Here is a 115,343-nt window from a genome sequence, read left to right on the forward strand (position 1 = left end):
CTTCAACATGCGCTGAACACCGCCCTGTTCAGAAGTGCTGATCGCGCTGCGACCGGCGCGGTGGACGGCTGCTAGCGTTCGGGCGCATGGAAGACGGGGTGTACGTAGGCAATGCGGGCAAGGACGCGACGGTGGACCGGGGATGGCTGCTCGGGCACTTCAAGGAGCACGGCGATCCTCGCCACAGCGACGCCGTTGAGGTCAAATGGGGTGTCCACCCACGTGGTGAGCAGCGAGTTCAGTGGGTGAAGGGCGAGGTGCGGACAGCTCTCCTGGTCCTCATCACAGGCCGCTTCCGTATGGACTTCCCCGGTCGTAGCGTGCTGCTGGAAGAACAAGGCGACTACGTCGTCTGGGGCCAGGGAGTGGATCACTCGTGGGCCGCCGAGGACGACTCCGTGGTGCTGACCCTGCGCTGGCCTTCTGTGTCCGGATACGCCGCACCGCAGGAGTGAAAAGCCGCACTCCTGCACAAACGTTTGCGAAACCGTGGGCCGACGCCTGATCGGGCACTGAGGATACCCAAATTCCTTGTCAATAGCGTATTTGTGATCGGCCCCCGCCGCCGAAAGACTGTGGCGCGGGTCACTGTTGACCACCTAATCGGTATCCATTTAACATCGGCGGAAATGAGCCACCGCAGGGGTGGCCGGAAAAAACGGACACTTCCTCAACCATTCCTCCGTATGCACTGGCGCAGTTTCATGGAGTTCTGGCAAAGGAAAGGCGCTGCCGGGCAAGCTCGCGCGATGCGCCGCTGAACCCGTGAGGATATCGGCCCGAGACCGGGCGTGGCCCGCCGCACTGTTCGTACATCGGCTCCGCAAGTGCCGAACCGCTCGAAAATAGCTATGCCGGGCATACCTGCATACGATTTGCGTGAAACATTGATCCGTCGGGGGACGCAGGATCCGATTTCCGCCGAGTTCTCTGTCTCGTGAAGGGTAATCCGTGTCTTCCCCACGCATCACCGTCACCCGTCACCCGGACAAAGGAAAATCTCCCGCGCCCCTGTCGCTGGCGCAGGAGCGACTGTGGGTCATGGCGCGCATGGACGGAGACGCCAGCGCCGCCTACAACGAGCCGATGCCCTTCGACATCCGGGGGCCGCTGGACCGGGACCTGCTCATCCGGGCGCTGCATCTGCTCGCGGCCCGGCACGAGGCCCTGCGTACCCGGCTGGTGCCCTCCGGCGGGTCGGCGCTGCAGGTCGTCGATCCGCCGGATACCGGGTTTCCGGTGACCTTCGAGGATCTGACGGGACTGCCTGACGCGGCCGAGCGGTTCGCGCGGACACGGCGGGAAGTGGAAGGCGCCCCGTTCCGCCTGGGCGAGGAGCCCATGGCGCGCGGCTGCCTGGTGGCGCTCGAACCGGACCACCACGTACTGCTTCTGACGGTGCATCACATCGTCTTCGACGGCTGGTCCCGCTCCCTGCTGCTGCGCGAACTGGGCCTGGTGTACACCGCGCTCCAGCAGGGGCAGGACGCGTCGCTGCCGGAACTGACGTGGCAGTACAGCGACTACACCCGCTGGCAGTGGGACTGGATGTCGGGGGAAGAGCCCGCCGTGCACGCCGACTACTGGGCCGCCGCGTTGGCCGACGCCCCGGCCGTGCTCTCCCTGCCCGCCGACCGGCCTCGCCCGCCGGAGCAGGCCTTCCACGGCGACCGGCTGCCCGTGACCGTGGACGAGGACCTGACGCAGGCCCTGCGCGATCTCGCCGCAGACAACGATGTCTCCCTGTACGCGACCGTTCTGACCGGCTGGTCGGTGCTGTTGTCCCTGCTCTCCGGGCAGGACGACATCGTGGTCGGCGCCCCTACGTCGAACCGCCGCCGCGGGGACGTCGAGGGCCTGATCGGCTTCTTCGTCAACACCCTCGCCCTGCGCGCGGACCTGTCCGGCTCGCCCAGCGTCAGCGACGCCCTGAAACGCGTGAACCAGCGGATCCGCGACGCCCTCACCCACGTGGATCTGCCCTTCGAGCGGGTCGTGGAACTGGTCAACCCACCACGGAGCCCTGCCTACACGGCACTGTTCCAGACCATGTTCGCCTGGGTCCCCTCCATGCGTAAGGAGCTCGAACTCCCGCACCTGAAGGTCGAGTTACGCGAGGACGCCGCCCACGTCCCCGCGAAGTTCGACCTGGTCCTGGCCCTGGCCGACGAGGGCAGGCACCTCACCGGGGAGATCGACTACGCGGTGGCACTCTTCGACCGGGCGACCGTCGAACGGTACATACGCCAGTTCCTCCGCGTGCTGCGCCTGATGACCGAACGGCCCGAAGTCGAGATCGCCGACCTGACGTTGCTGGACGAGGACGAACAGCGCGAACTCCTCGCCACCTTCAGCGCGGGGCCCGCCGCGGCCGTACCGGCACCGGCGGGCCTGCTGGAGCGGTTCGCCGCGCAGGTGCGCGAACGGCCGCGGCAGCCCGCCGTGGTGGCCGAGGACGCGGAACTGGACTACGCGACGCTGGACCGCCGGGCCAACCGGCTCGCCGGCGCGCTGATCGCCCGCGGTGCCGGGCCCGACCGCGTGGTGGGCCTGCACACCGGACGCACGGCCGAACTCGTCGTCGGTGTGCTCGGCATCCTCAAGTCGGGGGCCGCCTACCTGCCCCTCGACCCCGGCCAGCCTCCGGAACGGCTCACCGCCATGGTGAGCGACGCCGCACCGCTACTCGTGCTGACCGACCAGGCGGACGGCGCCGGCGATGACCGGCAGCTGTGGGAGAACCTGGCGAAGGTGGAGGCCGAGGGGACGCGCGACGAAGTGCCGGGCATCGACGCGGACCCCACCCGGCTCGCCTACGTCATCTACACCTCGGGATCGACCGGCCGCCCCAAGGGCGTGGCGGTGACGCACGGCAGCGTCGTCAATCTCTTCGACCACTGGCGTGAACTCATGGGAGACGCCCCCGGTGAGGCGTCGTCGGCCTGGTCGAGCATCGGCTTCGACGCGTCCGTGCACGAGCTCCTCCTGCCGTTGACCACCGGGGCGGTGCTCCACATCGTTCCCGACGAACTCCGGGGCGACCCGGGAGCGTTGCTGGGCTGGCTGCGCGAACGCAAGGTCACCCAGGCGTTCCTGCCTCCCTCCTACGTCCTGTGGATCGACGAGGATCCGGCAACGCGACTGGCCGGGCTGAGCCTGCGTCAGCTCCTCACCGGAGTGGAGTCCCTGCCCGAGAGCGCCCTGCACCGCATGCGCGAGCTGCTGCCAGGCCTGCGCGTCTGCTTCGGCTACGGCCCGACCGAGGCGACGCTCTACTCCACCGCCTACACCGACCCGCAGCCGTACGAGCGGTCGTGCCCCATCGGGCGGCCGCTGCCCGGCACACGCCTGTACCTGCTCGACGACCGCATGCGCCCGGTACCGGTGGGGGTTCCCGGTGAGGTCCACCTCGGCGGAGCGAGCCTGGCCCGCGGATACCTGAACCGGCCCGACCTCACCGACGAGCGCTTCCTGCCCGACCCGTTCCTGCCCGGCGAACGCGTCTACCGCACCGGCGACCTGGCGCGCTGGCTGCCGGACGGCAACGCCGAGTACGTCGGCCGCCGGGACGACCAGCTCAAGCTGCGCGGCTTCCGCATCGAACCCGGCGAGGTCGAGGCAGCCCTGCTGGCGGTGCCCGGGGTGCGGGAGGCCGTGGTGCTGGCCGACCGCGACACACCGGGCGGCCCCCACCTGGTGGCCGGGGTGGGATGTGACGCCGAAGCCACGCGGACGGCGTACGAGTGGCGCGCGGCACTCGGCGACCGCCTGCCGGACTACATGATCCCGGTCGTGGTGGCCGAGTTCCCGCGGCTGCCGTTGAACCGCAGCGGCAAGGTGGACCGGACGGCAGTGCTGCGCGCCGCGGCAGGAGCCCGCTCGGAGCGGGTCAACACGGCCGCACCCCGCGACCACGTCGAGATGGCGCTGTACCGGATCTGGCGGCGGGTGCTGCTGCACCCGGACATCGGAATCGGTGACAACTTCTTCGAGCTCGGCGGCACGTCGATCTCGGCGATCAAGATGGCGTCCGCCGTCCAGGAGGAACTCGGCGTGCCGCTGCCGGTCCGGGACGTCATGCTGCACCCCACCATCGAGGCGCTCGCCGAGCGGGTGCGCGGCAACGGCGCCGAGGCCTCGCCATCCGCCGAGCCCAGCAGCCTGGTGGAGTTCCGCGCAGGAAGCGGCGGACAGCGCGTGGTGTGCGTGCATCCCGCCGGCGGCACCGCGTTCTGCTACCTGCCGCTGTCCACCGAACTGCCCGACGACGTCGGCGTGGTGGGACTTCAGGCGCCCGGCATCAACCCCGGCGAGTCCACCCTGCCCGGTGTCGAGGCGATGGCCCAGGAGTACCTGCGGCTCGTCGCTCCCCAACCGGACGAGGCACTGGTGCTGTGCGGTCTCTCCTACGGCGGCCTGATCGCGTACGAGATGGGCCGCCACCTGGTGACGGCAGGACACGAGCGGGTGAGCGTCGTCCTGCTCGACACCCATGGCGCGGAGGACGCGGAGCAGCGCGCCGCGATCGCGCCGGTCGGCATGGAAGAGTTCCGGGAGAAGCTGGTGCGCTTCAACGGCATGTACCCGGGCATCGACGACGACCAGGTGGCCCGGTACCTGACCGTCTACAACCACCACCGCGAGACGGCGCGCGACTACGCCGTACCCGAATCGCCGGCCCGCGTCGTGCTGATGCAGGCGACGGCCGTGGAGGACGAGGACGGCGGGGACGCGGCCGCCCGCCTGCGCGCGTTCTGGCGGCGCCGCGTCAGCGGTCACCTCGTGGTCGAGCCGGTGGCCTGCGGTCACTGGGACATGTTGGAGAGCGACGAACTGCCACGCGTCGCCGCCGTCCTCGCCGCCGAACTGAACCGGCCGGCAACCGCCCCGGGTGGCACCGGGACGGAGCGCACGACACTTTCCGGCACGTCGGAGGCATGATGAAACCCCGCGTCGAAACTTCCCCCGCCGACGTGGCCGAGGACCTGAGCGCACCGGTCGGGCTCGCCCTCGCGATACACCGCCAGGCCCTGCGCTCCCCACAGGCGGAGGCGGTCGCCGACGGCGACGTACGGCTCGACTACGCGACGCTGAACGCCGCGGCCGCCGCCGTGGCCCGGGCCCTGGGCCGCCAGGGCGTGACCCCCGGGCAGGCCGTGGCCGTGGCGCTGCCGCGCTCATGGCGGCTGGTCTGCGTCATGCTGGGCGTTCTGCGTCTGGGCGCCCAGGTGGTGCCGCTGGACACCCAGAGCCCCGCCGAACGCCGCCTCTTCATCCTGCGGGATTCCGCAGTGGCAGCCCTGGTGTACGCCGCCCCGGGGAGCGTCACCGAGCTTTCGCACGGCATCAAGGCGATAGCCGTGGACACTCTGCTGCCCGAACTCCCGTCCGCCGCGCCCGCCGTGCAGGCGCCGGCCGCCGCCGGCGAGGTGTCCTTCCTGTTCTACACCTCCGGAACGACCGGACAGCCCAAGGGCGTCGAGGTCCGCGACGCCGGAGTCATGCGGCTGGCCCGACCCGGCTACATCCGTGTCGAGCCCGGCCTGCGCTATGCGTGTCTGGCGAACCCGGCCTTCGACGCGCTGAGCTTCGAGGTCTGGGCACCCCTGCTCACCGGTGGTTGCTGCGTGGTCCTGCGCGACGGGGACGTGCAGAGCCCCGAGCGGCTCGCCGCCGCACTGCGGCGCGAGCGGGTGGACACCGTCTTCGTCACCACCGCGCTGTTCAACGCGACGGTCACGGCCGTGCCGGACTGCTTCGCCGCGGCCGGCGAGGTTCTCGTGGGCGGTGAGCAGCTCAACCCCCGGGTGATGCGCCGCTGGTACCGTGACAACGCCGACAGCGGCACCCGGCTGTTCAACATCTACGGGCCGACGGAGTCCAGCACCTTCGCCCTGTGCCATCCGATCCCGCGGGACTTCGACGGTGACGTGGTGCCGATCGGCCGGCCCCTGCCGGGGACCGATGCCGTCCTGGTCGTGCCGGGCCAGGAGCGGGTCGCCGCACCCGGTGAGGTCGCCGAACTCCTGCTGAGCGGCGCCGGACTCGCCCTCGGGTACCGCAACCTCCCCGAGGAGACCGAGCGGCGCTTCGTGCGGCTCGCCTGGCTCGACGGCGGCCAGGAGCGGTACTACCGCACCGGTGACCTGGTACGGGCCGACGACGAGGACCAGGTGGAGTACGTCGGACGAACCGACCGCCAGGTCAAGGTCCGTGGCTTCCGGATCGAGCCCGGCGAGGTGGAACGGCACGTTCTCGCCCACCCGGCGGTCCGGCGGGCCCACGTGTGCACACGCCGCGCGGGCCAGGAGGGGCCGAACGAACTGCTGGCGTTCGTCGTCCTGCAACAGGAGCTGTCCTACCGGGAGTTCGACAGCCACCTCGCGGCCCGCCTGCCCGCCTACATGCGTCCGCACCAGATCCATCTCGTGGCGGAACTGCCGCTGAACGCCAACGGCAAGGTCGACCAGGCAGCGCTGCTGCGGCAGGCCGGCCGGCCCTGGCGGCCGGCCGCCTCCGGCGGACCGGCCCCGACGGAGACGGAGCGCGAGGTCATCGAGCTGGCCGAGGAGATCCTGGGCACCACCGGCCTCGGGCTCGGTGACCGGTGGATCGCCGGCGGCGGCGACTCGTTGAAGGCGCTGCGGTTCTGCTTCGCCGTCCGGCAGCGGTGGGGCTGCGACCTGGCACAGGCGGCCGTCCTCCACGGCGACCTGGCCGCGATCGCCCAGGCCGTCACCGCGGCCGGCCCCGGCGGGGAAGGCGCCTGTCCGGCACCGGTGGTCGCCGGTGCCCGCTCGGCGCACGCCACGAGCGAGCAGCAGCGGCTGTGGCTCCTGCAGCGCCGAGCACCGGGCTCCCGGGCCTACTCCGTCAACCAGGCCTTCCGCGTCGACGGGCCCGTCGACACCGCTGCCCTCCGGCGGGCACTGCGGACCCTGGTGGCCCGCCACGCGGCACTGCGGACCGGCTTCGCCCTCGGGCCGCAGGGACTCCGGCAGACAGTCGGTGAAGCGTACGACCCCTGGTACGAGCCGGGCACACGGCGGGCATGGGACGAGGAAGGAGCGCAACGCTTCGCCGACACCTTCTTCGCCGAGCCCTTCGACCTCGCCGTCCCCCGTATGCTCCGGGCCTGCTGGCTGCCCCGCGACGGCGGCGGCACGCTTCTGCTGCACCTGCACCACATCGCCGTCGACGGCTGGTCGCTGAGCATCCTGCTGCGGGACCTGTCCGCCGACTACGCCGGGGCCATCGAAGCCGGAGCCGGAGCCGGAGCCGGAGCCGGAGCCGGAGCCGATGCCGATCTTGATGCCGACGCCGGCGCCGAACCCGGCCGGAACACGGCCCCGGCTCCCAACCCACTGGACTTCGCCGCCTGGCAGAGCGGCTGGTTCGCGAGTGCGGCCTACCAGGCACAGCGCGACGAACTCCTGGCGTACTACCAGGCCTTGGAGGAGCCCCAGGAGCCGCTGCCCGCCCAGGACGCGGATCCGGCACCGCGGGCGCGGCTGCTGCACACGTCGCTCGACGTGGTGCGCCGGGCCCAGGTGGACCGGCTCTGCGCCGAGTTCGGGCTGACCCGCTTCCAGGTGCTGCTGTGCGTGTTCTCCTGGAGCCTGTACGGCGTGACGGGCCTGGTCCGCCCGCGCATCGCCGCCCCGGTCGCCAACCGCCCGATACGCGAGTTCGCGGACAGCGTGGGCATGATGGCGAACACCGTGCTGCTGCCCGTGGCCGTGGTGCCCGGTGAGGACCTGCGCTCGCACCTCGTCCGCGCGAGGACCGGCACGGGGCAGGTGCTGCGCCGCCAGGACGTGGCGCTCGCGGACGTCCTGACCGGCTGGCAGGCCGTCGGCGACGACACCCCGTTCGATCTCCTGTTCGTCCTGGAGAACACCGACTTCGGGGCGCTGCGGCTGACCGGCTGCGTCCAGCGCCCCCTGTGGTGGGCCGCCCCGGAGGCCAAGTGCCCGATGACGGTCTCCGTGGTCGAGCATCCCGACGGGCTCGACCTGCTGTGGGAGTACGCCGAGGACCGGTTCACGAGCGAGGCCGTCGAGGCGATGGCCGAACTGTTCCGGCGGGGCGTGGACGCGCTCGCGTCCGGTGGCCGCTCCACCGCGCGGGAACTGGTCGCGCCGTACCGGCGGACCCTGCCGGAGCACGGGCGCGGGCCCGCCCCGGAACCGGGCTTCACCACGATCGCCGACGGCTTCGCACGCCAGGTCGCCCGCACCCCGGACGCCCCCGCCGTGATCACGGCCGACGGGAACACCCTGAGCTACGCGGCACTCGACGCCCGCGCCGCGAACCTCGCCGCGGAACTGGCCGACCGCTACCCGATCCCGGCCGACGGCAGCCCCTGCCGGGCGGCCCTGTACCTGAACCCGTCCGCCGAGCATGTGGTGGCCCTGCTGGCACTGTCGCGGCTGAACGTCACCGCCGTCCCCCTCGACCCCTCCTACCCGGTCGAAGTGCTGCGCCGCGTCCTGGAGCGGGTCGACCCGCTGTGCGTCCTGGCCACGCCCGACGGCACGGCGGCGCTGGAGACGCTGCTCCCGGACGGCGTGGTGTCCCACCTCGTCGCCCTGGCGGACCCGGCACCGGGGGAGGGCGACGGCGCGGGCGCGCCGTACGACGGGCGCACGCACGACGGCGCCCGACCGCTGTACACCCTGTTCACCTCCGGCTCCACCGGTGTCCCCAAGGGTGTCCAGATCCACGACCGCACGCTGTGCGACCTGATCCGGTGGCAGTCCGGCCCCGGTGGTCTCACCGCCCCGGCGGCCACCCAGCAGTTCTCCATGCTGGCGTTCGACGTCTCCTTCCAGGAGATCTTCGGGACGCTGTGCACCGGCGGCAGCCTGCACCTCGTACGCCCCGAGTGGCGCCAGGACGTCCCCGCGCTGCTGGAACGCCTGGAATCCGCGGGCACCGAGCGGATCTTCATGCCCTACGTGGCCCTGCAACTGCTCGCCGAGTACGCGGTCCGTCTGGGCAGGTTCCCCTCCCGGCTGCGCGAGGTGGTCACCGCGGGCGAGCAGTTGGTGTGCACCGACACCATCCGCCGCTGGTTCGCCGGAATGCCCGGCGCCCGCCTGTTCAACCACTACGGGCCGACCGAGACGCACGTGGTCAGTGCCCTGTGCCTGGAAGGCGACCCGGGTCAGTGGCCCGAGCGGCCCGCCATCGGACGCCCGGTGGCCGGCGCCGACCTGCGCGTGGTGGACGCCCAGGGCGACCCGGTTCCGGCCCGGTGCACCGGCGAGCTGCTGATCGGCGGCACCATGGCCACCCGCTGCTACCTCGACGAACCGGCTCTCGACGACGCCCGGTTCGTCGAGGTGCCCGGTGCGGGCCTGTTCTACCGCAGTGGCGACCGGGCGTGGTTCGACGGCGAGGGCCTGCTGCACTACGCGGGCCGCGACGACCAGCAGATCAAGGTGAGCGGGCGCCGGCTGGAACTCGGCTCCGTCGAAGCGGCCCTGCTGCGCCATCCGGCGGTGGTCAACGCCGTCGTCGCGCGGGACGGCGACCGGCTGACGGCCTGTCTGGAGATCCGTGGCGAGTCCCCGTCCGCCGACGACCTGAGCGCGCGGCTGTCCGCATCGCTGCCCTCCTATGTCCGTGTGGACCGCTTCCGGAGACTGCGGACGCTGCCGCGCACCCCCAGCGGCAAGCTGGACCGGCAGGCGGTGCTCCGGGCACCGGGCGAGGAGATACGCCGTTCGGTCCGCGCCCGCACCGGGCTGTCGGCCGAGGAGGAGCGGCTCACCGCGGCCTTCGAGGAGGTCACCGGGGCGACGATCGAACCGGACCAGACCTTCTTCGAGGCGGGCGCCTCCAGTCTCGCCCTCATGCGCTTCCATCTGCGCTGCACCACTGAACTCGGTTTACGCTTCGGCATAGCGGACCTGTTCGAGCACGTCACGGTCCGCTCCCTGGCCCGCCACCTCGCCGCCGGCCACCTCCCCGGCCCCCGGACACCCGCCGCGCCGGCCGGGAAAGACGGTGGGACCCCGGAGCCCGGCGAACCGATCGCGGTCGTCGGCATGGCGGTGCGGGTGCCCGGCGCCCCGGACCTGGCGGCCTTCTGGGACCTGGTGGTCTCCGGCGGCACCGGTATCCGCCGTGTCGACGCCCCGGAGGGCGTCATCGGCGCACACAGCACGCTCGACGGGCCGCTCGACTTCGACCCCGGCCACTTCGGCATCAGCCCCCAGGAAGCACGCCTGATGGACCCCCAGCAGCGCCACCTGCTGATGGCCTGCGTGCAGGCACTGGCACACGCCGGAGTCGGGGACACGTCGGCCGTGCGCGTGGGCCTGGTGGCCGGTGCCGGGGAGAACACCTACTTCCAGTCGATGCTGCGCGAGGCGGACCCCGGCCGGCTGCCCGACGGCTTCGAACTCGCCCTGCACCACGAGAAGGACTTCCTGGCCACCAAGGTGGCGTACCACCTCGGGCTGACCGGTCCCGCCTTCAGCGCCCAGACGGCGTGCTCCAGTTCCCTGGTCGCCGTGCACCTCGCGGCCGGCCTGCTCCGGCAGGGCGAGGCCGAGGTGATGCTCGCCGGGGGAGTGCTCGTCGACCCCGGGCTGACCGGCGGCTACCGCTACCGCCCGCAGCACATCTTCTCCGCGGACGGCGACTGCCGCCCCTTCAGCGACGACGCGACCGGCACGGTCGGTGCGAGCGGCGTCGGCGTCGTGGTCCTCAAACCGCTGCGGCAGGCACGGCGCGACGGCGACACCGTCTACGCACTCGTCACAGGCTCCGCGATCAACAACGACGGTGCGGCGAAGATGAGTTACGCCGCGCCGTCCCTGGCCGGGCAGCGCGAGGTGATCCGGACCGCCCTGGCCCGCGCCGGACGCACGGGTGCCGACCTCGGCTACGTGGAGGCGCACGGAACCGGTACTCGGCTGGGCGACCCGATCGAAGTGGCCGCGCTCCGCCAGGCGTTCGACGTGAGCGAGTCCGGCCGCTGCGCGCTCGGCTCCGTCAAGAGCCAGCTCGGCCACATGGGCGCTGCCGCCGGTGTGGTGGGCCTCGTGCGCGCCGTCCTCGCCGTGCACCACGGGAGCGTCCCGCCCCACCTCAACTTCCGCGCCTTCAACCCGGAGATCGGCCCCGACCCCACCCCCTTCCACGTCCCGGCCCGGGCCACGCCCTGGCCCGGGGGACGCGCCCGGGTGGCCGCGGTCAGCAGCTTCGGGATCGGCGGCACCAACGCCCACGTCATCGTGGAACAGGACACCGGGACCGGCACCGCCGCGACCGGCGCCGTACCGAAGTGCCTGGTGCTGTCCGCCTCCAGCGTGGACGCCCTCGCCGCCGACGCCGCCCGGATCGCCGACTACCTCCGACTGCGGCCCGACCGCTACGACTCCGTGCTGCGCCATCTGCAGAGCGGACGTGCGGCCCGGCGGCTGCGGACCGCGGCACCCGTCGCGGACGCCGCCGCCGCCGAGCACTGGCTGCGTGCGGTGGCCGCGGGAGAGGTCCCGCACGGTACCGCGGACCCGGACGCCGCGCCGGTCTCCGCCGTCGGCCGCTCGGCCCAGGACCTCGCCGAGGACTGGACCGCCGGAAGACCCGTCGACTGGCGGCCGGGCCCCGCCCCGGCGCCCTGGGACTTCCCGCCCCCGTCCTTCGCGCTGGCCGAGTACGACTTCGACCGCACGCCCAAGGCCCTGGCCACGCAACCCCGGCGGCTGCCCCAGGCCGACTGGCTGCACCAGCCGCACTGGGTCCGGCTGCGCCGCGCCTCCGTGGCGGGCACCACCGCACCACTGGCTGGCCGCGCCTCCGTGGCGGGCACCACCGCACCACCGGCCGGCCGCGCGTCCGTGGCGGGCACCACCGCACCACCGGCCGGCCGCGCGTCCGTGGCGGGCACCACCGCACCACTGGCTGGCCGCGCGTCCGTGGCGGGCACCACCGCACCACCGGCCGGCCGCGCGTCCGTGGTGGTCGTCGTGGCCGCCGAGAGCACGCCGCAGGCAGCGTTCGCGCCGTTCCAGGCCGTGGCGTCACGCGTGGTACGGGTGCATCCGGCCGGCGCCTTCGCCCGCAGGGGACCCGACGTCTTCGACGCCGACCCGGCCGACCCGGCGTCCCTGCGCCTGGTGTTCGACGCGCTGTCCGGGGCCGGCCCCGACGACGCCCTGGCCGACGCGGAGTGGATACACGCGCTGCCCTTGGACGTGACGGGGCCGGTCGGTCCCGGCACGCTGGAACACGCCCGCCACGCCTGCCTGGACACCACGGCGGCCCTGGCCCGGGCACTGTCCGGGCGGACCGGCTCCCCGCGCGTGTGGTGGCTGTCGTACGGCGCCCGGCCGGTGTCCGGGACGGTGGACAGGCCGGAACTGGCGCTCCTCGCCGGGCCGGTCGAGGTCGCCCCCCAGGAGGCCGCCCTGGACGGCCACTGGCTGGACCTCCCCGACGGCGACCTCACCCGCTGGGCCGGACACGTGGCCTCGGTCGTCGCCGGAGCACGCCGAGCCGGGCATCCCGGCGGCCCGGTTCTGCCCCGGCAACTCGCGCTGAGGCGGGGCTACTGGTGGCGACCGGGCACCACGCCCGTACCGGCGCCGTCCGGCACCGAGCCCCTCGTACCGTCCGGTGCGGACGCGGTCCACCTGGTACTGGGCGGCACGGGCGGCATAGGCCGCGCCATCGCCGCCTGGCTGCTGGAGCACACCTGCGGCCGGGTCCTGCTGCTGTCGAGGAATCCGCGCCTGCCCGCGGAACTGACCCGCTGGGCCGACCGCGTAGGCCTCGTCCCCGCGGATCTGGCGGCGCTGCCCGTCGACGAGGTGGCGGCGGCCGTCGCCGGGCACACCGCCCGGCTGGACGGCGTGATCCACGCGGCCGGCCTCGGATTCGGGGGGCTGCTCGTCCGACGCGACGCCACCGCGATGCGCGACGCCGCCGCGGCCCGGGAGCGGGGCGCACTCGTCGTGGAGCACCTGATCGAGACCTTCCGTCCGGAGATCGCGGTCTACTGCTCCTCGATGTCCGCCCTGCTCGGCGGCGTCGGCCAGAGCGACTACGCGGCCGGCGCGAGCCTCCTCGACGGCTTCGCCCACCACCGCGCCCACGAGACGGAGACGACCGTCCGGATCGGCATCGACTGGGACGTCTGGAGCGAGACCGGAATGGCGACCCGGGTCCTGAACCAGGACAGCCGCCATCAGGCCCACCTGGCGGTCGGCCTGACCGTCGAGGAGGGCAAGGCGGTCTTCGCCCACGCCCTGGCCCTGCAACTGCCGCAGCTTCTCGTCTCCACCACCGACATCGATGTCTCCCGCGCGTTCTACGCCCCCTCCGCCGGCGACCCGGCGGAACCGCTCACCCCGCGGTCCGGGCCGGCGCACCGCACGGACGGCGAGGCGGGTGCCCCGGAACCGGACCGTGCCGGGGAACGGGCGGACGCCATGACCCGCGTGATCCGGGACCTGCTGGGCGTGGACGAACTGGACCCGGACGACTCGCTGTACGACCTCGGCGCCGACTCGCTGACCCTGATCAGCGTGATCGCCACGATCGAGGAGGACTACGGAGTCGAGTTGGACCTGGCCTCCTTCAGCCACCGGGTCAGCCTCACCGAGATCCTCAAACACATCGAGGCGGCCCTCACCTCCGCCGAGCCCATCCCCAGCGCGGCCGGGAACACGGCCTCCCGGGTCGTCCTCGACATCTGGCAGGAGGGAACCGGCTCGGCCGTCCTGTGCCTGGTGCACCCCGTGGGCGGAGACATCCAGGCCTACCGGTCCCTGGTGGCGGCGCTCGGGCCGGCACCGACTGTGTGCCTCATCGCCGATCCGGCCCTGCGCGACGCAGCGATGCCCGCGTGGTCACTGGCCGAACGCGCCCGCCACTACGACACGGAACTCCGTGACCGCTTCGGCGGCTCCGGCCACCGGCTCCACCTGGCCGGGTGGTCCTACGGCGCCCGGGTGGCCATGGAGATGGCCGGCCTGGCGGAGTCGGCCGGCCGGCCGTTGGAGGCGCTGTACCTGCTGGACCCGCCGCCACCGCAGGCGGACGCGCTGGTCGCCGCCTACGACGAGACCCACCTCGAGAAGGTGTTCGCCGCCGAACTCGGCACCGGTGTCTCATCGATGTCGGCGGAACACGCGCAGGCATACGCGGAGAGGCTGGCCCGCTGCTGCCGGGCGAACCTGCGCAGCCTGGGCGAGCACCGGGTACGGCCGCTCGCCTTCGTCCCCACGTTCCTGTGGCTGGCCGGACAGCCCACGGCGGGTATGCCCGCACCCGGCGACCCGCGGGAGACGGACCGTCAGTGGAGTGCCTGTCTGCCCCCCTCCGCCGTACGGCGGTCCCTGCCCACCGACCACTACGGCATCGTCGCGGCACCTCATGTGCACCGGGTGGCCGAGACCATCAAGGCGACGCTGGCGGACCCGGCGACCGGCGCCCGGACCCGCCGCGACCGAGGCCTGTAACCCCACCCCCCTCTGGAGGACGTCATGGAGTCGTACGAACGCGAAGCACTGGAAGCGGTGACCACGCGTCCCGTGCGCGCCCACCGCACACTCACGGTCGAACGGATCACCCCCGTCCTGGGCGCGGAGGTCTCGGGCGTCGACCTGTCGCAGGAGATCCCGGCGGAGCAACTGGACGAGATACGCACCGCGTTCCTCGATCACCACGTCCTCGTCTTCCGCGATCAGACGATCACCGCCGAGGACCACAAGCGTTTCGCCGCCGCCTTCGGCGAGCCGCGTCCCGTCAACCCGCCGCCGCCCGAGGGTGATCCGTACATCCTGGAGATCCGCACGACGTCGGCCGCGGCGGACGTGGCGGGCAACGGCTGGCACGCCGACGGCACCGCCGACGCCGAGCCGTCGCTGGGGTCGATGCTCTACATCACCGAGATCCCCGAGCCGGGCTGCGGCGGCGACACCCTCTTCGCCAACATGCACCTCGCCTACGCCATGCTCTCGCCGGCCATGCGCTCGCTGCTGGACCCGCTCACCGCCATACACGACGGCGCCCAGGCACTGGCGGGTTACACCCCGCCCGCGGACTACGTCATTCCCAAGAGCGAGCACCCGCTCGTCGCCCGGCACCCCGAGACCGACCGCAAGCTGCTCTACGTCAACAGGGCCTACACCAGCCGCGTCCCGCAGCTCTCCGCCCAGGAGAGCCGGGCCCTGCTCGACATGCTCTTCGACATGATCGCCTGCAGGCCGGTCCTGCACTGCCGCGTCCGCTGGGCGCCGGGCACCCTCGTCTTCTGGGACAACCGGTGCGTGCAGCACCACGCGACGTACGACTACTACCCCTACGCCCGCTACGGCCAGCGCGTCGCCATCAACGGTGGCCCCGTCAAGGGCTGACGGGGCGACCGGACGCGGCGTCGGGCCAGGCCCGCACCACGGCGGAGGGCCGGACGCGCCTGGTCCTCCGCATCGAACGGCGCTGCCTTTCAGACCTGGCCGCCCGTCAGCCGCCGGATCAGTTCCGGCCAGACGACCGGATCGTGGCCCGGGACCAGCTCGTAACCCCTGTCCGCCGCCAGTCGCTTGAGGTGCCGGATCGGCTCCAGGGTCGCCTCCGGGGGTACGCCGACCGACGTCCCGGCGGGGCGCTCCTCGTCGATGTTCTCGGTCAGGTCGGCCGCGTCGCAGGTGAACACATAACCGCCGCCCTCGGCCAGGTCGACCACGAAGCTCTGGTGACCCGGGGTGTGGCCGGCGGTCAGGACGGCCGTGACGCCCGGCGCGATCTCCCGGTCACCCTCCGTGAGCCGCCAGTCGATGCGGGGGTCGTCGAAGTCCACCCGGAAGATCGTCTCGCGCTCCACCTCGGGCCGTCCCGACAGCCCGAACTCCAGCTCGGCGCGCTGGATGTGCACGGGCACCCGGCCGGCGAAGTGCTTCAGCCCGCCGGCGTGGTCGGCGTGCAGATGGCTGACGGCGACGGCCGTGATCTCCTCCAGCGCCACGCCGACGGCGGCCAGCGCGGCCGGCAGGGGCTCTTCGGGGCCGGGGAGTTCCGGCTGGTAGGAGGGGGAGGGGTAGTACCGTCGGCGCAGCGCGGGGTCGCGCAGCAGGGCCGTGTTGAAGCCGGTGTCCAGCAGCAGCCACCCCTCCGCGGTCTCCAGCAGCACCCCCGGCACGGGCTCCCGCACCCGTTCCCCGTACGGCGCGCCGTGCACCGACACCGATCGGGGCAGGTCCTCCCAGCCGAGGACGAGGGGCAGGACGCGCCGTACGCCGTGTCGGGTCATGGTGCTCCATCCGTTGTCGGGGGTTCAGAGGTCCAGTTCGAGGACCGTCGAGGCGGCGCGGCTGACACAGATCATCATGGTCGTGGCGGCCGCCCGCTCCGCGGGCCCGATCACCGAGTCGCGGTGGTCCGGGGTGCCGGCCAGGACGGGTGTCTCGCAGCTGCCGCAGTAGCCCTCCTCGCAGGAGTAGGGCACGTCCGGCACCCGGTCCCGTACGACCTCCAGCACCGACCGGTCCGCCGGCACCGCCAGCCGCAGCCCCGACCGGCGCAGCACGACCTCGAACCGGCCCCGAGCCGTGCCGTCCTCCTGGGCTTCGACGGCCGGGCCGAACCGTTCGATGTGCAGCGGCCGCGGCGGTACGGCGGTGCGGCACAGCTCGGACACCGCGTCCAGCATCGCCGCCGGACCGCACGCGTACACGGCGTGGCCGGGCGGGGCGGCGGCGAGTTCCGCGGCGAGGTCGGGCAGGCCCGCCTCGTCCTGCGGGACCAGCCGGACCCGGTCGCCGCCGAGCGCGGTCAGTTCCTCGGCGTAGACGAGGCGGGAGCGGTCCCGGGCGCCCAGGACGAGACGCCACGGCAGACCGCCGGCGGCCAGCGCGCGGGCCATGGGCAGGAGTGGGGTGACGCCGATGCCGCCGGCCAGCAGCAGGTACCCGGGGGCGGGGAGCAGCGGGAACCGGTTGACCGGCCCGTCCACCGTCAACTCCCGTCCCACGAGCGCCGTTTCGTGGAGTTCTCGGGAACCGCCCCGGCTGTCCGGCGCGCGCTGCACGGCGACCGTCCAGGCGGTGCGCTCCCGTGGATCCCCGCACAGCGAGTAGGCGCGGCGCAGACCGGACGGCAGGGTCAGTTCCACATGGGCACCGGGCTCCCACGGGGGCAGCGCCAGGCCGTCCCGCCGGGCCAGCCGCAGCTCGACGACCTCCTCGGCGATCCAGCGGGCCTGGCGGACCAGAAGGCGCGCGGAGGCCGGTGCGCGCAGGTCAGAAGACACGGAAGTACTCCCGTTGTTCCCAGTCGGTGACCTCCTGGTCGAAGCGGGCGATCTCGGCCCGCTTGACGCTCGTGTAGTAGGCCACGAAGTCCTTGCCCAGCCGGTCGGTCAGCTCCCGGTCGGCTTCCAGCGCGTCGAGCGCCTCGCCGAGGGACCGCGGCAGCGGCTCGGCCCGGGTCGCGTACGGCTCGTCGGCGGCCGGACCCGGGTCCAGGCCGCGCGCCACGCCGTCCAGGCCGGCCGCGAGCTGGGAGGCGAGGTAGAGGTAGGGGTTGGCGGCCGGTTCCCCGATGCGGTTCTCCAGCCGGGTGGACGACGGGCCGTCGCCGAGGACCCGCACCATCGCGCCCCGGTTGTCCCGCCCCCACACCGCGCGATCGGGTGCCAGCGACAGCGACCGGAACCGCTTGAACCCGTTGAGGGTGGGCGTCGACAGCGCGCTGGTGGCCCGCGCATGGCGCAGCAGCCCGCCCAGGAAGGCGGTTCCGTACGGCGACAGCCCCGGCCCGCTCCCGCTACTGCTGCCGGCACCTGGCTCCGGGGCGAAGACGCCCGCGTCGCCGCGCACCATGCTCTGGTGCAGATGCCAGCCGCTGGAGAACACCCCCGGCAGATGGGGCCGGCACATGAAGGTCGCGTGGTGGCCGTGCCGGGCGGCGACCTGCTTGACGGCGCTGCGCAGCAGCACCATCGCGTCCGCCGTGCCCAGTCCGTCGGCGGGCCGCAGGGTCAGCTCGACCTGGCTCGGCCCGAACTCGACCTCCAGGGTGCGCAGCGGCAGCCCCAGCTCCTCCAGCGTGCCGCGCAACAGGTCGAGCATCGGGTCGAGTTCGTCGTAGCGCAGCTCGCTCAGGTACTGGTAGCCGTGGTTGAGCATGCCCACCTCGGGTGCCGCGCCCGGTTGGCCCAGGTCGGCCGCGCCCAGCCTCGGGTCGTCCAGCCGGAACAGGTGGAACTCCACCTCCAGACCCGTGCGGTAGGTGAGCCCGTCCGTCTGCTCCAGCACCGAGCGCAGCAGCCCGCGCGTGCACAGCGGGACCGGGGCGCCGGAGGTGAACCGCAGGTCGCACAGCAGCCAGCCGGTGCCCGGCGACCACGGCAGCATCCGGAAGGTGAGCGGGTCGGGCACCATCACCATGTCGGCCGCGCCGCGCAGTTCGGGCAGCCCGAGCGGGGTCTCCCGGGTGAACAGCGGGAACACGGTACGGCCCGAGGTGTCCTTGGCCAGCAGGGACGAGGCGATGCCGGTGCCCTCACGCAGGACGGTGGGTACCTCGGATGCGGTGACGGTCTTGCCGCGCAGCAGCCCGTGCTGGTCGGCGAAGACGAGCCGCACCACCTTCAGGCCGCCGCCCCCGGCGCGGGCGCGGATCTCCTCGGCGGCGGCCGACTGCTCGGCCGTCCATCCCGCGTGACGTTCGACGAAGTCCACCGCGGTCAGCCGTCCGTTCCGGCCGCTTGCGCCCAGCCGCTGTCCGCCCGCTGCTTCGCGGTCACGGCGGCCCAGTGCTCGGCCCAGCCCTCGGTGGGTCCGATGCCGTCGAGGGTGACCGGACCGCGCAGCTCGGCCGCGCGCGCCGCGGGCAGCACCAGCGGCGGATCCTCGCCGCGCTCGACGGCGGATATCGCCTCGCCCAGCATCCGCCGGTACATCACGATCGCCTTGTCGGAGCGGCCCAGGTGCTCGCGGGTGCGGTCCTGGATCGCGCCCTGGCCCTCCACCGCCCACTGGTCGTGCACGTTGATGTCGGTGCCGAGCCCGGTGTACGTCGTGGTCAGCTGCTCGTCGGGGTCGTAGCCGTAGCCGTTGGAACGGCCGAAGCGCGGGCGGTAGTCGGGCAGGGTGACCGCGTCGACCCGCTGTCGGCGCATCTCGGCCCGGTCGACCGGACCGCCGACACTGGTGAACTGGGCGTACCAGTAACAGGAGGTGTCGTCGATCGGCACATGCCACTGGGTGATCGCGGTCTCGGCGTCCAGCGGGATGTGGAAGCCGTGCGGGAAGACCTGGTGGGTGACCCGGACATGGGTGCGGCTGCCGTCCATCGGGCGGCCCTCGGTGTCGGTGCCGTCGAGCGTGCGCAGCGCCGTGATCCGGATGCCGTAGGGGGTGCGGACGGCATCGATGTCGGGACGGCCGTACTCCCGCAGGATCTTCGTCATCGGCAGGTCGGTGCCCTGGGAGGCGGCCCGGAACTGCTTGCCGTAGCTGTCGGAGGGGTCCTCGTCCTGGAAGAAGCGGTGCAGGTAGGAGGCGTGCGCGGGGTCGATGCCGACCTCCAGGGCCTGGAGCCAGTTGCACTCCAGCAGGCCCTTCCAGGCGAACGTGTGCCCGGCGGGGGCCTCGAAGCAGTCCAGCGCGGGCAGTTCGGGCGGCTCGCCGGGGCCGAGGTAGCCCCAGACCACGCCGTTGATCTCGCGCACCGGGTAGCTGCCCAGCCGGACCCGGGCGGCGAGGCCGCCGCCGGCCGGTTCGGCCGGGGTGTCCAGACAGGCGCCGTCCCGGCCGAAGAGCCAGCCGTGGAAGCAGCAGCGCAGCCCGCCGTCCTCCAGCCGGCCCAGCGCCAGATCGGCTCCCCGGTGCGGACAGCCCCGGTCGACCAGACCGAGTTCACCGTCCCCGTCCCGGAATAGGACGAGGTCCTGCCCCAGCACCTTCGGGGCCACCAGGGGCCGTACGCCGTCGAGTTCCTCGCTCAGGGCGACGGGCTGCCAGTAGCGGCGCATCCAGGTCCCGGCGGGCGTACCCGGGCCGGTCCTGGTGAGCCGTACGTTCTCTTCCTCGCGCATCTGACGCCTTTCTGTCCCGGTCACGGAGACCGTAGCGATGGGAGGATCCAGAGTGCCAATAATTGGATCCAATATTTACGCGGCCGTAACAGCCTTTCCGGCGGCCTGCGTTGAGCACGCCCACCACCATGGCGGCGTCGGTTGCCGCCATCACCAGGCCCGCAGCGCCCCGTCCGGTGGCCGCCATCACCGCGGCCAGCGGCAGGACGGCCAGGTGCGCGGCGAGGAACGGGCCGCGCGGCACCACCGGATGACGGCAGAGCAGCACGCCCGCTGTCACCCAGGAGAACGACCGGGCGAGCTCGATCCCCGGCCCGTCGAGCCCGTGCAGGGGCGGCAGATGCCAGGCGTACGCCGACACCGTCCAGACCGCCGTCCCCAGCCGGGCCCCGCCGCGCTCCCGCGAGGACGGCGGCCCGGTCGCGCCGACGGCGTGTGCCAACAGGCCCGGCCCCAGCACCGCCAGCGCCTCGAAACGGACCATCGCCCACACATGCGCGTCCACCCCGCTCGGCGCCCGCACCAGCAACAGCGGGAGGGTCAGCACGGCCGCGGCCGCCGCGGCGGTGAGGACACACCGGCCGGTCAGCCGCCGCGCCCCGGGCATCAGGACGACCCGGAGCGCGGGCCAGGCCAACGCCAGGGTGACCGCGAGCACCGCACCCAGCAGGCTGACGGCCGCTGTCGGGTCCGCCAGGCCGTACTCCGTGCCCACCGCCGCCATGTGTCCCGCATGGCCGCCGCCTCCCGAGGCGGCACCGCTGGTGAGCACGGCACCACCTGTCACGACCAGGACTGCCAGCGCGGCTAGTGAACGGCGTGCCGGGGCCGTGGGCGGGCCGTCGGCGGTGGTCATCCGGAGCAGCAGTTTCCGCCGTCCGCGGCCGCCGCGGTGGCCGGCGGGTGGCAGGAGACCGGTGCCGGGACGTCCAGCGCGGGGTTGCGGTCGAAGAAGCCGTCCGGTTCCAGGCGCAGCCTCGCCCGGGCCACCGGCATCACCGGCCACTCCTCGGGACGCGGGAAGTGGTGAGAGCCGACCGTCGCCCACAGCACCAGCTCCGTGCCGTCCAGCGAACGGTCCTCCTGCTGCCAGCGGTGCACCCCGTCCGCGCCGGGCTCGGCCTGGTTGGGGTACTCGCCGGCGACGAACCGCCGCGCCGGGTCGTACTCCGTCGCCCACAACTGCTTCGCCACGAACGGCGCCCGCCGCGCGCACACGCTGTCCGGACGCACCGGCAGCACCGCCGTGTTCTCCACGTGCACCCGGTACGCGGTCGGCTCACCCATCCGGTTGCGCGCCTCGGTGCTCTCCACCCGCCAGTGCAGGGCCCGGGAGGCGTCCGTGGACCGCCCGCCCTCGGCTTCGCTGAGGACGGGGCGCAAGACCGTCCGCGCCGCGTTCCCGTACGGGTCGAGCGCCGGGTCGCTCTCGTGCTCGGCCGTCACCTCGACCAGCCGGTTCGCAGTCCCGTCCACCGCCATGTCCAGCCGTACGGCGAAGAAGTGCTGGTGGTTGGTGACCGCCACGTTCGGGGCGACCCGCCGGGCGTACGGCGTCTCCTCGTCCTCGGTGACACCGGTCGCGGAGAGGATGCCGGTCATCTTGATCTCCAGCATGACCGAGCCGTCCTGGTACAGGGACCAGTAGAAGCCGTAGTCGTAGTTGGCGACCGTGGCGAACGCCGAGATGATCAGGCGGCGGGAGCGGCGCACCTCCGTGCGGCCGGTGCGTCCGTCGTGGTGCTTCCAGAGGATCCCGTCGTCCTCCTCGTGCATGCAGACCGCGTTGGGGATGACCCGGGGAACGCCGTCGCCGCCGAGGACCGTCGCGTCGAAGTAGTGGATGACGCCGAGACAGTCGCAGCCCAGGGCCAGGGAGTTGGTGAGCGGCCCGGCGCCGTACTCGCCCCAGTCGAAGAAGTTCTTGCGGTACTGGGTGGAGGCGGTGTCGAAGTACGGCACGTACATCTCGTTGACCGAGGCCCGGCGGATCACCTGGCGCGGCCCCCTGCCGCCCGCGTCGAAGCTCAGGTCGTGCAGCACCAGGCCCTCACGGTGGCTGAAGCCGACCCGCACCGACCAGCCCTGCCAGTCCACCCGCTGCCCGGCCACGGTGAAGCTCGGCCCCTCCGGCTGGACCACCTCCAGCGGCTTCAGACCAGCCCGCTCGGGCACGGTCCCGGCGGCGAACACCCCGGACTCCTCCGACAGCGGCACCACCCCGTGGTCCTCGATGTACAACACCTCCATCGACTCCATGTCGATGATCGGCACCACGCCCTGCACGGGCCGCGCATAGCCGTTGTCGTCCTCCGACTCGCGGTGCCACACACTGCCCCACGTCAGTCTGCGGCCCGGGTACTCGGGCGGCTCGAATCCGCCGATCGACTCCGGGTCGACCATCACGAGCGACACGTCGTGGATGCCGCGCAGCGCGAGCGCCTCCCGGAACCGCGGGTCCGCCCGGCACGCGGCGGCGGCCTGCCGGGCCTCCTCCGACGAACAGCCGGGACTGCGCACGTCCAGCTCACGCCAGGCCATGGACCGCGGCTTCTCGCCGAGTTCCAGGTCGACTTCGTAGCCGACGTGTGCCGCGGGACAGATCACCACCGCGCGGGCCCGCCGGGCGTCGCCGGGCCGGGCGGTGCGCGCGTGGTGCTCGTCCAGGGCCACGCCCCAGAACCGGGCGTCCTCGGTGACCCGGGAGTCGTCCTTCAGCACCTTGACGGCGACGGCCAGTTCGGCGGCGGTCAGGGGATCCAGCGGGTGGGGTGCGGCGGCGGACGCGGGGCGGGGCGCGAGGGTGCTCATGCTGGGGTTCCTTCCGGGGTGGTGCGGGTGGTGCCGGGGGCGTCGGTCGCCGGCTGGACCGTGCCGCCGTCGGCTCGGGGGTCGGAGGCGGCGTCCAGACGGCCCTCACGGGTGAGCCGGGCCACTTGGACGTGGCCGGCCAGATCGCTCGGACCCGGGGCGGTGACCACGGGAAGTCCCGGTGACGCGGCGGGCGTTGCCGCCGGAACCGAGCCGGGCTCGGCGAGCAGGGTCTGGTCCTCGAAGCCGATGTCCCGGGCGCCGATCACCCAGCGCGGGTCCGCCAGTACGGCCGTCGGGTCGGCGTCCGGGTCCGCCAGCCCGGGCAGGGTCTGGGCGAGGATCTGCGGCTGGGCCCGGCCGCCCTGACAGCCCGCCGCCAGCAGCAGCGCGGGGGAGCGGCCGATCACCGGACACAGCGTGTGCGGCGGGCGCGCGCCCGGGCGCAGCAGGCCGGGATGTCCGGGGAGCAGGCTGAACGCCGACCCCCGGTTGTGCAGCACGATGCCGGTGCCCGGGTCGCAGAGTCCGGAGCCGAAGGTCTGGTAGACGCTCTGGATGAGCGAGACTGCGAGTCCGGAGGAGTCCACGGCCGTCACCGCGACCGTGTCACCGGACGACCGGAACGGCGGCCGCGGCGGCAGCGTGCCGGCCAGCGGCGCCGGGTCGAGCAGCCCGTCGAGGTCGAGCCGCTGCCCGCGCGGGTCGCCGAGCAGCCGGTCCCGGGCGGCCGAGGCGTCCTGGCAGCGGGCGGCCAGCAATCGAGTGCGCTCCGTCGCGGAGCGACCCGGGTCACCGGCCACCGCGGACAGCAGGGCGGGGAGCACAGCGCCCTGACTGGGCGGCGGCGCGGCCCACCAGCGGACGCCTGCCGGCTCGGCGTCCAGGGCCTCGGCGGCGTCCACCGGCTCGACGCTCACCGGCTCCGCGAACTCCGCCCGGTGCGCCGCCAGGTCGGCCGCGGTGAGCGTGCTGCCGAGGTCGCGCAGGCCGGCGGCGAGTGCCTCGGCGATGGCGCCCCGGTAGAACGACCTGGGGTCGTCGGCCAGTTCGTCGAGCACCGCTGCCAGCCGGGGCTGGGGCAGCGGGTCGCCCTCCGTCACCGGGCGTCCGTCCGGGCCGGTCAGCAGCGCGGACAGGCCCGGATCGGCCTTGATCCGAGCCTCGTTGTCCCGTACCGCGCGCGCCAGCCCGGCCGAGACGGTCGCCCCCGACCGGGCGAGCGCGGCGGCGTCCCGCAGCGACGCGGCGAGCGCGCCCGGTGTGCCGTACGTCTCGGCGAGCGCCGCCCAGCCCGCCACCGCGCCCGGCACGGTGACGGTCTCCGGACCCTGGGCCGGCATCCGGGAGTCCGCCGCGCGCAGCGCCTCGACGTCGGTGCCCGCCGCGGCCGCCCCGACGGACAGCAGCGCGCGCACGGTGCCGTCCGGGGCGTGGACCAGGGCGATCAGATCGCCGCCGAGGGAGCACTGGTGCGGGTAGACGACGGTCAGCGCGGCCGCGGCGGCCAGCGCCGCGTCCACGGCGTTGCCGCCGCGCCCGGCCGCCCGCCGGGCCGCGGCGAGCGCCGCGGGGTGCGGGGCGGCCAGGGCCGGCTCGCCGGTCCGGCTCACGCGGCGTCCCGGGGCAGCAGCAGGGTGCGGGAGGGGGCCGCCTCGGCGCCCTGGAGGGGCAGGGGCAGCGACAGCATGTCGTAGACCCCGGCGGGGGCGTGCAGCAGGTCGACGACCTCCAGGATCAACACATCGGCACCGCACAGCAGTTGGTGCGTCTCCCAGTGCGTGGTGTAGGCGACCGCCTCGATGCTGAGGTAGTCGATGCCCGCCGTGCGGACCCCCGCCTCGATCAGCCGCTCGGCGCCGTCCGGGGCCAGGCCGACCCACTCCCGGGCCTTCCACGGGCTGCGCAGCACCCCCGCCGAGTTGCTGGTGCGCAGCAGCACCCGTTCCTCGGTGCCGAGCCCCGCCGCGTCGAGGTCGGCGGCGGTGATCTGCTCCTCGACGTGGGTGAGGTCCAGCACCCGGGCCGTCCCGTTGAGGGCCGACAGATCCAGCCGGTCCACGGTCCTGCCGCCGTCGATGAAATGGGCCGGGGCGTCGATGTGCGTGCCGGTGTGGGCGCCGATGCGCCAGCGGCTGACGTTGGACGGATCGCCCGCCGTCCGCGACTCGACGACCTCCATCTCGGGCCGCCTGCCCCAGTGCAGCATGCCGGGGTGGATCGGCACGGAGACGTCGATGGCCTTGGTCACATCGAGGTGCATGACACGCTCCTATTGGATGCGGATAGTCTGTAAATGGATCCAATGTCGATGAACAGTGGATGGCGGTGGCGTGGCAGACTGCTCGACCACCGCGCGGCCCCCGTCAGTCCCCGAGAAGGGTGAGACCCACTCCGATGACGCCCCAGACCGACGAAGGCGCCCTCGTCGACGACATCGCTGCCCGTATCCGCGCGCGGATCATGGACGGGGAGCTCCCGATCGGGAAACCGCTGCGCCAGGCGGCGCTGGCGGCCGAGTTCGGCGTCAGCCGCACCCCGGTGCGCGAGGCGCTGCGCCAGCTGCAGAACGGCGGGCTGATCGAGATGCAGCCGCACCGCGGCGCGGTGGTCCGGGTGCCGGCGCCGTGGGAGGTGCGGCAGGCCTACGAGGTGCGCGCGGAGCTGGAGGCCCTGGCCGCCCGACGCGCGGCGGCCCGGATCACCGACAGCCAGCTCGCCGAGCTGCGCCGCCACAACGACGTGCTGCGCGCGGCGGCGGGCGCCGGCGCCGCGGGCACCCCGGACACCACCCGGGCCAACGACTGCTTCCACACCGTGGTCTGCCAGGCGGCGGACAACCCCTGGCTGAGCCGGATGATCGACCGGATCAACGAGAGTTTCCCGCGTAACGTGTCCTCGCTGGCCCTGACCGGTGACGAACGCCACCGTCAGCTGAACATCCGTCAGCACGACGCCATCGTGGCCGCGTTGACCGACCGGGACGAGGACCGGGCGCAGGAGGCCATGCGCGAGCACGTCATCAGCGCCGGCGAACACCTGACCGCCTGGTACGAGCGACGGTCCCAGACCGTGTTCCACGGCTGACCCGCCTGCGGCCGTCCCGGTGACCGCGGTCACCGGGCACCGCCGGGAACCAGCCGCGCGGGGGAGAGGAAGTCCAGGTCGGGGCGCGGGAGTTCGCACACCAGGTCGGCCAGGGCCGCCCCGATCGCCGGGCCGAACTTGAAGCCGTGTCCCGAACAGGCCGAGGCCAGCAGCGCCTGCGGTACCCCGGGCACCTCACCGACCAGGAACCGCCGGTCCGGTGTCATCGTGTACAGGCACGTCAGGCTCTCCGTGACCGGGCCCGCACCGGGCAGCACCCGCTTCACCGCCCTTGCCAGCAGGGCGAGTTCGGCGTCGGTCGCGGCGGGTCCGGCCGCCTCCGGGTCCCACGCGGGACCCGAGTCGAGACCGGCCTTCAGTCCCCGGCCGTCGGCGGCCGGAAAGCCGTAGAGCAGCCCTTCCGGGAGATCGACCGAGAAGCTGCCCAGCCCGCCGGGCCCGAGCGGCCCCGCCGGATCCGCGGCGAAGTACGCGTTCACGATCCGGGTGACCGTCAGGTGCGGGGTCAGCGACGGCACCAGGTTGGGCATCCACGGTCCGGCGCACAGCACCAGCCGGCGGGCGCGCACCTCCCCGTCCGCCGTCCGGACGACGACCCCGTCGCCCTCCGGACACCAGCCCGTGACCCGCGTGCGGTCGGCGATGGTGGCTCCGGCCCGTTCCGCGAGGGCGAGTTGGGCGCGCAGGGTCGCACGGGCGTCGATGATCCCGGCGGCCGGGTCGTGGACCGCGGTGAACCCCTCGGGCAGCCGCAGCCCCGGGAAGATCCGGGCCGCCTTCGCGCGGTCCACCGTACGGCAGCCGGGACCGCGCAGCGGATCGGGCCGCTCCCCGGGCGCCGCGTAGAGCCCGCCGGTGACCTCCACCAGCCGGGTCCCCGCGGCCTGTTCCAGCTCGGCCCAGGCGCGGTAGGCGGTGTCGACCAGACTGTCCCAGTCGGGGTGCGGATAGGCCCGGCGGATCATCCGGGTGGCGCCGTGCGAGGAGCCGCGGTCGTGCCCCGCCGTGAACCGCTCGATGCCGAGCACGTCCAGCCCCCGCTGGGCGAGCTGCCGCAGCGCCGCGCCGCCGTGCACGCCGAGCCCTACGACCACGGCGTCCCGGCGCGCGGTCGCGGACGTCCGGGCGGCCCGAGTGCGCGGGAGGCGTGCCGGGGGCCGGGACGTGGCCGCCGTAGCCGCCATGGCACCAGGGCCCGCGGCCTCCGACCCACGACCCGTGCCCTGCGCATCCGCCGCGATCTCCGCGACCGCCTCCACCAGGGCGTCCAGATCACCGTCGTCGGTGTACACGTGCACCGACGCCCGCACCACCTTGGCCAGTCCGCGCGGCTCCAGGTCCCAGCGGCCGTGGTCGGCCGGCACGGCGATCAGGTACACCCGCCGCAGCGCCAGTCGCCGCTGGACCTCGCTAGCGTCGAGCCCCTCCACCACGAAGGTGACGATCGCCCCGCCCGCCGCCGGCGGGTCGGTGAGCCGTACGCCGGGGACCGCGCCGAGCCGCTCGCGCAGCCGCGTGGCGAGGGCGGACAGCCGGCCGAAGACGGTCGCGGGGCCGAGCGCGTGCAGGTCGGCGAGTGCCGAGCCGAGGCCGAGCCGCAGCGCGTGGGCGGCCTCCCACAGTTCGAACCGCCGTGCGTCGGGGGCCAGTTCCCAGCTGCGCTCGGCCGTCCAGCGGGCCCCGCGTACATCCGGTGCCTGCGGGGCGAGCCGTTCGAGGAGCGGACGGCGCACGGCCAGCAGGCCCGTGCCGCGCGGACCGCGCAGGAACTTGCGGCCGGTGCCGATCAGCAGATCGCAGCCGAGGGCGGGCATGTCGACGGGCAGCTGGCCCAGTGACTGGGTGGCGTCGAGCAGGAACGGCACGCCGTGCGCGGCGGTCAGCGCGCCGATGCCGGCGGCCGGTTCGACCAGCCCCGACGAGGTCGGCACGTGCGCCGCGGTCACCAGCGCGGCGGGACCGGTGCGCAGCGCACGCTCCAGGGCCTCCAGATCGGTCGCGCCGTCGGGCCCGTTGGGCAGCACCTCCACTCGTACGCCCGTGTCGCGCTCGGCGGCCAGCAGGTGCAGGGCGCTGCTCACATAGCTGGAGCGGGCGGCGAGCACCCGGTCCCCGGGGCGCAGCCGGAGCGCCGACACGATCCGCTGCCAGCCGGCGGTGGCGCTCTCGACCAGGGCGATCTCGTCCGCCTCGACACCGAGCAGACCGGCGGTGCGGGTGTAGACGGCCGCCAGGTCGTCGGCGGCGAGCTTGGCCGCCTCGTAGCCGCCGTGCAGACTCTCGGCGCGCAGCTGGGCGATGACCGCCTCGACCGTGTCCGAGGCGAGGAGGGCGGCACCGGCGGCGTTGAAGTGGTGACCGGTCGCGCAGCCCGGGGTGCGGGCCCGCTCGGCGGCCAGGTCGAAACCGGCGGGGGCCGGCGGCACCGCCGTCACGGGGGTGCTCACAGCGCCATCGTGATGCTCTTGGGCTCGGTGAACCCGTCGACCGCCGCGTCGCCGAGATCCCTGCCCAGACCGGACTGCTTGCTCCCGCCGAACGCCACGGCGGGGTCGAACTCGTTGTAGGTGTTCACCCACACGGTGCCCGCCTGGAGCGCCGCCGCGGCGCGGTGCGCGCGGCCGAGGTCGGTGGTCCACACGCCCGCCGCGAGCCCGTACTCGCTGTCGTTGGCGAGCGCGATCGCCTCCTCCTCGGTGTCGAACGGCAGCACCGCGGCCACCGGTCCGAAGATCTCCTCCCGGGCGATCCGCATGTCCGGCGTGACGTCGGTGAACACCGTGGGCCGCACGAACCAGCCGGGTCCCGGCAGGGGCTCGCCGCCCGTGGCCGCCTTGGCGCCCTCGGCGCGGCCGAGGTCCAGGTAGCCCGTGACCCGGTCGAACTGCTCCTGGGAGACGAGCGGTCCGATGTTGATCCCGCCCGAGAGGCCGGGGCCGATCCGCAGCGCCTCGACGGCCGGCAGCATCCGGTCCAGGAACTCCTCGATCACCGTGCGCTGCACGAGCAGTCGGCTGCCCGCCGTGCACATCTGTCCGGAGTGCCCGAACACGGCCCGTACGGCGGCCGGTACGGCGGCGTCCAGGTCGGCGTCGGCGAACACCATGTTGGCGGACTTGCCGCCCAGTTCGAGTGTGAGCCGCTTCACGGACGGCGCCGCCGCGGCCATGATCAGCCGCCCGACGTCGGTGGACCCGGTGAACGACACCTTGGCCACGTCGGGATGCGCGACCAGCTCCGCCCCGGTGCGCCCGTCGCCCGTCACCACGTTGACGACGCCCTCCGGCACACCGGCCTCAAGACACAGCGCGGCCAGCCGCAACGCGGTCAGCGGGGTCTGCTCGGCGGGCTTGACGACCACCGTGCAGCCGGCCGCCAGGGCCGGGGCGAGCTTCCAGGCGGCGATCATGAAGGGGAAGTTCCAGGGGAGTACGGCGGCCACCACGCCCACCGGCTCCCGCACGCTGTACACATGCCGGCCGGGCCCGGCGGGATGCACCGTGCCGGTCAGCCGGGCCGGGGTGCCCGCGAAGTGCCGGATCGCCTGGAGGCCCAGCTCCACGTCACCGCGGGCCCGCTCGATCGCCTTGCCGTTGTCCAGGGTGTCCAGGACCGCCAGCGCCTCGGCGTCCCGCTCCACCAGGTCCGCGAGGCGCAGCAGGACGTCCCGCCGGTCCCGGGGCGGCAGCGCGCGCCAGCGGCCGTCGCGGTGGGCGGCCGAGGCGGCGGCCACCGCCGCGGCCACGTCCGTGGCGTCCGCCTGGGCGATCGTGGTCAGCGGCTCGCGGGTGGCCGGGTCGAGGACCGGGATGCGCCGGGCCGAGGCGCCCGTGGTCCAGGCGCCGCCGATGAGCATGGGCTCGCACTCGGGCAGCACGGGCAGGGTGATGCTGGGGTCCAAGGGGGTTCTCCTTGTCGTTCGTGGAACGGCGGCGCGGGTCTCGGGCCGGCCGGCTCAGGCCGGGTGGCTCAGGCCGGATGGCTGAGGCGGGACGGCTGGGGCGGAACCGCCGGGCCGGTGCGCCGCGCTGGGCCAGGGCTCGCGCACGGCCGCCGAGACCGCGCGGGCGGTGGTGAGCACACAGCGGTCGAACTCCGCCCGCCCGTGGGCCGCGTTCGCCTCGGTGACGTCCCTGCCCCACACGCCGGTCTCGCTGACCTGGTCCATGCGGTAGTCCCAGAAGGAGTCGACGTCGACGTGCGAGGTGGCCCGCTCCATCCGCACCAGCTCGGGCGCCAGGTGCAGCATCACCGAGGTCTCGAAGTAGTTGGCGTGCATCAGCGCCCGCCCGTACGTGACATGGCCGTCGACCTCGGGCCCCGGGTACATCGTCACGTACCCCAACGCCCGTACCCGGGCGTCCCGGTGACGCACCCTCAGTTTCTCGGCGGACACGTCGAGCGCGCCGTTGTTCCAGATGTGGCCGTTGAGCAGCACGAACTGCCGTACACCGCTGGCGTACAGGGAGTCGATCACGTCCTCCACGACGGCGATCAGCGTCTCGGGGCGCAGCGCCACCGTCCCGGCGAAGCCGCCGTGCGAGGCGGACACACCGAAGGCCAGCGGCGGCAGCACCGGTACGCCCGTCAGCGCGGACACGCCCAGGGCGACCGCCTCGCAGATCCTGGTGTCCACGGCCAGCGGCAGATGGGGGCCGTGCTGTTCGGTGGCGCCCACCGGGACGATGACCGCGTCGCTGCCGGCGACCGAGGTCCCGGCCTCCTGCCAGGTCAGCTCCTCCCACGGCAACGGCGCGCCGGTGCCGCCGAGTTGCGCGGCGAGTGCGGGCACGTCAAGGCCGGTGGGGACGCTCAGGCCGTTCGGTCCTGTGATGACGGACGGCATGTCTCTCCTCTCCTCGGGGGTACCGGGGTGTCGTTTCCTCGGGGGTGCGGGGCTGTGGTTCGGGGTCACCAGCGGCGCCGGCTCTTCTCCGGCAGCAGGTCCAGGGCGCGGGCCGGGACGGGACGGTCGCCGTCGACCGTGGTGATCCACACGACGGCGTCCGGGCAGTAGTCGCTGATGAGTTCGCGGCACACCCCGCACGGCGCGATGATCCGGAACCGTCCGGCGGGCTTGATCTGCACGGACACCACCGAGGTCACCGCCAGCGGCGCACCGGGCGGGAGCCCGCCGCGCGCGGTGCCGAGGGCGACGCCCTCCGCGCAGATCGAACTGCGCCGGCAGGAGCCCTCGACATGGACGCCGGTGTGGATCCGGCCGTCCGCGGTGCGCAGAGCCGTGGCCACCTCGTGCCGGTCCGCCTGCCACACCCGGTCCAGCAACGCCTGGGCCACGGTAAGGAGTTCGGCGTCCTGCTCGCTCATCTCCGGCGGGACGGCCACGGGCGCGGCGGTCATGCGCCGAGCCCCAGCAGGCGGGCCATGTTGCCGCCTTCGATCAGCGCCCGGTCCTTCTCGTCCTCGACCGCCTTGGCGATCTTCATGCGCTCCAGGTCGAAGTCCGAGCCGGGCCACTCGCTGCCCATCAGGATCTGCCGCGGGCCGAGCCGTGCGTAGGCCCGCTTGACGTCGCTCATCAGCGTCGCGGACGTCTCCAGATAGACGTGCGGCTGCCGTTCGGCCACGATGATCGCCTCCGGCACGTTCCACACCGCGCCCATGTGCGCGATGATCGTCGGCACCCCGGGGTGGTCCCGGGCGATCTCCTCGATGGCGAGCGGTGCGCAGAAGGCGTCGTCCAGCGCGTTGACCAGCACCAGCAGTCCGCGCCTGGCACAGGCCTCGAACACCGGGTCGAGGAGCCCGTGGTCGGCCACGTGGTAGCCGTGCAGGCTGGGATGCAGCTTCAGCCCCACCAGGCCGGCGTCGGCGATCCGGTCGATCTCCTCGATGGCGTCGTCGGCCTGCGGCAGCACCTGGCCGAAGCCGAAGAACCGGTCGGGATGCGCGGCCACCAGCGAGGCGATGAAGTCGTTCTCGATGCGCTGCGCGAGCGAGCACACCATCGCCATGTCCACCCCGGCGGCGTCCATCCGGTCGAGGATGCGGCGCGGCTCGAAGGGCTTGTGGGGCGGCGGCGCCTCGCCCTTGCGCGCGCCGGTCAGGTAGTCGGAACGGCCGCGCACGTCCTGGGTGGTGTTGTAGGCGTCGATGATCAATGCGGGTCCTCACTCACGGGCACGGGGCCGAGGGGCAGATGGCAGCGCACGCGGCGGCCCGGCGCTATCTCGCGCAGTTCCGGGTGCCGGGTGCGGCAGAGGTCGGTGGCGAACGGACAGCGGGTCCGGAACAGACAGCCCTCCGGCGGGTCCGCGGGGTCCGGCAGCTCGCCCTCCAGGGGCTGCCGTTCGACGGGCGGGCCGGGCCGCAACTCCGGCACGCTGGCCAGCAGCGCGCTGCTGTACGGATGGGCCGGGCCGGAGAAGAAGCCGTCCCGGGGCGCGGTCTCGATGATCTCGCCGAGGTACATCACGGCGACCCGGTCGGCGATGTGCCGCACCACACCGAGGTCGTGGGAGATGAACAGCATCGTCAGACCCCGGTCGCGCACCAGGTCCGACAGCAGGTTCAGCACCTGGGCCTGGATGGACACGTCCAGCGCGGAGACCGCCTCGTCGGCCACCACGAACCGCGGCGAGGAGGCCAGGGCGCGGGCGATACCGATGCGCTGGCGCTGGCCGCCGGAGAACTCGTGCGGCTTGCGCCCGCCGGCCTCGGCCCCCAGCCCGACCAGGTCGAGGAGTTCGGCCACCGTACGTTCCGCCTCGGCGCGGCTCGCGCCCCGGGAGCGCAGCAGCGGCTCGGCGACGATGTCGGCGACCGCGCGGCGCGGGTTCAGCGAACCGAACGGGTCCTGGAACACCATCTGGAGCTCGGCCCGGGTCCGCTTCAGGCGCCGCCCGCGCAGCCGGGTCAGATCGGTGCCGAGGAAGTCGATCCGGCCCGCCGACGGCTCCACCACACGTAGCAGGGCCCGCCCGAGCGTGGACTTGCCGCACCCGGACTCACCGACCAGGCCCAGGGTCTCGCCCTCGGCGATGTCCAGGTCGACGTCCCGCAGCGCCCGCACCCGGCCGCCGGCCCGGCCGACGTAGTCGACCCGCAGCCCGCGGGCGCTCATCAGGACCTCGCTCATACGGCGGCTCCCGCCGCCTGAGCCGCGCGGGCCCGTACCCGGGCCTCCGCGGGCAGCACACAGGCGTCCAGGTGGGCGGGGCCGCCGTGGCGCCGCCGCAGCTCGGGGCGGCTGTCGCAGCCGTCGTGGGCGAACGCGCAGCGCGGCCGGAAGCCGCAGCCGGACGGCCGCTCGACACCGGCGGGTGGACTGCCGGGGATGGCCGGCAGCCGTTCGGGCACCGGACCGTGCAGCGGGGGCACCGAGCCGAGCAGGCCCATCGTGTACGGGTGTTGCGGGTCGAACAGCACCTGGTCGCGGGTGCCCTGTTCCACGATCCGGCCCGCGTACATCACCGCCACCCGGTCCGCGACCTCCGCGACCACCCCCAGGTCGTGGGTGATCAGCAGCACGGACGTGCCGTGCTCGCGCTGGACCCGCTTCAGCAGTGCCAGCACCTGGGCCTGGATGGTCACGTCCAGCGCGGTGGTCGGCTCGTCCGCGATCAGCACCGCGGGATCGTTGGCCAGCCCCATCGCGATCATCACGCGCTGGCGCATGCCGCCGGAGAGCTGGTGCGGATAGGCGCGGGCGGCCCGCGCCGGGCCCGCGATGCCGACCTCGCCGAGCAGTTCGACGGCACGGCGCGCGGCCGTGGCGCGCGGGACGTCGCCATGGGCGCGGATCGTCTCCGCGACCTGAGCGCCCGCCCGGTGCAGCGGGTTGAGCGCGGCCAGCGCGTCCTGGAAGACCACCGTCACGTCCTTGCCGCGCACCCGGCGCAGCTCCCGCTCCGACGCCCCCACCAGCTCTCGGCCCCGGAAGGACACCGATCCGCCGATGTGGGTGCGGGGGCCGCGGTTGAGGCCGACCAGGCTCATCGACAGCGCCGACTTGCCCGACCCGGATTCGCCGACCAGCGCGAGGATCTCGCCCCTGCGCAGCGTCAGGTCCACCCCGTCCACGGCGGGCAGCCGGCCCGCCGGCACGTCGAACCCGACACTCAGGCCGCGCACTTCGAGCACCGGCTCCGGAGGGGGCGCGTCGTGCCCGCCTTCCGGCGCGGAAGGGTCGCGGACGTCATGCACGCCCTCCGGCGCGTTCATACGGCACCGCCCACGGCCAGCGCCGCCCGGTGGATCAGCTCGGCGACCCGCTCGGGCCACACCAGGGTGGTGTAGTGGCTGCCCGGCACATGCTCGACGGTCGCCTTCATCCGGTCGGCCATGAAGTTCTGGATCTCCGGGCGCAGGGTGCGGTCGTCGTCGGCGACCAGGTACCAGCTGGGCAGCGACCGCCAGGCCGGGACACCGGTCGCCTGGGTGAAGATCAGGTTGTCGGCCTTCCGGCCCTCCGCCTCGACGACCGCCCGCTGCTCGTCCGACAGGTCCGGGCCGATCTCCGCCCAGAACTCCGGGCTCGGCTCGGACTTCCACTCGCCGTTCGGGCCGCGCCGCATGTACTTGGAGATCTCCGCGGGTTCGTAGCGCTCGACGATCCCGTTGACGGTCTCGCCCTCGTCCGGCCCGAACGCGGCGATGTAGACCAGCCCCGCGACGCGCGGGTCGCGTCCCACGTCCGTGATCACCGCGCCGCCGTAGGAGTGCCCGGCGAGCAGCACCGGGCCGCTGGTGCCCGCGAGCGCGGCGGTGGTCTCGGCGATGTCGTCGGCGAGCGAGGTCATCGGGTTGGTGACCGTGACCAGCCGGTGGCCGTGGGCGGCGAGCAGCGGCTGGACCGCCGACCAGGTGGTGGGCCGTCCGCCGGCACCGTGGACCAGCACGATGTCCATCGGGATCATCCTTTGCGTAGGCGCGGGTCGAGGACCGTGTAGAGCAGGTCGACCGCGTGGTTGACGAGGGTGAACAGCAGGGCGATCGCGAGGGCCGCGCCCTGGACGACCGGGTAGTCGCGCTGCAGCACGCCCTGCACGAGGAGGCGTCCGACGCCCGGGTAGGAGAAGACGGTCTCGGTGACCACCGAACCGCCCAGCAGGGACCCGAACTGGAGCCCGAGGACGGTGACGATGGGCAGCCAGGCGTTCCGCAGCACGTGCCGGCGCACCACCGCGCCCTCGCCGAGGCCCTTCATCCGGGCGGTGCGCACGAAGTCGTCGCCGAGCACCTCCAGGACGGAGGCGCGCACGATCCGGGTGATGAAGCCGGCCATCGACAGCGCGAGCGTCACCGCGGGCAGGATCAGATGCTGGAACCACGGCCACACCAGTTCGGGCCGGTCCTGGAGGATCGCGTCGAGCAGGACGAAGCCGGTGGTGGGCCGGTAGTCGAGATTGCTGGGCAGCCGGCCGAGGACCGGCAGCCAGCGCAGCCACACACCGAACACCACGATGGCGAGCACGCCGAGCGCGAACCAGGGCAGCGAGAAGCTGACGGTCGCCACGGCCCGGGTCGAGGTGTCGATCCAGCTGCCCCGGCGCAGTGCCGCGACGACTCCGGTGACGACCCCGAGCAGCACCGCGACCGTCATGGCCGCGAGGGTGAGCTCCACGGTCGCGGGCAGCGCGTCGCCGAGCAGGCCGAGGACGCTGTTGGAGCCGTAGAACGAGGTGCCGAGCCGCAGATGGACCAGGTCGTCGAGGAAGTGGCCGTACTGGGTGAGGAGCGGCTGGTCCAGACCGAGGGCCTTGGTGACCCGTTCCTCGTTGGCGCTGAACTGCTCGGCGGAGGCGGTGTTGCCGCCCGCCGCGAGCGAGGTCGCCGGGGAGCCCGGCAGCAGCCGTATCGCCACGAACACCAGGGAGGCCAGCGCGAACAGCACGACCGGGATCACGGCGAGCCGGCGCAGGAACACCCAGACCGCTCCCGCCTGCCGGGGCAGGCGCACCCGGGGCAGCACCCCGGTGCCCGCGCTCACGCCGTCCCCCTCGGGTCGAGGGCGTCCCGCAGGTCGTCGCCGACGAAGTTGCACGCCACGACGAACAGCAGGGTGAGGGCGGCGGGCAGTACCACCAGCCGGGGAGCGGTGTACAGGAACTCCTGCCCGGCCTGCACCATGTAGCCCCAGTCCGGCTGCGGCGGCTGGATGCCCAGGCCGAGGTAGGAGAGCCCGGCTGCGAACCCGGCCGCCACCGACAGCGTCATGACGACCTGGGCGAGCAACGGGCCGCCGATGTTGGGGAGTACCTCGCGGAGCAGGATGCGGGGCGCCCCGGTGCCGCCGAGCCGGCAGGCCACGACGTAGTCCTTGGCGGCCTCGCGTGCGGTCAGGGTGCGGGCCAGCCGGGCGAGCCCCGGCGCCAGGGAGATACCGATGCCGAGGATCAGACTGACCGTGCCCGGTCCGGCGGCCGCCACCAGCAGGATCACCAGCAGGATCGACGGGAACGCCAGCGCCAGGTCGACCAGACGCATCAGCGCCTGCTCCACCACACCGCCCGCGTATCCGGCGACCAGCCCGACCAGGGTGCCGATCCCGGCCGCGAGCGCGGTCGCCGCGAAGGACACCAGCAGCAGCGGACGGGCGCCGTGCACCAGCCGGGCCAGTTCGTCCCGGCCCAGGTCGTCGGTGCCCAGCGGATGCCCCGGCGCCCCGGGGGCCAGCAGCGCCGAGGAGGTCTGGCGCAGCGGGTCGGCCGCCACGACCAGCGGTCCGAGCAGGGCGATCAGGACCGTCGCGGCGAGCAGCAGCCAGGCGAGCAGCGCGGGCCAGGAGCGGGCCACCCTGCGCCGGCGCAGCGCGGCCGGCAACCGTCGTGCCGTCCCGGGCCGGGGCGGGGAGGCCGCGGCGGCGGGGGCCGCCGCCTCCGCCGCCACGGCGTCGACCGCGGTGCCGGCCTCAGACACTGGCCTTCTCCATGTAACAGCGGTGGTTGGCCAGCGCGTCGGTGTTCATGCCCTTCACGTCCGCGCCGCTGACGACCAGGTTGCTGAAGCAGGCCAGCATCGACAGGACCATGTACTCCTCGGCCCACCGGCGCTGGATCTTCGTGTAGGCGGCGGTGCGCTTCTTGGTGTCGGTGAGGTTCTTGGCGGTGTAGAGGTCGTCGGCGAGGGAGGCGGCGCCCTTCAGGGTGTCCATGCCGGAGAGCTTGGAGCCGTAGATGCTGGTGGGGCTCGCCATCGCGCCCACCATGTCGTCGGGGTCGGGCACGTAGGTGTTGCGCTCCCAGATCATCAGGTCGTGGTAGTCGTCCTCCCCGTCGAGGAGCCGGCTGAAGTAGGTCGCGGGGTCCACCGAGGTGGTGGCCACCTTGAAGCCGACGTCGGTGAGGTTCTGGGCGATGATCTGGGCCGCCTTGGGGTGCCAGGAGTCGCTGGCGGCCATGAGCCGGATGGTGCGACCCTTCGCCCCGGCCTCCTCGACCAGCCGCTTGGCCTGCGCGGTGTCCTGGGTGCTGAGGTCGGCGAGCGCGGTGTCGTAACCGCTCTGGGCCGGCGGGATGGCGTAGCCCCTGGGTTCGGCGCCGACGCCGTAGAAGGCCTGCTGGAGAATGGCCTTGCGGTTGATGGCCAGGTTGATGGCCTTGCGCACCTTCAGCTCGGGGACCCGGCGGGCGTCGATCATCATGATGGCGTCGGCGTTCTGCGGGGTGTCGTACACCTTCACCGCGCTGTCCTTGCGCAGCTGCGAGACGGCGGAGTACGGGGCGAACTGGGTCGCGGACACATCGCCGCTGAGCAGCGAGCTGACGATGGTCGACGGGTCCTGGACCTGGCGCAGCACCAGCCGGTCGATGGGGGGTTTGCCCAGCCGGAAGCCGTCGAAGGCCTCCAGCGTGATGGACTGCCCCGCGGTGGCGGTGGAGAAGGCGAACGGCCCGGTGCCCACGAGGTGCTTGCCGATGTCGGCGCCGTACTTGTCCAGTGCGGCCTTGGAGATGATCCGGCCGCCGATGTCGGAGAGCTTGCCGAGCACGGTCCGGTCGGGCTTCTTCAGGACCATCTTCACGGTCGTGTCGTCGGGCGCGGTGAGCGAGGCGACGTTGGCGCCCATGCTCGCCAGCGGCCGGGTCGCGCCCTTGGGTAGCGTCTTGTCGTCGGGGTCGAACTGGCGGCCGAGGCTGGCGAGTACGTCGGCGGAGGTGAGCGTGGTCCCGTCGTGGAACTTCACACCCTCGCGCAGGGTGAAGGTGTAGGTGAGCCTGTCATCGGATATGGTCCACTTCTTCGCCAGGTCCGGTGTGGGCTCGTTGGTCTCGAAGGAGATGAAGGTCAGGCCGCGGCAGATGCAGTCGACGGCCATCCAGTCGCCCAGGGACGTGTAGAAGGCGGGGTCGTTGACGGCGCTGGTGGCGTCGATGGCCAGGGTGAGCGTGCCGCCCTTGCCGCTGCCGCTCCCGTCCTGGGCTGCGGCCCCGCACGCGGTGAGCAGGGCGGGCAGCCCGAACCCGACGCCCACGCCGAGCAGTCCGGCCCCCCGGAGCATCGTCCGGCGCGAGACGTCCCGCGACCCGGTCGCCTGCGCCGACGACGGGGTGGCGGCGGTCGAGGGCGATCCAGAGGTGTGATCCGGCATGGGGCCTCCTTGGGCACCGATCCTGAGAATGGATTAAATCTGCGCTGGATTGGATCCAAAAACATGCTCAGTGGCTCCCGATTCCCTCTCGTGTCCCTGGAGTTAAAGGCGTGTGAAGCAGACCCCGGAGAGCAGTGCGACGGGGTTCGGCTGCCGCGCGGACTGCTCGCACAGCGCCGCTCGACTCCAGGCAGTGTCGGCGGCGACCTCGCGGTGATGGGGGTTTCGACGCTCAGGCAGCCGTGAGGAAGCGGGGTTTCGTCAGCGCCGACCGATCCCGGAGGGCGGCGTTTGCTTCCGGCCTGCCGCTGGTCGCCTGGGACGGCGCAGCAAGGAATGTGCCGGGCGCACGCGAGACCGTCGCAGCGTTCGGGGGGCACCGGTCGCGAGGGTGCCAACACACCATCGCACGCCCCGACACCGCGCATGCCCAGGGCGTCGGCCCTCGCCACCGAGTCGTCACAGTGCCGCAGTTCCTGAACCGCCTGGCGCAGCAGCGACGGACGGTGTCTGAGCTCCCGACGGCCGCGGCCGCCCGCAAGGTGATGCCCGGCGCACGGGATGGCGAGCTCCGGCGTGCACCGAAAGGAGGGTGACGTCGTGGACTGCTGCCGCGACCTCGTCGCCGCACTCGTCACGCCACGCACGCTGATCCGCCGAGCTGCAAGCAGCTGTCGCTGGGGCGGCCGTCCCACCGCACGCCGCCCCAAGTGATCCGTCTGCCGGTCGGTTCTACTGCTCGGCCGTGCCGGACTTCCCGCTGATGGACTCCTGATAGATGTCCGCGTAGGTGCGCGAGTCCTTGACCAGGTCGTCGCAGAAGGCAGCGATGTCGTCGCCGATGAGTTCCAGGACTCCCCGGCCGGACGCGACGCCCTCTTCGAAGAAATCGACGATCCCCGGGAGCAGGGTCCCGTCGGTCAAGCCGACCGGTCCGATCTTGAAGAAGTACTTCTGCATCTCCTTGTAGACGATCTGATAGTCCGGCGGGAGCGCCTTGACCCGCGCCATGTGCGCCCGCCACTGCTTCTTGCCCTCGATGATGTCCTGGATGCCCACGTCAGCCTCCCAGCCGGCCCAGTTTCCTTGCGACGTTCCGGTTCAACTGCTCGCGCCACCGGTCGCGGTAGCTGCGAGCCCCCTCTCCGCCGGCCAGCGCCGCGCAGAAGCCCGCGACGTCGTCGCCCAGCACCTCGTGAACGCCCTGCCCGTCCGCCGCCGTTTCTTCGAGCAGCCCCAGCGCGCCGTCGAGGATCGGCATCAGGTTGCGACCCGTGAAGTCCCCGTAGGGGAAGAGGTGGGCCTTGATCTGTTCCCACGCCGCCCGGTGGTCGGCCGGCAATGCCTCGGCCCGGACCTCGAACGCCTTCCAGTCCCTGGTGAGGTCGCTGCCGGTAACGGTCTCCCAGAAGTTCATCGCCCGCCCTCCCTGAGCTTGTCGATCCGTGACGAGAGGTACTCCCACTTCACCCAGAACTTCGCGAGTTCCTCGCGCCCCGCGTTGTTGAGTGCGTAGAACTTGCGCGGCGGCCCCATCCCGGACGGTCGTTTCGTCACCTGGACGAGCCCGTTCTTCTCCAGCCGCAGCAAGATGGTGTAGACGGTCCCCTCGATGACGTCGGCGAAGCCGAGTTCGTTCAGCCGACGCGTGATGGCGTACCCGTAGGTCTCCTCACTGCCGACGATTTCGAGCACGCAGCCCTCAAGCGTGCCCTTCAACATCTCCGTCAGGTCGTCCATCCCGGATCCCCTCCGCACCTTCCAGTACTCTGTAGTACCGAGTACCGCTATACGGTATCACGGAGTAGTCCGCGGAGTGCAGAGCCACGGAAGCGATGTGAATCGTCCGACGCGCGACCGAACTCCACCGCTGGGACGCCCTGCGGCATGGTGCCGAATCCCGGACGGCGTGCGGGGTGTGCTGTCGGGAGGCGTGAACCGGGCCGGTATCGTCCCGCACGGCATGCCCGGCAGCCTGCCTGCGCCGAGGAGGAACGTCATGACCAGTCGTCGGCACCTGACCGGCTCGGACGAAGGGCCGGTGGCGGGGCTGTCAGGGCCTCATGCTCCGGACCCGCGGGCCGCAGTCCGCCTCTCGCTCATGGTCGGGGCGCTCGGCGTGGTGTTCGGCGACATCGGGACCAGCCCGATCTACACCCTCCAGACGGTGTTCAACCCGAGCGACCCGCACCCCGTCCCGGTCAGCACGGCGAACGTCTACGGGGTGGTGTCCCTGGTGTTCTGGTCGGTGATGATCATCGTCACGGTCACCTACGTGCTGCTCGCGATGCGCGCCGACAACGACGGCGAGGGCGGCATCATGGCGCTGATCACCTTGCTGCGCCGCTTGAGCGGCCGGCGGGGCGGCCGGGTCACCGTCGTCCTGGCGGCCCTGGGTATCTTCGGCGCGTCGCTGTTCTTCGGCGACAGCATGATCACCCCGGCGATCTCGGTGCTGTCCGCGGTCGAGGGCCTGAAGGTCGTCGAGCCGTCGCTGGGCGGCGCGGTCGTGCCGATCACCGCGGTCATCATCGTGGTGCTGTTCCTGGTGCAGCGCAGAGGAACCGCGGCGGTGGGCCGGGTGTTCGGGCCGATCATGATCGCCTGGTTCCTGGCCATCGGCGCCTGCGGCGTCGTCGGCATCGCCGACCACCCGGAGATCCTCAAGGCGCTGTCGCCGACCTACGCGGCGGGCTTCCTGTACGGCCACTTCGGGACCGCCTTCTTCGCCCTGGCCGCGGTCGTGCTCGCGGTCACCGGCGCCGAGGCGCTCTACGCGGACATGGGGCACTTCGGGCGCCGCCCGATCACGCGCGCCTGGCTGTTCCTCGTCTTCCCGGCGTGCGTCCTCAGCTACCTCGGCCAGGGCGCGCTGATCCTCGCCGACCCGGACAACATCAGCAGCCCGTTCTTCCTGCTCGTACCGGGCTGGGGACGGTGGCCGATGGTCCTGCTGGCCACGGCCGCCACGGTGATCGCCTCCCAGGCGGTGATCACCGGCGCGTACTCGGTCACCTCCCAGGCGGCACAGCTCGGCTATCTGCCGAGGCTGCGGATCGCGCACACCTCCGAGTCCGCCGCGGGCCAGATCTACGTCCCCTGGATCAACTGGCTCCTGATGGTCTCCGTCCTCACCCTCGTCTTCGCGTTCCGCAGCTCCGCGGCGCTGGCATTCGCCTTCGGCATGGCGGTCACCGGCACCATCACCATCACCACCCTGCTGTTCTTCTACGTCGCCCGCGCCAAGTGGGGCACACCGCGCTGGCTGATCGGTGCCGGCGCCGCGCTGCTGCTGGCGGTGGACCTGCTGTTCGTGGCCGCCAACCTGACCAAGCTGGTCCACGGCGCGTGGCTGCCCCTGCTGATCGGCCTGACCGCGTTCACGGTCATGACGACCTGGCAGCGCGGCCGCGAGCTCGTCACCGCCGAGCGGGCACGCCAGGAAGGCCCGCTGGCCGAGTTCGTCGACCGCCTGCGCACCGGCGAGGTGTCGACGATCCGGATCCCCGGCACGGCGGTCTTCCTCAACCGGGGCAAGGAGACGGCGCCGCTGGCGATGCGGGCCAACGTCGAGCACAACCACGTGCGGCACGACCACGTAGTGATCCTGTCACTCGAAACCGAGCCCGTGCCCCGGGTTCCGGACGACCGGCGAAGCGTCGTCGACGCTCTCGGATACGGCGACGACGGGATCATCCACGTCACCGCCCGGTTCGGCTACATGGAATCACCCGACGTGCCCGCCGTACTGGCGACGCTGGAGCCGGCCACGACGGAGGGGCGGTTGCAGCTGGACGAGGCGTCGTACTTCCTGTCGAAGATCGAGCTCCGGCGCGGAAAGGCGCCGACGATGGCGTCCTGGCGCAAGCGGCTGTTCATCGCCACGTCCTACATCACCGCCGACGCCGCCGAGTACTTCGGCCTGCCCCGCGACCGGACGGTCATCATGGGCTCGCACATCGACGTGTAGGCGGACGACGACTGCCGCGCCGGAACGGGACCGCCCTCTCCCCGCCACGAGTTCACCACGCCCTGCCGCCCGCCCTGCCGCCCGCCGTGACGCCTCCGGAGCCACCGTCCACACCTGTCAGAAGACCCGGATCGGGATCTCGGCCGGGTCGGTGAGCAGGTCGAAGATCTCTTCGTCCAGGCGGACCAGGGTGACGGAGGCGCCGGCCATGTCGAGCGAGGTGCAGTACTCGCCCACGTAGCTGCGCCCGACCTCGATGCCGCGCTCGGCCAGCTGTTTGTGGGCCAGGCCGTACACCAGGTACAGCTCGCCGATCGGTGTGCCGCCGAGACCGTTGACCATCAGCGCGACGCGGTCACCGGAGGAGAACGGCAGGTCGTCCACGACCGCGCTGACCAGTTCGCGCACCATCACGTCCGCCGACTGCAGCTTCTCGCGCTTGCGGCCCGGTTCGCCGTGGATGCCCACGCCCATCTCGACGGCGTCGTCGGGCAGTTCGAACAGCGGTGAACCCTTCGCCGGCGGTGTGCAGGCGGTGAGCGCCATGCCCATGGTGCGGGTGACGGAGTTGACCTTCTCCCCGATCCGGTACACCTCGTCGAGGCCCGCACCCCGCTCGGCGGCCGCGCCGACGGCCTTCATCACGAAGAAGTTGCCGGCCACCCCTCGCCTGCCGACGGTGTACGTCGAGTCCTGTACGGCCACGTCGTCGTCGATGAACAGGGTACGGACGGTCACCCCGTCGGCCTGGGACAGCTCCTCGGCCATCTCGAACGCCATGCGGTCCCCGGTGTAGTTGTTGACCAGCAGCAGCACACCCTTGGGGGAGGCGACCAGCTTGACCGTCTCGTAGACGTAGTCGGCGGGCGGCGCGGCGAACACGTCGCCCGGACAGGCGGCGTCGAGCATCCCCTTGCCGACGGTCATCACGTGCGCCGGCTCGTGACCCGACCCGGAGCCCTGCACGATCGAGACCTTGTTCTCCTGCGGGGCATCGGCACGCATGATCAGGTTGTACTCGGGCACGTACGTGAGCGTGCCGGGGTTGGCCAGGGCCAGTCCCTCCAGCATCTCCGCGACGTAGTCCTTCGGGTCGTTGACGAACTTCTTCATGCCGTAACTCCTCCTGGTCCTGCCGGTCGCGTCAGTCGCGTGCGTCCCACTCGGCGGCGATGCGCTCCGCCATGACCGCGACCGCCACCGCGCCCGGGTCCGGCGAGCCGATGCTGCGCTCACCGGTGTAGCTCTGGCGTCCGCGGCGGGCCTGCATGGGTGCCGTCGCGTCGGCCGCGGCACGGGCGGTCGTGGCGGCCAGGGCGGCCAGTTCCGCGCCGTCGGCCGCCGGTTCGCCCTGTGCCAGCCGCCGCTCCAGGGCGTCGGTCATCGGGATCAGGGCGTCCAGCAGGGTCTTGTCGCCGACATCGGACTTTCCTCGCGCCTTGATCCCCTCCGCGGCGGCCCGCAGCATGGCGACCGCGTCCCCGGCGTCCGGTTCGGGCCGGTCCTTCACCACACCGGCGGCCCGCAGGAAGGCGGTACCCCACAGCGGACCCGACGTGCCGCCGACCCGCTTGGAGATCACCATGGCGACCTTCTTCAGGAACTCGGCCGGCGCCTCCGGGGCGAGCTCGTCCCAGTCGGCGAGCACGATCTCGAAGCCACGGGCGAGCGAGTACCCGAAGTCCCCGTCACCCGCGACGGCGTCGAGGTCGCTGAAGACCCGTTCGTTGTCCACCGCGGTCCGGGCGATCGTCCGTACGACGAAGATGAGGTCGCCGCCGGGCGCCGACGACGACGGCGATGACGATGGCGATGGCGCTGACATGTCTCTCCTGACTGCCGCGGCGTCAGTGGGGTCGGGGATCGGATGGGACGGGGTCCGTGTCGCCGCCGTCGGCGGCGGTGAGCAGGCCGGCGAGGTCCGCGAGTTCGACGTACGGCCCCGGATCGGTACCGAGCGGATCGCTCAGCACCTGGGCTACGGTCTCCTCCGGCGGCGGATCGCCCAGCGAGGTGACGACCAAGGAGGCCCCGGTGAAGTCCTCCTGGCCCGTGTAGGCGCTCGTCGTGACCACGCAGGCGAGCCCGGCGCCGAGCGCGGACAGCAGGCCGTTGCGGCTGTCCTCGATCACGACGGCGTGCGCGGGATCCAGGCCGAGCCGGTGCAGGGCGAAGGTGTAGATGTCCGGGGCCGGCTTCTTCCGCTGGACCACGTCCCCGGCGAAAACGCTGAAGTGAGGGGTCAGTTCCCGGCCCATGGCGAGTTCGAGCACGCTGCGGACGGAAGCCTCCGCGGAGGTGGAGGCGACCGCGAGCGTCCACCCGGCCTCGTGTGCCGCCGTGGCGACCCGCCGCACGCCGGGCCGGGGCGGAATGCTTCCGCTGCCGATGATGGCCGTGTAGATCTCGGTCTTGCGCCGGTGCCAGGCCGCGACCTGCTCGTCGAGCGCCGCCGGGTCGGAGGGCAGGCCGGCGGCGGCGACGAACTCCGGGGTCAGCAGCGTGCGCATGCGCTCCTTGCCGCCGCCGATCCTCACCTTCTCCGCGTACTCCTCGTCGCTCCACCGCACCGGCAGGCCGAACTCCTCGAACGTCCTGTTGAAGGCGGGCAGATGACCGTCGCGTTCGGTGTCGGCGAGTACGCCGTCGCAGTCGAAGACGAGCGCGGGCACGGCTACCTCGCCTGCCCGGCGCTGCCGAAGAGCCTCATCAGCGAACCGGCCATGTCGATGACGTCCTGGCGGACGTCCCGGAAGAGGGACGGCGGGTCCCACTTCTGCCGCTCCTCCGCCGTCCGCAGGAAGGCCAGGTTCGACTTCATGTACGTCTCCTTGAGGGCCGTGGAGATGTTGACCTTCGCGCACCCCCGGGAGATCAGGTCGCGGAACTGCTCCTCGGAGAGTCCGCTGCCGCCGTGCAGAGCGATGGGCACGGGATGGGCCGCCACGATGTCGGACACGCGCTGCGCGTCGAGCACCGGCGCCTGCTTGTACGAGCCGTGCGCGTTCCCGATCGCCGGTGCGAACACATCGACCTGCGTGGTCCGCAGGAACTCCAGCGCGACCTCGAGGGACTGCCGCTCGGCGGCCGTGTCGCTGCCGACCCCGTCCTCCACACCGGTGATCGACTCGATCTCGCCCTCGACCGCGGCGCCGAACGCACGAGCCTCCGCGACGACCTCGACGGTCTGCCGCATGTTCTCCTCGACCGGCAGCTTGGAGGCGTCGAAGAGCACCGAGTTCCACCCCCGCCGCAGGCACTCGGTGATGACCTCGCGCTCCGGACAGTGATCCAGGTGCAGGGTGACGGGCACCTCGATGCCCGCGGTCATCGCGGTCCACATGGCGAAGAGCACGTCACTGCCGATGGACCTGACCGTCTTCACCGAGGTCTGCACGATGAGCGGCGACGCGTTCTCCACCGCTGCCGCGAGCACGGCCTCCAGCGTGAGGTCGTTGAACACGTTGATGGCCGGTACGGCGTAGCGCTCCGCGAAAGGCGCGGCGAGGATCTCGGTCAGCGGTGTCACACCCACGACGCCTCCACGTCTTCACCCACCCCCGCTCCTCCATTCCACGCCCGCGCCTCACACCCCGCCACTTTTGGCGGCCCGGAGTGGTGGGCTGGCGGGATGCCGGAACTCCACCGATGCCGGCGCCGTGGCCTCCTGGGTCAGCGCAGCAGGGATCGGGGTCGTGCGGACAGGATCGCCTCGGCATCGTCGCTGACGGTTCGGACCACGTCCGCGGCGGGACGGACGGCGTCGACGAAGAACGCCGACTGCCCGTAGAGGATCTCGCTCGTGTCGGGGTCGGGCGTGGCCTCGAAGGGGTTGCCGTCCGCCGCGGGGGCGAACTCCTCCCTGCGGTCCCGCAGCGTCGCCTCACGCCCCGACCACTCGCCGGTGAAGCGGCTACGGCGGACGCGGGCGCCGATGGTCGTGGGCCAGGGCAGCCCCGACACGATGTCGTAGGCCTGCGTCCACACGGTGTCGCCGCCGTCGCTCTCGACGATCAGGCGCTTGTGCAGATCGTGTACCTCGACCGCCTCGGGCGTGGCGAGGAACGCCGTGCCCAGCCAGGCGCCGTCCGCACCGGCGGTGAGGACCGCCGCGAGGGTCCGGCCGTCGGCGACGCCCCCTGCGGCCAGTACCGGAACATCGGGATATCGCCGCACGATCCCGGCCAGGAGCGGCAGCAGGCCCATCGTCCCGGTGTGGCCACCGGCCTCGGTGCCCTGCGCCACGAGGACGTCGGCACCCGCGGCCACGGCCGTCGCCGCGTCGTCTGGTTCTGGACCTGGCACATCACCCGGGCTCCCGCGTCCTTGGCACGAGCGAGCCACGGCCGGGGGTCGGCGAACGACAGCGCGATGACCTCTGGCCGTTCCTCCAGCGCCGCGTCGAAGAGCGGCTCGGTGTGGGGGAGGAGCGGCGTGATGAAGCCGACTCCGAAGGGCCGGTCCGTCGTGGCCCGGATCGTTGCGATCTCCGCGCGGATCCAGTCCGGCCCTTTCCACGGGTGCGTCCCCCCGAAGGAGCCGAGGCCGCCGGCGGCGGAAACAGCGGCGGCGAGTGTGCCGCCGCTGTGCAGGCTCATGGGCGCCGCCATCACCGGATAGGTGATGCCGAACATTCGGTGAATCTCGTATGCAACATGGCCTGAAATTAACCAAGACGACGAAACCGGACAACTTCGGCACGGCCCAGCGCGATCAGGGTTTTCCAGGACCTGTTCCGTTTGAAGGGCATCTCGAAGATCCGCGAGAACAGCCACGCCCCGAGCACCGAGACCGGCAGCGCCAGGGCGAGCGTGAACCAGAACGTCGGCAGGCCGGGAGAGACGAAATGCGGGGCCACCCGACGAATCACGACCATGACGATCGGCAGATGAATCAGATAGAGGCTGTAGGAGAAGTCACCGAGCCTCCGGATCGGTCGCGTGGTCAGGAGCCGCAGAAGCGGGGTGGGCCTGCCGGTGGCCACCGCGGCAAGCAGCATCGCCATGGCGGGAGCGATGGCGAGGTCGATCCAGAAGTAGTGGTTCACCGTCCACACGGAACCCTTGAGGACGCCGACAGTCAGGACGGGCAGGGCGGCCAGGGCGGCGAACCATCCCCATGGCAGGCGCCGAATCCGGTCCCGCGCGGCGACGACGCCCGCACCGATGACACCGGCGACGAACACGGGCGCGAGGTGGGGAGTAAGCCAGTTGTCGCCCTCCACCGGATTCGCGCCGGGTGCTGTCAGGCCGAGGGCGATCACCGGAAGTGTCACGCACGCGGCCAGGACCGCCGCGTTCGACCGCCGCCGGACAAGGAGGAGAAGGGGGAAGAGGAGATAGAGCTCGGCCTCCACGCCGATCGACCAGAACGCGCCGTTCGGCGTGGGCGCGGTGATCATGTCCTGGGCGACGAGACCGTACACCAGGACCGACTTGCCGGTAGGCGGCCCGAAGTGCGAGGCCGGCACCAGGAACAGGGAGATGATCACGCTCATGGCCAGCGCCGCCCAGTACGGGGGCAGGATCCGCCAGGCGCGCCGGCGCAGGAACTGCGCGACGCCGACCGACCGCCAGCCGTGCCGGGCCGGGGAGATGGCCAGGGAGAAGCCGGAGAGCACCAGGAAGAAGACGACGGCGAGGCGCCCGAACATCAGCCCCTTCAGCCACGGAGGCGCCGAACTGTCGGGATAGCCGGGGAAGGTGTACAGCCAGCAGTGGAACAGCACCACATACAACGCCGCCAGTCCCCGGAGGCCGTCCAGGCCCCCCACCTGCGACTGGGCGCGTGCTGTGCTCGCCGTCTCCGCCTGTACTGCTGGGGCCGGGGCGGCCAGGTCGAGAGTGCTGCTGGCCGGACGGCCCAAGTCGGCGGAAATGGTTCAACCCCTTCTGCTGGCAGCGCGTTTGCCGCCGGGCCGATTCCCTGGCGGTGCGCCGGGCGGCACAGCGCCGCCACAGAGACTTGGTACGTGGCATCCGGCTCAGAGGTTCAGCGGAGGGCCCGCGTCTTCCTCGTCCCGCCTGTGTGAGGCCAACAGCTCGGCCGCCGCGGGCGTCAGCCGGTCTCGGCGGCTTTCTGTCCGGACGGGGCGACGGCGTACCACTCGTCGTCCTTGCCCTGGCCGTTCGCCTGTTCGGCCGCCGTGTCGCCGCTGTACCGGTAGAGCGGCCAGCCGGCGAGGGTGAGTTGCTTCAGGCCGTTGCGGTGAACCGTGCCGAGGAGGCTCTGCTCAACCCCCGTCGTCTGTACGGAGTCCCCCACGATGACCGGCACCCATGTCTTCGTGCACGCACCGGAGCACGTCCACTTGGAGGGGTCCGACTGGTCCTTGTCGTAGCGGTAGAGGGTCAGTCCCTGGTCGTCGGCGACGACGCTGCCGATGCCGTTCAGGGCTTCGGCCGTCACGCCGGTGGTCGTGGCCGCCTGCCCGGTCCCGGCGCTGCCGCTGTCGCCCGCCACGGAGGTGGCCGACGGTGTGGAGGCCCCGTGATCCGACGCGGCCGGGGCTACCGGGGCGGCGCTGTCGGAGCCGGTGCCGTTCGAGGAGCTGCATGCCCCCAGCAGGAGGGGGGAGGCGAGCCCTACGGCGAGGCTCAGGACGATGCGTCGCAGGAACAACGAGTTACCCTTCGTCAGGAGTCGCTTCTACTTCCTCCCTCAGTACGTCGACGGACTCCCGCCCGCTCAGCCGCCGACACGAGATGACGCAGTCTTGACCATCGACGGGGTGCCCCTCCCCCGGGTGAGCGAGGCCTCCGGTGCCGGCCGTCAGCCGGCGGGCGAGGAGCCGTCGGTGTCGGCGTGCGTGCCGGAGAGGTTCTCCTCGATACGCGTCAGGACCCGCATCGCCTGCCGGTACTCCTCGTCCGTGAATCCCGCGGCGGTGACCGCCTCCAGGTCGCGCCAGGCCCGCAGCACCCGGTCGCGCAGTGCCCGGCCGGCGCGGGTGGTGTTCACGAGGACGGCCCGCCGGTCGTCGGGGGAGGGGCTGCGGCTGACGAACCCGGACTGCTCGAGGCGTTGCAGCATCTTCGTGACGGTGGACGGATCGAGCCCCAGCGTCTTGACGAGGTCGGCCTGGCGCTGCTCGCCCTGTTCCCAGAGCCGCATCATCAGGAGTTCCTGCCCGGGATAGAGCCCGGTCTCGCGCAGCAGGTTGCCCGCCGTGATCCGGTGCACCCGGGCGGCACGGAAGAGGGCCCCGCTCATCGGGGCGTCGGCGACGGCCGGGGCCGTGTCGTCCTCGCCCGGGACCGATGCGGACGCCGGCGGCATGGTCGCTGTTCCTCCTTGCGCGGCCCTCGGGAAATACGTGCCGTACGTCTTATAGTAATAGTGAATGATTGGTCAGCAAAAGTCCTGCTTGCGCATGGCTCTTGGGTGCCGTGGCGATCTTGGCGGTTCGCTCACCGTTCATAACAGCCTCACCCAGGCGAAGGCGGCCGTTCGGGCCAGGTCGGAAAGGTCCTGGCGGCCTGTCACAACGGAACCCCAGGACGGATTTCGTGACCGAAACACGCGTTCGCCGGTGGCGTCGTAGCCTCCGTGTTCTGCTCGTCGCCATCGCCGGCCCGACGCTCGCCGTCGGCGCCCTGACCGCGTCCCCCGCCCACGCGGCGGCGGCCGACGACATCCGCATCAACGAGGTGGTGACCACCGGGGACGTCAACGACTCGGTGGAGCTGTACAACAAGGGCACCGCCTCGGTGAACCTCTCCGGCTGGATCCTCAAGGACGACGACAACAGCTCCAAGTACGCGATAGCCGCCGGGACCACGCTCGCCCCCGGCGGCTTCGTGGCCTTCGACGTGCACAACGCCTTCGGCCTGGGCTCCGACGACGAGGCGCGCCTCTACCTCGCCGACGGCACCACCCTCGTGGACAGCTTCAGCTGGAGCGAGCACTCCGACCCGTCATGGTCCCGCTGCCTCGACGGCACCGGTGCCTTCGGCTCGGCCGACGTGACGCTCGGCGCCGCCAACGACTGCGGCTCCGGCGGTGTTTCGGCGACGGCCTGGCCGGGCGGCAGCTCGGTCACGACCGCCGACACCAAGAACGCCTTCGGCTCCGACCTGAGTGGCCTCTACCAGGAGGGGAGCGTGATGTGGGCGGCTCAGAACAGCGGCGAGCTCTGGCGGCTGGTCCCGAACGGCTCCACCGCCTGGAAGGCCGACACCAGCAACGGCTGGACCTCCGGCAAGACCCTCAGGTTCCCCGGCGGCTCCGGCACGCCCGACGACGAGGGCGTCACCCTGACCGGCTCCGGAGCCGCCGGGGGCGTCTACGTGGCGAGTGAGCGCAACGCGGACTCGTCCGGCACCAGCCGCCTGTCCGTCCTGAAGTACGACGTGAGCGGCACCGCCACCACGCTCATCGCCGCCACCGAGTGGAACCTGACCCCGGACCTGCCGTCCGTGGGCTCCAACCTCGGCCTGGAGGCCATCACCTGGGTCCCGGACGCCACCCTGACCGCCGCCGGGTTCAAGGTCGCCTCCACCGGCGCGGCCTACAACCCGGCGAACTACGGCTCGCACACCGGCGGGGTGTTCTTCGTCGGCGTCGAGGGCACCGGCATGATCTACGGCTACGTCCTCAGGGACGGCGGCACCTTCACCCGCGTCGCCTCCCTCGGCAGCGGCATGGCCGGCGTGATGGAACTCCAGTGGGAGCCGCAGGCCTCCCGCCTCTGGGCGGTCTGCGACGACACCTGTGACGGCCAGCACCGGACCATGAAGATCAACGCGTCCGGTGTCCTCGCCACCACGGCGATCTACCACCGCCCGTCCGGCATGGACAACCTCAACAACGAGGGCTTCGCCGTCTCCGGCTCGGACACGTGCAGCAGCGGCACCAAGCCCGTGTACTGGTCCGACGACAGCAACGACAGCGGCCACGCCCTGCGCCGGTCCACGATCACCTGCTGACCCTGCCGACGCGCCGGTACCCCGCTGTATCGTACCCGCGGCACCTCGCGCACCACCCGGAACACAGCGTCAACTCCCTTACCGGCACGTCGACTTCACCGACGTGCCGGTTCCTTTCGCCGCTCCCGGAGGAACCGTGGCAACCAGCCGCCCCGCCGTTCTCGTGTGCCTCTGACCCGACGCAGATCCCTCGCCCTGACGGCCGCCCTCGCCGCCGTCTGCTGCGCCACCCTCACCCATCCCGCCCAGGCCCGCGCCGACTCCGCCGCCGACCGCGCCGCCCTCGCCCAGTGGTGGGCCCCCGTCAACTTCCAGGACGTCGACTCCACCGGCGAGACCGCGCTCGGCGGCAAGTCGGACTACATCACGTCGTACGACTACGACGGCGACCTCAACGGCCGCGACAACTGGGAGAACACCAGCCAGTCCCCGCTCGCGGCGCATGTCTACTACTCGGTCGTCCAGACCCCGTCCTTCTCGTACCTGCTGTACACGTACTTCCACCCGCGCGACTGGTCGGACGGCGTCCTCGACAACTACCAGGAGGACCTGACCGAGCACGAGAACGACGCCGAGGGTGTTCTCGTCGTCGTGGCCAACGACGGTTCCGCGCACGGGCAGTTGAAGGCCGCCATCACCGTCGCGCACAGCAACTTCTACTCCTGGGTGCCCGCGGGCGGCGACTTCACCAGCGGGCAGGAGAGCGTCGACGGCACCCTGAAGCTCCAGGGCGACCCGCACGACGACGGCCACGGACGTCCGTTCACGACCCAGCAGCCCAACACCCATGCCGCGTGGGCCGAGGGCTACCTGTCCAAGGAGCGCGACCAGTACGCGAGCGGCGACGGCATCGTCTACTACCCCGGCGCCGCCGCCGAGGTGCCGTCCGGCTCCAACGACCGTGACGTGCAGTACACGTTGACCGACGTCTTCGCCTCGAACGGCATGTGGGCGAACCGCACCCTGACCACGCTGTTCGCGACCACCAACAACTTCGCCGGCGACGACGGCTCCAACCCCTACGGTGCCAAGTGCGGCGCCGGCGGGGTCCTCGGCCCGGCCAACGGCGCCTGCGCCACCGACGCGGCCAACCCGCCCTGGGCCTGGGACGACGCCAACGACCTGCCCGGCCGCGGCTACCTCGCCACCAACCCCGCCGAACTCGTCTGGGACTACTTCGACTGGCCCGGCAAGCCCTCCTCGCCCGACCTCGCCTACACCTGGGACCAGTACAACGGCATCACTTCGTGAGGAGGGTCCGCGTCGCTCCGCTGTGAGCGGTCAGGGCGTACCGGTGAGGTTCTCCACCAACCGGTACGCCTGCTCCAGGGAGAGCGGCGGCGCCGGCAGCGGACGGGCGGCCTCCGTGCGCAGGCCGTCGAGCGTGAAGGCGACGCTCCGGCGCCAGGCGTCGGGCGCGGTGTCCTTGACGGCGCGGGCCAGCAGGGCGTTGGTGCCGAAGACGAACAGCAGGTCCTCGTGGGCGAAGTCCGGCCGTAGGTGCCGGCCCGCTGGGCGCGGTCGATGATCTGCCCGGCGGCGGCGTAGGTGCGCTCGCACACGGCCATCAGACGGGCGGCGTCCGGATAGCGGCCGGTGACCACGTCGCCGATCGCGGGGTCGGTGACCTGCAGTTCGCAGATCGTCTCGACGTACTACCTGCGGTCGCTCCTCGGCGACGGGCTGGGCATGGACGTCGAGTTCATCGTCCCCGAGCTGACCCTGGCGCACTCCACCCTGGCGATGGCCGAGCTGATCCCGCTCGCCGAAGCCTCTCTGGCCAAGGCGCACGAGGAGGCCGCCGCCAAGGGCAAGGCGGCCGCCGTCCGGGCGGCCGGCGAGACCCGGCCCCTTACCGACCTGGGCGCCGGCGACGCGGCCGTCTGCGCGGACGGGGCGTGCGCCCGGTGAGCACGAACACGCTCCGCATCGACGTCTGGTCCGACGTCGTCTGCCCGTGGTGCTACATCGGCAAGCGGCGCCTGGAGTCGGCGCTCGGCCGGTTCGAGCACGCCGGCGACGTCGAGGTGCACTGGCACAGCTTCCAGCTCGACCCCGCCCATCCCAAGGGCGATCGCCGGCCCGTCCTCGAGACGCTCGCGCACAAGACCGGGGCGCCGCCCGACCAGGTGCGGGCGATGACCCGGCAGGTCACCGAGCTGGCCGCCGCCGAGGGCCTGCGGTACGACCTCGAACGCGCCGTCTCCGCCAACGCCGTCGACGCCCACCGGCTGACTCACCTGGCCGCCGCCCACGGCCGGGGCGCCGAGATGCACGAGCGGCTGCTCCGCGCCCACCTCGGCGAAGGCGAGGTCGTCTACGACCCCGGCACACTGGTACGGCGCGGTGCCGAGGTCGGCGTACCCGAGGACGAGGTACGGCGGATGCTCGACGGCGACGCGTACGCCGACGCCGTCACGGCCGACGTCCGCGAGGCACGCCGTTACGGCGTCACCGGCGTGCCGTTCTTCGTGCTCGACCGCGCCTACGGCCTCTCCGGCGCCCAGCCGGCCGACACCTTCCTGTCCGCCCTGCGGACCGCGCACGCGGATACCGCCCGGGCGAGGCGCTGAGCGGGGCTCGACGCGCGCGATCGGCCCGGAGCTGGTGTGCTGGGGGAGGGGGTTTCGACCGTTCCCGTCGTACCCGTTCCGGGAGAGACGTATGAGTACCTACCGAGTCGCGCAGGTGCCTGCCATGGGCGCGCCCTTCGAGATCGTCGAGCGGGAGGTGCCCCGGCCGGGTCCCCGGCATGTGCGGATCGCCGTGGAGGCCTGCGGAATCTGCCACAGCGACAATTTCTTCGTGACCGCCGGACTGCCGGGCATCACGTTCCCCGTGGTGCCCGGACACGAGATCGCCGGCCGGATCGAGGAACTCGGCGAGGGTATCGAGGACTGGGGCTGGGGAATCGGCGACCGCGTCGGGGTCGGCTGGTTCGGCGGCAGCTGCGGCCACTGCAAGCCTTGCCGGCAGGGCGACTTCATCGTCTGCGAGAACGCCAGGACGCCCGGCTGGACCTACGACGGCGGCTTCGGCGCGCAGGTGATCGCGCCGGTCGACGCCCTGGCCCGCATCCCCGACGGGCTGACCTCGGCCGACGCCGCGCCCCTGGGCTGCGCGGGCGTGACCACCTTCAACGGGCTCAGGCGCAGCCCGGCCGAGCCCGGTGACCTGGTCGCCGTCGTCGGCCTCGGCGGGCTCGGCCACCTCGGCGTGAAGTACGCGGTGGCCATGGGCTTCGAGACGGTGGCCATCGCCCGCGGCGCCGAGAAGGCCGACTTCGCCAAACAGCTCGGCGCCCACCACTACGTCGACTCCACGACCTCGACCCCCGTCGCGGAGGCCCTCCAGTCGCTCGGCGGTGCCAAGGTCGTGCTCGCCACCGCGGGCAACTCCGCGGCGATCTCGGCGGCCGTGGACGGTCTGGCACCCCGGGGTGAGCTGGTGGTGATCGGCATCGATGCCGAGCCTCTCGGGATCAGCCCGCTCCAGCTGCTCATGAGCGCACGGGAGGTTCGCGGCCATCCGTCCGGCACCGCCCAGGACGTGCAGGACACCATGGAGTTCAGCGCCCTGCACGGGATCCGCCCGACGATCGAGACGGTACCGCTGGAGGAGGCGGGCGCGGCCTACCAGAAGATGATGGACGGGGCCGCGCGCTTCCGTATGGTGCTGACCTACGACTGACCCACCGGATCAACGCCGTACGGCACGGGCCGCGAGCAGCGCGATGTCGTCCTCGGAGCCGATGGCGAGGCGGTCGAGGACGGTGTCGACGATCTTGTCCAGCGGATCGGTGGGGGACAGGGACAGACCCGTCAGACGGGCCAGGCCCCGGTCGATGTCCTCACCGCGCCGCTCCACCAGCCCGTCGGTGTACAGCAGCAGCACACCGCCGCGTTCCGGGGTGACGCGCTGCTCGTACCGGCCGAGCCCGCTGCCCAGCGGCGGGCCGACCGGCACCGGCACCAGCTCCATCCCGCCCTCGGGGGACAGCCAGACCGGCGGCAGATGCCCGGCGCTGGCATAGGTGAGCGTGGCGACGTCCGCGTCACCGAGTGCGAGGAAGCAGGTGGCCACCCGCTCGAAACCGGAGTCCGTGACCATCCGGTCCGCGTGCTCCAGGATCCGGCGCGGGGAGAGCCCCGCGCGGGCCAGGGCCCGGAGCGTCGAACGGTAGTGGCTCATGGCCACCGCCGCGTCCACGCCGTGGCCCATCACATCCCCGATGACCAGCATCGTACGGCCGTCGGGCAGGGCCAGGACGTCGTACCAGTCGCCGCCGATCAGTGAACCGTCGTCGGCGGGCCGGTAGCGCGCGGTGGTCTCCACACCGGCGTGCTGCTGCAACTGGCCCGGCTCGGCCAGCAGCGCCCGCTGCAACTCCAGGGCCATGGTGTGCTCACGCTGGAAGCGGACCGCCCGGTCCAGGGCGCGCGCGGCGCGGGCGGCGAGTTCGCGGGCCACCGTGGCGTCCTCGTTCGAGAACGGCGTGGAGTCCCCGGCCCGGGCCAGCTGCAGGCTGCCCAGGTACCGGCCGTCCGAGACCAGCGGGGCCAGGAGCACCGAGTGGACACCGGCGGTCAGACACGCGCGGGCCGGCGGCCAGCTGGGGACCAGCGCCCGCCACTGCGCGGAGGTGATCGCGTTGCGCCGCAGGACCCGGCCCGCCGCCAGGTTCCGCCGGGTCCCGGCGCCGCGCGGCCAGCCGACCAGCTCACCGCGCGCGTCCAGCGCCGCGAGACCGGTGACCAGACCCGGCCGGGTCGCGTACGCGGCCAGCCGGGTGGGCACCCGCCGCCCCGAGGCGGTGTCCGGCGGCACCAGCTCCACGCCGGCCGCGTCCGCCAGCTCCGGTACGACGAACTCCGCCAGCTCCCGGCAGGTCCCGGCGACATCGGTGCCGGTGCCGATCCGGGACGCGGCCGCGTCCAGCAGCGCGAGCCGCCGATGGGCGCGCTCCAGCTCGTACACGTACTGCTGCGGCTCACTGATCTCCAGGCCCACCCCGGCGACGCCCACCACCTTGCCCGTGCTGTCCACCAGCCGGTGGTACACACACCGCCACTCCCGCACCTGGTACGGCGAGTCCACCCAGGTCCGCCCGGTGACGATGGTCTCCCGGGGCCGTCCGTCGTGCAGGATGTCCCGCAGCAGCTGCTCCGACCGCTGGATGTGCGGCAGCACCTCGTGCAGGGTGTGCCCGAGGTACGCGGCGGCGGGCAGGCCGGTCATCCGGGCCATGTGCGGGTTGACGTACAGATAGCGCAGATCGGTGTCGAGGACCGCGAAACCGACGGCCGAGTCCTCGACGATGCCGCGCAGCAGGTCGATGTAGCCGAAGTCCACGGGCGGTGCGCCCGAGGAGGCCGGTCGTCGCGAGGAGGTGTCCCTGTCCACCCGGTCCTCCTCGCCTGCCCCCGCCCACGGCCGCCCTCATCCTCCACCAGGTCCCGGTAGCGCGCATCCCGGGGCAGCCCGTACGCGCCCGCTCACATCGCCGGGCGCCGGCCTGTGCGGTGGGCTTAACCCCCGTTGATCAGGAGCGGTGACGCCGGTGTAATCAGCCACGCATACGGTCGGGGCCGGATGACAGAGGCTGACCAGCAGGAACAGGGGGTGCCCGTGGCCGCGCCGGACTCGCGCAGCACCGACACCGGCAGGGTGCGGACGGTCTGCTCGTACTGCGGGGTCGGCTGTGGCATGGTCCTGGACGTCGGCAGCGGCCCGGACGGCCGCCGTACCGTCCTCAAGGCCTCCGGTGACAAGCAGCATCCGGCGAACTTCGGCCGGCTGTGCACCAAGGGCGCCACCACCGCCGACATGCTCGCCGCGCCCGGCCGGCTGACCACCGCCCTGCTGCGGCCCGAGCGGGGCGAGGAGGCCGTCCCCACAGCCGTGGACACGGCCGTCGCCGAGACCGCGCGACGGCTGCGCGCGATCGTCGACGAGCACGGCCCCGACGCGGTCGCCCTCTACGTCTCCGGCCAGATGAGCCTGGAGGCCCAGTATCTGGCGAACAAGCTCACCAAGGGCTATCTGCGCACCAACAACATCGAGTCGAACTCCCGGCTGTGCATGGCCAGCGCCGGCACCGGCTACAAGCTCTCCCTCGGCGCCGACGGCCCGCCCGGCTCGTACGAGGACCTCGACAATGCCGACGTCTTCCTGGTCATCGGCGCCAACATGGCCGACTGCCACCCCATCCTCTTCCTGCGCCTGATGGACCGGGTGAAGGCGGGCGCGAAACTGATCGTCGTCGACCCGCGCCGCACCGCCACCGCCGCGAAGGCCGACCTGTTCCTCCAGGTCGAACCCGGCACCGACCTGGCCCTCCTCAACGGCCTGCTCCACCTCCTGTACGAGAACGGGCACACCGATCCCGAGTTCGTCGCCGCGTACACCGAGGGCTGGGAGACGATGCCGGAGTTCCTCGCCGACTACCCGCCCGCCGCCGTCGCCGCGATCACCGGCATCCCCGAGGCCGACCTGCGCGCGGCCGCCCGGCTGATCGGCGAGGCCGAGGAGTGGACCAGCTGCTGGACCATGGGCCTCAACCAGTCCACCCACGGCACCTGGAACACCAACGCCCTGGTCAACCTGCACCTCGCCACCGGCAAAATCTGCCGTCCCGGCAGCGGCCCCTTCTCCCTCACCGGCCAGCCCAACGCCATGGGCGGGCGGGAGATGGGCTACATGGGACCGGGCCTGCCCGGCCAGCGGTCGGTCCTGGTCGACGCCGACCGGGCCGTCGTCGAGGAGGTGTGGGGGCTGGCGCCCGGCACGATCCGCGCCGACGGCGTCGGCAAGGGCACCGTGGAGATGTTCCGGAAGATGGCCGACGGCGAGATCAAGGCCTGCTGGATCATCTGCACCAACCCGGTCGCCTCCGTCGGCAACCGGCGGACCGTCATCGAGGGCCTGGAGGCCGCCGAGTTCGTCGTCACCCAGGACGTCTTCACCGACACCGAGACCAACGCCTACGCCGACATCGTGCTGCCCGCCGCCCTGTGGACCGAGTCCGAGGGCGTCCTCATCAACAGCGAGCGCAACCTCACCCTCGCCCGCCCCGCCGCCGACCCGCCCGGCGAGGCCACCGCCGACTGGCGGCTGATCGCCGCCGTCGCCCGCGCGATGGGCTTCGAGGACGGCTTCTCCTACGACAGCGCGGAGCAGATCTTCGAGGAGATCAAGCGCTTCCACAACCCGGGGACCGGCTACGACCTGCGCGGGGTCAGCTACGACCGGCTGCGGGCCACTCCGGTGCAGTGGCCCGCGGCCACCGCCGACGGCCCCGACCGCAACCCGATCCGGTACGTCAACCCCGACGGCACCCTCACCTTCGCCACCGCCTCCGGCCGCGCCGTGTTCCACGCCCGCCCGCACCTGGACCCCGCCGAGATGCCCGACGACGACTACCCGTTCGTCCTGAACACCGGCCGTCTCCAGCACCAGTGGCACACCCTCACCAAGACCGCGAAGGTCGCCAAGCTCAACAAGCTCAACCCCGGCCCGTTCGTCGAGGTCCACCCCGAGGACGCGGCCGCGCTCGGCGTCACCGACGGCGACTCCGTCGAGGTCGCCTCCCGGCGCGGCCGGGCCGTGCTGCCGGCCGTCGTCACCGACCGGGTGCTGCCCGGCTCCTGCTTCGCACCCTTTCACTGGAACGACCTGTTCGGCGAGTACCTCAGCGTCAACGCGGTGACCAGCGACGCGGTCGATCCGCTGTCCTTCCAGCCCGAGCTGAAGGTGTGCGCCGTGTCGTTGACCAAGGTGTCCACGCCGGTGAGCGTGCAGGTGCCGGGCATCGAGGAGACCCCGGCCGCGCTGCCCACAGCCGCCCTCGCCCCCGCCTCCGCCGCTGCCGCCGCCGTCTTCGGACTCGACCCCGCCCCGCCGCCGGTCCTCGCCGAACCCGAACGGCAGTACCTGGTCGGTTTCCTCGCCGGCATCCCGGCCGGCGCACCCGGCGTCCCCGTGCTGCCCCCGGACGCCCCCTTCAGCCCCGAACACGCCCGGTGGGTCAACGGCACCCTCGCCGGCATGTACTCCCGTTCACCGCTGCCGGAGGCCACGCGGGCGGCGCCGGCCACCCGGCAGGTGGTGATCCTCTGGGCCTCGCAGACCGGCAACGCCGAGGACTTCGCCGCCACCACCGCCGAGCGCCTCACCGCGGGCGGCCACCCGGCCTCCCTGGTCGCCATGGACGAGGCCGATCCGGCCGCCCTGCCCACGGGCGCCGACCTGCTGCTGATCACCAGCACCTTCGGCGACGGCGACGCCCCCGACAACGGCGCCGGCTTCTGGGACGGCCTCGCGGCCCTGGACGCCGGGCGCCTGGCCGGGCGCCGGTACGCCGTGCTGGCCTTCGGCGACTCCTCCTACGACGACTTCTGCGGGCACGGACGGCGCCTGGACCGTCGTATGGACGAACTCGGCGCGGTCCGGCTCGCCCCGCGCACCGACTGCGAACCGGACTACGAGACACAGGCGGAGTCCTGGCTGGACCAGGTGCTGGCCGCCCTCAAGGACGGGGCTGTCGCGGCGGCCCCCGCCTCCGCCCCGGCCCCCGCCTCCGCCCCGGCCCCCGCCAGGTCCCGGCGGCCCGCCCCCACCACCGCCCGGCTCGTCGGCAACCGGCTGCTCAGCCTGCCCGGCGCCGGCAAGGAGGTGCGCCGCTTCACCTTCGACACCCGCGACAGCGAGACCCCGCTGGTCTACGAGGCGGGCGACGCGCTCGCCGTCCGCCCCCTCAACTCCCCCGATCTGGTGGCGGAGTGGCTGACCGTCACCGGTCTCGACGGCGGGACCGGCGTGAGTGTCGACGGAGTCGGTGAAGTCCCGCTCGCCGAGGCCCTGTCGCGGCACCTCGACATCACCCGGATCACCCCGGACCTGCTCCGCTTCGCCACCGAACGCACCCGGGACGCGCGCGAGCTGCGCAAACTGCTGCGCCCCGACAACAAGGACGAGCTGGCCAAGTGGTCCTGGGGGCGGCAGGCCGTCGACGTCGCCGCCGAGTTCGGGATCCGCGCCGATGCCGGGGAGTGGGCGGGTGTCCTCGGCAGGCTGCAACCGCGCCTGTACTCCATCTCGTCCAGCCCGCTCACCGACCCCCACCTGGTCTCGACCACCGTCTCCGTCGTCCGCTACGAGAACCTGCACGGCAGGCCCCGGCAGGGCGTCTGCTCCCCGTTCCTCGCCGACGCCGAGCCCGGCACCCCGGTCCCGGTGCACGTCCAGCGCTCCCCGCACTTCCGGCCGCCCGCCGACCCGGCGACGCCCATGGTGATGGTCGGCCCCGGGACAGGTGTGGCGCCGTTCGTCGGCTTCCTCCAGGAGCGCCGCGCCCGTGGCCACCGCGCCCCGAACTGGCTGTTCTTCGGCGAACAGCACCGGGCCACCGACTTCTACTACGAGCAGGAGCTCACCGCCCTGCTCGCCGAGGGCACCCTGAGCCGCCTCGACACCGCCTTCTCCCGCGACCAGCGGGCCAAGGTCTACGTCCAGGACCGGATGCGCGAACACGGCCCGCTGCTGTGGTCCTGGCTCCGGGACGGCGCCCACTTCTACGTCTGCGGCGACGCCTCCCGGATGGCCAGGGACGTCGACCGCGCCCTGAAGGACATCGCCACCGTGCACGGCGGACTGACCGAGGACGAGGCGGCCGCGTACGTCAAACAGCTGGCCGCGGAGCGGCGTTACGTCCGGGACGTCTACTGATTCCTCATCAGCTGCCGCATGGTGAGCGCCAGTTGCAGCCGGAACCGGCCCTGCGGGGTGCGCACCGACCAGCCCAGCAGATGCTCCGCGTGCGTCAACCGGTCCTGGAGGGTGGAGTGATGGACGCTCACCTCGGCGGCCGCCGCCCGCAGGCTCGCCGTCGACGCGATGGCGTGCAGCGTGCGCAGCATCCAGGGCGCGTCCGTGGCCGCGGCCTCCACGGCCCGGACGTCCGGCGCGGGTTCGGCGCCGGGTACGACGAGACCGGCGAGCAGCGCGACCCCGCCCAGTTCGTCGGCGTGCACGACGGCCGGCCCCGGCTCCTGTGTACGGCCGTCGGAGGCGAACCGCAGCGCGGTGCGGGCCGCCGCCCAGGAACGGGGGAGATCCGCCACGGCCACCGCCGGGCCCACACCCGCTCGTCCCGCCGACGGGACCGATTGCCCGTCCGCCACGATCCGCGGCGGCCCGTCGGCCACCGCCACCGCACGGACCCGCACGGACGGCCCGCCGGTGTCCAGACCGAGCCGCCGAGCCGCGTGCAGCCGGGCCGACAGCGGGGCGTCGGCGTCCAGGACCGTCTCGACCAGCGCCGGATCGTCCACCGGTGACGCCGGTGCCCGGCCCCGGGTGCGGTCGAGCACGGACCGTACGGCCGCCGAGGCCCGCTCCAGGATCACCGCGTCGACGACGCTCGGCCCCTCGGAGCCGGCCCGCTCCAGCCAGAGCGCCGGCGGTCCGCCCGGTACCAGCGGCTCGCACGGCCAGCCGGGATCGGGCGCGCCACCGCTGTCCTTCCGCCGTCCGTCCGGCTCCACCCGCACCCGGACCCGGCGCTCCTCGTCGACCAGCCGCGCCGGACAGCCGGCGAGCACGGCGGCCCCGCGCACCAGCGCCTCCAGACCGGCCCGGGTCTCGGCCAGCCGGTCGAAGTAGGCGATCACCGAGACGGCGGCCCCGGCATCCGGGTCCACCGCGGCCAGCCGCCCCGCCAGCTCCTTCATACCGCCATGATGCGCCATCCGGCGGTACGGCGAGGAGAACCGGGCGCGACAGGCAACCGTTGCGGACGCCCGCCCCTCCTAGCTGTCGAGACACAGCGTCGACACAGACACCGACCGACAGGAGCCCCCGCTTGGACCGCAACGAGCCCGTGCGGGCCGCCGCCGGCCCCTCCCGCCGAAGATTCATGGTCTACACGGTGGCCGCGGGAACCCTCACGGTCGCCGCCCCGCTCGGCTGCGACACCCCACGGGCCGACGGCGCCACCCCGGCCTCCGACGTCGTGGTGACCGGCACCGACGAGGAGATGCTCGTCCTGGAGGTCACCGCCGCCAACCAGGTCGTCGTACGGCTGCCCCGGGTCGAGGTCGGCCAGGGCATCACCACCGCCGTCGCCATGATGATCGCCGAGGAGCTGGACGCCCGCCTCGCCGACGTGCGGATCCCGCTCGCCGACGCCCGGAGCAGGGGCAACCAGTACACCGGCGGCTCCAGCTCGGTCAGCTCGCTGTACGGCCCGGCCCGGCGGCTGGCCGCCACCGCGCGCGCCCGGCTGGTGACCGCGGCCGCCCGCCGCTGGCGGCTCCCCGCGCACACCCTGCGCACCTGGAACACCCGGGTCGTCGCCCCCGACGGCCGGACGGCCACCTTCGGCTCCCTCACCGCGAGCGCCGCCCGGATCCACGTCCCGGAGGTGTCCAGCAAACCCAAGCCGGCCTCCCGGCACCGGGTGATCGGGAAACCGACGACCAGGATCGACGCCCGGGACATCGTCACCGGTGGCGCCAAGTACGCGGGGGACCTGGCGGTCGCCGGGGCGAAACCGACCGTGGTGGCCCGGCCGCCGACCCTGCGCGGCAAGCTGCTCACCCTGGACGACACGGCGGCCCGCGCCCTGCCCGGCGTCCACGCGGTGGTGCGGATCCCCGGCGGTGTCGCCGTGGTGGCGGACACCTTCCACCACGCCTTCCAGGGCCGGGACGCGCTGCGGATCACCTGGGCCCCCGGCCCGCTCACGCCCCTGTCGGACAAGGAGATCCGTGCCCGGCTGCGGGCCGCGGTGCCCCGGCCCGGCACTCCGCCGCGCGGATCGACGCAGATCGAGGGCGAGTTCGCGTTCGCCTTCGTCAGCCACGCCCCGATGGAGGTGCTCACCGCGGTCGCCGACGTCCGCGCCGACCGGGCCGAGCTGTGGTTCTCCTCCCAGACCCCGACGGACGCCCGCGAGACCGTCGCGGACCTGCTGGGGCTGGCGACGACTGCCGTACGGGTCCATGTGGTGCGCGGCGGCGGCTCGTTCGGCCGTCGGCTCAACTTCGACGCGGCCATCGAGGCGGCGCTCATCTCCAAGGCGGCCCGCAGGCCCGTGAAGCTGATGTGGAGCCGCAACGACGACACCCGGCACGGCAGGATGCGCCCCGCGAGCCACCACCGGATCCGGGCCAGTGTCGCCGGCGGCCGGGTGGTGGCCTTCCAGCACCTGATGGCCTCGGTGGGGGAGTCCTCCGACGAGACCGGCCTGACCGCACAGGCCGCCGGGGTGCGACCGCTGCCCAGTGACAGCGGGCTGTACAACTTCGGCCGCGTGGGCGGCGATTCGGGCGGCATCGAGCTGCCGATGCCGCTGGGCGCCTGGCGCTCGGTGGACTCCGGGACGATGCGCACGGCCGAGGAGATCGTCGTCGACGACATCGCCCGCGCGCTGGGCCGGGACCCGGTCGCCTTCCGCCGTACCACCCTGCGGAGCAAGGCGGTGAAGGCCGTACTCGCCAAGGCGGCTGCCGCCGGCCACTGGGGCCGCGCGATGCCCGCGGGCACCGCCCAAGGTGTCGCCGTCCACGAGGAGTACGGATCCGCCGTCGCCTGCCTGGCCGAGATCGACGCCACCGACCCGAAGAACCCCCGGGTCACCAAGGTGGTGATGGCCGCCGACGTCGGTACGGCCGTCAACCCGCGCGGCCTGGAAGCACAGCTCATGGGCACCGTCGTCGACGGCATCTCCACGGTGCTGCGGGCCGGGCTGCACATCGACCGGGGCGCGGTGCGCGAGGGCAGCTTCGCCGACTTCCACTACGCCCGCCAGCGGCACGCCCCCCTCGCGTTCGAGGCGCACATCCTGCCCTCGGGCGGGGAACCGGGCGGCGCCGGTGAACTCGGCGTCCCCGCGGCGGCGGGCGCGGTCGCCAACGCCTACGCCCGCGCCACCGGCACGAAACCCCGCAGCTTCCCCCTCGACTTCTGACCCGCCACCTCCCAACTCGCAGAAGGCACCGATGCGTTCGTACTCCTTCGTCCTCAACGGCGAACCGGTCACCGTCGAGGCACCCGCCGACATGCCCCTGCTCTGGGTACTGCGCGACCTGCTCGGCGTCACCGGCCCCAAGTACGGCTGCGGGGTGGGCGTCTGCCGCGCCTGCACCAGCCACCTCGACGGCGCGGAGATCCAGCCGTGCATGGTCCCGGTCGCCGACTGCGCGGACCGCGAGGTCACCACCATCGAGGGCCTCGCCGACGGCGACACCCTGCACCCTGTCCAACAGGCGTGGCTGGACTGCGACGTGGCCCAGTGCGGCTTCTGCCAGCCCGGCCAGATCATGGCGGCCGCCGCCCTCCTGAAACGCACCCCGCACCCGACGGACGCCGACATCGACGGCATCGAGAACGTCTGCCGCTGCGGCACCTACTCCAGGATCAGGGAGGCGATCAAGAAGGCGTCGGCGAACGGGGGTTGAGAGCGCGCCGGCCGAGGGCGATTCCCGCGCCGGGGTGACGGGTCATCGGCGGCCGTACCGCTGACGACTCCTCCTCCGGTCGCCCGAGCAGCGACCAAAGAGACCTGCGCATAGACGATCGGCCGACGCCCCGGCGACCACGCCCGCTCCACGATGGACCCATCCGACGAGCGGGAGGCATCACGTGAGGACAGCACGGGGGAGTGCGGTCGCCGCCCTGGCCGTGGCGGCCGTACTGGCATCGACGGCCGGCACACCGGCCCCGCACCACCCACCCACCGCCCAGCTCTACGTGGCTCCTTGGGGCGACGACCAGGGGCCCGGCACCCTCGACCACCCCTTCGCCACACCGGCCCGCGCCCAGCAGGCGGTACGGGCCATGGCCCCGCGCATGACCTCGGACACCACGGTCAACCTGCGCGGCGGCACCTACCGCCTGACCGCCCCCCTGCGCCTGACCCCGGCCGACTCGGGCCGGCACGGCCACCGGGTCGTCTACCAGGCGTACGGGTACGGCACCGCGCACCAGGAGCCGGTCACCCTCAGCGGCGGCCGCCCGGTCACCGGCTGGCGCCCGGCCCCCGGGCAGCCCGGCGTCTGGCGGGCCGACGTCGGATCCCTGGAGACCCGTCAGCTCTACGTCGACGGCCGCCGGGCCGCACGCGCGGCCCGGGGTGCACCCCTGCCCGGAACACTGGAACTGACGGCCACCGGCTACACCACCACCAGCAGGACCCCGCTCACCTGGCGCCACCCGGCGGACCTCGAAGTCGTCTACCGCTACGACTACGTGGAGGGCCGGTGCGGTGTGGCCGCGATCTCCAGGAACGCCGCCGGCCGCACCGCGATCACCATGGACCAGCCCTGCTGGAGGATGGCCCGGGCCCTGTACGGAGCGGACGCGCTGACGCAGACCCATGACGTGGAGAACGCCCCGAACTTCCTCGGCAGGAGCGGAAGCTGGTACCTGGACCGCTCCCGCCCCGCCCACCACACCCTCCTCTACCGCCCCCGCCCGGGCGAGGACATGACCCGATCCGAGGTCACGGCCCCCACCCTCCAGACCCTGCTCAGCGGGGCCGGAACCGCCGCCTCCAGGCCGCTCCACGACGTCACCCTCCGCGGCCTGACCTTCGCCCACGCCACCTGGCTGGCGCCGAACGAGCCGGCCGGTTTCGCCGCCGCCTGGAGCATGTACATGCGCCCCGGCAAGGGTGGCGACATCACCGCCCTCACCGTGCCCGGCAACGTCACCTTCCGGCATGCCGAGCACATCACCCTCACCGGCAACCGCTTCACCCATCTGGGCGCCCAGGGCGTCGACTTCGCCGCCGACAGCTCGCACAACACGGTCAGCGGCAATGTCTTCACGGACATCTCCGACGGCGGCATCGCCCTGGGCGTCCTGCCCCCGGCCACCCGGGGCACGAACACGGGCAACCGTGTCACGGACAACTGGATCCACCACGTCGGCGCCGAGTACCGCGCGGCCTCCGGCATCTGGAACAGCGCCACCCAGGACACCCTCATCGCCCACAACCAGGTCGACCACGTCCCGTACACCGGCATCCTCTCCGGCCCCAGCGAGGACCTGCGCGGCCTGACCCGCCGCAACCGCATCCTCGGCAACCGGGTCTTCGCCACCAACCGCCTGCTTGCCGACGGCGGCGGCATCTACCTGCGCGGCGAACAGGGCCCCTCCTACGCGGCCGGCGCCCTGGTGGCCCGCAACGCCGTCACCGACAGCGCCCACGGCGTCTGGAACGTCGGCATCTACACCGACGACTCCAGCAACCGCATCACCGTCCGCGACAACGTCGTCCACGACTACGTGGCCTCGATCGGCGGCTGCAGCGAGAACTGGGGCAACCGCCCGGTCCGCAACATCCGCTACCTGGACAACTACTGGGACGACAAGGTCCCCACCTGGCTCCCGCGCCGCCCCTACCCCGGCGCCTGGCCCCCCGCCCCCGACTGCGGCGACCCCCAGCACCTCCACTTCACCCACAACACACTCCTCACCCCGACCCACACCTGCGCATCCCTCCCCACCTGCACCACCATCACAGCCACCGCAGGCCCAAGGCCGCCGTACCGCCGGACACTGGGGCTGCGCTGACTGTCCGCCCCTCGCCGATTCTCAGTCCGCCAGCAGTCGTCGAAGCCAGTCCAGGTGGGCCGTCCTCGCCGACTGGGACAGGGCGGCCTGGGGGGCGAAGCCGTCGAAGCCGTGGAAGCCGCCGGGCCAGACGTGGAGTTCGGCGATGCCGCCCGACTGCCAGATGCGGGAGGCGTAGGCGACCGTCTCGTCGCGGAAGGTCTCGGCGGAGCCGACGTCGAGGAAGGCAGGGGGGAGGTTCGTGAGGTCGGTGGCGCGGGCGGGCGCCGCGTAGGGGGAGACGTCGGGGCCGCCGCGGGCCTCGCCGAGGAGGGCGGTCCAGCCGGTCTCGTTGGCCGTGCGGTCCCAGACGCCGAGGCCCTTCATCTGGTGGCTGGACGGGGTGTCGTTGCGGTCGTCGAGCATCGGGCACATCAGCATCTGGCCGATGACCGAGGGGCCCTGACGGTCCCTCAGGAGGAGGGCCAGGGCCGCGGTGAGGCCGCCGCCCGCACTCGCCCCGGCGATCACGATCCGCTCGGCGTCGCCGCCGAACTCCTTCGCGTGCTCCGCCGTCCACAGCAGCCCGGCGTACACGTCCTCGACCGGCGCCGGATGCGGATGCTCGGGCGCCAGCCGGTACTCCACCGACACCACCACCGCGCCCAGCTCCCGCGCCCAGGCCAGCGGGAGGTCCACGCCCACCCGGTTGTCGCCGATCACCATGCCGCCGCCGTGCACGTGGTAGATCACCGGCAGCGGGGTGGGGCCGGTGGGCGCGGTGGGCCGGCAGATCAGCAGGGAGATCTCGGGGGCGTCCGCCGGGCCGGGCACCGTGCGGTCCGCCACCTCGAACGCCCCGTCCAGGGTGAGGTCGATCCCGGCGAGCAGCTGAATCCCCTCGTTCTGCCTGACCGCGGGTATGTCGTCCAGCGTGAACCCCGGGGAGACCATCTCCCCGATCAGCTCCAGGGCGGCGGCGAGTTCGGGGTCGAACGGGGGCGGTGCGGAGGTCATGGCGGCTCCTCGCGGCGGTGGTGAACTGCGGCTCGTACGGCCATGGTCCACGCGCCCCGCCGGCCACCGGGGCCGCCGGACGGCGGAAGCTCCCCGCCATCCGGCGGGTGGTCCACCGTATCGATCCGACTGTCCTACCATCTCATGCACATTTGTCCATCTGTGTCGCCGTCCGGCTGCTGACCGTCGTCGGCCTCTGCCTGCTTGCCACCGTCACCAGCCCGCACGCATCGAGGACACGGCCGTCCGGCCGCGTCCGAACCTTGACTTCGAGAGCGCTCGAAGTTCTAGCGTCGTACGGACAGAAGACGAACGGACAGAAGACGATCCGGGCGGAACGGAGAACGGCCATGCGCGTGGGCGTGCACATCAACCGGTTCAACCATCCTGGCGGCGGCCCCGCACTGGGCGCCGAACTCGCCGCCGCCGGTGCCGCGGCCGAGGCGGCGGGCGTCAGCTGGGTCTCGGTGATGGACCACTACTTCCAGATGGAGTTCAACGGCGGCGCCGAGGACCCCATGCTGGAGGCCTACACCACCCTCGGCTACCTCGCCGGCCGCACCTCCACCGTCCAGCTCGGCGCCCTGGTGACCGGGGTGACCTACCGGCACCCCGGACTCCTCGCCAAGATCGCCACCACCCTCGACGTGGTGTCGACCGGCCGGGCCACGCTGGGCATCGGGGCCGCCTGGTACGACCGTGAGCACCACGGCCTCGGCGTGCCGTACCCGCCGCTCGCGGAGCGCTTCGAGCGGCTGGAGGAGACCCTGCGGATCTGCCTGCAGATGTGGGACCCGGAGAACAACGGTCCCTTCGAGGGCAAGCACTACCGGCTCGCGGAGACGCTCTGCAACCCGGCGCCGGTCAGCTCGCCGCACCCGGAGATCATGATCGGCGGCGGGGGCGAGAAGAAGACCCTGCGGCTGGTCGCCCAGTACGCGGACGCCTGCAACCTCATCCCGGCCTCCCCCGAGGAGCTGCGGCACAAGCTGGAGGTGCTGCGCGGGCACTGCGACACCGTCGGGCGCGACTACGACACCATCCGCAAGACCATCGCGTACACCGGGGACTCGGCCACCGACGGAGACCTGGACGCCTTCACCCGGGACATCGAGGGGTACGCCAAGCTCGGCGTGGACACCGTCATCGTCGGCCCGCGCCTGGGGGAGACCTCGGGGTGGATGGAGAGCTTCGTGGCCCCGGCCGTCCAGCGCCTCGCCGCCATCGACTGAGATGCGATCGAACGAGACGTGAAGGGGCCGGGGCTCACCGAGCCCCGGCCCCTTCGTCAGGCACTGCCTCAGGCGGCGACGCCCACGTTGCCGTGCAGACGCGCGACGACCTCGGTCAGCTGGGCGGCGACCTCGGTGTCGTCGGCCGGGTGGGTCTCGGCGAAGCGGGTCACCGAGCCGGGGATCGACAGCTTGATGTCCTCGATCACCTTGCCGCCGGCGATGCCCACGGCCTTGCGGGCCTCGTCCTGCGCCCACACGCCGCCGTACTGGCCGAAGGCGGTGCCGATGACGGCGACCGGCTTGCCGCCGAAGCCGCTGGCGCCGTAGGGGCGGGACAGCCAGTCGATGGCGTTCTTCAGGACGGCCGGGATCGTGCCGTTGTACTCGGGGGAGAAGAACAGGAACGCGTCGGCGGCCTGGGCGGCCTCGCGCAGCTTCGCGGCGGCGGCCGGGACGCTGCCCTCGACGTCGATGTCCTCGTTGTAGAAGGGGATGTCGGCCAGGCCCTCGAAGACCTCGACCTCGGCACCCTCGGGGGCGAGCTTGACGGCCGCCTCGGCGAGCTGGCGGTTGTGCGAACCGGCACGAAGGCTGCCGACGAGCGCAAGGATGCGGACAGACATGGGGGAACTCCAAGGGGGCTGAAACACTGCTGTTACGAATCCGGACCGGGGTCCGGTTAATTTCTAACACCTCAAACGGACCACGGTCCAGTTCTGTTCCCGATGCTTTACGCTGTCTTCATGTCCAGCGTCCTGCCGCCCTTCCCGCAGCCCCAGGAGCCCTTCGACACACCGCAGTTGCTCGATGTGGGGCCCGCCCCCGAAGAGCCGTGCCTGCGCGCCGACGCGGCCCGCAACCGCGCCCGGCTGCTGGAGGCCGCCGCCCGGCTGATCGCCGAGCACGGCGTGGCCGGCGTCACCATGGAGGCGGTGGCCGTGGCGGCCGAGGTGGGCAAGGGCACGGTCTTCCGCCGCTTCGGCGACCGCACCGGACTGCTGATGGCGCTGCTCGACCACTCCTCGCGCCGGCTCCAGGCCGACTTCCTGGGCGGGCCGCCACCGCTGGGTCCCGGCGCCCCGCCGGTCGAGCGGCTGCGCGCGTTCGGCGTCGCGGTGCTGTACCGCGCGGCCGACCAGCTCGACCTCCAGCTGGCCGCCCAGCCCGAACCCACCCGGCGCCACGCCAACCCGCCGATGCAGGCGCTGCGCACGCACGTCACGATGCTGCTGCGGCGGATCGAGCCGGAGGCCGACTGCGAACTGCTCGCCCATACGCTGCTGGCGTACCTCGACCCGGCCCTGGTCCATCATCTGACCAGGCAGTGCGGGATGTCGATGGAGCGCCTGGAGGCGGGCTGGATCGACCTGGTGGCGCGGGTCACGCGGACGGAGCCGCCCCGCTGACGTCCGCCCCGTGGGCGGTGAACATGTCGACCAGGCCCTGCGGCGCGTCGGCGCGGAACAGCAGGGCGCCGCTCTGGGCGGACTCCGCCGCGGACCGCTCGGCGCGCGCGAACATCCGCTCCTCGTAGGCGGCCAGGGCGGCATCGGTGTCGCCGGGGTGCGCGACCAGCGCGAGGCCCAGGTCGGCGCCGTCGATCAACGCCAGGTTGGCGCCCTCGCCGGCGAACGGCGACATCAGATGGGCCGCGTCACCGAGCAGGGTGACACCGGGCACCCGGTCCCAGCGGTGGCCGACCGGCAGGGCGTGGATCCGCCGGGGCACCAGGGCGCCCTCGGCGTCCGCGACCAGCGCCCGCAGGCTCTTGTCCCACCCGTCGAAGTGCTGGAGGACGGTCTGTTTGGCGGTGTCGGCGTCGGTGAAGTCGATCCCGTCCAGCCACTCCTCGGGCGCCTCCACCGCCGTGTACACATGCAGGCTGCCGTCGCTCTCCCGGTGGGCGAGGAAGCCCCGGCCCGCGCCGAGCGCGAACAGCGAGCCGCCGCCGACGACCTCGGCGCTCACCGGATGCCGTACGTCCGCGTCCGGCAGGTCCGCCTCCACGAACGAGATCCCGGTGTACGCGGGCGACGCGTCCGAGAGCAGCGGGCGCACCCGTGACCATGCGCCGTCCGCGCCGACCAGCAGATCGGTCGTGAAGGAGCCGCCGTCCTCAAGGGTCACGTGGTGGCGGCCGTCGCCGAGCGGACGGGCGCCGGTGACCTTCGCGCCCCAGCGGATCACGCCCTCGGCCAGCGAGCCGAGCAGGAGCCGGCGCAGATCGCCCCGGTCGATCTCCGGCCGCCCGCCGTCGGCGTCGTCGGGCGTTTCGAGGCGGACCCGCGCGTCCCGGTCCAGTACCCGCGTGGCCTGGCCGCCCGTGTGCACATGGGTCAGGAACCCGTCGTGCAGCCCGGCCGCGCGCAGCGCCACCTGGCCGGAGTCGTCGTGGATGTCGAGCATGCCGCCCTGGGTGCGGGCGGTGGCGGAGGCGTCGAGGTCGAACACGGCGGCCTCGACGCCGTGCATCCGGAGCACCCGGGCGAGCGTGAGCCCGCCCAGGCCGGCGCCGATGATCGCGATGGGGTGGTGGGGAGTGGACATGGTGGTCTCCTGTGGAAGTCGGCCGGGTGCGGTGGTGGTGGAAGTCAGTCGGGTACGGCGGTGTGCTGGATGCCGTTGACGAGTGCCTGGAACGCCCAGGAGACGCGGGCCTCCGGGGCGCCCGACAGGAGCTCGCCGGAGGCGGCGGCGATGTGCGGGTGCGTGCGGTCCGACGCCCCGCGCAGGGTCCGTGCGAGGGTGTCCCACTCCTCCTGGGACTCCACGCCCGCGTGCTCGGCGGCGGTCGAGGTGGCGTGCTGGAGCAGCAGGTCGACGCCCCAGGCGGCCCGCTCGCGCGGTACCCCGCCCTCGGCGAGCAGGCCCAGCAGGGTCTCGATCAGGTTCAGGTAGTGCGGGCCGTGCGGCCGTGCGGTCAGCGCGGAGCGGGCCAGACTCGGGTGCTCCAGGAGCATCTCGGTGTAGGCGACCAGCACCCGCTCCAGCCGCTCCCGCCAGCCGCCCTCGGCCGGGGCCGGGCCCACGGTGCCGAGCAGCTCGTCCAGGACCGCCGCGTGCAGCTCGGCGGTGTTGCGGACGTAGACGTACAGCGAGGCCGGGCCGGTGTCGAGCTCCTGGGCCAGGCGCCGCATGGTGACCTTCTGCAGCCCCTCGGTGCGCAGGATGTCCACGGCGGCGCTGACGATGCCCTCCCTGGTCAGGGCGGGCTTGGCGGGACGCTCCCGGCGGGAGCGGGGGGTTGCTGGCATGCGTCCACGGTAACGAACATGTTCGTTGCGAACAAGTACGTGACGAACATGTTCGTTCAATGGGTGAGGCGTGGCACGAGGAAGTGGCGCGGCGAGTGCTGCGGGCGAGGCGCGGTGGGCCCAATTCGTCCAACCGTGAACCACCTTGCCCCGCCGGTCCGCCCTCCCCGGCCTTCTGCCAAGATGCCGTACGTCATGGTGCAGATACCGAAAACGCCCTCGGCAGCGTCGCCGACTCCGCGCTCGGTCCCCACGAGCGCCGATGTGGCCCGTCTGGCCGGCGTCTCCCGCGCGACCGTCTCCTACGTCCTCAACAACACCAGTGCCGTACGGATCAGCGAGCCCACCCGCCGCCGGGTCCACGAGGCCGCGAAGGAACTCGGGTACGTGCCCCACGCGGCCGCCCGCAGCCTGCGCGCCGGCCACAGCCGGATGGTCCTGATGCCCGCCCCGGCCATCCCGATGGGCCCGCTGTACGGCCAGTTCATCACCGACCTCCAGTGGGCCCTCAGCCGCCTCGACTACACGGTCGTCCAGTACGGCACCGCGGGCCTGCGCGGTGACGAAGCCGCCCGCGCCTGGGCCGAGTTGAGGCCCGTCGCCGTGCTGGTCCCGGGTGCCGGACTCGGTACCGAGGGCGTCGCCGTCCTCAAACGGGCAGGGGCCCGCGCGGTCGTCACCCTCGGCCCCGAGCGGGTCGACGGCGCGCACGCCCTGCTGATGGACCATGACGCCGTCGGCCGCTGCGCCGGTACGCATCTGTACGCCCGCGGCCGGCGCCGTATCGGCGTGGTCGTCCCCGAGGAGACCGGCCTGGAGACCTACTCCCGGCCGCGCCTCGAAGGCGTCCGCCGGGCCCTGTACGGCACCGACGCCACGGTGACCGAGCTGTCCCTCGGCTACACGGAGGAGTCGGCCGCCCGACTCGCGGCGCGCTGGCGGGAGTCGGAGATCGACTCGGTGTTCGCGTACAACGACGAGTACGCGATGCTGTTAATGCGCGCTCTCCAGGACGAGGGCGTCCGCGTTCCCGAGGACACCGCCGTGGTCGGCGCCGACGACCTGATGCTCGGCCGGCTGCTGCGACCCAGGCTCTCCACGATCCGCATCGAACTGCCCTCCGGCCGTGACCTCGCCGAACTGGTCGACCGCGTGGTGCGCGACCCGGGCGGCGCGCCGGAGACGCACAAGGTGCTCGGGGCCTCGGTGGTGCGGCGCGAGTCCAGCTGATGGGCCACCCTGGTCGTGCGGGACGGTGCTTTTCCGGGCCCCCCGACTAGGATGTTGCGCGCTCAACAAAACGGCTCACGGGCGCCGTGGGCCGCGCAACCCCGGCTGATTGATCGGAGAGCCGTCATGCCGCTGCTCGACCCGAAGACCTGGCAGGCGAGCGCCCTGTCCGGCCCGCAGTACGCCCTCACCGAGCCCGCCACCGGCGACACGCTCGGCACGGTCATCCTGGCCGCCCCCGCGGACGTCTCCCCGGCCGCCACGGCAGCCCGCGCCGCGCAACGCGACTGGGCCCGCGCACCGCACTTCGTGCGGGCTCAAGTCCTGCGCCGCGCAGGCGACTTGTTCGCGGAGCACGCCGACGAACTGCGCGAGTGGATCGTCCGCGAGTCCGGCTCCATACCCGGCAAGGCGGACTTCGAGCTGCACGTCGCCGCCCAGGAGTGCTACGAGGCCGCCGCCCTGGCGTCCCGCCCGGTGGGCCAGGTGCTGCCCAGCGAGGCGCCCCGGCTGTCGTACACCCGCCGGGTCCCGGTCAGTGCGGTCGGGGTGATCGCGCCGTTCAACGCGCCGCTGATCCTGTCCATCCGGTCGGTGGCGCCCGCCCTCGCGCTGGGCAACGGGGTGGTCCTGAAGCCGGATCCGCGCACCGCCGTCTGTGGCGGGCTCTCCCTCGCCGCGGTGTTCGCCGAGGCGGGGCTGCCGGAGGGACTGCTGCAGGTGCTGCCCGGCGCCGCCGACGTCGGCGCGGCGCTGGTCGAGGACCCGCGGGTGCCGGTCATCTCCTTCACCGGATCGACGGCCGCCGGCCGCGCGGTCGGCGAGGCGGCCGGCCGCCATCTGAAGCGCGCCCACCTCGAACTCGGCGGCAACTCCGCCCTGATCGTCCTGGAGGACGCCGACCTCGACGCGGTGATCTCCACCGCCGCCTGGGGATCCTTCTTCCACCAGGGCCAGATCTGCATGACCACCGGACGGCACCTGGTCCACAGCTCCCTGGTCGAGGAGTACGTCGAACGCCTCGCCGCCAAGGCCGACTCCCTCGCCGTGGGCGACCCGCACCGCGAGCAGGTCCACCTCGGCCCGGTCATCGACGACGGTCAACTCGCCAAGATCCACGGCCTGGTGGAGGCGAGCACCGCCCGGGGCGCGAGACTCGTCGCCGGCGGCACCCACGAGAACCTCTTCTACCGGCCCACGGTCATCACCGGCGTCGACGACCGCACCCCCGCCTACGCCGAGGAGGTCTTCGGGCCGGTCGCGCCCGTCCGCGCCTTCGCCGACGCGGACGAGGCCGCCGCCCTCGCGGCCGACAGCTCCTACGGCCTCTCCCTCGGCATCGTGACCAGGGACCCGGCACGCGGCCTGGACCTCGCCGAACGCATCCCGACCGGCATCGTCCACATCAACGACCAGACCGTGAACGACGAGGCCGTGGCTCCCTTCGGCGGAGTCGCCGCCTCCGGCACCGGGGCCCGGTTCGGCGGTGAGTCCAACCTGGAGGCGTTCACGGACGTCCGGTGGACGACCGTGCGCGGGGACGTGGCGCCGTACCCCTTCTGAGCCGCGCCAGATCGAGCAGACCGAGCCGAGGACGGTCCTCGCCCTGCTGCCCGCGGGTGAGGACCGTCATCCGTGCAGCTGCCACGGGCCCCGCGGCCTGGTGCCCTGCTGCTAGAATGCCGATCATCACGTGAGCCTTCCTGGTGCGGATTCCGATCCCCCAGGGAGGCTTTTTTCATGCCGCCCGCCCCCGCGCCGGCCGGGCCCCGTTTCCCATCCGCAAGAGGAGATCCATGTCATGAGCCCACGCACGAACACCGCGGCACCCGCGGGTACTTGGCGACTCGGTGACCTGACCGTCAACCGCGTCGGGTTCGGGGCGATGCGCCTGACGGGTACCGCGCCCTTCGACCGTGGCGTGCCGCGGGATCGCGACCGGTCGATCGGGGTGCTCCGGCGGGCGGTCGAGCTCGGCGTGAACCACATCGACACCGCCGCGTTCTACTTCTCGGCGACGCGCTCCGCCAACGAGCTGATCAACCGGGCGCTGGCGCCGTACCCGGAGGACCTGGTCATCACCACCAAGGTGTGGCCGGGCCGCGATCCCTCGGGCTCGTGGTGGTGGGCCTCACCGGCCCAACTGCGCGGCCAGGTCGAGGAGAACCTGCGCCAGCTCGGCCGCGATCACCTGGACGTGGTGAACCTGCGCGTGCCACCGAGCGGGCGGAGCGGCTCGATCGGCGAGCACTTCGGCGTGCTGGCCGAGCTGCGCGATGCCGGGCTGATCCGCCACCTGGGCATCTCCAACGTCACGTCCGAGCAGCTGACCGAGGCCCGGGCCATCGCCCCCGTCGTCTGCGTGCAGAACCCGTACGGGATCGGTGCGGCGAGCGAGGAACGGGCACTCCTACGGCTCTGCGGTGAACTCGGCCTCGCCTTCGTCCCGTTCTTCGCGATCGCCGGTGCCGGGCGTGAGGCGGGTCCGGTCGCCGCTGACAGCGAGGCGGTGTGCGCCGTCGCCCGCGCGCACGGTGTGTCCACAGCGCAGGTCAGGCTGGCCTGGACCTTGCAGCAGGGGCCGCACGTGCTGGCGATCCCGGGGACCAGTGATCCGGACCACCTCGCGCAGAACATGGCGGCCGGCCCGCTGCGGCTCTCGGAGGAGGAGATGGCACTCCTCACCTGGCCGGAGCAGGCCGGCGCATAGCGGGTCGTTGCCCATTGGCTATGGGAGCTATGGGCGCTCCGCTCAAAGATATAGCCGCAGTTAGAGGGTCTAACTGCGGCTATGCGGTGTTGCTCAGGCGGTAGCTTGTCACCCCGGCGGTGGGCCGTCACTCGCCCTGCGCGCTGCCCTGCTGCGCGGCGATGCTCTTGCGTACCTCGTCCATGTCCAGCTTGCGGGCCTGCCCGATGACGTCCGTCAGGGCGGCCTCCGGGAGGGCGCCCGGCTGGGCGAACACGGCGACCTGGTCGCGGACGATCATCAGCGTCGGGATCGACTGGATGTCGAAGGCCGCGGCCAGCTCCGGCTGCGCCTCGGTGTCGACCTTGGCGAAGACCAGGTCCGGGTTGTCCTGCGCGGCCTTCTCGTAGACCGGGGCGAACATACGGCACGGGCCACACCAGGACGCCCAGAAGTCGATGAGAACGAACTCGTTCTCGGTGACCGTCTGGTCGAAGTTCTCCTTGGTGAGTTCCACGGTGCTGCTCATGCGTGTTTCCCTCTTCCTGATGTGGGGGGCGCCCCGCTCCGGGACGAACCGTCCGCACAACACGTCCGACCGGGTGGGTATTCCGGCCGCCTACCCGTGTGGCCTCGGCGCACACCACCCGCAAGACTGACCCCATGACGGAAACGGAATCCATCGCTTACGACGTCGTGGTGCTCGGTGCCGGGCCCGTGGGGGAGAACGTCGCCGACCGCACCCGTGCGGCCGGCCTCTCCACCGCGGTCGTGGAGAGCGAGCTCGTCGGCGGCGAATGCTCGTACTGGGCGTGCATGCCCAGCAAGGCCCTCCTGCGCCCGGTCATCGCCCAGGCCGACGCCCGCCGCCTGCCCGGCCTCGCCCAGGCGGTCCAGGGCCCCCTCGACACCGCCGCGGTCCTCGCCCGCCGCAACTACTTCACCTCGAACTGGAAGGACGACGGCCAGGTCGGCTGGCTCGACGGCATCAGCGCCGACCTGTACCGCGGCCACGGCCGCCTCGCCGGACCCCGCACGATCACCGTGACCGGCCCGGACGGCACCCGCACCACCCTCACCGCCCGGCACGCGGTCGCTGTCGCCACCGGCACCCGCGCCCAGCTGCCCCACCTGCCCGGACTCGCCGAGGTCAAGCCCTGGACCAGCCGCGAGGCCACCAGCGCGCAGGAGGCGCCCGGCCGGCTGATCGTCGTCGGCGGCGGTGTCGTCGCCACCGAGATGGCCACCGCCTGGCAGGCCCTCGGCTCCCGGGTCACCCTGCTGGTCCGCGGCAAGGGCCTGCTCAACCGCATGGAGCCGTTCGCCGGCGAACTCGTCGCCGAGGCGCTCAAGGAGGCCGGCGTCGACGTCCGCACCGGCACCTCCGTCGCGTCGGTGACCCGCGAGAACGGCACGGTCGTGGCCGTGACCGACGCCGGCGACCGCATCGAGGCCGACGAGATCCTCTTCGCCACCGGGCGCGTCCCGCACACCGACGACATCGGCCTGGACGCCGTCGGCCTGGAACCGGGCTCCTGGCTCACCGTCGACGACACCCTCCTGGTCGAGGGCACCGACTGGCTCTACGCCGTCGGGGACGTCAACCACCGGGCGCTCCTCACCCACCAGGGCAAGTACCAGGCCCGGATCGCGGGCGACACCATCGCCGCCCGGGCCTCGGACACGCCCCTCCTGGACGGTCCCTGGGGTGCCCATGCGGCCACGGCCGACCACCACGCCGTACCGCAGGTCGTCTTCACCGACCCGGAGGCGGCGGCGGTCGGCCTCTCCCTCGCGGAGGCGGAGGAAGCCGGGTACCGGGTGCGCGCCGTCGACGTCGAGTTCTCCTCGGTCGCCGGTGCGGGACTGTACGCCGACGGCTACAAGGGCCGCGCCCGCATGGTCGTCGACCTGGAGGCGGAGATCCTGCGCGGGGTCACCTTCGTGGGGCCGGGTGTGGGCGAACTGATCCACTCGGCGACGATCGCCGTCGCCGGGCAGGTGCCGATCAGCCGGCTGTGGCACGCGGTGCCGTCGTATCCGACGTTGAGCGAGGTGTGGCTGCGGTTGCTGGAGGCGTACCGGGGGTGAGGGCCGACGGGGGAGCTGCCGGTCGTCCGTTGTCCGCGGCGTCGTCGTGGCTGGTCGCGCCCGCGCGGCGGTAGCCGCACATGGATACGGTCCCGCGCCCCTGAAGGGGCGCGATTGCGCTCAGGGCAGTGCAAAGCCCAGCTCGTCTGCGGCATGCGCCGGGGTCGGCTGGGTCCAGCGTTCCGCCATCGCCTCGTTCGACGACAGTGAGCGCAGCTCCGCCCGGTCCAGGTAGAGCGTGCCGTCGAGGTGGTCGGTCTCGTGCTGGACGATCCGGGCCGGCCACCCCGTGAACACCTCGTCGACCGCGCGGCCGTGCTCGTCCTGGCCGAGCAGTCGTACCCCGGCGTGCCGGGCCACCACCGCCTGGTAGCCCGGCACGCTCAGGCAGCCCTCGAAGAAGGCGGCGCGGGCGCCGCCGACGGGCTCGTAGACCGGGTTGACCAGGACACGGAACGGCTGCGGGACCCGGCCGCGGGCGACGGCGACCTCCTCGGGCACCGGCGCCGGGTCCTCGATCACCGCGAGCCGCAGCGGGACGCCGACCTGCGGCGCGGCCAGGCCCACACCCGGTGCCGCGTGCATGGTGTCGCGCAGCGCCCCGACGAACCGGGCCAGCAGCTCGGGGCCCAACTGGCCGTCGTACGGCTCGGTTCCGCGCCGCAGGACCGGGTCGCCGGCCGCGACGATGGGCAACGGGCCGCCGGCGGCGAGGAGTTCCTCGACCCGCTCGGCAAGAGGTGCGCGATCACTGGGAGATGCCATCGAGCCAGCATGCCATGACAGTGAATGTGACGCGGGTCACTTTACCCTCCGGGAACTCGGCCTCTTCACCCCCCGACTACTGCACCGTCACCGCTCTCGCACGAGTCCCCGGAGAAGCCCCGATGTCCGTCGCCCCCTCGACCTCCCCCAATCCCGGCTCCGCTCGATCGGGAGGACCCCCATCGGACGAGGCGCCGCAACCGACCGTCCCGGCCGCGTCCCCGAGCCGCTGGGCCCCGTTGCGCCCCCTCGTCCTGCGCCTGCACTTCTACGCCGGTGTCCTGGTCGCCCCCTTCCTGCTCGTCGCCGCCACCACCGGCCTGCTGTACGCCTGTTCCTTCCAGGCCGAGAAGCTGGTGTACGCCCATGAGCTGACCGTCCCGGTGGGCAGCACCCAGCTGCCGATCTCCGAGCAGGTCGCCGCGGCCCGCAAGGCCCACCCCGAGGGGACCGTCTCCGCGATACGGCCCGCCCCCGAGGCGGACGCGACCACCAGGGTGCTGCTGTCGGGGGTGAAGGGCGTCGGCGCGGACCACACCCTCGCCGTGTTCGTCGACCCGTACACCGGGAAGGTGCGCGGCGCGCTCGAACAGTACGGCTCGACCGGCGCACTGCCGCTGCGCACCTGGATCGACGAACTCCACCGCGACCTGCACCTGGGCGACACCGGGCGGCTCTACAGCGAGTTCGCGGCGAGCTGGCTGTGGGTGATCGCGGGCGGCGGCCTGGTGCTGTGGTTCTCCCGGCGGCGGGCACTGCGCAAGGTGCGCGGCACCAGCGGGCGGCGGCGCACCCTCGGCCTGCACGGCAGTGTCGGCGTCTGGGCGGCCGCCGGGTTCGTCTTCCTGTCGGCGACCGGCCTGACCTGGTCCACCTACGCCGGTGCCAACATCGACGAGCTGCGCACCTCGCTCGGCCAGGCCACCCCGTCCGTCTCGGCGGCCGCGAGCGGCGGCGAACACGCCGGGCACGACATGGCGTCCATGACCGGCGGCGCCGCCGACCACGGGGTGGGCCTGGACAAGGTGCTCGCGGCCGCCCGCGCCGAGGGCCTCGGCAACCCCGTCGAGATCGTCCCGCCGGCGGACGCGAACAGCGTCTACGTCGTCCGGCAGGTCCAGCGCAGCTGGCCCGAGAAGCAGGACTCCGTCGCCGTCGACCCGGCCACCGGCGAGGTGACGGACGTCCTGCGGTTCGCCGACTATCCGGTGCTCGCCAAACTCACCCGCTGGGGCATCGACCTGCACACCGGCATCCTCTTCGGCATCGTCAACCAGCTCGCCCTGGCGCTGCTCGCGCTCTCCCTGATCCTGCTGATCCTGTGGGGCTACCGCATGTGGTGGCAGCGCGGCCGCGGCTCCTCCTTCGGCCGGCCGATCCCGCGCGGAGCCTGGGCGGAGGTCCCGCCGTACCTGCTCGTCCCGGCGCTGGCGGTGATCGCGGTGGTGGGCTACTTCGTGCCCCTGCTCGGGATCCCGCTCGCCGCGTTCATCGCCGTGGACATCGCGCTCGGCGAGGTCGCGCACCGGCGCGGGCGGCGGACGTACGGGAGCAGGGGCGGCGTGAAGTAGCGTGGTCAGACACGCCGACGCCGGAGGGAGACGGGACTATGGTGCGGGCCCGGCGCGGGCAGGGGGAGCTGGAGGGCCAGGTGCTCGGTGCGCTGCGCGAGGCCGGCGGTCCCGTCACCGCCGCCTGGGTGCAGGAGCGGCTCGGCGGCGACCTCGCCTACACCACCGTGGTGACCATCCTGACCCGGCTGCTCGCCAAGGACGTCGTCGCCCGTGAACGGCAGGGCCGCGCCTTCCTGTGGACGCCGACCGCCGACGTGGCCCGGCTCGCCGCCCTGCGGATGCGCCGGCTCCTCGACGGCGAACGGGACCGCGAGGCCGTCCTGGCGAGCTTCGTCACCGCGCTGCCGCCCGGCGACGAGCAGGTGCTGCGGGCGCTCCTGGAGACCGCCGGGCCGGCCCGGGTGAACAGTCGGAACACCTCGCACACCGACCACGGCGGTACGGAAGACTGACCGCCCATGGGGGTCTTCGTCTTCCTGCCGCTGGTCCTGCCGCTGACCGCCTGGCCCGTCGCCCGGCTGGCCGAGGGACGGCTGCATCCGCGTACCGCCACCCGGCTGCTCACCGCGGTGGCCGTGGTGATGGCCCTGTGCAGCACGCTCTGCCTGGCCCTGCTGATGGTGGTCGGCACCGCCCAGCTCCCGGCAACCCCTCCCCCAGACTTCGTCCGGGGGGACCCCCACCCGGACGGCTGGTCCGACCCGGAGGTACGGGCGGCGGTCCCGCACGACGACGTCGCGGGCCGCGCCGCCATCCCCGCGCTCGGCGTGGTCGCCGTGCTGTGCGGTCGCACCCTCCACCGGCACCGCCGGGTCACCCGGCTGGCCCGGCGGGCGCTGACCGGACTGCCCGGCCGGGAGGTGGCCGTCCTGCCCGACGGCACCCCCTACGCCTACGCGCTGCCCGACCGGATCGTCGTCACCACCGCACTCCTCGACGGCCTCGCTCCAGGTGAACGCCGGGCCCTGTTCGCCCATGAACGCGCCCATGTCACCGCCCGGCACCACCGTTACCTGCTCGCCGGGCACCTGGCGGCACACGCCAACCCCTTCCTGCGGCCCCTGCGCACCGCGGTCGCCCACACCGCCGAGCGCTGGGCGGACGAGACCGCGGCCCGCTCGGTGGGGGACCGGCGGACGGTCGCGCGGGCCATCGGCAGGGCGGCACTGCTGTCGCGGGGCACCCCGGCCCTAACCCTGGCCGCGCTGGCCGCCACCGGACCGGTGCCGCGCCGGGTCGCCGCGCTGCTCGGCCCCGCCCCGTCGGCCCGTGGCTGGCCGTCGGCGTTCACCGGGGCCGGTCTCACCGTCTGGGGTGCCGCCGCGGGCACCCTCGTGTCGGCGATGTCCTCGGCGAACTCGGCAGTCACTCTCTTCCTGATCCTGCACGCGGCCACCCCGCTCTGACGGCACGGACGTGGTCGGCCTCGACGACCTGTCGGCCCGGGTGCCGGCACCCACGCCGGCCGGACACCGAGAAGGGCCCCGGGAGGACCCGGGGCCCTTCTCGACCCGTTACTCACTCCTGCGGGAAGTCGCCCGCCAGCGCCGAGGCGAGACGCAGATGCGGCTCCGCCTCGTCGTGCCGGGCCTGCCGCTGGAGCGTGCGGCCCAGCATCAGCCGGGCGTAGTGCTCCACCGGGTCGCGCTCCACGATCTCGCGCAACTCGGACTCGGCGCGGCCCAGTTGGGCCGAGTGGTAGTAGGCGCGCGCCAGCAGCAGACGCGGTCCGGTCTGCTCCGGCACCTCCTCGACCAGCCTGGCGAGCACCCGCGCGGCGCCCGCGTAGTCCTTGGCGTCGAAGAACAGCTGGGCGCGGTCCCAGCGTTCGGCGAGAGTTCCCTGGTCGTAGTACGTGGTGTCCACTCGTGACCTCCTTCGGGGGCGTCAACGAAGCAGGGTAGTTGAAAATTCCACTACTCGCCGGTCCGGGTCCGATCGCCCGCGCTGTGGTCCGTACCTGTCTTGTTCGACTCTACGAACTTTCTGTGTGACGGGTACACATCACCGTTGAGCTCTGATAGGAAACCTTCCTAATAGTGGATCCCAGTCCACCCCCCACCACCTTCTGGAGCCCACGTGAGGCATCCGAACAACCCCACGACGACCCCTGCCACGACCTCCCGGCGTACCCTGCTCGCCCTGCTCGGCGCGTCCGCGGCCGGTGCCGTACTGCTGCGTCCCGCGCACGCCTCCGCCGCCTCGGCGGCCGCGAGCTGTGCGGGCCTCGACGACCCGGCGAAGAAGGAGATCGCCATGAAGCTGGTGTCGAGCGCGGAGAACTCCTCGCTCGACTGGAAGGCGCAGTACAAGTACATCGAGGACATCGGCGACGGCCGCGGCTACACCGCCGGGATCATCGGATTCTGCTCCGGCACCGGCGACATGCTCGACCTCGTGCAGCTCTACACCGACCGCAAGCCCGGCAACGTCCTCGCCAAGTACCTCCCGGCACTGCGCCGGGTCAACGGAACCGACTCGCACTCCGGCCTCGACCCGAACTTCCCCGCGGACTGGCGCAAGGCCGCCCAGGACACCGCCTTCCAGCAGGCGCAGAACGACGAGCGCGACCGGGTGTACTTCAACCCCGCCGTACAGCAGGGCAAGACGGACGGGCTGGGCACGCTGGGGCAGTTCGCCTACTACGACGCCATCGTCATGCACGGCGACGGCGACGACTCCACCAGCTTCCGCAACATACGCAAGCGCGCCCTCGGCAACGCGAAGCCGCCGGCGCAGGGCGGCAACGAGGTGACGTACCTCAACGCCTTCCTCGACGCGCGGGTCTGGGCCATGAAGCAGGAGGAGGCCCACAGCGACACCACCCGGGTCGACACCGAGCAGCGGGTCTTCCTGCGCAACGGCAACCTGTGCCTGAACACCCCGCTGGACTGGAAGGTGTACGGGGACAGTTACCACATTGGCTGACCCCCCGGGGCTGCCTCGGGCTGTCGTACCGCCGTATCACCGTGCGGTACGACAGCCCGTCCGTGCTACGGCTTGATGCCCACCCCGGTCCACAGGCTGACCTCCGCGTCGGTGGCGGTCGATTCGCCGTCCGGGCGCCAGCGGTGGCCGACCGAGACGCCGGGGTCGAGCAGTTCGAGCCCGTCGAAGAAGCGCGCCACGTCCTCGCGCGAGCGGAACTGCACCGGAGTGCCCGCGCCGTTGTAGATGTCCGTGACCTTCTGCCAGGTGGCCGGGTCGAAGTCGGGCGTGCAGTGACTCAGGGCGAGCGCGCTGCCCGAGGGGAGCACGTCCAGCAGCCGGCTGACGATGCCGTACGGGTCCTGGGCGTCCGTGACGAAGTGCATCAGGGCGTTCAGGGACAGCGCCACCGGCCGGTCCAGGTCCAGGACCTCGGACAGTTCGGGGGCGTCGAGCAGCGTCTGCGGGTCGTTGACGTCCGCCTCGATGTAGGTGGTGCGGCCCTCCGTCGTGCTGCGCATCAGACGCTCGGCGTACTTCAGGACGAGCGGGTCGTTGTCGGCGTACACCACCCGTGCCTCCGGGACCACGGACTGGGCCACCTGGTGCAGATTCGGCTCGGTGGGGATGCCGGTGCCGATGTCGAGCCACTGCCGGATGCCGTGCTCACGGGCGAGGACGCGGGTGGCGCGGTGCATGAAGGCGCGGTTCTCGCGGGCGCAGACGAAGATGCCGGGGTAGGCGTCCGCCACGGTCTCGGCCGCGTGCTTGTCGACCTCGAAGTGGTCCTTGCCGCCGAGGTAGTAGTCGTACATACGGGCGGAGTGGGGCCTGCTGGTGTCGATGTCCCGCGCCGCGTGCGAGTTGGTCATCCTGAACCTTTCGGAGGGGTGCCTGGGGGAGGGGGAGGTCAGCCAGTGGTCAGATGGTCGGCGAGGCCCCGTTTGACCCCGGCGACGAACGCCGTGATCTCTTCGGGGGTGTAGATCAGCGCGGGGCCGGCGGGGTCGGTCGACTGACGTAGCGCCACCCGGCCGTCGGCGAGTTGCTTCGTCTGCACGCACTGGCCTCCGTTGGGGCCGCTCCAGGGCGACTCCCAGCCCTGCTCACCGAGGTCCGCGGCGGGCATGCCGTTGTACACGTCGTGGGCACTGCCGTCGATGATGGTCATGCGTACTCCTTGCGCATGCGGTTCAGGAGCGCCCTGCTCTGCGCGTCGGAGGTCAGCAGGGACATGCGGTTGTGCGCCTCCAGGTGGGCGACGACGTCGGACCGCTGGTCCAGGTACATCGCGCCGGAGAGGATCTCGCTGTAGACGACGTCGGGAAGCTCGGGCTCCTCGAAGCGGAAGTAGGTGAACGGGGCGCACGCGCCCACATGGGCGCCGGCGGTGAACGGCACGACGTCGACGCTGACGTGCGCGAGCTCCGAGACCTCCAGCAGCCGTTCGATCTGCGCCCGCATCACCTGGGGGCCGCCGACCACCCGGTGCAGGACGGCCTCCTCCATGACCACCCACAGGGTGGGTGCGTCGGCCCGCTCCAGCAGGGCCTGCCGGCGCAGCCGGAGGTTCACGCGCCGTTCCAGGTCCTCGTCGCGGTCGTTCGGGAAGCCGCCGCTCAGCACCGAACGCGCGTACTCGGGGGTCTGCAGCAGCCCCGTGGCGTAGTGCGGCTCGTAGGTGCGCAGGGTCTTCGCGCCGGTCTCCAGGCTCACGTAGGCGCTGAACCAGGTGGGCAGCACATCACGGTAGGTGTGCCACCAGCCGGGCTCGTTGGCCCGCTCGGCGAAGGCGACGAACTCGTCGGTCTCCTGCCGGTCGGCGCCGTAGGTCTCGAGGAGTTTCTCGACGTAGAGAGGCTTGAGCGCCACCTCCGCCTTCTCCAGGCGGCGGATGGTCAGGGGAGCGACCCGCAGCGCCCGCGCCGCTTCGTCCAGTGACACGCCCGCTTCCTGGCGCCGCTCCTGGAGCCTGCGGCCCAGGATCATGCGCAGCACGGTGGGCGCACTGGCGCTGCTCGCGTTCGACCGGCCTTCGCTCACGCCCTACCTCCTGAGGGAACGTCACCGGTACGAGTCTGACAGGCACTTGATGAAGCGACCACACCGACACCGGCATGCTGAAATTATCAGGGAGTCGGTTGCAGGGTGAACCCGACTGCGCGCATAGTTACTTGAGTAAATCGCGGTCACGCTCACGGGCAACGAACCTCCCCCGTGCGGACGTTGCTCAGCTCTGCCTGCTTCCCGCCGCAGCCGCCTCACGGAAGGCAACCACGTGTCCCCCCACGCGACCTCCCCGCTCGACCTGTTAGACGTCGTCGACCCCGACCAGGCCCACTGGATCGAGCTGCCCTCGCACCGCTCCAGCGTCAGAGTCGCCCGCCGCTCCATGAGAGAGCGCCTGAGCGCGTGGGGGATGCCCGGCGAGCTGCGCGAGGACGCGGTGCTGCTCGTGTCCGAGCTGGTCACCAACGCCATCCGGCACACGTTCAGCGTCCGCATCATGTGTGGCATGGGCATGATCACCGACGGGTGTCTGCGACTGGAGGTGCACGACCACGACTACTCGCGGCGAGGTCTGCTCCGGCGCGAGCCGGGCCCTGACGACGAGGGCGGCCGGGGACTGCTGCTCGTCGAGGAACTCGCCGACTCCTGGGGCGTCGACCGGTCCCGGCTCACCAGCGGCCACGCCGTGTGGGCCACACTGACGCCCTGACACAGGCGCCGGGCACCCAGGGGGGATGGACGGGTGCCGGGTGGGCGAGTGGGGGACTCGCCCGATCCGACTCTGCGGAAAACCGGCAGAGCCGGCGCCGGCCCCGGTGAGCACGCTCGCCCCCTTGGGGGAGGGCGGCCGTGCTCACCGGGGCACTTCCACATCCACATCGACCGGCTCCGGAAGCGGCCGCCCGCGGTCCGGCTCCGGCCGCCTTCAGCAGGGCTTGCGCCACACCCCCAGCTCCAGCTTCTTCTGCATCGACGACAGACCCAGCCGCCGGGACTCGGCGCAGAAGGCACTGGGCGGTTCCGCGTACTCCACGTGGAACACGGCCTTGCCCGCCTCGACGAACGGGGCGAGGCGCGCGCACTCGTCGTATTGGGCGCACTCCTCGTTGACCGCGAAGTCGAAGGCGGCGAGCAGCTGCGGGATCTGCGGGAGGTCGTTCTTCAGGCCCACCGACATCCCGCGCGCATGAGCGATGTCCGCGATCATGCGGTTGTAACGGAGCTGGTCGGCGGCGGTGAGGTGGAACCCGGTGTCGTTGCCGTACCCCTCCACCAGATCGGGCTCGACCGCGTCGAAGCCCTTGTCACGGCACATGTCGAAGCGCCGCTCCATGATCGGGCGCAGCACGGACAACCTGCGGATGTCGAGCCAGCGTTCGCCGGCCCAGCCGTTGGTGCTGCCGAGCACCGAGCGCGGGAAGTCGTCCTTGTCGGGCCGGAAGTTCTCCCAGGCGCCGACGTTGACATAACAGATGACCTTCCGGCCGGCGGTGTGCAGCCGGGCCACGTCCGCCCTGGAGTTCTCGAAGCCGTCGATGTCGTAGACGGGTACGTCCACCGTCGGCTTGACCTCTCCGTCCAGTTGCCACTGCCAGGCCAGGCCGGGCCGGGGTTTCCAGCGGGACTTGGCGGTGCGTGCCCCGGCGGAGTCCGTCGGCGCAGAGGTGGGAGAGGCCGGGCGGGTGGTGGCGGACTCGGACGGCCTGGCGGCGGGGGACCCGGGCGGCGTGGTCGGGGAGCTCCCGAGCGCGGTCGAGGAGTCCGCGGGCCCGGAGGGGGCCTCCGAGTGCGCGGCGGGCGAGTCCCGGTGTGCGGAGCAGCCCGCCAGGAGCCCCGCCAGCACGGCCGCGGTCAGCACCACCCGCGCCCTCACAACTGCGCCCCCGTCAACGCCGGAGTCAACTGCGCCCAGGGATTGGGCGGTTCGCCCGTCACCGGGCCGCACACCGCCGCGCCCCGCTCGTGCGCGGTGCGTACCGCCAGCGGGACGAGGGCCTCGGGCACACCGTAGACCAGGTGGCACAGCCGCTCGGGCGGCTGCCGGGCGGCCCACGCCGGTCTGCTGAACGCCGAGACGTACGTCGACCAGTGCCCCTCGAAGGTGACGGTCAGGTCGGCGAGACGGACGTAGCCGGGCGCCGGATGGACGCCCGGGTTGAGCACGACCGTCCCGGCGCCCGACCTCCGTACGGCACGCACCAGCCGGCGGCAGGCGGGCAGCGCCTCCGGAGTCGCCGTCACCCGGTCGAGAAAGCAGCCGTCGGCCGCGTACCACTCCTCGTGCCGGCGCACGTCCTCGGTGACCTCGGCCGGTCCGCGCATTCCGTAGTCGGTGTCGACGTACCCCAGGAGGAGCGCCCCGGCCGACCGCAGGGCGTCGGCCGCGGCGGTGAACGCCGGGTCGGGGCGGTCGCCGGGGCCGTTCGCCGGGTTGAGGACCACACCGTAGGTGCCCTGCGCGGCGGTGATCAGGCGGTGCCAGGCACCCGGGTCCTCGGCCGGGTGCACGTACAGCGGAATCAGCAGGCTCACCGCGTACCGTCGCTCTCCCACAGCGCGGCCAGCGCGTCCTGAAGCGTGTGCGCCGGGCGCCAGCCCAGGGCCCGCTCGGCGGCGGAGATGTCGGAGCACTGCCACGACACCCGCGCCGACCGCACCGAGCCGCCCGAACTCTCCTCGATACGGCCGCGGAAGCCGGCCCGGGCGGCCAGCGCGTGCACCAGCTCACGCACCGGGACGGCCCGGCCCCCGCCGACGTTGAGGACGGGCGGCGGCGGTCCGGCGGCGGTGGCCGCGAGGAGCACCGCGCGGGCCACGTCCCGGACGTCCACGAAGTCGCGGTACGCCGACAGGTCGCCCAGCCGCAGCACCGCCTCCGGGTCCGCACCCGCCTCGCGCAGCAGCGCGGTGATCCGGCCGGGCAGCGAGGCGGCCGGCGCCCCGGGCCCCACCGGGTTGCCCACCCGCAGCACCACCGCGTCCAGGCCCGACGCGGTCACCGCGACCGTGCCCGCCAGCTTGGTCGCGCCGTACGGGGCCGTCGGGCTGGTCGGCGCCGACTCGGTGACCGGGGCGTCCGGGGTGCCGGGGCCGTACTCGGCGGCCGAACCGAGGTGCACCAGACGGGCCGCCGGGACCGCGTCGCGCAGCGCGGCACACAGCACCGCCGGGCCGCGGGCGTTGACCTCGGCGAGCCCCACCGCGTCGCCCCCGGTCGCGCCCGCGCAGTTGACCACGGTGTCGGGCGCGACGGCCGCCAGGGTCTTGGCCAGCTGCTCCGGGCGGACGGAGGCGAGGTCGACGCGGTGGTCCGCGTCGGCCGAGCGGCCGCCGCCGAGGACCTGCGCGCCGGGCACGGCCCGCAGTCCCGCGGCGACATGGGTGCCCAGATAGCCGGAGTGGCCCAGGACGAGAATGCGCATGACGAGCTCAGGCTCCCTTGAGCAGAAGCGACTTGCGGGTGGTGAACTCGGCGTTGGCCCGGTCGTAGTCGTCCGGGCGTCCGATGTCCAGCCAGTACCCCTCGAACTCGTAGGCGTGCGGGGGAGTTTCCGCCTTGAGCAGATCCAGCACCAACTCGTCGAAGCCGAGCGGGAGTCCGGGCGTGTACTCGGCCAGCGTCGCACGGGACAGCCCGTACACGCCCATGGAGACGTGGTAGTCCATGCTCGGCTTCTCGGTGAACGCCACGACCTTGCTGTCGTCGGTGGTCAGCACCCCGAAGTCGATGTGCACCTTGCGGGCGTAGGTGGCGATGGTCAGTGGCGCGCCGGAGCCTCTGTGCCGGTCCAGGACGTCGGCGTAGTCGAGGTCGGTGAGGATGTCGCCGTTCATCACCAGGAACGTCTCGGGCAGCCGGTCACGCAGGTTGAGCAGCGGGCCCATGGTGCCCAGCGGGCTCTCCTCGGTGGCGTAGTCGACGGTCAGGCCCCACTGGGTGCCGTCGCCGACATAGGCGCGGATGATCTCGCCGAGGTGGCCGATGGCCAGGGTGACGCTGGTGAAGCCGGCGGTGGCGAGCTGACGCAGCACGATCTCCAGGATCGCGTGCTGGTCGCCGATGGGGACGAGCGGTTTGGGCAGCGCGGTCGTGTAGGGCCGCAGCCGGACGCCCTTGCCTCCGGCCAGGATGACTGCGTGCATGGGGCTCCTCCTTCGTGAACGTGCGCAGACGTGCCGGACGAGGTCAGATGTTGTAGATGCCGGTCTTGTACCGGGCGAGGTTGGCCGGGTCGCGGAAGAACTCCACGGTGTGCGCGAGCCCCTCCTCCAGGGAGTGGCCGGGCCGCCAGCCGGTCGCCGCGGTGAGCCGGCTCGCGTCGGCGACCAGCCGCATCACCTCGGAGTTGGCGGGCCGGATCCGGGCCTCGTCCGCGCGGACGTCGACGGCGGTGTCCATGACCTTGCCGATCAGCGCGACCAGGTCGCCGACCGAGATCTCCCCGCCGGTACCGGCGTTGAAGGTACGGCCCACCACCTGCTCGGCGGGCGCGGTGCCGACCGTCAGGAACGCCTGGGCGGTGTCCTTGACGAACATGAAGTCCCGGGTGGGACGCAGATCGCCGAGCGTGATGGTGCGCTCCCCGGCCGCCAGCTGACCGATCACGGTGGGGATCACCGCCCGCATCGACTGGCGCGGCCCGAAGGTGTTGAACGGCCGCAGCGTCACCACCGGGGTGTCGAAACTGGCGTGGTAGCTGTCGGCGAGCCGGTCCCCGCCGGCCTTCGAAGCGGCGTACGGGGACTGGGTGTTGATCGGATGGTCCTCGGTGATCGGCACGGTCTGGGCGGTGCCGTACGTCTCACTGGTCGAGGTGTGCACCAGCCGGGGCGTGCCGAGCGCGCGGACCGCCTCCAGCACGTTGAGCGTGCCGGTGACGTTGGTGTCGACGTAGCTGTGCGGGGCCTGGTAGGAGTACGGGATCGCGATCAGCGCGGCCAGGTGGTAGGCGGTGTCGGCGCCTTCCAGGAGGCCGCGGACCGAGCCCGGGTCCCGGACGTCACCGAGGACGATCTCCACCTGGTCCAGGACCTCCTGGGACAGGGTCTCCAGCCAGCCGTAGGAGGAGAAGGAGTTGTACTGGGCCATGGCCCGCACCCGGTGCCCGGAGGCGACCAGCGCCTCGGTGAGGTGCGAGCCGATGAAACCCTCGGCCCCGGTGACGGCGGCGAGCGGTGCGGAGGTCAACTGTCGTTTCCTTCCGGTCGGTTGTGCATGTGGTTCATGGGGGGTGTGACTCATCCGTGCGGGGCGGGGCGGCCGAGCAGCACCAGCGCGCCGGCCGCGAGACACAGGGCGGCGGCGCCGCAGCACAGCGGCAGCGCGAGACCGGCCCCGGGGAGGTGGAACAGGGAGAACGCGCCGGCGACGGTGGCGGCGGTGAGACAGAGCGCGGCCGAGGGCCAGGCCGCGCCGAACGCCTGGAGCAGCAGCGCGGTCCACAGCGTGGCCGCGAGCAGCAGCAGGGCGGCCGGAGCGGCGCCCGTGAGCAGGGCGGCGGGCAGCAGCGGCGCCAGGTAGAGCAGCAGACAGAGGGCGAGGATGCCGGCGGACCGCAGCAGGAACGCGGCGGGCGTGGCGGTGGCGCGCAGCGCGCCGACCGACAGCCCCCGGTAGCGGTACAGCAGCCACTCCGCGGGCCCCATGCTCACGGTGAGCACGATCACCGCGTACGGCGCGTTTGGTTCCTGGCGTCCCTCAAGGAGCACCAGCACCCCGGCGGCCAGCCCGAACAGGCCGTACGGCAGGGACCACAGCACCTTGGGCCGGTGGCCGCCGGTGACGGCCGGGACCGAGCGGGTCCGCCACAGGACCCACCCGGTGACCGCGAGCGTCGCGGCGAGGGCCAGCAGCGGCAGCCCGGCCCGCAGCGGACGGCCCGGCTCCCACCGGGGCAGCACGGCCGCACCCGCGATCAGCGGGCTGAGCGCGGCCAGCAGCAGCCGTTCCCGGGCCAGCACCAGCAGGACGCCCGCCGCCGCCAGGTACAGCGACTGGGCCGCGGCGGCCAGGACGACCCGGCCGCCCCCGGAGACCAGGGCGGCGGCACCCGTGGCCAGCACCGCCCCGACCGGCGCGCCGAGCAGCAGGGTACGGCCCGCCTCGTGCCGTCCGGTCGCCATCCGCAGATGGGCGCGGTGGCCGAGGGCCTGCCCCCACGCCCAGGAGACCAGCCCGGCCACGATCAGCGCGGGCGCGTGCCCGGCCGCGTTCCACAGCGGAGCGGTCAGCAGATACGCCAGCCCGGGCAGGGCGAACAGCACACCCCGCAGCAGACAGCGCACGGTGTCCGGGCGCCACGGGTCGGCCGCGGGCGCGGGTTCCGGGAACGTCCTGGGCACCCGTTCGTAGAGCGCCGAGGCGAGCGAGAACAGGTTCGGGTGGCCGTACCGCTCGTTGATCAGGGCGGCGGACAGGCCCTCCGACTCCAGCAGCGCGGCCACTTCGTAGGGGTGGACGGCGGGGCCTATCCGGTCGGCGAGTTCGGCGGCGAGCTCGCTGACCGCGTCCTCGTCCGGGCCGCGCCGGGGGAGCCGGATGGTCAGCGTGGTGTCGTCGAGGGCCCAGCGCGGCCGGCGGCGGGGCGCCGGCCGGGGCTCGGCCAGCCGCAGGGCCAGCGTGTCCTGTTCGGAGCCGCCGGGTTCGAGGGATATCGGTCCGCTCACAGGGCCACGCCCCCGGTGACGGACGCGGCGGGCAGCTCGGCCGGGGCCGCCGGCTCGACCGCCGCCTGCCGTGCGCGGTCGGGCAGTTCGAGGTAGATGGCGCGGAAGGTGTCGATGGTCTGCCGGAGGGTGAACTGCTCGATCACCCGCAGCCGGGCCGCCTCGCCCATCGCCCTGCGGCGCCCCGGGTCGCCCAGCAGCTCGAGCGCGGCCGCGGCCATCGCCGCCGGGTCGCGGGGCGCGACGACCAGCCCGGTGTCGCCGACCGCCTCGCGGACCCCGCCGACGTCCGTGGAGACGGTGGCGCGCCCGCAGGACATGGCCTCGATCAGCGTGAACGGGAAGCCCTCGCTGATGCTGGAGAGCATCACCACGTTGCCGGCCGCGTACGCGTCCTTGATGTCGTCGACCCGGCCCTCGAAGGTCACGGCGTCGCCGTGGCCCAGTTCGGCGGCCAGGGCCTCGCAGCGCTCCCGGTAGGCCTCGCCGCCCCGTGGTGTCCCGCCGAACAGCCGCAGCCGCGCCTCGGGGACCTGGGCGCGGACCAGGGCGAAGGCCCGGATCAGTGTCTCCAGGTCCTTGATGGGGTCGACCCGGCCCGCCCAGCTGAGGGTGGGCACCTCCGGCTCCGGTCCGGCCGCCGGGAACGCGGCCGGGTCCACGCCGTTGTAGACAGTACGGATGGCCTCCGGATCGGCGCCGCCCTCCTCCTCCCAGAGCCGGTTGTAACGGTTGCCCGGGGTGATCAGGGCCGCCTTGCGGTAGGACTCGCGGGCCAGCAGCCGGAAGAACCCGAGCACGACCGCCTTCACCGGCCAGCGGTAGGGCGCGGTCCGGTAGCCGAGGTACCGCTCCCGCAGGTAGACGCCGTGCTCGGTGAGCAGCAGCGGGATCCCGTGCTGTTCCAGGGCGGCCAGGCCCGGCAGCGCGGCAACGCCACCGCTCACCGCGTGCGCGACCCCGCTCTCGGGCAGCGGAGCGGTCAACGGGCGCAGGGCGTGCTCCAGGAGGGCGGTCGCGGTGAGCGCGTCGTGCAGGGTGGGCCGGGCCTCGCGCACGGCCAGCCCCGGCCGGTTCCACAGTGAGGTCAGCACGGTGATCGCGGTGTCGGCGCGCAGGAACGGGCTGAGCGTGCCGTCGGCCGCGGCCCGGGCCAAGGCGTACAGGGCGGGCGGGAAGCCGTCCTCCTCCCGGGGGTCGAGCAGCGCGGCGAGGAACCGGCCGTAGATGTCGGCGAGTTGGCGGCGGGCCCGGCCCCGGGGCGCACGGCCTTCCGGCGGGTCGCCCCACATCGGCACGGACCGCACGGTGGAGACGTGCGCGGGCAGGTCCCAGACGACGGGTTCGCGTCCGGTGCCGGTGACGGCGACTATGTCGAAGTCGATGTCGGGCATGCCCTGTACCAGTTGGTCGCACCAGACGCTGACGCCGCCGTGACTGTGCGGGTAGGTGCCTTCGGTGAGCAGGGTGACGCGCGTAGTGCGGGTGCTTGGCGCGCCGTAGGGAAGGGGCATCGGTGTGCTCCACGGCCGAGGTGTGGGGTGGTCGTGCCGGTCCCGGCCGCCGTGCGGGCGGCCGGGACCGCGGGGCTGTCTCGCTTCGGTCGCTGGTGCTGCGGAGCGCGGTTCAGTCGCCGACGGTGGCGGGTACCGACTCGGTCACACCCGCGGGGACCCGGGTGTCTGGTGCGGGATCCGTGGCCGGGGCGGTGGAGTCGGCCGCCGTGACCGCCGGGGCGGCGGTGGTGGCCGGCAGGGTGAAGCTGATCGGGTCGCCGGCCGAGGGGGTCCAGCCGGAGACGGCGCCCGCGTACGCGGAGCCGAACGCGGTGCCGGCCACGGTGGTCCCGGTCGGCAGGGTCGCGGTGATCTCCAGGCCGGTCGGCGCGTCGACGGTCACGGCGTCGCCGATGCGGTAGGCGGTGACCTGGCCGGCCTGAAGCGCGGCCTGCCAGTCGGCCCGGCGCTTCAGCTCGGTCCCGATGTCCTTCAACCGCAGGTTCACCACCGGGGTGTTGTCCGCGAACAGGGCCCGGTAGCCGTCGAGTACGCCGTCCAGCACCGGGTAGGCGATGCGGTCCTCGGCCAGGTTCGACTGGTGGATGTAGTGCGGCCGGGGGTCGTTGGACAGCACGTGTCCGAGGGCGATCCGGGTCTCCAGCGGCACGATCTGGCCGGTGTAGCCGGTGCTGGTGTCCAGCGGCTGCGACAGACAGGTGGTGGTCGCCGGGTTGTCCTCGCAGATGCCGCTGCCGCCCTGGGCGCGGCTGGTGTAGAGCCAGTTGTACTCGTCGACCTCCTCGGAGGCCTTGCCCGCGTTGTAGAAGACGTTCATCGGGTAGCGGGGGACGGTCTCGGCCGCGCCGATCTGACGCTGCTGCGGATCACGGGAGTTGTCCGAGCCCAGCCAGTCGATGCCGTTGGCGGCGAGGGCGGGCGCCAGGTTCGGGTTGTCGTCGGGCTGCTGCGGCAGCACCCGCATTCCGGAGTGCTCACCGGTGACCAACTCGTCGTTCTCCAGGGGGAGTCCGTTGGTCTGGGCCCAGACGCGGTTGGTGGCGATCTCGTCGGAGATGTCGTTCTCGCTGACCCACTTGGTGCTGCCGTCGGCGTTGGTCTCGCAGACCCACGGCACCACGGTGGTGTTCTGCACGCAGCCGAGGAAGGCGTGCGTGTAGGTGTGGTTGATCCAGCGGAAGTCGTTCTTGTCCGCGATCAGCTGGTCGGCGAGCTGGTCGACGCCGTTGTTGTCCTCGCGCTGGTCGACGCTGCCGGAGCCGTTGAAGGCGAGGTCGAGGGTGAAGTCCTTGCTCTGCTCCCAGGCCACCGCGTGGTCGACGTCGGCGGACGTCATGCGGATCGGGTCGGGCGTGGCGTTCGGGTCGGTGCAGTCGACGTCGCCGGGCGTGCAGTTGAGCTCGGTGTTCCAGCGGTCGTCGGCCGCGAACAGGTCGTCCACGTGCACCGCGAAGTAGTTGCGGGAGGCGCCGAGGTGCACCCCGCCGGTCATCCACTCGACGATGCCGCGGGCCAGCAGCCGGAACTGCTCCTGGTACTGGTTGTAGACGAAGGTCACGACGAGCTCGCGCCGGCTGTCGTGCCGGTACTCGCCGACCAGGGAGCCCTTCGTGGACTGTCCCGGGATCGCGGCCTCGACGTAGGGAGTGAAGTCGGCGCCGGTCGCCGGCTGCGCGAGGTAGGCGTAACTCTCGCCCACGGAGGGGTCGTTGTCCTCGAAGGGTACGGTGCCGTCGAGGTAGCCGAAGGGGCCCGCCTTGCCTGCGTCGGTCACGTCGGCCTGTGCGCCGTCGAGGCTGCCGGAGTAGCCGGTGCTGCCGACCGGGTACTGCAAACCGGCTTCTGGACGCGCGTAGGTATAGGCATCGACCTGGGGGATCTGGTAAGTCTGTTCGTAGGCTGTGAGGGCGGCCATCTCGCTCGAACCGGCCGCGAACGGGTTGTCGTTGGGCAGCACCACGGCCTGGAACCTGGCGCGCGGCCGCCCGTCGACGGTGTCCGACAGGAAGGCCGCGTCAATGCTCTGCCGTCCTGACTGGGTCAGGTCGATTTCGGTGAACGGCGTTCCGGCGTCGGTCAGTTCGGCTGCGATGGCGTCGGTCGACGGCCCCCCGTCACTGACCACCAACACCCGCAGGTCGATTCTGGGTGCGTCGTCGGCATGGGCCGCGCCGGCCGGCAGGCCGAGCGTGGCTATGAGCGCACCGACCGCGAGCGCGGCCGTGCGTATGGTCCGCTTCATGCGGTGAAGTCCCCTCCCCGGGCAGGGGTGAGTACGGCTCCGTAGAGCGGACGCACCCCCTACGCCGACGCCGGCTTCCCCCTGAGAGGCCAGTTCGTCGACGCATCCGTCGCGTCACATAGTGATGCCTCTGTGTAGCTTTCGTGGTCGTGTTGCGAAACATGACGGAAAAGAGCAGGCGACCAACAGGCATCCGATGGAACCGAGTTGCCAGATTTTCCGTCCGCGGTGCAGGCCGGGACCTCTCTGGCGGAGAGAGCGCCCGGCCCCGGACCATTGGCTGATCGCAGACCTTTTCAGGTCAACACCGACAGGCCGTCAGGCGCACAGGATGCGCGTCTCGGGTGTGTAGACCGGGCCGCCGCTGGTGTTCGTGGAGTCGCTGAACTCGGCGTAGAAGTACGAGTAGAAGCCGATGTTGCCGTTGCAGCCGGAGTCGGCGGCGACGCTCAGCGTCAGCGTGACGGTGCGGCTCTGCCCGGGCGGGACGGTGGTGCCGTAGTCGGTGCCGAGGTTGGCGGGCCCGGTGCCGGAGCAGGCGGTGCTGGTGCCGTCGGCCGCGGCCAGGCTGCAGCCGGTGAAGCTGTACTTCAGGTCGGGGCGCTGCGTGGTCAGATAGGTCGGGTCGATCGTCTGGTACACGAACCAGATGTCGTACGTCTTGTTGTTGGTGATCGTCATCGACAGGTTCACCGTGCCGCCGGGCGTGGTGGTCGCGGCGTTCGTGGCGAAGGTGAGCTCGGCCGGTGCCGGGTCGGCGCTCGCGCTGGGGGCCAGTCCGAAGACGGCGAGGGCGAGGGCGAGAACGGTACCGAGGCCGAAGCGTCTCATCAGTGGTGATCGCATGGCCGGGAGGCTAGGCAGCCGGAACGCGGGACGTCTCCTTCCGGCGATCGAACAAGCACGCTAAGTGACTGAAAGCGCGCGCACCGTGAAGAACATGTAACTGGCGCGTGAAGGCGTTCGATTGGTCAAACGGGCACGTGAGCGGCGCGCGCCGGAGTGGCCGCCGGGCCCGGCACCGAGCACCGCCCGCACCCTCCGGGCGGTGGTTATTGGCGTGTACCGGACGCACCGAACGCCCCTCCCGCCCCTCCGCCTCCCGGGGAATCTCGGCCATTCGCCGATTTCCGGCCCGCCCGCCCACACGCCGGTGGTGCGCCGCCCGGAGGACCGGCACGGGGGCCGGGCCCGGGCGCGTCAACCGTCGCGACCGGCCGGAATGATGTCGAAACGATGTGGACACGCATGTGCCGCGCCCGCATGACCCGGCCCGGTACGGGGCATTCGGCAATCATGAAAGACGCGCCTGTGGTGGTGCAGCCGCCGGGCCCCGACGGCGGCAGGCGGGTGACCATCCGCGGAGAGTATGTCGGCACCGCGTATCACCTGCTCGACGTCGTCGAGTTCCTGCGCCGGGCCGGGCTGCCCGAGGCCAATACGACGGTCGACGACCCGGACCTGATCGAGTGGCGCGGCATCGGGCCGAAGGCCTGGACGGCCGCCGGCTGATCCGGGGCGCGGCCTGCTGCCGGGAAGTGGCCTGTTGCGGCTGAGTGGCCTGCGCGGAGCCGCGGCCCGGTGCGCCGACGTGGCCGTGCGAGTGGATCGGCCGCCCTGCCGCCCTGCCGCCGTGCCGCCGTGCCGCCGTGCCGCCGTGGTGCCGTGGTGCCGTGGTGCCCGTTTCCCCGACGCGGTCCCGGCCCGAGGGGTGCGCGCCGCCGCTTGGGGGACCGCCATGTGGGTGAACCGTGCGGTACCCGTCCCGGCCTGAATCCCGGGGGATACGGCCTGGCGAATCATTCTTTCCGAACAGTTAAATCAATGGCAAAAGTGGCAGACATAGATCTCTCTGGACAAACTGAATCCGCCGGTTCGTGATCAGGAACATCCACGTTCTCCAGGAGATCGCATGGTGGAACAGTCCTCCGAGGTCGTTTCGGAGCCGGATGAATCCGTCGTCGCGTTGAGCGACACCGGCCGCAGGGGGGCGGAGACCGAGCGGCGGCTCGCACGGGCACTGGCCGACCTCCTGGGCGCCGAGAGCGTTCCGGTCGACGGCCACTTCTTCACCGACCTCGGCGCCAACTCCCTGGTCATGGCCCAGTTCTGCGCACGAATACGCAAGACGGCGGATCTGCCCTCGCCGTCCATGAAGGACATCTACCGGCACCCCACGATCCAGAGTCTGGCCACGGCGCTCGGGGATGCCACGCCCGCCCCCGCCGGTCCGGCGGACGCCCCGTCGCCGGCCGCGCCCCTGCCGCCACCGGCCCCGGAGACGCGCGGGAAACGGCGCACCCACCTGCTCTGCGGAACCGTCCAGCTGCTGGTCTTCCTGGGCTACTCGCTGGTCTCCGGATTCGTCACCGCCGCGGGTTACGAGTGGATCGCCGCCGGTTCGGGCCTGGCCGGCATCTATCTGCGGTCGGTGCTGTTCGGAGGCATCGCGTTCGTGGCGCTGTGCGCCTTCCCGATCGTCGCCAAATGGCTGCTCGTCGGCCGCTGGCGGCCCGGTGAGTTCCCCGTCTGGGGCCTGGCGTACCTGCGCTTCTGGCTCGTCAAGGTGCTGATCCACGCCAATCCGATGGTCTTCCTCGCCGGGACCCCGCTGTACGTGCTGTACCTGCGGGCCCTCGGCGCACGGATCGGCAAGGGGGTCACGATCCTCTCCCGCACCGTCCCGGTCTGCACCGACCTCCTGACGATCGGCGCGGACACGGTGATCCGCAAGGACGCCTTCCTCCTCTGCTACCGGGCCAGCGCGGGACACATCCAGACCGGCCGGATCACCCTCGGCGACGGCGTCTTCGTCGGCGAGAAGACCGTCCTGGACATCGACACCTCCATGGGCGACGGCGCGCAGCTCGGCCACTCGTCCGCCCTGTACCGCGGCCAGGCGGTCCCGGACGGCGAGCGCTGGCACGGATCCCCGGCGGAACCCACCCGGGTCGACTACGCCAGGGTCGCCCCCGCCCGCTGCGGCACCCTGCGCCGGGCCTGGTTCGGCCTCGGCACCCTGACGCAGCTGTTCCTCCTGTACATCCCGCTGTTCGTCGGCGGTGCGTACATGCTCTTCACCGAGGTACCGACGATCGGCAAGCGGCTCGACCCGCAGTCGGCCGCTCTCAAACCCTCGGAACTGCTCCCCGACGCGCTCGTGCTCTCCCTCGTCCTGTTCTTCGGGTTCGTCGTCCTGGGACTGCTGGTCCTGTGCACCGTTCCGCGTCTGGTGGGTCTGGTCCTCAGACCCGACAAGGTCTATCCGCTCTACGGATTCCACTACGTGCTGCAACGCACCACGGCCCGGATGACGAACATCAAGTTCTTCGCCTGGCTCTTCGGCGACAGCTCGTACATCGTCCACTACCTCCGCGGCATCGGATACGACCTGTCACGCGTCGAACAGACCGGCTCGAACTTCGGCACCGAAGTGCAGCACGAGTCGCCCCTGCTGGTCACCGTCGGCAGCGGAACGATGGTCGCCGACGGCCTGTCCGTCCTCAACGCGGACTTCTCCAGCACCTCCTTCCGGTTGTCCAGGGTGGCGATCGGGCCGCACAACTTCCTGGGCAACAACATCGCCTATCCGGCGGGCGGCAGGACGGGCGAAAACTGCCTGCTGGCGACGAAGGTGATGGTTCCCCTCGACGGCGAGATCCGGCAAGGCGTGGGCCTCCTCGGCTCACCGTGCTTCGAGATCCCCCGCACGGTGGACCGCGACACCCGGTTCGACCACCTCAGAGCCGGCGACATACTGCGCCACCGGCTCGCCGCGAAGAACCGCTACAACCTCCGCTCCATGGCGGGCATGCTGCTCGTGCGATGGCTGCACACCTTCGCGCTCACCCTGTTCGGACTCGCCTCCGTGGACCTGTACGGCGCGGTCGGAGACGTCGTGATCGGCGGTTACCTGGCCTTCACGCTGGTCTTCTCCACCGCGTACTTCGTCCTGTTGGAGCGCTGCATCGCATCCTTCCGGGCGCTGCGCCCCCGGTTGTGCTCCATCTACGACCCGTACTTCTGGTGGCACGAGCGGCTGTGGAAGGTCCCGGACCACTACCTCAACATCTTCAACGGCACCCCGTTCAAGACCCTGGTCTGGCGGCTGCTGGGCGTGCGCATCGGCCGCAGGGTGTTCGACGACGGCGTCTACATGACCGAGCGGACGCTCAGCACCATCGGCGACGAGTGCACCCTCAACGCCGGCAGCAAGATCCAGTGCCACTCGCAGGAGGACGGCACCTTCAAGTCCGACGTCACCACGCTCGGCACCGGCTGCACCCTCGGCATCGCCGCCCATGTGCACTACGGCGTGACCATGGGCGACGGCTCGGTGCTGGCGCCCGACTCCTTCCTCATGAAGGGCGAGGAAGTCCCCCCGAACGCACAGTGGGGCGGCAATCCCGCGGTGGACATGCCGGAGAGCGGCAGCCGGCCCGGTGTCACCGGCGGGACCACGCCAGCAGCCAACGCCAGCACGGCGAACGTGAGTTGAGGAAGGCCATTCGATGGGAACGCGCGTGGAATCGGACCGGGAGTTCTGGAGCCGGGTACTGACCGCCGGCGGTGCCACCGCCGTGCCGCGGTGGGCTCCGCAACCGGTCCAGGGTGCGGCCGAGCACGAGATACCCGTGCCGGACGACACGGCGCAGGCGATGCGGGACCTGGCCGGGCAACGGCGCCTGCCGGTCGGCGCGTTGATGCTGGCCGCGCACCTCAAGGTGCTGGCCGCGCTCTCCGGCGAGCCGGAGGTGGTCACGGGGTACGCCACCGATGCGGACGGCGAGCCGCTGCCGTGCCGGACGTCCGTCCCCGCCGGGCCCTGGCCGGCCCTGCTCACGGCCGCTCGCGACGCCGAGGCGGAGGTGCTGGCCCGCCGCGATTTCCCGGTGGCCGAGCTGCGGCGGGAACTCGGGCTGACGGAGCCGCCGTACGAGGCCGTCTTCGGGCCGGCGGAGGCCGACGGAACCCATGCCGACGACGGTGTCCTGCACGTGCGCTGGTCCGACCGGGACGGACGGCTGACCCTGCGCCTGCGGTTCCGCACGGACGTACTCGACGGCCGGGCCGCGGCCCGCATCGGCGGCTACCACCTGACGGCGCTGCGGCTGATGACCGCGGAGCCGGACGCCGACCACACCCGGCAGAGCCTGCTGTCGGCCGAGGAGCAACGCGAGCAGCTGGAAGGCCTGGCCGGGCCCGACCGCCCGCTGCCGGACGCGCGTGCGCACGAACTGTTCGAGCAGCGCGCCCGGACCCATCCGCAGGCGGTGGCCGCCGTGCACGGCGAGCAGCAGTGGACGTACGGCGAACTCGACCGGCGGGCCAACCGGCTGGCGCGCGCCCTGCTGACCAGGGGCCTGGGCCGGGAGGACGTCGTCGCCGTCGTCACCGAGCGCAACCTCGACTGGCTGGCGGCCGTGCTGGCGGTGTTCAAGGCGGGCGGCGCCTATCTGCCGATCGAACCGCACTTCCCGGCCGGCCGGATCGCGGCGACGCTGTCCCGGGCGGAATGCCGGTTGGTCCTGACCGAATCCGGCAGCACCCACACCCTGGACGAGGCGCTGGCCACCCTGGAAGGCGTCGAGAAGCTCCTGGTGGAGACGGCGTACGCCGAATCGCACGCCGACGACGACCCCGGCATCCGGGTCGGCCCCGGTCAGCTCGCCTACATCTACTTCACGTCCGGCTCCACCGGTGAGCCCAAGGGCGCGATGTGCGAACACGCGGGCCTGCTCAACCACCTCCACGCCAAGATCGACGACCTGGCGATCGGCGAGGGATCGGTGGTCGCGCAGACCGCCCCGCAGTGCTTCGACATCTCCCTGTGGCAGCTCATGGCCCCGCTGCTGGTGGGCGGCCGTACCCTGCTCGTCGAGCAGGACGTGATCACCGACGTGGAGCGGTTCGTCGGCACCCTGGAACGCGGCCGGGTCGCCGTGGCGCAGCTCGTGCCGTCCTATCTGGAGGTCGTCGTCTCCTATCTGGAGCGGCACCCGCGGATGCTCCCGGACCTGCGCTGTGTGTCGGTGACCGGCGAGGCACTCAAACGGGAGCTGGTCCAGCGCTGGTTCGCGGTCCAGCCGGGCATCGAGCTCCTCAACGCCTACGGGCTGACGGAGACTTCGGACGACACCAACCACGAGGTCCTCCGGGAGGTACCCGAACGGGTGCTGCTGGGGCGGCCCGTCAACAACGTCCGCGTCCATGTCGTCGACGAGCACCTGTCGTTGGTACCGCTGGGCGCCCCCGGACTGATCGCCTTCTCCGGAGTCTGCGTGGGCCGTGGGTACGTCAACGATCCCGAACGCACCCGGGAGGCGTACCGGACGGACCCGTACCGGCCCGGTGAACGGCTCTACCTGGGCGGGGACTGGGGCCGCTGGCACCCCGGCGGCAAGCTGGAGTTCCTCGGCCGCCGGGACAACCAGGTCAAGATCCGCGGCTTCCGGATCGAGATCGGCGAGATCGAGAACTCCCTGCTACGGGTGGACGGGGTACGGGACGGCGCGGTGGTCGTCGCCGAACGGACCGGCGGCGGCAAGCAGTTGATCGCCTTCTACTCCGGCGATGAGCAGGAACCGGAGACCCTGCGCAAGGCACTGGGCGCGGCCCTGCCCGGCTACATGGTGCCGTCCGCCTTCCACTGGCAGGACAGCCTGCCGCTGACCGCCAACGGCAAGATCGACCGAAAGGCCCTGACCGCCCTGGCCGAGCAGTCGGCACCGGACAGGGAGACCGCGGACGACGCCGCCCCGCTCAGCCCGACCGAACGGCGGCTGGCCGCGGCCTGGGCCGAACTGCTGGGGGTGCCCGAGCGGCGGATCGGCCGCACGGACCACTTCTTCGACGCCGGCGGCACCTCCCTCACCGCGGTCAAACTCAGCCTCGCCCTCGACCGTGCGGTGTCCCTGAAGGACATCACCCGGCACCCGGTCCTGGCCGACCTGGCCGCCCTCCTCGACGGCACGGCCCGGCAGCGCCCGGAGCTCCTGCTGCCCCTTTCGGGCGGGAGCCGAGCCTCCGAATGCGCCCTGGTCTGCTTCCCCTACGCGGGCGGCAACGCCGTCAACTACCAGCCGATGGCGAGCGCGCTGGCGGGCAGCGGCCTGCCGGTCCTCGCCGTGGACCTGCCCGGCCACAACCTGGCCGCACCCCCCGAGCCGTTCGCGTCCATCGAGCAGGTGGCCGAGCGGACGGTCGCCGAGATCACGGCCCGCGGCCTGACCCGGGTCGTGCTGTGGGGCCACTCCTCGGGCACCGCGGCGGCCGTCGAGACCGCCCGAAGGCTCCAGCAGCGGGGCGTGCACGTGGCCCGGGTCTTCCTCGCCGCCCAACTGCTCGGCACCGCCGCCGACCGGTTCACCGCCATCGTCGAACTGACCGGCAGCAGCGACGCCGAGATCGCCGAGCGGCTGACCGCGGACGGCGGCTACGCGGAACTCGTCGAACTCGACGCGCCGCACGCCGAACACATCGCCGCCGCCTACCGGTACGACTGCGTCTCCGCGCACCGCTACTTCCATCAGGTCCTGGAATCCCCGCCGCCGGTGAAACTCACCGCGCCGGTCTCGGTGGTCGTCGCCGCCGACGACCCGCACACCGCCGGCCACGCCCAGCGCCACCGGGACTGGCTGCTCCTGGTCGACCACGTCGACCTCCACGAACTCGCCGACGGGGGCCACCACTTCCTGCGCACCCGTCCGGCCGAGACGGCACAGGCCCTCCTGAACGCCGTTCTTCCCCTCGCCTCCTCCTGACCCCCGTCACACCCCAGGCGGTCGACCGAAAGGAACCCGAGATGCCGTTCTCATCCCTGGCATCACCACTCGACGTGGAGCTGCGGCCGGACAGACCGGCACTGCTGTGTGTCGATCCCCCCGACGACGCCCCCAAGTGGACGGCCGAGCACCGCGAGGCGCTGCGCGCACAGGTCACCGAGCACGGGGCGCTGGTCGTCCGCGGCCTCGGACTGCGCGACGCGGGCCAGGCCGGTGCCGTCTTCGCCCGGCTGGCCGGTGACCTCATGACGGAGCGGGAGGCTTTCGCCCCCCGCGAGGCCCACGGCCGGGGGCTCTACTCCTCCACGCCCTGGCCGGACAACCAGCCGATGTGCATGCACCACGAGCTGAGTTACCAGCTGGAGGTGCCAGGCCTGCTGCTGTTCGCCTGTCTCACCGCGCCCCGGCAGGGCGGGGCGACGGCGGTGGCCGACGCCGAAGAGGTGCTGCGGGCGCTGCCCGCCGGGCTCACCGAACGGTTCGAGCGGGAGGGCTGGATCCTGACCCGCAGCTACAACGACGAGATCGGGGCGAGCCTCGCGGAGTCGTTCGGCACCGCCGACCGCGCCGAGATCGAGCGCTACTGCCGGACGAACGCCATCAGTTGCACCTGGCAGCCCGACGGGACCCTGCGCACCGAGCAGCGCCGCCCCGCAGTCGTCCGGCACCCGGTCACCGGCCGGCGCTGCTGGTTCAACCAGATCGCCTTCCTCAACGAGTGGACGCTGGACCCGGAGGTACGCGAGTACCTGCTCGACGTCTACGGCCCGGACGGGCTCCCGTTCAACACCCGGCACGGCGACGGCACCCCGATCGGCGAGGACGTCGTCCGGATCGTCAACAGCACCTACGAGGCGCACACCAGGCGCGAACCCTGGCAGGCCGGTGACCTGCTGCTCGTGGACAACATCCGCAGCGCGCACAGCCGAGAGGCGTTCACCGGAGAGCGCCAGGTGCTGGTCGGCCTGGGCGAGCCGCTGCGACCCGCCGACGACTGCCCGGCCCTGGAGGCGAGCGAGCGATGACCGACACCCTGTCGAACGCCACCCGGTCCGCGGTGCCCGACGGGCCCGCCGTGCCGACCTTCGCGGTGATCACCGGTGAGCAGGTGCAGCAGGCGTTGAGCGGCCGTGAGAAACAGCTCGTGGAGCTGGTCGAGGCCGTCTACCGGCTGCACGACGCAGGAGACTCGGTCAACCCGCCGTCGTACTTCCTGCGCTTCACCGACCGCCCCACCTCGCGGATCATCGCGCTGCCGGCCTCCCTCGGCGGGCCGGTCCAGGTGGACGGCCTGAAGTGGGTCTCCAGCTTCCCGGAGAACGTGAGTGCCGGGCTGCCGCGGGCGTCCGCGGTGCTCATCCTCAACGACCACGACACCGGCTACCCGTTCGCCTGCCTGGAGAGCTCGATCATCAGCGCCACCAGGACAGCGGCCTCCGCGGCGCTGGCCGCCGACTGGCTCAGCCGCAACCGGACCCGCCCCACCCGGGTCGGATTCTTCGGCACGGGTCTGATCGCCCGTTACATCCACACCTTCCTGGCCGGCACGGGCTGGGACTTCGACGAGATCGGCGTGCACGACCTGTCCGCCGACAGCTCCGCCGGGTTCTGCGGCTACCTGCGGGAGACCGGCAGCACCGCGCACATCACCGTGCACGACACCGCCGAGGACCTGGTCCGCGCCAGCGACCTCGTGGTCTTCGCCACCATCGCCGGCCGGCCGCACGTGACCGACCAGGCCCTGTTCGCCCACAACCCGCTGGTCCTGCACGTCTCCCTGCGCGACCTCGCCCCGGAGATCCTGCTGGGTTCGGCCAACTTCGTCGACGACGTCGAGCACTGCCTCAAGGCCGACACGTCGCCCCACCTGGCCGAACAGCTCAGCGGCAACCGTGACTTCCTGAACGGAACCCTCGGCGACGTCATGGCCGGACGGGCCGCGCCGCCGGCCGACCGACCGGTGATCTTCTCGCCCTTCGGACTCGGCGTCCTCGACCTCGCCGTAGGCAAGCACGTCTACGACGAGGTGTCCCGGGCGGGGGACCTGCGTCTCATCGATGACTTCTTCCACGAACTGCGTCGGTACGGCTGAGGCCGTGGTCCTCGGCCCGGCACCAGGAGGCCCGCCGTGCCCGTCATATCCGCTCCCCACGCCTTCAACGAGGGCGACCTCTTCGTCGATCTCGAGTCGATCTGCGGATACCCGCTCTACCTGAAGTGCGAGGCCTTCAACTTCGCCGGTTCCATCAAGTTGAAGGCCGCGAACGAGATGGTGGAGAGCGCCGAGCGGGACGGAATCCTGACAGCGGATTCCGTTCTCGTGGAGTCCTCCTCCGGAAACCTCGGCGTCGCGCTCAGCATGATCGCCGCAAGCAAGGGCTACCGGTTTCTGTGTGTGACGGACTCCCGGTGCAACCTGTCGACCAGACTCCTCATGGAGGCGCTCGGCAGCGAGGTGCACATCGTGGCCGACCAGGACACCAACGGGGGGTTCCTGGGCAAGCGGATCGACTACGTCCGCTCGCTGTGCGCCTCCGACGACCGATACGTCTGGCTCAGCCAGTACACCAACGCCGGCAACTGGCTGGCGCACTACCGTACGACGGGCCCGGAGATCGCCCGCCGGTTCCCGGAGCTGGATGTGCTGTTCGTCGGGGCCGGCACCACCGGAACCCTGATGGGCTGTGCGCGCTACTTCCGCGAGTGGCCCCGGCCGGTGCGGATCGTCGCCGTGGACGCGGCCGGCTCGGTGGCGTTCGGCGGCGAGCCGGGCCGCCGGATGATCCCGGGCCTCGGCATGAGCATGCGGCCGCCGTTGCTCGACGAGTCCCTCGTCGACGAGGTGATCCGGGTGGACGAGCCGGACACCATCCGGATGTGTCACCGCCTGGCCAGGAACGGCTTCCTGTTCGGCGGCTCCACCGGCACCGTGGTGAGCGGCGCGACGGACTGGCTGTCCCGGCACGACGCCCGTGACCTCACCACGGTGGCCATCGCACCGGACCTGGGCGAGCGCTACCTCGACACCATCTACCAGACCAACTGGCTGCAGGACCTGTACGGCGATCAGGTGCTCGGCACCGACGCCACCAACGTCGCAGACGTCACCGACGACGCCGTACAGACGAACACCCCACCCAGGGAACCCAAGCCCGCGTCACGTGCACCGGCCCGCCGCCGCAGCACCTGACGCCGGGCACCCGGCAGGGCGTTCCCTCGGACGCCACCGCACCGGCAGCGTCCGAGGGCCCGCCGGGAGGCTCACGCCAGCAGCAGGCCGACGCCGATCAGCAGAGCCGCGCACGCCGGCGTCAGGGCCCTTGTCGGCCGACGGCGGCCATGAAGTCCAGCATCCTGCGGTTGATCTCCTCCGCGTGGTCGATCTGCGGCCCGTGGCCCGTGCCGGAGATGATGTCGGCTCGGGCGCCGGGGACCAGGCGCGGTACCCGCTCGGCCTGCCGCTGCGGGTGCACGAGGAGGCTTCGCCTGCCGAGCACCAGATAGAGCGGAGTCCGGAGGGTGGACAGTTCCTCCTCGGACAGGGGAAGCGGAACGGGGCGGCGTATGCGGTAGGCGCGGGTGGCGGTTCTGATCATCGTGCGCAGCTCCGGCACGACAAGGACGGGCTGTTCCAGCCAGGCAGCCAGCCGCGGGCGGAGTGCCTTGGGCGCGAAGGTCGCGAAGAGGCTGGCGAAGATCCAGACGAAGAAGCGCAGCCCCACCTTCTCCAGGCCGCCGGGGTCGAGCAGCGTGACCGAGGCGAGGCGACCGGGCCTGCGGTGCGCCAGGTTCAGGGCGAGCCATCCGCCGTACGAGGTGCCCACGAGGTGTACGCGGTCGAGGCCGAGTCCGGCGAGGGTCTCGTCCAGCCACTGGGCGGCGCGTTCGGGTTGGTGGATCGGCTCGCCCTGCACACTGCGGCCCGGATCACCCAGGGTGTCGATCGCGTAGACCGGGCGGTCCGCGCTGAGGGCGGGGGTGTTCGGGTACCACATGGCGGAGCAGGAGCCCGCCCCGTGCACCAGAACCACGGGGGTGCGGGACCGGGCGGCTTCGTCCGCGGGGCCGTAGCGATAGACGTGCGTGGTACCGAAGGACGTCTCCACGTCTTGTTCGGCGCGCGCAGGCGCTCCCAGCGCGTAGACCGCATCGCAGGCCGCGAAATAGCGCGCCCGCCAGGCTTCGCTCACATAGCGGCCGACGTCGGCCTGAGGTCGGGCAACGGTCTCGGGCATGGCCCCTCCGATCTCGGTTTTTGTGATACGAACGTACCATGATGTTGGTACGGCTGTACCATCAAAGGTGCAGGGGGGAACCAGGGCGGGAACGACGAGCGGAGAACCGGCCGATGCCCAGACGGGTGGACCATGCGGAACGGCGCACCGAGATCGCGGAGGCGCTCGTCCGCGTCGCCGGACGACGTGGGCTGCATGCCGTGGGGATGCGCGACGTGGCAGCGGAGGCGGGCATATCACTGCGACTGGTGCAGTACTACTTCCAGACCAAGGAGAAGTTGCTGCTCTTCGGGCTTGAGTATCTGGCGAAGGGATTCGGGGAGCGGGTCTCCGCCCGTGTACGAGCCGCCGGGGACGGGTCGGGGCCGCGGGCGATGGTCGAGGCGCTGCTGACGGCGGCGCTGCCGACGGACGACGAGAGCCGCACCTTCCACTACATCTACACTTCGTACGCCGTTCTGGCCGTGAGCGACCGGGCTCTCGCAGCCCAGCCCTTCATCAAGAACCCTGATGCCGCAGAGGCAGCCCTCGCCGAACTCCTCCGGCAGGCACAGGACGCGGCGCTGCTCGAGCCGGGCGTGGATCCACAGTTGGAGGCAGCCGGCCTGCTCGCCATGTCCGCGGGACTCGGCACCGGCGTTCTGGTCGGCCAGCGCAGCCCGGAGTCCGCCGCAGCGGTCCTGGACCACCATCTGAACCGGCTCTTCCGCACCGGTGAGGCGGTCGGCTGAAGGACAGCCGCCTTACCGCGCGGGGAAGTACGCACGTACCCGCGGGCGCCGACGCCGACCTGCGCCGACGACCGATCGGACACCCGGCGGGACCATGGCGAGAAGGTAGCCCGCCTGGCCCTGAACTCCTCTGCGCGGGCAGGGCGGTGGGCCGGTGCCGGTGCTCGGACGGACGACCCGTCCCGCTCTGACCGGGCCTCGTGAGGTGCTCGGCCCGGCTGAACCCCCGTGGGCATCGGCATCACGCGGTCTGCCGGCTGACCGTGTGAGTCCGTGACCGCCGCGTGGCTCGCCCCGTTCCGCTCGGCGGACCGGCGCTTCGGCGGCCGGGTACGGGCCCGGCTCCCTCCGCGCACGTATCGGTGACGTGATGGTGACGGACGGTTCGCCACGCTGCGCGGATGTCGCGCCCCTCGCAGACGAGGACGCACCGACCCGGGCGGTGACCATGAAACCTGAACGTTCCCACGAGCCTGCGCCCACGACTCGGCCGGCACAGGCCGCGGACGCGCCGGACCGTCTGCCGGATCGACCGCCGGATTCCGGGTGGGTGAACCGGATCCCCCTGTGGAGCCTCGCCGGCTCCGAGGCGAGCCGGTCCGCAGGCGCTTCCGGGGACGCGGAGGGCGGTGCCGCGCCGATCACGGCCGTCGGCCGGCCCGCGGACCGGCGGCCGGGCCGGCCACTCGATCCTGTGACACGTACGGAGATGGAATCCCTCTTCGCCACAGACCTCGGCGGCGTGCGCGTGCACACCGACGCGCACGCCGACGACTCCGCCCGTGCCCTGGACGCGAACGCCTGGACCAGCGGCGACGACATCTCGTTCGCGCGCGGCCAGTACGCGCCCGGCTCAGACGCGGGGAAGTGGCTGCTCAGACACGAGTTGACCCACGTCGTGCAGCAGCGGAGCCGCCCACCGGCCACACCGACGAGGCTCAGCGCGCCGTACGAGCCCACCGAGCGGGTGGCGGACGCGATCGCGGCGGGCACCCGCTCGGGCGCGGCGCTCGCCGGCACGGCGGACCCGCATGTCGTACACCGGCAGGCGCGTTCGGCCGGGAACCACGCGGCGGCCGACAGCGCGGAGGGCCACGCGGCGGCCGACGACGCGCAGGACCACGCGACGGCCGACACGACGAACGGCGGCCCCCCGACCGCCGACCGGCCGGACCCGCGAGTCGTCCTCGTCAAGAAGGAGCACTTCACCGGCCGGGAGAGCTACGAGACTCTCGTGAAGAAGGCCAGGGAGACGCCCGGGTGGCACTTCGACCCGGCCGTCACGCCGCAGAACTACCGGAGCCGGTACCGACCCGGGCCCGGAGCCCAGGGCGAGGGTGGCTCCTGGCGTGTCCTCGTGAGGGACCGCGCGTCCACGGATGCCCCGAGCCGGACCGAGGGCGGGGGAGCTGTCACGACGTGGGACTCCCGCCACCGCGGGCGGTACGTCGAGCAGAACAAGGCCATGTCCAAGCAGGCTGTGGAGGCCATCGCGCAGGCGGCCGGGGAGAAGGACGCGGCCAAGGCGATGAAGATCGCCAAGGAGGTCTCCACCGAGCGGGCCAGTGCGCGTACCGCGACCCAGAAGAAGCTCAGCCCGGGGGGCCGCGCCCTGTCGGAAGCGGTCGACACCAAACAGGACTTCGCGAAGTCGGCCGAGAAGTACCGCGGCCGGCTGCCCTCGGCCGAAGGCGGCGCCAGGATTCCCCCGGAATCCGAGATCGAGCTGGCCCGGCGGATCGCGGTCGGCGCGGGGGAGACCCAGGCGACGATCAAGACACTGGCCAAGGTGGGCCGCGTGGTCGGCCCGGTCATGATCGCCGTGGGTGTGGTGCTGGGGGTCCGGGCCATTGTCCAGGCGCCGGAGGGACAGCGGGGCCGGGTCGCCGCACGGGAGGTCGGCGCCTTCGCCGGGGGAGTGATCGGCGCGTCCCTGGGCACGAGCGCCGGCGTCGCCATCGCGACGTTCCGGTTCTCCCCCTCGGCCGACGGCTCGGACCCACCCGTTCCGGCCCCACCAGCGGCCGACCCGAACTGCTCACCTCCTACGCCGACTTCACCCGTGTCTACGGCGACGCGGTCGACCTCGAATTCGAGGACGCCGGCCGCTTCCCCAACTACCTCGCGCTCGGCGTCAAGGGCTTCTTCGACGAGGGCGGCAGCAGCCTGTACGTGATGCGCACGTTCGCCCGCACCGACGCGGACGCCCCCGAGGACGACCACGGTGTCGGTTCCGTGCCCCGCGACACCGACGCGGTCCGGCTGAGCCTGCGGGCGCGCTTCCCCGGACAGGCCGGGAACCTGCGCGTCACCCTCACGCTCCGCGCGGGCACCAACGCGCTCACCGCCGCCGGGGACCTGACCCGGGTACGGGAGTTCGACACCGTCTGGGCGACCAGGACCGCGTCCGACGACAAGGGGGTGTTCACCGTGCGCCGGGACACCACCACCGGGGCCTGGACCCTCACCGGCGGCGCGTTCGACCTGCCACTGGACGAGGCCAGTGGCGTCTACCCGCTCACCGCACTGGTCGAGGTGCAGCACCCGACCGTCGACGCCCAGGGCCTGCCGGCCTTCGGCCCGCCCCAGGCGGTCGGTACCGGTATCACCACCGTCCTCACGGCGAACCCGCCCACCCGCCGCGCCGCGCTGAGTGTTCCGATCGCGGTGGAGGGCGTGGCCGGGCTGGGCCAGGTGTCGCCCGACGACCTGCCCCGGGTGATCGCCACGGCGCTCTTCGACGCCAGCATCCTGGAGACCAGCCCCGTGGCGACGACCCCGCTGCAACCGCGGCAGCGCGTGGTCACCCTCACCGGCGGCTCGGACGGCAACGCCCCGGACGTCACCGAGTACGAGGGCGACCCGACCGGCTTCGCCGACTACCAGAACAACCCCACCGCGCTGCCGTTCAACGGGCTGCCGGCCTTCGAGGCGGTCGACGACATCTCGATCGTCGCCGCGCCCGGCTCCTCCACCGGCTGGAACCGTACGACCGCCGCCCAGGGCAAGGCGCGGGCGATCGCCAACGCGGTGATCAACCACAGCGAGCGGATGGTCTACCGGGTGGCCGCGCTGGACACGCCGCCGGGCTTCCTGCCCGACGAGGCGCTGGACTACCGCAACCAGCGCTCCTCGACGCACGCCGCGCTGTACTACCCGTGGATCACCGTCAGCAGCCCGTTCGACGGGAGCAGGGTCGACGTCCCGCCCGCCGCCTACATGGCCGGGATCTGGGCGCGCAGCGACACCGCCCGCGGTATGATCAAGGCACCGGCCAACGAGGTCGTCCGCTCCGCGCTCGACTTCGAGACCCGGCTGAACAAGTCCCAGCAGGAACTGCTCAACCCGCAGGGCGTCAACTGCCTGCGTTTCTTCCCCGGTCCCGGGTTCCTCGTGTGGGGCGCCCGCACGATCTCCGACGACCCGGAGTGGAAGTACCTCAGCATCCGCCGGTACTTCAACTTCCTGGAGAAGTCGATCGACCAGGGCACCCAGTGGGTCGTCTTCGAGGTCAACGGGCCCGCCCTGTGGGACGCCGTACGGCACACGGTCGAGGGGTTCCTGTTCAACGAGTGGAAGAGCGGTGCCCTGCTGGGCGCCAAGCCCGAGCAGGCGTACTTCGTGCGCTGCGACGCCTCCACGATGACCGCCGACGATCTCGACAACGGCCGGCTGATCTGCGTCGTCGGCGTCGCGGCGGCCAAGCCCGCCGAGTTCGTCGTCTTCCGGATCAGCCAGTGGACGGCCACGCAGACGGCCTGAGAGACGGCGACACCTACGGCTGACAGCGGCCAACCGATGAGGAGCGGCAATGGCAACCCAACGTGACAACCCCTACGGCGGTTTCAACTTCCTGGTCGACTTCGCGACCGGCGACGCGAGCACGGTGCGCGGCGGTTTCCAGGAGGTCAGCGGCATGAACATCGAGGTGACCTCGGCGGACTACCGCGCCGGGAACTCGCCGGTCAACCATCCGGTCAAGGTGAACGGCGTCTACAAGATCGGCGACGTGACCTTCAAACGCGGGCTGATCGGCGCGCTGGACCTGTTCCAGTGGGTGGACGCGATCCGCACCGGCGACCAGTCCGCGCTGCGCACCGTGCACGTGTCGTTGCAGGACGAGGCGCACAACGGCCCCGTGATGACCTGGACCCTGCTGAACGCACGGCCGCTGCGCTACACCGCGCCGTCGCTCAACGCCAAGGCGGGCTCCGAGGTCGCGATCGAGGAACTCGTCCTGTCCGTCGAAGACATGAGCGTGGAGTAGCCCCCATGGCCGCCTCGACCCTCACGTTCTCGGGACGCCTGCCGGGCGTCGACGTCGCCGCCGCACCCCCCGCGGCCGACCTGCCGCTACGGCTGGACGTCGCGGCCTTCGTGGGATTCGCCCCGTTCGGTCCGCTCGACCTGCCGGTCGCGGTCGAGGACGTCAACCAGTTCGCCGCCGTCTTCGGGGGCGAACTGGTGCTGGCCACCGACGCCGGCGTGCCGGTGTACGCGCGCCTGGCCGGGGCGGTCAGGGCGTTCTTCGACAACGGCGGGCGGCGCTGCCACGTGGTGCGGGTGGCCGGTCCCGGCGCCCGCCCGGCCCGGTGGACGGTGCCGGGGCTGCGGATCTGGCAGCCGGACGGCACCGTGACCGGGGCCGTCGTCGAGGCGGCCTGGCCGGGCGCCTGGTCCGCGGGCATCCAGCTCGCCACCCAGTTGCTGCCCCGGCCACTGGCCCTCGCGGGCAGCTACCGGCGGTCCACCGCGACGGCGCCGGGACAGTTCCTGCCCGCGACGGACGCCCCGGTCCCGGTCCAGCCGGGAGACCTGCTGCGGTTCACCTTCGGCCCGGACCGCCCTGCCCTGTACACCCGGGTGCGGGGCCTGCTGCCGGGCACCGCCGCGGTCGCCATGGACATCGAGATGCCGTACGCCGCCGCGTCGGACACGGTGGCCGAGGACCGCCCCGACCCGGGCGCGCTGGCCGCCTTCCCCGCCGAACTTCCGGTGGTCTCCGCCGAGTTGCTACGGATGGTCCTGGTGGTCTGGCAACTCGGGTCCGTCGGTTCGCGGTTGCTCGACCGGCAGACGGACCTCGCCCTCAACGCCCCGGTGTCCCCGGCCGGTTCGGCGACGGCCCGGCCGGTCCCGACGGTCCGGCCGGTCCCGACGGTCCGGCCGGTCTGGACGGAGGTCCTGCAACCCGCCGACGACCAGGTGCCCGACAGCGGTCGGTCGATGGTGCTGCGCGCGGACCCCGACTCCCTGTCGGCCGCGGCGACCGGCCTCGTGGTGCCGGTCGGCATGAGCCCGCCCGGCGCCGTCACCGACGCCGCCGACCCCGACGTCACCGGCTCCGACGACCTCGGCACCTTCCCCGTACGGTCCTTCACCGACCCGGCGCTGGCCACGGCGACCGTCTACACCCTGACCGAGGACGCGGCCCAACTGACCGGCCAGGCCCGGCTCACCGGGATCCACGCCCTGCTGGACGTCGACGAGGTCGCCCTGGTGGCCGTACCCGACGCCACCCACCTCGGCTGGTCCCCGGCGCCCACGGCTCCGGACACGGCTCCCGGCCCGCCCGTCCTCGACGACCCGGCCGGGTACGACGAGGCCGCGCTGATCGACGTGCAGAGCGCGCTGGTGACGATGTGCGCGGCCCGCGGCGACCTGGTGGCGCTGCTCGGCGTCCCGGCGCACTACGACGCCGACCTGGTACTCGGCTGGCAGCAACGGCTCACCACCCGCGGGCCGTTGTCCGACGCCGGCACCTCCGGCACATCGCCGCTGAGCTACGCCGCCTACTGGCACCCGTGGCTGCGGGTCCTGGAGAACGACCCCCGCTCCACGGCGCCGCTGCGCACCGTACCGCCCGACGGCATGGTGGCCGGCACGGTCGGCGCCCGCGAACGGGCCCGCGGGGCCTGGATCGCCCCGGCCAACCTGCCGCTGCGCGGCCCCGTACAGCTCGCCCCGGCACTGACCGACGCCGAGACCGCAAAGCTGTTCGACGCGCACGCCAACCTGCTGTGCCGGCGCCCCGGCACCATCACCGCGCTCAGCGCGCACACCCTGTCCGCCGATCCCGCGCTGCTCCAGCTCTCCGTACGGCGGCTGCTGATCCTGCTGCGCAGGACCGCGCTGGCAGCGGGCGCCCGCTACACCTTCGAGACCGACAACGACCGGTTCCGGCAGCTGGTGCGGGCGCGGTTCGAGCGGGTCCTCGCCGCGCTGGCCGCCCAGGGCGCGTTCGAGGACTACCGGGTGGCCACCGCCGAGGGGGACGACGGCACCGTGATCATCACACTCCAGGTCGCCCCGACCAGTCCGGTCGAGTTCATCACCATCAGCCTGGTCCGCTCCGGCGAGGGCCTGCTCGACGTACGGGAGGGCTGACG

88 protein-coding genes and 2 pseudogenes are annotated in these 115,343 nt (G+C 72.4%); 37 read left to right on the plus strand and 53 right to left on the minus strand.

Features of this window, described 5'->3' with window-relative positions:
• The first annotated feature begins 86 nt into the window (after window positions 1-86).
• From ACGFZQ_RS38535 to ACGFZQ_RS38550, 4 genes are all read left to right on the plus strand, one after another.
• The gene (locus tag ACGFZQ_RS38535; protein ID WP_351743068.1) at window positions 87-455 is read left to right on the plus strand and encodes a signal peptidase I; all 369 of its coding nucleotides are present in this window, start codon (window positions 87-89) and stop codon (window positions 453-455) included.
• 586 nt (window positions 456-1,041) lie between these two features.
• The gene (locus ACGFZQ_RS38540) at window positions 1,042-4,941 is read left to right on the plus strand and encodes an amino acid adenylation domain-containing protein (RefSeq protein WP_393844310.1); all 3,900 of its coding nucleotides are present in this window, start codon (window positions 1,042-1,044) and stop codon (window positions 4,939-4,941) included.
• Window positions 4,938-14,480 carry an amino acid adenylation domain-containing protein gene (locus ACGFZQ_RS38545; RefSeq protein ID WP_393844311.1) on the plus strand — a complete coding sequence of 3,181 codons (9,543 nt, stop codon included), beginning with the start codon at window positions 4,938-4,940 and terminating at the stop codon, window positions 14,478-14,480. The genes ACGFZQ_RS38540 and ACGFZQ_RS38545 overlap by 4 nt, the downstream gene beginning before the upstream one ends.
• Before the next feature lie 24 nt (window positions 14,481-14,504).
• Entirely contained in the window at window positions 14,505-15,377 is an 873-nt protein-coding gene (locus ACGFZQ_RS38550; RefSeq protein WP_393844312.1) for a TauD/TfdA dioxygenase family protein, read from the plus strand.
• Between the two features lie 89 nt (window positions 15,378-15,466).
• On the opposite strand, the gene ACGFZQ_RS38555 is transcribed toward ACGFZQ_RS38550, so the two are convergent.
• The 7 genes from ACGFZQ_RS38555 to ACGFZQ_RS38585 form a co-directional block, all read right to left on the minus strand.
• Entirely contained in the window at window positions 15,467-16,270 is an 804-nt protein-coding gene (locus ACGFZQ_RS38555; protein ID WP_393844313.1) for an N-acyl homoserine lactonase family protein, read from the minus strand.
• 24 nt (window positions 16,271-16,294) lie between these two features.
• On the minus strand, window positions 16,295-17,269 hold the full coding sequence (locus tag ACGFZQ_RS38560) for a PDR/VanB family oxidoreductase (protein ID WP_393844314.1): 975 nt from the start codon (window positions 17,267-17,269) through the stop codon (window positions 16,295-16,297).
• A complete protein-coding gene (locus ACGFZQ_RS38565; RefSeq protein ID WP_393844315.1) occupies window positions 17,259-18,701 on the minus strand; it encodes a glutamine synthetase family protein in 1,443 nt (480 codons plus the stop codon). Before ACGFZQ_RS38565 ends, ACGFZQ_RS38560 begins: the two co-directional genes overlap by 11 nt.
• A gap of 5 nt (window positions 18,702-18,706) precedes the next feature.
• Entirely contained in the window at window positions 18,707-20,059 is a 1,353-nt protein-coding gene (locus ACGFZQ_RS38570; RefSeq protein ID WP_393844316.1) for a Rieske 2Fe-2S domain-containing protein, read from the minus strand.
• A gap of 852 nt (window positions 20,060-20,911) precedes the next feature.
• Window positions 20,912-22,870, minus strand: a complete 1,959-nt coding sequence (locus ACGFZQ_RS38575) for a primary-amine oxidase (RefSeq protein ID WP_393844317.1) — start codon at window positions 22,868-22,870, stop codon at window positions 20,912-20,914.
• Window positions 22,867-24,483: a gamma-glutamyltransferase gene (locus ACGFZQ_RS38580; protein ID WP_393844318.1), complete on the minus strand. Its 1,617-nt coding sequence runs from the start codon at window positions 24,481-24,483 to the stop codon at window positions 22,867-22,869. The genes ACGFZQ_RS38575 and ACGFZQ_RS38580 overlap by 4 nt, the downstream gene beginning before the upstream one ends.
• Window positions 24,480-25,133, minus strand: coding sequence for a cyclase family protein (locus tag ACGFZQ_RS38585; protein WP_351743041.1), 654 nt, complete (start codon window positions 25,131-25,133; stop codon window positions 24,480-24,482). Before ACGFZQ_RS38585 ends, ACGFZQ_RS38580 begins: the two co-directional genes overlap by 4 nt.
• A 134-nt stretch (window positions 25,134-25,267) precedes the next feature.
• Between ACGFZQ_RS38585 and ACGFZQ_RS38590 the strand changes: the two genes are divergently transcribed.
• Complete coding sequence (locus ACGFZQ_RS38590) at window positions 25,268-25,957, plus strand: GntR family transcriptional regulator (RefSeq protein WP_351743038.1); 690 nt, start codon at window positions 25,268-25,270, stop codon at window positions 25,955-25,957.
• A gap of 29 nt (window positions 25,958-25,986) precedes the next feature.
• Here the strand turns inward: ACGFZQ_RS38590 and solA are convergent, their stop codons facing one another.
• The 14 genes from solA to ACGFZQ_RS38660 form a co-directional block, all read right to left on the minus strand.
• The gene (gene solA / locus ACGFZQ_RS38595; RefSeq protein WP_393844319.1) at window positions 25,987-28,425 is read right to left on the minus strand and encodes an N-methyl-L-tryptophan oxidase; all 2,439 of its coding nucleotides are present in this window, start codon (window positions 28,423-28,425) and stop codon (window positions 25,987-25,989) included.
• A complete protein-coding gene (locus ACGFZQ_RS38600) occupies window positions 28,422-29,879 on the minus strand; it encodes an aldehyde dehydrogenase family protein (RefSeq protein ID WP_393844320.1) in 1,458 nt (485 codons plus the stop codon). Before ACGFZQ_RS38600 ends, solA begins: the two co-directional genes overlap by 4 nt.
• Window positions 29,880-29,933: 54 nt before the next feature.
• Window positions 29,934-30,824 (minus strand): creatininase family protein, encoded by an 891-nt coding sequence (locus tag ACGFZQ_RS38605; protein ID WP_393844321.1) that lies wholly within the window; start codon window positions 30,822-30,824, stop codon window positions 29,934-29,936.
• A gap of 65 nt (window positions 30,825-30,889) precedes the next feature.
• On the minus strand, window positions 30,890-31,339 hold the full coding sequence (locus ACGFZQ_RS38610) for a cytidine deaminase (protein WP_393844322.1): 450 nt from the start codon (window positions 31,337-31,339) through the stop codon (window positions 30,890-30,892).
• Window positions 31,336-32,100 (minus strand): amidohydrolase family protein, encoded by a 765-nt coding sequence (locus tag ACGFZQ_RS38615; RefSeq protein WP_351743024.1) that lies wholly within the window; start codon window positions 32,098-32,100, stop codon window positions 31,336-31,338. The genes ACGFZQ_RS38610 and ACGFZQ_RS38615 overlap by 4 nt, the downstream gene beginning before the upstream one ends.
• Entirely contained in the window at window positions 32,097-33,077 is a 981-nt protein-coding gene (locus ACGFZQ_RS38620; RefSeq protein WP_393844323.1) for an ABC transporter ATP-binding protein, read from the minus strand. Before ACGFZQ_RS38620 ends, ACGFZQ_RS38615 begins: the two co-directional genes overlap by 4 nt.
• The gene (locus tag ACGFZQ_RS38625) at window positions 33,074-34,162 is read right to left on the minus strand and encodes an ABC transporter ATP-binding protein (protein WP_393844324.1); all 1,089 of its coding nucleotides are present in this window, start codon (window positions 34,160-34,162) and stop codon (window positions 33,074-33,076) included. The genes ACGFZQ_RS38620 and ACGFZQ_RS38625 overlap by 4 nt, the downstream gene beginning before the upstream one ends.
• Complete coding sequence (locus ACGFZQ_RS38630; RefSeq protein ID WP_393844325.1) at window positions 34,159-34,848, minus strand: alpha/beta hydrolase; 690 nt, start codon at window positions 34,846-34,848, stop codon at window positions 34,159-34,161. The genes ACGFZQ_RS38625 and ACGFZQ_RS38630 overlap by 4 nt, the downstream gene beginning before the upstream one ends.
• Before the next feature lie 5 nt (window positions 34,849-34,853).
• On the minus strand, window positions 34,854-35,930 hold the full coding sequence (locus ACGFZQ_RS38635; RefSeq protein WP_393844326.1) for an ABC transporter permease: 1,077 nt from the start codon (window positions 35,928-35,930) through the stop codon (window positions 34,854-34,856).
• Window positions 35,927-36,859: an ABC transporter permease gene (locus ACGFZQ_RS38640; protein ID WP_393844327.1), complete on the minus strand. Its 933-nt coding sequence runs from the start codon at window positions 36,857-36,859 to the stop codon at window positions 35,927-35,929. The genes ACGFZQ_RS38635 and ACGFZQ_RS38640 overlap by 4 nt, the downstream gene beginning before the upstream one ends.
• Window positions 36,852-38,531 carry an ABC transporter substrate-binding protein gene (locus tag ACGFZQ_RS38645; RefSeq protein WP_393844328.1) on the minus strand — a complete coding sequence of 560 codons (1,680 nt, stop codon included), beginning with the start codon at window positions 38,529-38,531 and terminating at the stop codon, window positions 36,852-36,854. The genes ACGFZQ_RS38640 and ACGFZQ_RS38645 overlap by 8 nt, the downstream gene beginning before the upstream one ends.
• A 732-nt stretch (window positions 38,532-39,263) precedes the next feature.
• Window positions 39,264-39,590, minus strand: coding sequence for a DUF1048 domain-containing protein (locus tag ACGFZQ_RS38650; protein WP_393844329.1), 327 nt, complete (start codon window positions 39,588-39,590; stop codon window positions 39,264-39,266).
• Between the two features lies 1 nt (window position 39,591).
• Window positions 39,592-39,948, minus strand: a complete 357-nt coding sequence (locus ACGFZQ_RS38655; protein ID WP_351743002.1) for a DUF1048 domain-containing protein — start codon at window positions 39,946-39,948, stop codon at window positions 39,592-39,594.
• A complete protein-coding gene (locus ACGFZQ_RS38660; RefSeq protein ID WP_393844330.1) occupies window positions 39,945-40,271 on the minus strand; it encodes a PadR family transcriptional regulator in 327 nt (108 codons plus the stop codon). Before ACGFZQ_RS38660 ends, ACGFZQ_RS38655 begins: the two co-directional genes overlap by 4 nt.
• Before the next feature lie 259 nt (window positions 40,272-40,530).
• Here ACGFZQ_RS38660 and ACGFZQ_RS38665 point away from each other — a divergent pair, with 259 nt between their 5' ends.
• Window positions 40,531-42,501, plus strand: coding sequence for a potassium transporter Kup (locus ACGFZQ_RS38665; RefSeq protein ID WP_393844331.1), 1,971 nt, complete (start codon window positions 40,531-40,533; stop codon window positions 42,499-42,501).
• A 117-nt stretch (window positions 42,502-42,618) separates the two neighbouring features.
• Here the strand turns inward: ACGFZQ_RS38665 and dhaK are convergent, their stop codons facing one another.
• From dhaK to ACGFZQ_RS38710, 9 genes and pseudogenes are all read right to left on the minus strand, one after another.
• A complete protein-coding gene (gene dhaK / locus ACGFZQ_RS38670) occupies window positions 42,619-43,614 on the minus strand; it encodes a dihydroxyacetone kinase subunit DhaK (protein ID WP_393844332.1) in 996 nt (331 codons plus the stop codon).
• Between the two features lie 31 nt (window positions 43,615-43,645).
• Window positions 43,646-44,326, minus strand: coding sequence for a dihydroxyacetone kinase subunit DhaL (gene dhaL / locus ACGFZQ_RS38675; protein WP_393844333.1), 681 nt, complete (start codon window positions 44,324-44,326; stop codon window positions 43,646-43,648).
• A 22-nt stretch (window positions 44,327-44,348) separates the two neighbouring features.
• A complete protein-coding gene (locus tag ACGFZQ_RS38680; protein ID WP_393844334.1) occupies window positions 44,349-45,173 on the minus strand; it encodes an HAD-IA family hydrolase in 825 nt (274 codons plus the stop codon).
• A gap of 2 nt (window positions 45,174-45,175) precedes the next feature.
• Window positions 45,176-46,036, minus strand: coding sequence for a ketose-bisphosphate aldolase (locus ACGFZQ_RS38685; protein WP_393844335.1), 861 nt, complete (start codon window positions 46,034-46,036; stop codon window positions 45,176-45,178).
• Window positions 46,037-46,173: 137 nt separating this feature from the next.
• On the minus strand, window positions 46,174-46,806 hold the full coding sequence (locus ACGFZQ_RS38690) for an NAD(P)H-dependent flavin oxidoreductase (protein ID WP_393844336.1): 633 nt from the start codon (window positions 46,804-46,806) through the stop codon (window positions 46,174-46,176).
• Window positions 46,807-46,913: 107 nt separating this feature from the next.
• Window positions 46,914-47,135: pseudogene (locus tag ACGFZQ_RS38695) on the minus strand (nitronate monooxygenase); the annotation flags it as partial.
• 32 nt (window positions 47,136-47,167) lie between these two features.
• The gene (locus ACGFZQ_RS38700; protein ID WP_393844337.1) at window positions 47,168-48,367 is read right to left on the minus strand and encodes an acyltransferase family protein; all 1,200 of its coding nucleotides are present in this window, start codon (window positions 48,365-48,367) and stop codon (window positions 47,168-47,170) included.
• A 191-nt stretch (window positions 48,368-48,558) separates the two neighbouring features.
• Window positions 48,559-49,122: a hypothetical protein gene (locus ACGFZQ_RS38705; protein ID WP_393844338.1), complete on the minus strand. Its 564-nt coding sequence runs from the start codon at window positions 49,120-49,122 to the stop codon at window positions 48,559-48,561.
• A gap of 150 nt (window positions 49,123-49,272) precedes the next feature.
• Window positions 49,273-49,779, minus strand: a complete 507-nt coding sequence (locus ACGFZQ_RS38710) for a MarR family winged helix-turn-helix transcriptional regulator (protein ID WP_393844339.1) — start codon at window positions 49,777-49,779, stop codon at window positions 49,273-49,275.
• Window positions 49,780-50,009: 230 nt separating this feature from the next.
• On the opposite strand from ACGFZQ_RS38710, the gene ACGFZQ_RS38715 reads away from it, so the two are divergent.
• The gene (locus ACGFZQ_RS38715; RefSeq protein ID WP_393844340.1) at window positions 50,010-51,428 is read left to right on the plus strand and encodes a lamin tail domain-containing protein; all 1,419 of its coding nucleotides are present in this window, start codon (window positions 50,010-50,012) and stop codon (window positions 51,426-51,428) included.
• 165 nt (window positions 51,429-51,593) lie between these two features.
• The gene (locus ACGFZQ_RS38720) at window positions 51,594-52,679 is read left to right on the plus strand and encodes a hypothetical protein (RefSeq protein ID WP_393844341.1); all 1,086 of its coding nucleotides are present in this window, start codon (window positions 51,594-51,596) and stop codon (window positions 52,677-52,679) included.
• Between the two features lie 30 nt (window positions 52,680-52,709).
• Here ACGFZQ_RS38720 and ACGFZQ_RS38725 read toward each other — a convergent pair whose 3' ends face one another.
• Entirely contained in the window at window positions 52,710-52,988 is a 279-nt protein-coding gene (locus ACGFZQ_RS38725) for a hypothetical protein (RefSeq protein ID WP_393844342.1), read from the minus strand.
• Between the two features lie 96 nt (window positions 52,989-53,084).
• On the opposite strand from ACGFZQ_RS38725, the pseudogene ACGFZQ_RS38730 reads away from it, so the two are divergent.
• The 3 genes and pseudogenes from ACGFZQ_RS38730 to ACGFZQ_RS38740 form a co-directional block, all read left to right on the plus strand.
• Window positions 53,085-53,264: pseudogene (locus ACGFZQ_RS38730) on the plus strand (FMN-dependent NADH-azoreductase); the annotation flags it as partial.
• Window positions 53,265-53,335: 71 nt separating this feature from the next.
• A complete protein-coding gene (locus ACGFZQ_RS38735) occupies window positions 53,336-54,001 on the plus strand; it encodes a DsbA family oxidoreductase (protein WP_393844343.1) in 666 nt (221 codons plus the stop codon).
• A 91-nt stretch (window positions 54,002-54,092) separates the two neighbouring features.
• Window positions 54,093-55,118: an alcohol dehydrogenase gene (locus ACGFZQ_RS38740; RefSeq protein WP_351742956.1), complete on the plus strand. Its 1,026-nt coding sequence runs from the start codon at window positions 54,093-54,095 to the stop codon at window positions 55,116-55,118.
• Window positions 55,119-55,127: 9 nt separating this feature from the next.
• Here the strand turns inward: ACGFZQ_RS38740 and ACGFZQ_RS38745 are convergent, their stop codons facing one another.
• Complete coding sequence (locus ACGFZQ_RS38745; RefSeq protein WP_393844344.1) at window positions 55,128-56,831, minus strand: SpoIIE family protein phosphatase; 1,704 nt, start codon at window positions 56,829-56,831, stop codon at window positions 55,128-55,130.
• 303 nt (window positions 56,832-57,134) lie between these two features.
• Here ACGFZQ_RS38745 and ACGFZQ_RS38750 point away from each other — a divergent pair, with 303 nt between their 5' ends.
• The gene (locus ACGFZQ_RS38750; RefSeq protein ID WP_393844437.1) at window positions 57,135-61,154 is read left to right on the plus strand and encodes a molybdopterin-dependent oxidoreductase; all 4,020 of its coding nucleotides are present in this window, start codon (window positions 57,135-57,137) and stop codon (window positions 61,152-61,154) included.
• Here the strand turns inward: ACGFZQ_RS38750 and ACGFZQ_RS38755 are convergent.
• The gene (locus ACGFZQ_RS38755) at window positions 61,148-62,158 is read right to left on the minus strand and encodes a helix-turn-helix domain-containing protein (RefSeq protein WP_393844345.1); all 1,011 of its coding nucleotides are present in this window, start codon (window positions 62,156-62,158) and stop codon (window positions 61,148-61,150) included. The genes ACGFZQ_RS38750 and ACGFZQ_RS38755 overlap by 7 nt on opposite strands.
• 185 nt (window positions 62,159-62,343) lie before the next feature.
• On the opposite strand from ACGFZQ_RS38755, the gene ACGFZQ_RS38760 reads away from it, so the two are divergent.
• The 3 genes from ACGFZQ_RS38760 to ACGFZQ_RS38770 all read left to right on the plus strand — a co-directional run bounded on the left by ACGFZQ_RS38760 (window position 62,344) and on the right by ACGFZQ_RS38770 (window position 67,007).
• Window positions 62,344-64,398: a molybdopterin cofactor-binding domain-containing protein gene (locus ACGFZQ_RS38760; RefSeq protein ID WP_393844438.1), complete on the plus strand. Its 2,055-nt coding sequence runs from the start codon at window positions 62,344-62,346 to the stop codon at window positions 64,396-64,398.
• Between the two features lie 31 nt (window positions 64,399-64,429).
• Window positions 64,430-64,888, plus strand: coding sequence for a (2Fe-2S)-binding protein (locus ACGFZQ_RS38765; protein WP_393844346.1), 459 nt, complete (start codon window positions 64,430-64,432; stop codon window positions 64,886-64,888).
• 184 nt (window positions 64,889-65,072) lie between these two features.
• Window positions 65,073-67,007: a right-handed parallel beta-helix repeat-containing protein gene (locus ACGFZQ_RS38770; protein WP_393844347.1), complete on the plus strand. Its 1,935-nt coding sequence runs from the start codon at window positions 65,073-65,075 to the stop codon at window positions 67,005-67,007.
• 21 nt (window positions 67,008-67,028) lie between these two features.
• On the opposite strand, the gene ACGFZQ_RS38775 is transcribed toward ACGFZQ_RS38770, so the two are convergent.
• The gene (locus ACGFZQ_RS38775) at window positions 67,029-68,003 is read right to left on the minus strand and encodes an alpha/beta hydrolase (RefSeq protein ID WP_393844348.1); all 975 of its coding nucleotides are present in this window, start codon (window positions 68,001-68,003) and stop codon (window positions 67,029-67,031) included.
• 350 nt (window positions 68,004-68,353) lie between these two features.
• On the opposite strand from ACGFZQ_RS38775, the gene ACGFZQ_RS38780 reads away from it, so the two are divergent.
• On the plus strand, window positions 68,354-69,235 hold the full coding sequence (locus tag ACGFZQ_RS38780) for an LLM class F420-dependent oxidoreductase (RefSeq protein ID WP_393844349.1): 882 nt from the start codon (window positions 68,354-68,356) through the stop codon (window positions 69,233-69,235).
• Between the two features lie 68 nt (window positions 69,236-69,303).
• Here the strand turns inward: ACGFZQ_RS38780 and ACGFZQ_RS38785 are convergent, their stop codons facing one another.
• The gene (locus tag ACGFZQ_RS38785) at window positions 69,304-69,861 is read right to left on the minus strand and encodes an NAD(P)H-dependent oxidoreductase (protein ID WP_351742935.1); all 558 of its coding nucleotides are present in this window, start codon (window positions 69,859-69,861) and stop codon (window positions 69,304-69,306) included.
• 102 nt (window positions 69,862-69,963) lie between these two features.
• Between ACGFZQ_RS38785 and ACGFZQ_RS38790 the strand changes: the two genes are divergently transcribed.
• The gene (locus ACGFZQ_RS38790; RefSeq protein ID WP_393844350.1) at window positions 69,964-70,644 is read left to right on the plus strand and encodes a TetR/AcrR family transcriptional regulator; all 681 of its coding nucleotides are present in this window, start codon (window positions 69,964-69,966) and stop codon (window positions 70,642-70,644) included.
• Here ACGFZQ_RS38790 and ACGFZQ_RS38795 read toward each other — a convergent pair.
• Window positions 70,619-71,785: an FAD-dependent oxidoreductase gene (locus ACGFZQ_RS38795; protein ID WP_393844351.1), complete on the minus strand. Its 1,167-nt coding sequence runs from the start codon at window positions 71,783-71,785 to the stop codon at window positions 70,619-70,621. The genes ACGFZQ_RS38790 and ACGFZQ_RS38795 overlap by 26 nt on opposite strands.
• Before the next feature lie 44 nt (window positions 71,786-71,829).
• Complete coding sequence (locus tag ACGFZQ_RS38800; protein ID WP_393844352.1) at window positions 71,830-72,492, minus strand: TetR/AcrR family transcriptional regulator; 663 nt, start codon at window positions 72,490-72,492, stop codon at window positions 71,830-71,832.
• Between the two features lie 183 nt (window positions 72,493-72,675).
• Here ACGFZQ_RS38800 and ACGFZQ_RS38805 point away from each other — a divergent pair, with 183 nt between their 5' ends.
• The 3 genes from ACGFZQ_RS38805 (at window position 72,676) to ACGFZQ_RS38815 (ending at window position 76,432) form a co-directional block, all read left to right on the plus strand.
• Complete coding sequence (locus tag ACGFZQ_RS38805; protein WP_393844353.1) at window positions 72,676-73,722, plus strand: LacI family DNA-binding transcriptional regulator; 1,047 nt, start codon at window positions 72,676-72,678, stop codon at window positions 73,720-73,722.
• A 126-nt stretch (window positions 73,723-73,848) separates the two neighbouring features.
• Window positions 73,849-75,285, plus strand: a complete 1,437-nt coding sequence (locus tag ACGFZQ_RS38810) for a benzaldehyde dehydrogenase (RefSeq protein WP_393844354.1) — start codon at window positions 73,849-73,851, stop codon at window positions 75,283-75,285.
• Window positions 75,286-75,523: 238 nt separating this feature from the next.
• Complete coding sequence (locus ACGFZQ_RS38815; protein ID WP_393844355.1) at window positions 75,524-76,432, plus strand: aldo/keto reductase; 909 nt, start codon at window positions 75,524-75,526, stop codon at window positions 76,430-76,432.
• A gap of 127 nt (window positions 76,433-76,559) precedes the next feature.
• Here the strand turns inward: ACGFZQ_RS38815 and trxA are convergent, their stop codons facing one another.
• Window positions 76,560-76,940 carry a thioredoxin gene (gene trxA, locus ACGFZQ_RS38820; RefSeq protein WP_351704187.1) on the minus strand — a complete coding sequence of 127 codons (381 nt, stop codon included), beginning with the start codon at window positions 76,938-76,940 and terminating at the stop codon, window positions 76,560-76,562.
• Between the two features lie 134 nt (window positions 76,941-77,074).
• Between trxA and ACGFZQ_RS38825 the strand changes: the two genes are divergently transcribed.
• Window positions 77,075-78,502, plus strand: coding sequence for a dihydrolipoyl dehydrogenase family protein (locus tag ACGFZQ_RS38825; protein WP_393844356.1), 1,428 nt, complete (start codon window positions 77,075-77,077; stop codon window positions 78,500-78,502).
• A 120-nt stretch (window positions 78,503-78,622) separates the two neighbouring features.
• Here ACGFZQ_RS38825 and ACGFZQ_RS38830 read toward each other — a convergent pair whose 3' ends face one another.
• Window positions 78,623-79,267 (minus strand): peptide deformylase, encoded by a 645-nt coding sequence (locus ACGFZQ_RS38830; protein WP_393844357.1) that lies wholly within the window; start codon window positions 79,265-79,267, stop codon window positions 78,623-78,625.
• A 122-nt stretch (window positions 79,268-79,389) separates the two neighbouring features.
• Here ACGFZQ_RS38830 and ACGFZQ_RS38835 point away from each other — a divergent pair, with 122 nt between their 5' ends.
• The 3 genes from ACGFZQ_RS38835 to ACGFZQ_RS38845 are packed head-to-tail and all read left to right on the plus strand — an operon-like array spanning window position 79,390 to window position 82,247.
• Window positions 79,390-80,838, plus strand: a complete 1,449-nt coding sequence (locus ACGFZQ_RS38835) for a PepSY-associated TM helix domain-containing protein (protein ID WP_393844358.1) — start codon at window positions 79,390-79,392, stop codon at window positions 80,836-80,838.
• A 38-nt stretch (window positions 80,839-80,876) separates the two neighbouring features.
• Entirely contained in the window at window positions 80,877-81,293 is a 417-nt protein-coding gene (locus ACGFZQ_RS38840; RefSeq protein ID WP_393844359.1) for a BlaI/MecI/CopY family transcriptional regulator, read from the plus strand.
• 6 nt (window positions 81,294-81,299) lie between these two features.
• Window positions 81,300-82,247: a M56 family metallopeptidase gene (locus tag ACGFZQ_RS38845; RefSeq protein WP_393844360.1), complete on the plus strand. Its 948-nt coding sequence runs from the start codon at window positions 81,300-81,302 to the stop codon at window positions 82,245-82,247.
• Window positions 82,248-82,359: 112 nt separating this feature from the next.
• Here ACGFZQ_RS38845 and ACGFZQ_RS38850 read toward each other — a convergent pair whose 3' ends face one another.
• The gene (locus ACGFZQ_RS38850; RefSeq protein WP_393844361.1) at window positions 82,360-82,707 is read right to left on the minus strand and encodes a tetratricopeptide repeat protein; all 348 of its coding nucleotides are present in this window, start codon (window positions 82,705-82,707) and stop codon (window positions 82,360-82,362) included.
• Between the two features lie 213 nt (window positions 82,708-82,920).
• Between ACGFZQ_RS38850 and ACGFZQ_RS38855 the strand changes: the two genes are divergently transcribed.
• On the plus strand, window positions 82,921-83,769 hold the full coding sequence (locus ACGFZQ_RS38855; protein WP_351742897.1) for a chitosanase: 849 nt from the start codon (window positions 82,921-82,923) through the stop codon (window positions 83,767-83,769).
• A gap of 65 nt (window positions 83,770-83,834) precedes the next feature.
• Here the strand turns inward: ACGFZQ_RS38855 and ACGFZQ_RS38860 are convergent, their stop codons facing one another.
• From ACGFZQ_RS38860 to ACGFZQ_RS38870, 3 genes are read right to left on the minus strand one after another with little or no spacing between them, the layout of a single operon-like run.
• The gene (locus ACGFZQ_RS38860; RefSeq protein WP_351742894.1) at window positions 83,835-84,641 is read right to left on the minus strand and encodes an SAM-dependent methyltransferase; all 807 of its coding nucleotides are present in this window, start codon (window positions 84,639-84,641) and stop codon (window positions 83,835-83,837) included.
• A 38-nt stretch (window positions 84,642-84,679) separates the two neighbouring features.
• Complete coding sequence (locus ACGFZQ_RS38865) at window positions 84,680-84,940, minus strand: DUF397 domain-containing protein (RefSeq protein WP_351742891.1); 261 nt, start codon at window positions 84,938-84,940, stop codon at window positions 84,680-84,682.
• Window positions 84,937-85,812 (minus strand): helix-turn-helix domain-containing protein, encoded by an 876-nt coding sequence (locus ACGFZQ_RS38870; RefSeq protein ID WP_393844362.1) that lies wholly within the window; start codon window positions 85,810-85,812, stop codon window positions 84,937-84,939. Before ACGFZQ_RS38870 ends, ACGFZQ_RS38865 begins: the two co-directional genes overlap by 4 nt.
• Window positions 85,813-86,047: 235 nt before the next feature.
• Here ACGFZQ_RS38870 and ACGFZQ_RS38875 point away from each other — a divergent pair, with 235 nt between their 5' ends.
• On the plus strand, window positions 86,048-86,488 hold the full coding sequence (locus ACGFZQ_RS38875) for an ATP-binding protein (RefSeq protein ID WP_393844363.1): 441 nt from the start codon (window positions 86,048-86,050) through the stop codon (window positions 86,486-86,488).
• Window positions 86,489-86,704: 216 nt separating this feature from the next.
• On the opposite strand, the gene ACGFZQ_RS38880 is transcribed toward ACGFZQ_RS38875, so the two are convergent.
• The 9 genes from ACGFZQ_RS38880 to ACGFZQ_RS38920 all read right to left on the minus strand — a co-directional run bounded on the left by ACGFZQ_RS38880 (window position 86,705) and on the right by ACGFZQ_RS38920 (window position 97,050).
• On the minus strand, window positions 86,705-87,634 hold the full coding sequence (locus tag ACGFZQ_RS38880; RefSeq protein ID WP_393844439.1) for an endo alpha-1,4 polygalactosaminidase: 930 nt from the start codon (window positions 87,632-87,634) through the stop codon (window positions 86,705-86,707).
• 14 nt (window positions 87,635-87,648) lie between these two features.
• Window positions 87,649-88,311, minus strand: coding sequence for a spherulation-specific family 4 protein (locus ACGFZQ_RS38885; RefSeq protein WP_393844364.1), 663 nt, complete (start codon window positions 88,309-88,311; stop codon window positions 87,649-87,651).
• Window positions 88,308-89,201, minus strand: a complete 894-nt coding sequence (locus ACGFZQ_RS38890; RefSeq protein WP_393844365.1) for an NAD-dependent epimerase/dehydratase family protein — start codon at window positions 89,199-89,201, stop codon at window positions 88,308-88,310. Before ACGFZQ_RS38890 ends, ACGFZQ_RS38885 begins: the two co-directional genes overlap by 4 nt.
• Before the next feature lie 7 nt (window positions 89,202-89,208).
• A complete protein-coding gene (locus ACGFZQ_RS38895) occupies window positions 89,209-89,922 on the minus strand; it encodes an NDP-sugar synthase (protein ID WP_393844366.1) in 714 nt (237 codons plus the stop codon).
• Window positions 89,923-89,965: 43 nt separating this feature from the next.
• Window positions 89,966-90,967: an SDR family NAD(P)-dependent oxidoreductase gene (locus tag ACGFZQ_RS38900; protein ID WP_393844367.1), complete on the minus strand. Its 1,002-nt coding sequence runs from the start codon at window positions 90,965-90,967 to the stop codon at window positions 89,966-89,968.
• Window positions 90,968-91,017: 50 nt separating this feature from the next.
• Complete coding sequence (locus ACGFZQ_RS38905; protein ID WP_393844368.1) at window positions 91,018-92,445, minus strand: hypothetical protein; 1,428 nt, start codon at window positions 92,443-92,445, stop codon at window positions 91,018-91,020.
• Window positions 92,442-93,959 carry a GT4 family glycosyltransferase PelF gene (gene pelF / locus ACGFZQ_RS38910; RefSeq protein ID WP_393844369.1) on the minus strand — a complete coding sequence of 506 codons (1,518 nt, stop codon included), beginning with the start codon at window positions 93,957-93,959 and terminating at the stop codon, window positions 92,442-92,444. The genes ACGFZQ_RS38905 and pelF overlap by 4 nt, the downstream gene beginning before the upstream one ends.
• Window positions 93,960-94,071: 112 nt before the next feature.
• Window positions 94,072-96,204 (minus strand): hypothetical protein, encoded by a 2,133-nt coding sequence (locus ACGFZQ_RS38915; protein ID WP_393844370.1) that lies wholly within the window; start codon window positions 96,202-96,204, stop codon window positions 94,072-94,074.
• 318 nt (window positions 96,205-96,522) lie between these two features.
• The gene (locus ACGFZQ_RS38920; protein WP_351742858.1) at window positions 96,523-97,050 is read right to left on the minus strand and encodes a hypothetical protein; all 528 of its coding nucleotides are present in this window, start codon (window positions 97,048-97,050) and stop codon (window positions 96,523-96,525) included.
• A gap of 450 nt (window positions 97,051-97,500) precedes the next feature.
• Between ACGFZQ_RS38920 and ACGFZQ_RS38925 the strand changes: the two genes are divergently transcribed.
• From ACGFZQ_RS38925 to sbnA, 6 genes are all read left to right on the plus strand, one after another.
• Complete coding sequence (locus tag ACGFZQ_RS38925; RefSeq protein ID WP_351704557.1) at window positions 97,501-97,716, plus strand: hypothetical protein; 216 nt, start codon at window positions 97,501-97,503, stop codon at window positions 97,714-97,716.
• Window positions 97,717-98,116: 400 nt separating this feature from the next.
• Window positions 98,117-100,702 carry a Pls/PosA family non-ribosomal peptide synthetase gene (locus ACGFZQ_RS38930; RefSeq protein ID WP_393844371.1) on the plus strand — a complete coding sequence of 862 codons (2,586 nt, stop codon included), beginning with the start codon at window positions 98,117-98,119 and terminating at the stop codon, window positions 100,700-100,702.
• Window positions 100,703-100,715: 13 nt separating this feature from the next.
• Window positions 100,716-103,967 (plus strand): amino acid adenylation domain-containing protein, encoded by a 3,252-nt coding sequence (locus ACGFZQ_RS38935; RefSeq protein WP_393844372.1) that lies wholly within the window; start codon window positions 100,716-100,718, stop codon window positions 103,965-103,967.
• A 41-nt stretch (window positions 103,968-104,008) separates the two neighbouring features.
• Window positions 104,009-105,013, plus strand: coding sequence for a TauD/TfdA family dioxygenase (locus ACGFZQ_RS38940; RefSeq protein ID WP_393844373.1), 1,005 nt, complete (start codon window positions 104,009-104,011; stop codon window positions 105,011-105,013).
• Window positions 105,010-106,080: a 2,3-diaminopropionate biosynthesis protein SbnB gene (sbnB, locus tag ACGFZQ_RS38945; protein ID WP_393844374.1), complete on the plus strand. Its 1,071-nt coding sequence runs from the start codon at window positions 105,010-105,012 to the stop codon at window positions 106,078-106,080. The genes ACGFZQ_RS38940 and sbnB overlap by 4 nt, the downstream gene beginning before the upstream one ends.
• 36 nt (window positions 106,081-106,116) lie before the next feature.
• Window positions 106,117-107,178, plus strand: a complete 1,062-nt coding sequence (gene sbnA / locus ACGFZQ_RS38950; RefSeq protein ID WP_351742844.1) for a 2,3-diaminopropionate biosynthesis protein SbnA — start codon at window positions 106,117-106,119, stop codon at window positions 107,176-107,178.
• A 121-nt stretch (window positions 107,179-107,299) separates the two neighbouring features.
• On the opposite strand, the gene ACGFZQ_RS38955 is transcribed toward sbnA, so the two are convergent.
• Window positions 107,300-108,223, minus strand: coding sequence for an alpha/beta fold hydrolase (locus ACGFZQ_RS38955; protein WP_393844375.1), 924 nt, complete (start codon window positions 108,221-108,223; stop codon window positions 107,300-107,302).
• Between the two features lie 113 nt (window positions 108,224-108,336).
• On the opposite strand from ACGFZQ_RS38955, the gene ACGFZQ_RS38960 reads away from it, so the two are divergent.
• From ACGFZQ_RS38960 to ACGFZQ_RS38980, 5 genes are all read left to right on the plus strand, one after another.
• The gene (locus tag ACGFZQ_RS38960; RefSeq protein ID WP_393844376.1) at window positions 108,337-108,954 is read left to right on the plus strand and encodes a TetR/AcrR family transcriptional regulator; all 618 of its coding nucleotides are present in this window, start codon (window positions 108,337-108,339) and stop codon (window positions 108,952-108,954) included.
• 694 nt (window positions 108,955-109,648) lie between these two features.
• Entirely contained in the window at window positions 109,649-111,130 is a 1,482-nt protein-coding gene (locus tag ACGFZQ_RS38965; RefSeq protein ID WP_393844377.1) for a DUF4157 domain-containing protein, read from the plus strand.
• Entirely contained in the window at window positions 111,130-112,716 is a 1,587-nt protein-coding gene (locus tag ACGFZQ_RS38970; RefSeq protein ID WP_393844378.1) for a phage tail sheath family protein, read from the plus strand. Before ACGFZQ_RS38965 ends, ACGFZQ_RS38970 begins: the two co-directional genes overlap by 1 nt.
• Window positions 112,717-112,765: 49 nt before the next feature.
• Window positions 112,766-113,221 carry a phage tail protein gene (locus ACGFZQ_RS38975; RefSeq protein WP_351742814.1) on the plus strand — a complete coding sequence of 152 codons (456 nt, stop codon included), beginning with the start codon at window positions 112,766-112,768 and terminating at the stop codon, window positions 113,219-113,221.
• 5 nt (window positions 113,222-113,226) lie between these two features.
• Entirely contained in the window at window positions 113,227-115,341 is a 2,115-nt protein-coding gene (locus ACGFZQ_RS38980; protein WP_393844379.1) for a hypothetical protein, read from the plus strand.
• Window positions 115,342-115,343: the final 2 nt, after the last annotated feature.

It is taken from the genome of Streptomyces sp. NPDC048254 (genome assembly GCF_043201895.1).
Lineage (GTDB): Bacteria > Actinomycetota > Actinomycetes > Streptomycetales > Streptomycetaceae > Streptomyces.

Bases quoted from the DNA above. Each gene is read 5' to 3' on its own strand.
- ACGFZQ_RS38535 (WP_351743068.1), top strand. From the start codon at position 87: ATGGAAGACGGGGTGTACGTAGGCAATGCGGGCAAGGACGCGACGGTG.
- ACGFZQ_RS38540 (WP_393844310.1), top strand. From the start codon at position 1,042: ATGGCGCGCATGGACGGAGACGCCAGCGCCGCCTACAACGAGCCGATG.
- ACGFZQ_RS38545 (WP_393844311.1), top strand. From the start codon at position 4,938: ATGATGAAACCCCGCGTCGAAACTTCCCCCGCCGACGTGGCCGAGGAC.
- ACGFZQ_RS38550 (WP_393844312.1), top strand. From the start codon at position 14,505: ATGGAGTCGTACGAACGCGAAGCACTGGAAGCGGTGACCACGCGTCCC.
- ACGFZQ_RS38555 (WP_393844313.1), bottom strand. From the start codon at position 16,270: ATGACCCGACACGGCGTACGGCGCGTCCTGCCCCTCGTCCTCGGCTGG.
- ACGFZQ_RS38570 (WP_393844316.1), bottom strand. From the start codon at position 20,059: ATGCGCGAGGAAGAGAACGTACGGCTCACCAGGACCGGCCCGGGTACG.
- ACGFZQ_RS38575 (WP_393844317.1), bottom strand. From the start codon at position 22,870: ATGAGCACCCTCGCGCCCCGCCCCGCGTCCGCCGCCGCACCCCACCCG.
- ACGFZQ_RS38585 (WP_351743041.1), bottom strand. From the start codon at position 25,133: ATGCACCTCGATGTGACCAAGGCCATCGACGTCTCCGTGCCGATCCAC.
- ACGFZQ_RS38590 (WP_351743038.1), top strand. From the start codon at position 25,268: ATGACGCCCCAGACCGACGAAGGCGCCCTCGTCGACGACATCGCTGCC.
- ACGFZQ_RS38605 (WP_393844321.1), bottom strand. From the start codon at position 30,824: ATGCCGTCCGTCATCACAGGACCGAACGGCCTGAGCGTCCCCACCGGC.
- ACGFZQ_RS38610 (WP_393844322.1), bottom strand. From the start codon at position 31,339: ATGACCGCCGCGCCCGTGGCCGTCCCGCCGGAGATGAGCGAGCAGGAC.
- ACGFZQ_RS38620 (WP_393844323.1), bottom strand. From the start codon at position 33,077: ATGAGCGAGGTCCTGATGAGCGCCCGCGGGCTGCGGGTCGACTACGTC.
- ACGFZQ_RS38625 (WP_393844324.1), bottom strand. From the start codon at position 34,162: ATGAACGCGCCGGAGGGCGTGCATGACGTCCGCGACCCTTCCGCGCCG.
- ACGFZQ_RS38630 (WP_393844325.1), bottom strand. From the start codon at position 34,848: ATGGACATCGTGCTGGTCCACGGTGCCGGCGGACGGCCCACCACCTGG.
- ACGFZQ_RS38645 (WP_393844328.1), bottom strand. From the start codon at position 38,531: ATGCCGGATCACACCTCTGGATCGCCCTCGACCGCCGCCACCCCGTCG.
- ACGFZQ_RS38655 (WP_351743002.1), bottom strand. From the start codon at position 39,948: ATGAACTTCTGGGAGACCGTTACCGGCAGCGACCTCACCAGGGACTGG.
- ACGFZQ_RS38660 (WP_393844330.1), bottom strand. From the start codon at position 40,271: ATGGACGACCTGACGGAGATGTTGAAGGGCACGCTTGAGGGCTGCGTG.
- ACGFZQ_RS38665 (WP_393844331.1), top strand. From the start codon at position 40,531: ATGACCAGTCGTCGGCACCTGACCGGCTCGGACGAAGGGCCGGTGGCG.
- dhaK (WP_393844332.1), bottom strand. From the start codon at position 43,614: ATGAAGAAGTTCGTCAACGACCCGAAGGACTACGTCGCGGAGATGCTG.
- dhaL (WP_393844333.1), bottom strand. From the start codon at position 44,326: ATGTCAGCGCCATCGCCATCGTCATCGCCGTCGTCGTCGGCGCCCGGC.
- ACGFZQ_RS38710 (WP_393844339.1), bottom strand. From the start codon at position 49,779: ATGCCGCCGGCGTCCGCATCGGTCCCGGGCGAGGACGACACGGCCCCG.
- ACGFZQ_RS38740 (WP_351742956.1), top strand. From the start codon at position 54,093: ATGAGTACCTACCGAGTCGCGCAGGTGCCTGCCATGGGCGCGCCCTTC.
- ACGFZQ_RS38750 (WP_393844437.1), top strand. From the start codon at position 57,135: ATGGTCCTGGACGTCGGCAGCGGCCCGGACGGCCGCCGTACCGTCCTC.
- ACGFZQ_RS38755 (WP_393844345.1), bottom strand. From the start codon at position 62,158: ATGAAGGAGCTGGCGGGGCGGCTGGCCGCGGTGGACCCGGATGCCGGG.
- ACGFZQ_RS38760 (WP_393844438.1), top strand. From the start codon at position 62,344: ATGGTCTACACGGTGGCCGCGGGAACCCTCACGGTCGCCGCCCCGCTC.
- ACGFZQ_RS38765 (WP_393844346.1), top strand. From the start codon at position 64,430: ATGCGTTCGTACTCCTTCGTCCTCAACGGCGAACCGGTCACCGTCGAG.
- ACGFZQ_RS38775 (WP_393844348.1), bottom strand. From the start codon at position 68,003: ATGACCTCCGCACCGCCCCCGTTCGACCCCGAACTCGCCGCCGCCCTG.
- ACGFZQ_RS38780 (WP_393844349.1), top strand. From the start codon at position 68,354: ATGCGCGTGGGCGTGCACATCAACCGGTTCAACCATCCTGGCGGCGGC.
- ACGFZQ_RS38785 (WP_351742935.1), bottom strand. From the start codon at position 69,861: ATGTCTGTCCGCATCCTTGCGCTCGTCGGCAGCCTTCGTGCCGGTTCG.
- ACGFZQ_RS38790 (WP_393844350.1), top strand. From the start codon at position 69,964: ATGCTTTACGCTGTCTTCATGTCCAGCGTCCTGCCGCCCTTCCCGCAG.
- ACGFZQ_RS38795 (WP_393844351.1), bottom strand. From the start codon at position 71,785: ATGTCCACTCCCCACCACCCCATCGCGATCATCGGCGCCGGCCTGGGC.
- ACGFZQ_RS38800 (WP_393844352.1), bottom strand. From the start codon at position 72,492: ATGCCAGCAACCCCCCGCTCCCGCCGGGAGCGTCCCGCCAAGCCCGCC.
- ACGFZQ_RS38805 (WP_393844353.1), top strand. From the start codon at position 72,676: ATGCCGTACGTCATGGTGCAGATACCGAAAACGCCCTCGGCAGCGTCG.
- ACGFZQ_RS38810 (WP_393844354.1), top strand. From the start codon at position 73,849: ATGCCGCTGCTCGACCCGAAGACCTGGCAGGCGAGCGCCCTGTCCGGC.
- ACGFZQ_RS38815 (WP_393844355.1), top strand. From the start codon at position 75,524: ATGAGCCCACGCACGAACACCGCGGCACCCGCGGGTACTTGGCGACTC.
- trxA (WP_351704187.1), bottom strand. From the start codon at position 76,940: ATGAGCAGCACCGTGGAACTCACCAAGGAGAACTTCGACCAGACGGTC.
- ACGFZQ_RS38825 (WP_393844356.1), top strand. From the start codon at position 77,075: ATGACGGAAACGGAATCCATCGCTTACGACGTCGTGGTGCTCGGTGCC.
- ACGFZQ_RS38830 (WP_393844357.1), bottom strand. From the start codon at position 79,267: ATGGCATCTCCCAGTGATCGCGCACCTCTTGCCGAGCGGGTCGAGGAA.
- ACGFZQ_RS38835 (WP_393844358.1), top strand. From the start codon at position 79,390: ATGTCCGTCGCCCCCTCGACCTCCCCCAATCCCGGCTCCGCTCGATCG.
- ACGFZQ_RS38840 (WP_393844359.1), top strand. From the start codon at position 80,877: ATGGTGCGGGCCCGGCGCGGGCAGGGGGAGCTGGAGGGCCAGGTGCTC.
- ACGFZQ_RS38845 (WP_393844360.1), top strand. From the start codon at position 81,300: ATGGGGGTCTTCGTCTTCCTGCCGCTGGTCCTGCCGCTGACCGCCTGG.
- ACGFZQ_RS38860 (WP_351742894.1), bottom strand. From the start codon at position 84,641: ATGACCAACTCGCACGCGGCGCGGGACATCGACACCAGCAGGCCCCAC.
- ACGFZQ_RS38865 (WP_351742891.1), bottom strand. From the start codon at position 84,940: ATGACCATCATCGACGGCAGTGCCCACGACGTGTACAACGGCATGCCC.
- ACGFZQ_RS38890 (WP_393844365.1), bottom strand. From the start codon at position 89,201: ATGCGCATTCTCGTCCTGGGCCACTCCGGCTATCTGGGCACCCATGTC.
- ACGFZQ_RS38895 (WP_393844366.1), bottom strand. From the start codon at position 89,922: ATGCACGCAGTCATCCTGGCCGGAGGCAAGGGCGTCCGGCTGCGGCCC.
- pelF (WP_393844369.1), bottom strand. From the start codon at position 93,959: ATGCCCCTTCCCTACGGCGCGCCAAGCACCCGCACTACGCGCGTCACC.
- ACGFZQ_RS38915 (WP_393844370.1), bottom strand. From the start codon at position 96,204: ATGAAGCGGACCATACGCACGGCCGCGCTCGCGGTCGGTGCGCTCATA.
- ACGFZQ_RS38920 (WP_351742858.1), bottom strand. From the start codon at position 97,050: ATGCGATCACCACTGATGAGACGCTTCGGCCTCGGTACCGTTCTCGCC.
- ACGFZQ_RS38925 (WP_351704557.1), top strand. From the start codon at position 97,501: ATGAAAGACGCGCCTGTGGTGGTGCAGCCGCCGGGCCCCGACGGCGGC.
- ACGFZQ_RS38930 (WP_393844371.1), top strand. From the start codon at position 98,117: ATGGTGGAACAGTCCTCCGAGGTCGTTTCGGAGCCGGATGAATCCGTC.
- ACGFZQ_RS38935 (WP_393844372.1), top strand. From the start codon at position 100,716: ATGGGAACGCGCGTGGAATCGGACCGGGAGTTCTGGAGCCGGGTACTG.
- ACGFZQ_RS38940 (WP_393844373.1), top strand. From the start codon at position 104,009: ATGCCGTTCTCATCCCTGGCATCACCACTCGACGTGGAGCTGCGGCCG.
- sbnB (WP_393844374.1), top strand. From the start codon at position 105,010: ATGACCGACACCCTGTCGAACGCCACCCGGTCCGCGGTGCCCGACGGG.
- ACGFZQ_RS38955 (WP_393844375.1), bottom strand. From the start codon at position 108,223: ATGCCCGAGACCGTTGCCCGACCTCAGGCCGACGTCGGCCGCTATGTG.
- ACGFZQ_RS38960 (WP_393844376.1), top strand. From the start codon at position 108,337: ATGCCCAGACGGGTGGACCATGCGGAACGGCGCACCGAGATCGCGGAG.
- ACGFZQ_RS38970 (WP_393844378.1), top strand. From the start codon at position 111,130: ATGCGCACGTTCGCCCGCACCGACGCGGACGCCCCCGAGGACGACCAC.
- ACGFZQ_RS38975 (WP_351742814.1), top strand. From the start codon at position 112,766: ATGGCAACCCAACGTGACAACCCCTACGGCGGTTTCAACTTCCTGGTC.
- ACGFZQ_RS38980 (WP_393844379.1), top strand. From the start codon at position 113,227: ATGGCCGCCTCGACCCTCACGTTCTCGGGACGCCTGCCGGGCGTCGAC.